This is a genomic window from Trinickia diaoshuihuensis, from assembly GCF_003390925.1.
Lineage (GTDB): Bacteria > Pseudomonadota > Gammaproteobacteria > Burkholderiales > Burkholderiaceae > Trinickia > Trinickia diaoshuihuensis.
This window is the reverse complement of the sequence record NZ_QUBS01000018.1, coordinates 57,672-170,821: the sequence shown is the minus strand read 5'-3', so window position 1 is coordinate 170,821 and position 113,150 is coordinate 57,672. Positions and strand designations below refer to the sequence as shown.

Sequence of the window (113,150 nt, the reverse complement as noted above, 5' to 3'; positions counted from 1 at the left end):
CGCGTTTCGCGAACTGCAAAGTCAGGTGGACCGGCTCGCGGCGCTCGACGCAGGCGGGCAGGCGGTGCCGCCTTGGCTCATCGACCGGACGCTGCGCAACATTTTGATCGATGTGACGGGCAATACGCATCGCGCCGAGTTTTGCATCGACAAGCTTTACTCGCCCGATGGACCTACAGGCCGGCTAGGCTTGCTCGAGATGCGCGGCTTCGAGATGCCGCCGCACGCGCGCATGAGTCTTGCTCAGCAACTTTTGCTGCGCGCGCTCGTGGCACGTTTTTGGCGTACGCCGTATGCGACGAGGCTCACGCGCTGGGGTACCGAATTGCACGATCGCTTCATGCTCGGCACGTTCGTGCGGATGGACTTCGACGATGTCTTATCCGAACTGCGGACGGCCGGATACGCGTTCGACCGAAGCTGGTTCGCGCCGCACTTCGAATTCCGCTTCCCGCTCGTCGGCGAGTTGGACGCGTGCGGCGTGCGGCTGACGTTGCGCCACGCCCTCGAGCCTTGGCATGTGATGGGAGAGGAGGGGGCGCCGGGCGGCACGGTGCGTTTCGTCGATTCGTCGCTGGAGCGCATCGAGGTACTTGCGCTCGGACTCAACGAAAACCGTCACCAGGTCACCGTGGGCGGCGTGCCGTTGCCGCTACAACCTACGGGGCGCGCGGGGGAATACGTGGCCGGCGTGCGGTTTCGCGCTTGGCAGCCGGCGGCGTCACTGCATCCCACGATTGGGGTGCATGCGCCGCTCACGTTCGATCTCGTCGACACCTGGGCCGGGCGCTCCTTGGGCGGATGCCAGTATCATGTCGCCCATCCGGGTGGACGAAATTATCAGACGTTTCCTGTCAACGCCTATGAAGCGCAGAGCCGGCGGCGCGCGCGCTTCTTCACGATCGGCCATACGCCCGGGCCGATGTCCGTGAAGACGCGCGAGCGCAGCCTCGAGATGCCGTTCACGCTCGATTTGCGCCGCGTGGAGTGAAGCGACTGACCGAAGCTAGAGAGCAATTTGCCTTTTCAATCGACCCTGCCGTTCGATGGGGCGGCCGATGTCGCCGATATCGTCGCGCGCCTATACGAAGTTCCTGCCCGAGCGGGCCATTGGGACGAACTGCGCGATGCCTCCGGTGCGCTGCGCGCGCCTTGGCGGCGCTTTTTCGGCCTGCTCGGCGAAGACGGCATGGCGAACCTGGAGGATGCCGCGGCCACGGTCGCACGGCAAATCCGCGACAACGACATCACCTATAACGTCTATGCCGACAACGGCGAGGCGCGGCCGTGGGCGCTCGATCCGTTGCCGTTTATCGTCGAAGAGGGCGAATGGACCGCCATCGAGCGCGGCGTCGCGCAGCGCGCGCGGCTGCTCGAAGCGCTCGTTGCCGATATTTACGGGCCGCAGACGCTGCTCGCGCAGGGACTATTGCCGCCGGCGCTCGTCTTCGGACACCCGGGCTATCTGCGCGCGATGAAAGGCTGCGTGCCGCCGGGCGGACGTTATCTGCAGATCGTCGCCGTCGACCTCGCGCGGGGGCCGCAGGGCGAGTGGACTGTCGTCGGCCATCGGACGCAGGCGCCGTCGGGGCTCGGCTATGCGCTCGAAAACCGGCTCATCGTCGCCAATTTGTTCGCCGAGCCGTTTCGCTCGCTCGGGGTGCGGCGCTTGGCACCGTCGTATTCGCAATTGATCGCGACGCTCGCGCAAGCGGCGCGCGAAACGATGACCGAGGATGAGCGCCGGGCCCGTGCGGGCTCGCCCCATATCGCGTTGCTGAGTCCCGGGCCCTTCAGCGAGACCTACTTCGAGCATGCGTTTCTCGCGCGATATCTGGGCCTCACGCTCGTCGAAGGGAACGATTTGACCGTGCGCGGCGACAAGCTCTATCTGAAGACGTTAGCGGGGCTCGAGCGCGTCCATGGCCTATTGCGCCGCCTCGACGATACGTTCTGCGACCCCGTCGAGCTGCGCGCCGATTCGACGATCGGCGTGCCGGGGCTGTTGCAGGTGCTGCGCGCGGGCAATGTCGTCGTCTCGAACACGCCGGGCGCGAGCGTCGTCGAGTCGCCCGCGCTGCATGGCTTCTTGCCCGGCATTGCCGCCGCGCTTTTCGGCGAAACGCTCGCCTTGCCGGGCGTCGCCAGTTGGTGGTGCGGCGAAGCGGCCGTGCGCGAGGAGGCATTTGCACGGCTCGAGCAAGGCTGGCTCACGCCGACCTGGGCTGGGCTGCCATACCCTTCCACGTACGAGGCGCCGCCGGGACTCGCGGCCGGCCCGCAGCGGCTCGCCGATTGGCATGCCCGCGTGCAAGCCGCACCCGACGCCTTTACGATCCAAGCACCGTTGCCGCATTCATGCACGCCGCGCTACGAGGACGGTGCGCTGACGCGCCGGCCGAGCGTTTTACGCGTGTATGCGATCGCCACGACGTCGGGCGGCTGGCATGTGTTGCCTGGGGCGTTCACCCGCACGGCCGGCGAACAGCAAACGAGCGTATCGATGCAATCGGGCGGCAGCAGCGTCGACACATGGGTGTTGTCGAGCCGGCCGGCCAATCCGTTTTCGCTGTTGCCTTCGCCGATGAAGCCCGGCGATTTCGCGAATCGGCGGCGCACGGTATCGAGCCGCGCCGCGGAAAATCTATTTTGGGCCGGGCGCTATAGCGAGCGTGCGGAAAACAGCGTGCGGCTCGCGCGCTTGATTCTGGGTTCGCTCGACGACCACGATTCCGAGGCGATGCTCGGAACGCTGGCCGAGCTAGCCGCGCGGTTCGAGTTGATTCCGGCCGTCGATACGGTGGCCCGCGGTTCGCGTCACGCGTTCGAGCGCATGCTGGCCGCTTCCCTGCATGAGCATTCCGGCACGGCGAGCGTGGGACGGATTATCGCGAGCCAGGCCCGTGCCTGCGGCGAGATTCGCGCGCGGCTTTCGAACGATCATTGGCGCACGATCCTCGCCGCGCGCAACGATTTTCGCGATGCGTTGCAGAGGCTATCGCTGGCGCCGTCCATGGGCGCGGCGGAACAGGGCGGTGAGGACGCGCCGCGCCGCGAGCGCCACGAATCGTACGACCGCGTCGCGCTGATGGGCGCGCTGGAGACACTGGCCATGCAACTGTCGGCGATCAGCGGCGCGCAGGGCGATCGCATGGTGCGCGACGAGGCATGGCGGCTGCTGTTCGCCGGGCGCCATATCGAACGCGTGATCGGCATGACGACGTTCCTGCGGGTCGTGACCGATGCGGGCATGTTGGCGACCCCGGCCGGTTTCGACGTCTTGTTGCAGCTTTTCGACAGCACCCTGACTTATCGCTCGCTCTATCCCGGGCGGCTCGAGGTGCCCGCGCTGATCGATTTGCTCGTCGTCGATCCGACCAACCCGCGCGGACTCTACGGCGTCTATGACCGGCTCGCGGCGAAACTCGACGAGATCGCTCGCGCGGCGGGCGGCCCGCCGATGGCCGCCGTATTGCCGTTGCCGACGCTCGAAGATCTATGCGCAACCGACGCGCAGGGGCGCTACGCCACGCTCGTTGCGCTGTGCGACGCGCTCGCCGCGCGTGTCGCCGCCGCCTCGGATGACATCAGCGCCCGTTATTTCATTCATGCGGACCGCGCGCGCGGATCGAGGGTGTCCTCATGAGTGACGAGATCACGCTATCGATCGTGCACGACACGACCTACCGCTACTCGACGCCCGTCGAGCGAGCGCAGCATCTTGCCGCGATCCGGCCGCTCGATTGCGCCTGGCAGCACGTGATCTCGCATCGCTTGTCTATCGATCCGGGACCGTCGTACGAGGCTTCGCACGTCGATGCCTTCGGCAACGAAGTGCGCTACTTTTCCTTCGATGCGCCGCATGAACACTTGCGGGTGACGAGTGAAACGACGGTGGTGCTCACGCGGCGGTGGGATGAGCTCGCCGCATCCGCGACGCCGGCCTGGGAGCAAGTGGCCGATGCGCTGCGCTATCGCGCGGGCGGGGCGTATATGCCCGAGAGCGAATTCGTCTTCGCGTCGCCCAATGTCGCGCTCGCGCCCGAGCTGCGCGAGTACGCGCTGCCGAGTTTCGCGGCCGGTACGCCGCTCGTAGCCGGCGCGATCGATCTCATGCATCGGGTCCATGCCGATTTCACCTATGAGACGCAAGCGACCGAGTTCGACACGCCGGCATTGCGCGCCTTCCGCTTGCGGCAAGGCGTCTGTCAGGACTTCGCGCAGGTCATGATCGGTGCGCTGCGCTCGCTCGGTTTGGCGGCGCGGTATGTGAGCGGTTATCTGCGCACGGTGCCACCGGAGGGGACGCCGCGGCTAGTCGGCGCCGACGCCTCGCATGCTTGGCTCTCGGTGTTTTGCCCGAGCGTGGGTTGGGTCGATCTCGATCCGACGAACGACGTGCTGGCCGATTTGGACCATGTCACGCTCGCGTTCGGGCGCGACTATAGCGACGTCTCGCTGCTGCGCGGCATCATCCTCGGCGGCGGCGAGCATGTGGTCGAGGTGGCGGTCGACGTGACCGCCCGATAGCACCAAAGCCCGTCATCAATGCGGCAGCCGGACGTCGAACTTGAACGTGACGAGCCGCGCGACGAGGATGAAGGCGGTTGCCGCGATGACGCTGTACACCGAATCGAACTGCAGCCGATCGAGCAGCAGATAGAGCCAGCAGCCGGCGAACGCACAGGTGGCGTACGGCCGGGAATCGCGCAATAGCAGCGGCACCTCGTTGCAAACGACGTCGCGAATCATGCCGCCGAACACACCCGTCACGACGCCCATCATCACGGCGATGAACGCGGGCATCTGCGCATCGAGGGCGATCGATGTCCCCGAGATGCTGAATAGCCCGAGACCGATGGCGTCGGCCACGAGCAACGCGCGTTCGTTGAAGACGCGCGAGGCCATGCGCAGCACGAACGGCGCGAACAATGACAGCACGAAGATGACGACGACATACGTTTCATGCTCGACCCAGTAGAACGGGCGCCGCTCGAGCAGGACGTCGCGCACGGTGCCGCCGCCGAACGCGGTCGCCAGCGCGACGAGGAAGGTGCCCACGGCATCGAGCCTGCGTTTGCGCGCCTCGATAAAACCGGAGAATGCGTAGGCGAGGATCGCGAGGCCCTCGATAATGGCGAGCGCGAACGTGAGCCTAGGATGCACTGTCGGCGCCTCGGTCTTGGCGCGCGGCGCCCGGCCGGGTGAGGCCCGGTTGGAGCAGCACGAGCACCGCGCCCGCGCCGCCGTCATGCGGCCGCGCTTGGCAAAACGCGATGACTTCCGCTTTCTGCACGAGCCATGCGCGAACCTTTCCCTTCAAGACCGGCTCCTTGCCGACCGAACCCAATCCCTTGCCGTGAATGACGCGTATGCAGCGCAACCCGCGTTTGACTGTCTCGCGAATGAACTCCGCCAGTGCCTCGCGCGCCTCCTCTCGGCGCATGCCGTGCAGATCGAGTTGGGCCTGCACGATCCAATCGCCGCGGCGCAGCTTGCGTACGACTTCTTGGCTGACGCCCGGGCGGCAATAGAACAGTGATTCGTCCGTGTCGAGCAGCACTTCGGGGTCGAATTCGTCGGAGATCGCTTCGGTCAGCACGGCTTGTTCGTCACGCCGGGTCTGCAGGGGCAGCGCGGCCGGCGGCGTGCGGCCATGGACGGCGCGCGCCGCGGCGGCGATCGGCGCCACTTCGCCGATCTCACGACGGAACAGGTCCGCATCGGCCGCCGCTTCGCGGGCGGCCTTCTCCGCCGCGATCCGCTCGCGTTCGCGTTCGGCCGCGCTCTGTTTCAGAGCGTCGCGCAGCGAGGCGAGATCGGCAAGGCCGCCGACGCTCGAACCGGCCTTGGCGGGCGGGGTTGCGCTGGGACGGGGACGATTCTTTGACATGACAGATACCGACGACGACTGAAATCGAATGCGACAACGCTGCGGCGAGTGAGCCGGCGACCGACCGAATGGCGTAAAAAGGGCCGCTGGCTGGCGGCCGCGGCCCTGATCCGACGGCGACAGGCGGCGCGTGCTCGGCATCGGCGCCGAGCGGAGCCCGCCAATCGCTATTTTACCGGTCGGCTTCCGCGCTCATGACATGGTCTTGGTGCAGTTCGTGCACGCTTTCCAGGTAACGCTGCGCGTCGAGCGCGGCCATGCAGCCCGTGCCGGCGCTCGTGATCGCCTGGCGGTAGACGTGGTCTTGCACGTCGCCGGCCGCGAATACGCCCGGCACGCTCGTGCCCGTGGCGTTGCCGTTCAAGCCGCCGTTCGTGATGATGTAGCCGTTCTTCATCTCGAGCTGGCCTTCGAAGATGTCCGTGTTCGGCTTATGGCCGATCGCGATGAAAACGCCTTGCAGCGCGACGTCGGTCGTGGCGCCCGTTTGCGTGTGCTTGATGCGCACGCCGGTGACGCCCGAATCGTCGCCGGTGACTTCGTCGAGCACGTGATTCCATTTGATCTCGACGACGCCTTCCTTCTCTTTTTCGAGCAGGCGGTCGATGAGGATCGGTTCGGCGCGGAATTTGTCGCGACGGTGGATGACCGTGACCTTGCTCGCGATGCCGGCCAGATAGAGCGCCTCTTCGACAGCCGTGTTGCCGCCGCCCACGACGGCCACGTGCTGCTTCTTGTAGAAAAAGCCGTCGCAGGTCGCGCAGGCCGACACGCCGCGGCCGGAGAACGCTTCCTCCGACGGCAGACCCAGGTACTGAGCCGAGGCGCCCGTCGCGATGATCAGCGAATCGCATGTGTATTCGCCCGAATCGCCGATGAGGCGGATCGGTTTTTCGTGCAGCTTGGCCGTGTGGATATGGTCGAACACGATTTCGGTGTTGAAACGCTCGGCGTGCTCGAGGAAACGCTGCATGAGTTCGGGGCCTTGGACGCCGTTCGCGTCGGCGGGCCAATTTTCCACGTCCGTCGTCGTCATCAGTTGGCCGCCTTGGGCAAGGCCGGTCACGAGCACGGGAGAGAGATTCGCGCGCGCGGCGTAGACGGCGGCCGTGTAGCCGGCGGGGCCGGAACCGAGGATGAGCACTTTGGCGTGTTTGCGCGTGGACATGATTGTTCGTTCCGTAAGAAAGATGCCGCGGGGAGCTGCCCGGCGGGTGCGCCGCGCCGGGCCGGGCCGCGAGCGCGTTGCCCTGCGTCTAAGTTGGGCATACGTGCGTGATTATAAAGGGGCGCCGGATGCCCCGCTGAGCACGTCCTCAATCGCCGCGATAGCGTTTGCCCCGCCGGGCGCGAGCCGCGGGTGCGCCGGCGCCCCGGCCGTTCGCATGCCATTACGGTCCCGTTACGGTCATTTACAGCCTGTGGTCCGACGCAACGTTTACAATAGCCCGCATCGAACTCCTGGCGGGTGCGCCCGCCATGCTGCTACGGATTCATGGCCAAAGCTCCTTATTCGGCGCCTGCGCAAGCGTTACCGCATCGCATGTCGCGCCTTTTCACCGAAATCCGTTGGATCTTGCAGGTCGCGCTTTGCGTGTTCCTCGTGATGGCGCTCGTCAGTTACAGCCGCCACGATCCGAGCTGGACGCACGCGGCGCAAGTCGATCGCATCTCGAATTGGGCCGGCCGCGTGGGCGCCTGGACATCGGACATCCTGCTGTTGCTGTTCGGGCTCTCCACCTATTGGTGGGTGGTGCTGCTCGTGCGCCGCATCAGTGCGAACTACCGGCGCTTGAGCCGGCAGGGCGAGGCCGAGGAGGACCTGCCGCGCGACGGCGCCTGGATCGCCGATGCGTTCGCATTCGTGCTCGTCCTGCTGGCGAGCGACGGCATCGAGGCGCTGCGGATGTGGTCGCTGCGTCTGCCGTTGCCGCGCGCGCCGGGCGGCATCGTCGGCGACGCGGTGGCGCGCGGCGTCTCGCATGCGCTCGGCTTCACGGGCGGCACGCTTGCGCTGCTGATCGCGCTCGGCATCGGTCTGTCGCTCTATTTCCGCTTCTCCTGGCTCTCGGTGGCCGAACGCGTCGGCGATTCGATCATTTCGGCCGTCACGTTCGCGAAGTTGCGGCGCGAGGCGGGCCGCGATCGCAAGCTGGGCGAAGCCGCCGCCGTCAAGCGCGAGGGCAAGGTCGAGCAAAGCCGCGTGCGGCTCGAGGAGCACGAGCCCGTGACGATCGTGCCGGCTATCCCCACGCCGGCCAAATCCGAGCGCGTCGAGAAGGAAAAGCAGGTCCCGCTGTTCGCCGATTTGCCCGGCGATTCCACGTTGCCGCCGATCGCGCTGCTCGATCCTGCGCCCGCCACGCAAGAGACGATTTCGGCCGATACGCTCGAATTCACGTCGCGGCTCATCGAGAAGAAGCTCAAGGATTTCGGCGTCGACGTGAGCGTCGTCGCGGCGTATCCGGGACCGGTCGTCACCCGTTACGAAATCGAGCCCGCCACGGGCGTGAAGGGCAGCCAGATCGTCAATCTGGCGAAAGACCTAGCCCGCTCGCTGTCGCTCGTGTCGATCCGTGTCGTCGAGACGATTCCGGGCAAGAACTACATGGCGCTGGAGTTGCCGAATCAGCGGCGCCAGACCGTGCGTCTGTCGGAGATCCTCGGCTCGGAGGTCTATGCCGACGCGTCGTCGAAACTCACGATGGGTCTCGGCAAAGACATCGGCGGCAATCCCGTGTGCGCCGATCTGGCGAAGATGCCGCACTTGCTCGTGGCCGGTACGACGGGTTCGGGCAAGTCGGTGGGGATCAACGCGATGATTCTCTCGCTGCTCTACAAGGCGAGCGCCGAAGACGTGCGGATGATCCTCATCGATCCGAAGATGCTTGAAATGAGCGTCTACGAAGGGATTCCGCATCTGCTCTGTCCCGTCGTCACGGATATGCGCCAGGCCGGGCATGCGCTCAATTGGGCCGTGGCCGAAATGGAGCGCCGCTATAAGCTCATGAGCAAGCTCGGCGTGCGCAATCTGGCCGGCTACAACAACAAGATCGACGAAGCGGCCAAGCGCGAGGAAAAGCTGCCCAATCCGTTCAGCCTGACGCCCGACGCGCCCGAGCCGCTCACGCGCTTGCCGCACGTCGTCGTGGTCATCGACGAATTGGCCGACCTCATGATGGTCGTCGGCAAGAAGGTCGAGGAGTTGATCGCTCGTATCGCGCAAAAGGCGCGGGCGGCCGGGATTCATTTGATTTTGGCGACGCAGCGGCCGTCGGTCGACGTCATCACGGGCCTCATCAAGGCCAACGTGCCGACGCGCATCGCGTTCCAAGTGTCGTCGCGAATCGATTCGCGCACGATCCTCGACCAGCAAGGCGCCGAGTCGCTGCTCGGCATGGGCGACATGCTCTATCTGCCGCCCGGCTCGGGGTTGCCCGTGCGCGTGCACGGCGCGTTCGTCTCGGACGACGAAGTGCATCGCGTCGTCGAGAAGCTCAAGGAGCAGGGCGAGCCGAACTACGTCGAGGGCTTGCTCGAAGGCGGCTTGGCGGGCGAAGGCGACGAAGGTTCGGCGGCGGGTGGGGGACAAGCGGGCGGCGAGGCCGATCCGCTGTACGACCAGGCCGTCGAAGTCGTCGTCAAGAACCGCCGCGCCTCGATTTCGCTCGTGCAGCGCCATTTGCGCATCGGCTACAACCGGGCGGCGCGACTGCTCGAACAAATGGAGCAATCGGGGCTCGTCTCGGCGATGTCGTCGAACGGCAATCGCGAGATTCTCGTTCCATCGCGCGAGAGCGATTGACCGCGGGCGGCGGGTGCCGCCGCCTTGTTGTCTCGTCGGCTCGATCGCGTACAACTTCCGATCCGTTACGGAGAGTCATCTTGAATTCGATGCAGTACACGTTTCAATCCGGCCGCCGTTCGTCGTTCGTTCGCTTGCAGATGCCCGGCGCGAACGCTTTGGGTTCGCTTGGGCGCGGGCTCGTGCGCTCCCTTGGTGTAACGATGGTCGGTGCGGCGGCGTTGCTCGTCTCCGCTCCCGCGGCTTTCGCGAGCGGTACCGAGCAGCTCAAGGCGTTCGTCGCGCAAGTGCAATCGGCGCGCGGCGATTTCGTGCAGCGCGAAGTCAAGGCGCCGCCGAAGAACGCGCCGGCAAGCGGGTCCGTCGTGGCGACGGTTGGCGGCACGTCGAGCGGCACGTTCGTGTTCGCGCGCCCCGGCAAATTTATCTGGACGTATGAGAAGCCGTACACGCAGGTGCTGCAAGCGGACGGCGACAGCCTTTACGTCTACGACAAGGACTTGAATCAAGTCACGATTCGCAAACTCGGTGGCGCGTTGGGCGCGAGTCCGGCGGCCATCCTGTTCGGCAGCAACGATCTCGAGAAGAACTTTACGCTGCGCGACGCCGGCGTGAAGGGCGGCATCGATTGGCTCGAGTTGACGCCGAAGGCACGCGACACGCAGTTTCAAAGCGTGGGCATCGGTTTTCGCGACGGCAACCTGGAAGCGATGGAGTTGCACGACGTGTTCGGTAACGTGACGCTGCTGACGTTCTCGAATATTCAAAAGAACCCGGCGTTGAAGCCCGGCTCGTTCAAGTTCACGGTGCCGAAAGGCGCCGACGTGATCAACGGATGAGCGTCGCGTATCGCGTGGCGTTCGGCGTTGACCGGCTCATGGCGGTTTGAAACATGTCAGATTTGTTTTCGGTAGAGCCTAGCGCGCCGTTGGCCGAGGCGCTTCGGCCCAAAACGTTGGGCGAGGTTATCGGTCAGTCTCATTTGCTGGGGCCGGGCAAACCGCTGCGGTTGGCGTTCGAATCGGGCAAGCCGCATTCGATGATCCTTTGGGGACCGCCCGGCGTCGGCAAGACGACGCTGGCGCGCCTGACGGCGACCGCCTTCAAGTGCGAATTCATCGCCTTGTCGGCGGTGTTCTCGGGCGTCAAAGACATTCGTGCGGCCATGGAGCAGGCGGAGCAGCACCTCGCGATGGGCAAGCACACGATCTTGTTCGTCGACGAAATTCACCGGTTCAACAAGGCCCAGCAAGACGCATTGTTGCCGTATGCCGAGTCGGGCCTCGTGACGTTTATCGGAGCGACGACCGAAAATCCCTCGTTCGAGGTGAATTCGGCATTGCTCTCTCGCGCTCAGGTCTATGTCCTCAAATCCTTGACCGAGGACGAACTGAAGCAACTGGTGGCCCGCGCCCGCGAGAAAGTGCTTTCGCATCTGCGGATCGACGATACGGCGGTCGAGACGCTCGTCGGTTACGCGGACGGCGATGCGCGCCGCATGCTCAACTTGCTCGAACAGACGAGCGCGGCGGCACGCGCATCCGGCACCGACCACATCACGGCCGATTTCATCCGCGAAGCGCTGACATTGAACGCGCGCCGCTTCGATAAAGGCGGCGACAACTTCTACGATCAGATCTCGGCGCTGCATAAATCGGTGCGCGGGTCGCACCCCGACGCTGCGCTGTATTGGTTGACGCGGATGCTGGACGGCGGCGCCGATGCCCGCTACCTCGCGCGCCGCATCGTGCGCATGGCCTGGGAGGACATCGGGCTGGCCGATCCCCGGGCGATGCAACTGGCGAACGACGCGGCCGCGACCTACGAACGGCTGGGTTCGCCCGAAGGCGATTTGGCGTTGGGGCAGGCCGTCATCTATCTCGCCATCGCGCCGAAGAGCAATGCCGGGTACAACGCGTTCAATCAAGCTACGGCGTTCGTGCGGCAAGACAAGTCGCGCGAAGTGCCGGTTCATTTGCGTAACGCGCCGACCAAGCTCATGAAGGAATTGGGCTACGGACACGAGTACCGCTATGCGCACGACGAGCCGCATGCATATGCAGCCGGCGAAACCTATCTGCCGGACGGCATGTCCGAACCGAACTGGTATCAGCCGGTGCCGCGCGGGCTCGAAATCAAAATCGCCGAGAAGCTGGCGTTCCTTCGCAAGCTGGACGAACAAGCGGACGAATAGCCGGATTAGCGGCGCGCGCCCGATGCGTATCGAGTGGACCGCGCCGAGTGTGGAATCCGACACGCGGCGACGCTCCCCGGTGCGTTAAAATCGCGTTTTCATTCCACGAAAGTTCGCTTCCATGCTCGACATCCAGTTGCTGCGCAAAGACCTCGACGGCGTTGCCAAGCGCCTCGCCGCTCGCGGCTACACGCTCGATGTGGCCGCGTTTTCGGCGCTCGAAGCCGAACGCCGCGCCATTCAAACCCGCACCGAGGAATTGCAATCGCGGCGCAACACGTTGTCGAAGCAGATCGGCGCGATGAAGGGCAAGGGCGAAGACACGACGGCGCTGATGGCCGAAGTGGGTGGGATTGGCGATGAAATGAAGGCATCGGCCGCCCAACTCGACGACGTGCAGGCGCGTATCTCGAAACTGATGCTCGACATGCCGAATACGCCGCACGAAAGCGTGCCGGTGGGCGCGGACGAGAAGGACAACGTCGAGGTGCGTCGCTGGGGTACGCCGCGCCAGTTCGATTTTGAGGTCAAGGACCACGTGGACGTTGGCACGGCGCTTGGGCTCGATTTCGAAACGGGCGCCAAGCTGTCGGGCGCCCGTTTCACGATGCTGCGCGGCGCGATGGCGCGGCTGCATCGTGCGCTTGCGCAGTTCATGCTCGATACGCATACGCAGCAGCACGGCTATACCGAGGTGTATTCGCCGTACATCGTCAATCCCGAGATCTTGTACGGGACGGGGCAGTTGCCCAAATTCGCCGACGACATGTTCCGTGTCGAGAAGGGCGGCGGCGAGAACGTCGTGACGCAGTATTTGATCTCGACGTCCGAAATCACGTTGACGAACACGGTGCGCGACAGCATCGTCGATGCCGCCGCCTTGCCGATCAAGTTGACGGCGCATTCGCCGTGTTTTCGTTCCGAAGCCGGCGCATACGGCCGCGACACGCGCGGGATGATCCGTCAGCATCAATTCGACAAGGTCGAGATGGTGCAAGTCGTGGCCCCGGAGGCGTCGTATGACGCGCTGGAGCAGATGGTCGGCCATGCCGAGGCGATCCTCCAAAAGCTCGAATTGCCGTACCGCGTGGTTAAGCTCTGCACGGGCGACATGGGTTTCACGGCGGCTATGACCTATGACCTCGAAGTGTGGCTGCCGGCGCAGAACACCTATCGCGAGATCTCTAGCTGCTCGAATACCGAGTCGTTCCAGGCGCGCCGCATGCAGGCGCGTTTCCGCAACGCCCAGGGCAAGCCGGAACTCGTGCATACGCTGAACGGTTCCGGTCTGGCTGTGGGCCGTACGCTCGTCGCCGTGCTCGAGAATTTCCAAAACGCCGATGGGTCGGTGGCGGTGCCGGCGGCGCTGCGTCCGTACTTGGGCGGCGTGGAGCGGTTGGAGCCGGCGGCGAACTGATCGGCTGCGCGGCGCTTCAAGTTTTTTGGAAAAAGGGCTTGGAATGTCGCTGCGGCTGTTCTATAATCTTCGCTTCGCCAAACAGCGACCAGCTTGGTGAAGCGAGCGAGGGAAACCTCGTTCAAGAAGTCGGAAAGGTGGCAGAGTGGTCGAATGCGCCGGACTCGAAATCCGGTGTACGGTTATACCGTACCGTGGGTTCGAATCCCACCCTTTCCGCCAAGACATTGAAAACGGGCCCTTCGGGGCCCGTTTTTGTTTGCCGCGATCCGATCTCATCCGAGCCGAAGCGTCAACTTGCAATTGCATAGAGGCCATGCAGGGCCTCTTCACTCGTCCGCCTGCTTCGAGTAGTTATTCTTTGCGAACCGTTTAGACTTTTTGGCCAGGCCATCCAACTCGGCCGTATCCGAATGGTGCGTTCCGAACCGAGGCAGGCGCGATTGCGCATCGAGTTCCCGAAGAGGAGTAGTCGCACATGCTCGTAACAAAGATCGCCGCGGTGCGACGGCAACTTGTTACTGCCATTCGTCTTTTCTTCGACGGTGGCGATCCCGTCTCGGTGTACACGCTGGCATCGAACGCTTGGGAGATCATCGACGTGCTCTGCACGAACGCGGGTGTGGACAGCTTCTCCAAGCAGGCGCGCGAAAACTTGCCACGTGGGCACACGCTTACGTACTACGTCAACCAGCCCTGCCGGAACTTTTTCAAGCACGCCGAGCAAGACCCGAACCCTGAAAGCTCCGTCGAACTGCGCGAGGATAATGTTGCCGCCATCCTGTTTCTGGCGGTGGAGGATTACATTCGGTTTCGGGAGGGGGGGCCTGTAGAGGCGCAGGTCTTTCAACTGTGGTTTATCGCCGTGTTCCCGGAAAAGGTCGCCGAAGGCGACCAAGCGGCGCAATCAATACTGGAAAGCGCCAGACTTGTATTTCCCGGCATCGCTTCCCTTGCTTTGTCCCATCAGATCGAGATAGGGCGGCAGGTCCTCGAGGCCATGCGCAAAGATGCGGAACTGGCGGCCGACCCGAAAACCGAGCCAAGCCTCTGATTCTCCATTAACTCTGCCTATTGGTGAAAGCCCGCGAGGAATAGCCCAAGTGTAAAATGCGGCAGGCTCCGCTAGCGCAGCAGCCCTACCAATAACAAGATATTTCCGAGGAACTTTCTATGCCAATGCAATGCGGTGCCGCTGGATTTTTTCAGGCGTACAAGACAAATATGGAAGCGCTGGGCCTCGACGTGCCGACGAGTTGGTATGGCACCCAGGTAACCATATTGACCAAGCTCGGTGCGCTTGTGGCGGCGGTTGATAAGTTAGGTAAGGGGGCGACGGTCGCTGAGCTAGTCGGCGCAACCACGTTACCGGAAAAACTGCTTGTAGGCGGTGCGATCTATGCCTCGTTCTACACGGGCGCAGCGATCGGCAGCACCATGGTCGCGATGACCAAATATACTAGCTGCGGCTCTTCTCCCGCGAGGAACGGAGCAGCGTTGCTACGTTTTCAAGGGGACACGGGCATTCGCGTATCTCCGCAGTTGGCCCACCACATCATGTGTCATCCGGAGATTTTCGACCAAAGCGCGCCCGGCAGACAGGCTTACGCGCATACTGCCTTGGTTTGCGATTCGCCAGTTTTGACAGCGACGAGGTGACTATGAAATTCGGCTCTGCTGAGTGGTGGAAAGACCGTACGGCGTTGGTCGCGGTCTCACTGGGGCTTGCGTTGCTGGCCTGGGCCTTTGGGCATGTTGCTGGCGAGTGGAGTTCGCTGATTCTCGGCGTCGTGGTGTTTATTGCGCTGTTTACCGATAATCGACGGCTGCGCCGAGAGGTAAAACGACTAAGTGAACAGGGTCCGCGAGGAAATCGCTGAAGGCGCGTCGCCAGTAGTCAAAACGAAATCACGTCGAGTTCCAAGGGAGAAGCATGGGCGGAGCCACCGATAATTCGAGTGGCCCTCCCATAGCGCATCCGACGTCAATCGCACAAACGCCGCTTGAGCTCCTCAAGCAACCACCGCCCCGCAACGCCTGGCGCGCGGTCGCGGCGATGAGCGGCATAAATCGTCAAACCATCGCGAGGCGTCGGGTCGTCCTCGATCTCGATCCGAACGAGCTGCCCGGCGGCAATCGATTCCTCGACGAGGTGTCCCGGCATTCGGCACCATCCGAAGCCGGCCCGAAGAAAATCCAGCCGCCGGCCCACGTCGACGAAACGCCATAATCTCGCGCTCGATAACCCATACGACGCCCCATTCGGTTCAACCGGGTCCGAAAGCACGAGTTGGACATGCGGCTCGAGATCGCTTGGCGTTGCCGGCCTCCCAAGCGAGGCCAGCGGATGTTCGCGCGCGACCACCGGAATCATGTCGATGCGCAGCAGCGGATACGCGACGATGTCCTCCGGCGCGGCGGGAAGCAGCAAACAAATCGCCAGCGCCGCCGAATCGTTACGCAGACGACGCAACGCACCGCCAAGCCCCTCGGTCGAGAAGCTCACCGGAAGGTCGGGATAAGTCGCGCGTAGTGCGTGCAGGCTCTCGATGAGTGGAGCGGTCGGCACTAGTGGATCGATCGCAACGGCAAGCTCGGCCTCCAGCCCGGACCGATTGCTCGCGGCGACCGCCTCGAATCGAGCGGCACTGGCCAATACCAGACGTGCCTGCTCGACAAGTACTTCTCCGATATCCGTCAACCGCGGCCGATGACCGCTGCGATCGAACAAGCGAACGTCTTGCAATTGCTCCAGGGTGGCGACAGCCTGACTAATTGCCGATTGCGCACGCCGAAGCTGACGCGCGGCGGCGGAGAAACTGCCGGTGTCGGCAATCGCCACGAGCACGCGCAACTGATCGAGACTAAGACTGCCGAGCGACATAAATCATAAAAACCGATTGAAAGTATCGGAATTTTATCTCTTCCGCAGAAGGATACAGGCCGCCAATATCACGCGTGCAAACTCACTTAACAAGCGAAGAGCAAACCCATGACTAACCTACTCGTCGTTGAAACCAGTCCTCGTGGAGATTCGTCGATTTCACGCAATATGACGCGCCGCTTTGTCGAACGGTGGCAGTCCGCCCATCCGGGCGGTGGGATCGTCAAACGCGATCTCGCGGAAACAGACCTAGCCTTCGTCACCGCGCCTTGGTTGCACGCCTACTTCACGCCCCTCGAGCAACAGTCGCCCGCAATGAAGGAGGCGTTGCGCTTATCCGACGAACTGATCGCCGAATTGCTCGGCGCCGACCATATCGCGATCGCCACGCCGGTCTACAACTACAACGTTCCTGCCGCGCTCAAGGCGTGGATCGATCACATCGTGCGTAAGGGCGTGACCTTGGGTTTCGACGGCAAAGGATTGCTCTCCGGTAAAAGGGCGACCGTGCTGCTGGCATCGGGAGGCATTTACACGGAAGGCTCGCCGATCCGCGATCGCGACATCGCGAGCCAGTATTTGAAGTTGATCCTGAGCGTCATTGGAATCACCGATGTGACGATCGTTGCAGGAGGCGGAGCGAAGGCCGTCGATCTCGGCGAAGCGACGATGGAGAGTTTCGTCGGGAAGCTCGAGTTCGACCTCAACCAAGCCGCAGCCGCCTAACTTCGCGGAAGTCGTATCGCGGCAGGCCTGCCGGCTGCCGCTGATTTGCGATAATCGTCTTCACGCCGTTCGACTCAGCCCAAGTTGTCGAACGGCGCTCAACCTATGGACGATATGGCAAACGACAGCTTGCGTATTTCGAGCGACAAACGCGCGCTCGACATCGACATGATCCACGCGTTCCTGCGCGATCACGCGTACTGGTCGAAAGGCATCCCCAAAGAGACTGTCGAGCGTGCCATCGAAGGCTCGCTTTGCTTCGGCGGCTACGTCGGCGATAAACAAGTGGCCTTCGCCCGGCTCGTGACCGATATGGCCACCTTCGCGTATCTATGCGACGTCTTCGTTCTGCCCGAGTACCGCGGGCATGGATACGGGCGCGCGTTGATGGGCCATATCTTCGAATCCCATCTGCTTACGGGCCTGCGCCGAATCTTGCTCGTGACGAGCGATGCCCATGAACTGTATCGTCCGTTCGGTTTTCAAGCGCTAGGCAGTCCGGAAAAGTTTATGGAGATCGCGCGTCCCGGCATCTACTCGGCCTCTCGCGACGCGGCGTCCTGATGCTGAGGACCCCGAACCATTGCCCGGATCGCACGCTTTTGTGCTCTGCACAATGGGGGACGGTGGACGCCTCATCGATCTCTCGCTTAAATACAAGGTTTGACTCGCCCGCCGGTTCGGACGAAGCTACGCGTTAGCCACCCATCCGCGAAAATCGGAGTCTCATGAGTTCATCGCTGACTGTTCGCCGTATCGCCGCAGATCAGGGCGCAACGTTTCGGGAGTTGCGCGTCGCGTCGCTGCGCGATGCGCCCGACGCCTTTGCCGAGACGCTGGAGGAAGCGCTCTCCGAGCGGACCGAAACATTCGACGCAGCCGCGGCGCGCTATGCCAGCTCCGAAAATTCGGCCACCTTCATCCTCTATACCGAAGGTCATCCCGCGGGACTCATCGGGGCTTATTTCGATGAGACCGCCGAACGTAAGCCGTTCGTCTGCGCCCTTTGGGTGGCGCCGGCGGTGCGCCATTTGCGCGGCGGCGAGTTGCTCGTCAACACGGCCACCGCGTGGCTAGCCGAGCGGGGCGCCACCGAAATCTACGCCTGGGTAGCCGATGCCAACCGCACCGCCATGCGTTTTTACGAAGCGCTCGGCTACGGTCCCACGGGCGAGCATCAACCCGTTGCCCGCACGCCCACGGAATGGCAGACGTTGCTCGTGCGCAGCGTCAAGCCGGAGCAAATCGCTTCCCGCTAACCGGGCTCAGTCCTGATTGGGCGATGCTGCGTCCACGCGACGCATGCGTCGCGCATCGCCATGTGCAAGCAATTTTTCTGGCCCATGGCGTGGACCCCTGTAAAATACGCAAAATTTTTTGCCGTAACGCCCCATGTCGCTGAACAAAACGCCTTTCTTCGAACTTCGCAGCGGCACCGTCGATGCGCTTCAGTTCGTCGTGAAGACCACGGACCTCGATGCGCTCAAGAATGAGTTGACGCGCCGTTTCGAGGCAACCCCGGAGTTCTTCTCGGGCGAAGTGGTCACGATCGACGTGCGCCGCCTCGGCGAGAGCGAGCGTGCCTCGATCGCCGATATCGCGCAGTTGCTCGATGGCGTGCGCATGCGGCCGATCGGCGTCGTCGCGGCTGAAGCGCAGCGCGAATGGGCAAGCGCGGGCGGATTGCCGATCGTCGAGGCGCGCGACCGGCGGGGCGCGGCGGGAAAAGCGGAAACGGCCGTAGGGATAGGCGACTCAGGCGGCGTGCAAGCAGCAGCGCCGGCGGAGGCGGCAGCCGCCCCGGCGGCCGAGCCGAGCGTTCGCATGGCGCCTGCCTCGCAAACGCTGATCGTCGACAAGCCGCTGCGTTCGGGGCAGCAAGTCTATGCGAAAGGCGACCTCGTCGTGTTGGGTCTCGTGAGCTACGGCGCCGAAGTTATCGCCGAGGGCAACATCCATATTTACGCCCCGCTGCGCGGCCGCGCGCTGGCGGGTGTGCACGGCAATCACGATGCGCGGATCTTCTGCACGTGCCTGGAGCCGGAACTGATTTCGATCGCCGGCATCTATCGCACGACGGAGAATCCGCTGCCGGCCGATGTCATCGGCAAGTCGGTGCAAATCCGGCTGTCGGACGAAAAACTGATGATCGAACCGCTTCGGCTCACGTAAGGCGTAGCCGTGCGGCGACGCGCCGGGCGCGTCGATTCAATGGACGAATTTGACGAATACAGGGTAAGGGGAAATGGCGAAAATCGTTGTAGTGACCTCGGGCAAGGGCGGCGTGGGCAAAACCACCACGAGCGCGAGCTTCGCGTCGGGCCTCGCGCTGCGCGGCCATAAAACGGCCGTGATCGACTTCGACGTCGGCCTGCGTAATCTCGACCTCATCATGGGTTGCGAACGCCGCGTCGTCTACGATTTCATCAACGTGATTCAAGGCGAAGCGAACTTGAATCAGGCGCTGATCAAGGACAAGAAGTGCGAAAACCTATTCATCCTGCCGGCCTCGCAAACGCGCGATAAAGATGCGCTGACGCTGGAAGGCGTGGAGAAGGTCGTGAACGATCTGGCGGGGATGGGCTTCGACTATATCGTCTGCGACTCGCCGGCCGGTATCGAATCGGGCGCGCTGCTCGCGATGCACTTCGCCGACGAAGCGCTCGTCGTGACGAATCCCGAAGTGTCGTCCGTGCGCGATTCCGATCGCATTCTCGGCATTCTGTCGTCGAAGACGAAGCGCGCCATCGAGGGTAAGGAGCCCGTGAAGGAGCATCTGCTCATCACGCGTTACAACCCAAAGCGCGTCAGCGAAGGCGAAATGCTCTCGCTGTCGGATATCCAAGAAATCCTGCGTATCGACTTGATCGGCGTCGTGCCGGAATCGGAAGCGGTGCTGCACGCGTCGAACCAAGGCCTGCCGGCCGTCCACATGGACGGCACGGACGTAGCAGAAGCGTACAAGGACGTCGTGGCGCGCTTCCTCGGCGAGGACAAGGAGTTGCGCTTCACCGATTACCAGAAGCCGGGCCTGTTGCAGCGCCTCTTCGGCACTCGCTAAGGAGGGCGCTCGTTATGTCCATTTTGTCGTTCTTGCTCGGCGAGAAGAAGAAGTCTGCGGCGGTGGCGAAAGAACGCCTGCAGCTCATCATCGCGCACGAGCGTGCCGGCGGTCATCCGCCCGCCGATTACTTGCCCGCGTTGCAGCGCGAGCTCGTCGCCGTGATTTCGAAGTACGTGAAGATTTCCGACGACGACATCCGCGTCAGTCTGGAGCGGCAAGACGATCTCGAGGTGCTCGAGGTGAAGATCGAAATCCCCCAAGCCTAACGAGGCACCGCTGGCCGTTAGGCCAGCGCTCCAATCGAGGCGCGGCGTCCCGGTGGGCGCCGCGCCTTCGTTTTTGTCCGGCCCCCGGTTCACTCGATTACCACTCTGTTAAATGTGTGGCGGGGTATTGCCGCCGAAACGGTCTCTAGGCCGTCCGGCAATAAACGCGCAACGCGGTAGGGCACGCGCTGTAATAATGACCGCGCGTTGCTTACAAATTGCAACGGTGGGCCTGCCTGTCGTGCTGTTCAATCGCATTCATTCGACATCGCCGTCGAATCGACGAACAACGACGACAGGAGAAGCACATGAAACGCTCGAAAGGACTTTGGCTCGCAGGCGCGCTCGTTGCATTGCTATTGGGCGGCTGTGTGATCGCACCCGCACCCGGGTACTACGGCTATTACGGCGGGTACCACCACGGCTATTACTACGAGCGTTGAGCAAACGGCCGCGGCCCAGCCGCGATTCGCGTCAAGCTAGGAGCGTTTCGACGGCGATGACCGCGGCGAATGCCGCGGCATTCGCGAGTATCGCCTCCACGATGATTGCAACCCAACTCTGCGGCCGGAAACGAATCGCCAGCAGTAATGCGAGGAGCAATGCGAGCGCGAGGATGGCCACGATATCGGCGTTGTGGATGCGAATATCCATCGTCGTCCCCTGGGCGGATGATTGCGAGAAATGACGTTACAACGTACGTCGAGCCCAGTATAGAGACGCGCTTCGCGTGAGCAAGCCGGGAAAAATCCCGATGCGTCGAAAGTGCTCGCACGAGGGCAAGTATCCCGGTATGTAAGAAATCCGTTCAATCGAGGAATTTTTCGCAGCCGGGTTGCACCAACAACGGAGGGCCGAAGAGAGCGGCTACCGAGAAAGGGGTGCTGTCAATGAGTTCGTCCGCCGGACGGTCGATCGAAGTCGATCTGCTACGCGGCATGGCGCTGATCGCGATCGCCATCGACCATATTTCCGCAAGCGTGCTCTCGCACGTCATGCTGCACAACTATGCCTATTGCGACGCGGCCGAGGTTTTCGTGTTCCTCGGCGGCTATGCGTCGGCTTCGGGCTATACGAACATCGCGGCGCGCCGAGGCGAGCAGGCCGCGCGTCGCCGGTTCCTCAAGCGCGCTTGGGAGATCTATCGCGCGTATCTGCTCACGGCCGCATTGATGCTCGTGTCTGGTGCGATCGTTTCGCGGTTGCCCATCGCGCAACTGATCGTGGCGGAAACGGGCTGGGCCGACTTCGCGCGCCATCCGTTGGAAGGCCTTGCGCAAATCGCGACATTACGGCGGCAACCGTTTTTGTCCGCGGTTTTGCCGATGTATTTGCTCTATGCGCTAAGCGTTTCGGTCGTCGTGCCATTCGCGCGACGCATGCCTGTCGCGTTTTTTACGGTTAGCCTCGCGCTGTGGCTCGGCGCGCCGTGGCTCGCGAAGATGCTGCCCGGCGTGGCGGATTGGCCGTTCAATCCGTTCGCTTGGCAGTTGTTGTTCATGCTGGGGCTGCTCTGTCGCCTGCATCCCGTGCCCACGCAGATGCAGGTCTCCAGCGCCGGGCGCGCGCTCACGGGCGCGGCGTTCGGCCTGGCGCTAGCATTTACGTTCGTGAAGGTTTGTATCGATAGTCACCCGTCGCCTGGCTATATGAAGCAGGATTTGGCCAGCGTGCGGATCGTGAGTTTTCTTGCGCTGGCATGGTTGTGCGCGCAAGCGGCTCGCCTCGGCTGGCTGCGCACATTGGCCGAGCGCTTGCCCGCGCTCGTGACGATCGGCAAGCAGGGGCTCGTGTGTTTCGTCGGCGGTACGGTCGTGTCGATCGCCGTCGATAGCGCCCTTCATCTCGCCGGCGCGGATACGCATCTATTCGCGCGGCTGCTCGGCGACGTGCTCGCCATCGCGGCGCTATGGATGCTGGCGCGCATCGCGGCGGCGCGGCGCGACAGGGTCCCAAGCGTCGCGCCGGGCGCCCGGCTCGCTCGCGTGCAGGCGAATGTGCAATCGGTGCGGAGCCGGCGCGAGCCCTGATGCTTCAGGTGAGCGGTACGTCGCGCGTTTCACGCATCGCCAGTACAGCGATGAGGCTGATGGCTGCCGCCACCGACACGTAACCGCCCACCCACGCCAAGCCGCCGCGCGCGGCGAGCATCTGCGCGATGTAGGGCGCGACCGAGGCGCCGAGGATACCGCCCAGGTTGTACGAGACGCCGGCGCCGGTGTAGCGCACGGCCGTTGGGAAAAGCTCGGGCAGCAGCGCGCCCATCGGTGCGAACGTCGTCCCCATCAGGAACAACTCCAGCGTCAAAAACGCGGTAATCAGCGCCGGCGACCCGCTGCCGACGAGCGGCGCCATGGCGAAGCCCGATGCGATCGCCGCGATCGTTCCCGCGATCAGCACGGGGCGCCGCCCGAACCGATCGCTGGCCCACGCGGCGAGCGGCGTGGCGAGCGCCATGAACAAGACCGCGAAGCAGAGCATGCCGAGGAAGCTTTGCCGTGGGATATGCAACGTCGATACGCCGTAGGACAGCGTGAATACGGTCGAGATGTAGAACAGTGTGTAGCAGACGACCATCGCGAACGAACCGGTGAGCGTCGCGCGGCCGTGATGCGCAAGCAGCGAGACAAGCGGCACGCGCACGCGTTCGGCCCGTGCGATGGCGGCACGGAACGCGGGTGTTTCGGCGATTTTCAGGCGCACGTACAAGCCGAGCGCGACCAGCACCGCGCTCGAAATGAAGGGTACGCGCCAGCCCCAAGAGCGGAATTGCGCGTCGGACAGGCCGAGTGCGAGCGCGAAGAATAAGCCGTTCGATGCGAGAAATCCCACCGACGGCCCGAGTTGCGGAAACATGCCGAACCATCCGCGACGGCCCGCGGGCGCGTTCTCGGTAGCGAGCAGCGCGGCACCGCCCCATTCGCCGCCGAGCCCGATGCCTTGTCCGAAGCGCAAGACGCACAGCAGGATGGGGGCCAACGAGCCGAGGCTGTCATAGCCGGGCAAAAAGCCGATCAGCGTGGTGGACAAGCCCATGACGAGCAGTGAGGCGACGAGCGTCGATTTCCGGCCGATGCGATCGCCGAAGTGGCCGAACAAGAAAGAGCCGATCGGGCGGGCGATGAACGCGATGCCGAACGTGACGAAGGCCGACAACGCCTGCGCCGTGGCTGACCCATGCGGAAAGAATACGGGACCGATGACGAGTGCGGCGGCCGTGGCATAGACGTAGAAATCGTAAAACTCGATCGCCGTTCCGATGAAGCTGGCGAACACAATACGCGTGCGGCTCGATGCGTTCGCAGCGTCGGACTCGGGAGTCACGGCGGGCGATGACGTCGAAGCGGACATGGAGGGTCTCCGATGGTTATGGTGGGCGCACGGCCGCACGCGAGCGCGGGCGGCGTCCGAGGTTGAATCCGGGTGTAACGGCACGAGTGCGCGACCGTATCAAAGCACGAGCGATCGACGCAGACGGCGAGAAAAAACGAAAAATGCGATTCGACAAGCAAGGGCGCGCGAATGGCGCGGGCGAGGCGGCGTCGGACTCATCGGCGAGCCGCCGGGTAGGGAGCTCGCCGCGAGCGTGGCCGGGAGGTCCGGCTGCGCGGTGCGGGAAATTATAACTAGCGTGCGCGAAGCGCGCCAATGCTCGCGGGCGGAGGAACAATCCTCAATCGAACGTCAGCGCTTGCGGCGCCGCGAGTTCGCGCAACTGGAATTTACCGTCGTCATTGAACAGCCAGTCTTCCATCATCTCGACTTGACCGACGCCGTTCAGTAATTTGGCCGGCGGCTCGGGAAGCGGCGCCGCGCGGCGCAAGGTGGCGAGCGCGGTAGCTTCGGCTTCGTCGTCGCCGTTCGTGCGATAGACGGACGAGCGGACGAGTTTGCCGTTGCGATCGATCGTGAACGCCACGACGACGAGCGAGCGCAGCATCGCTTGCGGCGCGTGCTTTTCGATATACGACGGACTGCGTTCGGCAATCCGCCGCGCCACCGCCTCGCGATATTGGTCGAGCGTCACGCTATTGACGGCGGCGGGCGGGGGCAGCGTGGCGGCGGAGGGCCGGGTCGGCGGCGTGAATGTGCAGGCCGATGCGGCGAGCAGCGCGGCGCATGCGGCCAGATACGGGAGTCCGCGGGTGCGCGACGCGGAGTGACGCACGAGATCGAGGGGCATGGCGGCTCACGAGGTAACTTGCGCGCTGTAGTTGGGTCGAGCGCGAGGCGATGTATCTCCAGCGTAGACAATGCGGCTCGTTCTCGCATCCCGATTTACGCGGTCATCGTGCGCATGCCCACAGCGCGCGCGTGAGGCGCCGCCGCCGCGCACGCATGTCTACAAGCGTTGCAGAAATGGGGCGATCGCGTCTGTGCGCCGGGTCCGTGGGGGCCAGCGAGTCAAAGGGCCCGTCAATATACGATCAGCGATTCGGCCCACGTGTGCGTGCCCATGTTTCCCGAGCCGCCGAGCATCCAGTTGTAATCGCCGTAACCGGGACCTTCGCCGGGCCATGGATTCATGAAGTAAAGCGCGCCGTAGCGTTTATCGTAGCCGTCGACGACGATGAAATGACCGCCGCCGTTCGGCCAGGTCCAGAGCACGACAATGGGCTCGCCCTGATCGATGCTCGCCATCGCTGTGTCGAACGCGATGGGCGCGTCGTAGTAGTGCGTGTCGCGCCGGCCGAGGGACCACAGAATCCCGCTGATGCCGGTGGTGCCGCTCAACGTGTTCGGCGAATTCGCGCCGCTGTTCCAATCGAATGGCGCGGTGTTGCAGGCATACCCGATCGCGTCGACCCAATTGACGATGCTGCACTGCGAACTCGATATCCCTCGATAGCTGAGCACGGCGTTCGCATCGGCGGCCCAACACCACTCGCTATGCTGCTGTGTGACGGGCGGCAGGTCGATCTGCTGAGCGCTCGCGGGGACGAGCGCGGCGGCCGTGCCGATGACGAGACCGCCCCATACGCGGGCGGCGATTGCGATGTTCACGAGAACTCTCCTGATGCGGCGCGCTGGTCAATGGCCCACGCGGATATCGCGCATTCCGCGCCCGACGCTTTGCCGCAATGCATCGTCGAGTTGAGCGTCCGATAGGGCTGCGGCGGGGGCGGCGACATCGGCCACGGTGCTACGGGCGCTCATCAATGGGACATACGCGGGCTGGATGCCTTTGCTCTTGGCGTCGGTGGTCCCGGCGGGACGCACTTCGATGAAGTCCGCGACGGCTTGCGGGCTTCTCACGAAGCGCAGAGCAGGCCTGGGGGTTTGTTGTTCGTAGCGCGCGGCGACGGATGCCGTTTCGCGGGCGAGCGCGTTGGCACCGGCTTCGACCATGATCCAGGCGCCGTTCAGGGGCGCCACGGTGATGAGCCCGACGCCTTCGCCGTTCGCCATGACGATGAAGCGCCATTCGTTGCTGCCATACAGGCTGTCGCCAAGAAGCTTGCCCGCCAGCAGCGCTTTTGGATCGATGAAATAGGTTTCGAATCCTTCGCCGACGGTGGCGTGCTCGAGCGTTCGATCGTCGGCGATTCCGAAAATCCGCCGTATGCCTGTTGCACCCGAGGCCGACTCAGGCAAGCGCGCCACGAGTGCCGCCAACCCGGCAACGGCCGCTCGCCGCTGAGGCGACCCGGTATGCGGGGATAAAACGCCGGCATCGGCGGGCGAAGCGGATGGGGGACTCGCGCGGGCGAAGCACGGGATGAAGCTATAGGCGACGGCCGCAATCAACGCAAGCAACGCCGCGGGCGATTGACGATTTTTCACAAAAACTCCTCATGAGAGGCGCGCGGCGATTGAGATCGAACTGAATCGGTCGCGCGCGGTCGTCTCATATACGGAGAAAAACACTTATCAACTCTTTTGTAAAGCCGTTAGTTATTCGGTAACCTTTTCTTGAATTCGTCATTAATGCATTAATCGAGGTGGTCGATAAATAATGCTAGCGACACATGATTCGATACGACGTCATCACGCGGGGTGTGTGCCTTTCGATTCCATCGACGAAGCGATCGCGCGGCTGCGCCATGCGGCGACGCTGTCCGATTGGTTCGATGCCCTTGCCAGCGCGGGGCGTGGCGCGGGCTTCGACTACACGACATTCGTGCTGCTGCCGGGCGGTGGCCTGCACCGCGACGACGCATTCGTGCGAAGCAACTGTGCGCCGAGCATCGTGCGGCTCTATCGAAACGGAAGAACGGCGAGGGCGTGTCCGTTGCTCGACTATGCTTGCGCGCACGCGAGCCCCGCGGTCTGGGGCGAGGAATGGTATGCCGAGCCCCGTGCGCGCGAGGTATTCGACCAAGTGCACGACGGCGGCTTGCGTTGGGGTGTGTTGTTGCCCTTGCACGGTCCAGGCTGCAAGACCGGTATGCTGAGTTTTGCGAGCAGGGCCGATACCGCGGCGGCTAGGACCGAGGCGGTGGCTCAACTGGCGCTGCTCGGTTGGGTGCGCGACATCGCGATGGAAACCGCGCTGCCGCACGTCGAGCGTTTCTTTGCTTCGATACTGCCGAAATTCACGCCTAGAGAAGCCGAAATCATGAAATGGTGGGTATTTGGTAAAACAGCCTCCGAAATCTCCACGATTCTCGATTGCTCTCAATCGGCAATCAATTTTCATTTGGCGAATATTAGAACGAAATTAGGGGTGAATACGAGCCGTGCGGCGGGGGTGAAAGCGATTGAATTAGGATTGCTCAAATAGGCGATCGTTCGCCCGAGGAAGACCTGCGCCGGGAACGTCGGCACCGAGGCGCGGCGCCGACACCCTTGCGTTCGAGGCTTATGCGTCGACGAACTCGAGGTCGAGCGATGAGCTTGTCTGACCCGTAACGGTGTACTTCAACGAGGGCGAACCGAAGCTCGATTCATCGGTTACGGAGAGCAGGCCCGTGTTCCGGTGATGACCGATCGTTGCCTGGTAGAAGCCCGCTTTGCCGGTTTCGACGTCCTTTGCATCGGCGAAAATAACGCCCATCAAATTTTCGTCCGGCGCGGTGTCGCCATCGAGACGCATGCCGACATCGGCACGGGTGCCTGTGGAAAGGCAGCGTGTCTGCTTCAACCGGCGATCGTTGATGAAGAGCACTTGATCGTCCCAATTCGGATCGTGCGAGATGCACACAGGCAGGCTGGCGTTGTTCGTGACGCGTACGACGGGATCAGTCATAACGATGTCCTCGGTGGTGAACGACCGCCGCGTCAGCGCGAGGTCGCCGCATATCGGCGAGGCTGCGCCGGTCATGGAAACGACGCGGTAGGGCATGGTCGCGCCGACCGGCACACCGCGGTCGTATCTGCGCGCAAATTCGGACTGCGGCGCTACGGTTCGCGGCGCGTGCTTCTTGTCCGCTGATGCTAGCCGTCGTCGCTGTCGGGTGGGTCGACGTGAGCAATGCGTTTCGCATGCGCGAGAGTGCGGACGATATCGCGGTAGACCCGCTGGCGCGTGTCGGGATCGGGCGCGCGCAACGCATAGGATGGATGCCAGGTTGCGAGGATCGCGCGCCCGTTGTGGCGAGTGATTTTCCCGAAGTGCTCCTGTAGCCGCGCGTGCGAATCTTCGAGTAAGGCTTTTAGCGCCGTCGCGCCGAGCGCGACGACGACGCTGGGCGCTATCTGCGTCAGCTCGCGTTCGAGCCAATAGTGGCAGGCATCCACTTCGCGTTGTGCCGGTGTTTTGTGCATGCGGCGCTTGCCGCGCGGTTCCCACTTGAAGTGTTTGACGGCGTTCGTAACGAACACGGCGCGGCGCGTGACGCCCGCTTCGCCCAATGCGTCGTCGAGAAGACGTCCGGCGGGGCCGACGAACGGCTCGCCCGCTCGGTCCTCGCTGTCGCCGGGCTGTTCGCCGACCATCATGATCGGTGCGTGTGTCGGCCCAGCCCCCGGTACGCCTTGGGTCGCGTCGTGCCATAGCGGACAGCGCCGGCATTCGTCGAGCGTATTGGGCTGTTGGTCCGGATCCGTTTCGGGCGCGGGAGCGGACCGGCGTGCGGGACGAGGTTCAGTGGTCATGGCGCAAGGGAGATTTCCGCTGAAGGGGCAGCAATGGTCATGCCGGTCATGCCGTCTCACGGCTGTCGATCGAGCAGCCGGTAATTCGCGTGCGGGCGGCTTCTTCGGGCATTCGGTATGCAAGGTTGTTGGCAGCCGCCGGCAATTCGGGCAGGGTGCGGCGATCTCATGAAGGGAGACGGGCGATGCTCAATTCGAAATGTCGTCACGCGTCCGCCGCGGCCGGGTTGGCCGCGTTGATCGCGGCTGGGTGCTCGCTGCTTCAATCGAGCGCCGAGGTCACGCCGGTGGATCAGCAATTCATGCTGACCGCCGCTAGCGTGGGAACAGCCGAGGTCGATATGGCCGAGCTTGCGGAGCATCAGGCGGGTGATCCGGCTGTGCGAGCCTATGGCCATCGTCTCGCGCAGGAACATACGGGCATCAACGACGAGTTGACGCAACTGGCCGAGCGCAAGCACGTCAAGCTCATCAAGGCGATGGACCCGGCGAACCGCACGCTCTATGAGGAGTTGGCGCATTTGAACGGTCAGCTATTCGACCGCGAGTATTTGCTTGCCCAGGTCAACATCCATCGAATGGGAAACAGTCTGTACGAAAGCGAGGCCCAAGCGGGCGAAGACGCCGACGTGAAGGCGTTCGCCGCGAAAAACGCGCCGGCCGGCGCCGAGCACTTGCGGATGGCGCAGTCGCTGCTCGCGAGCAAGGCGCGCTAGCGTCCCTAGGCGCCGCGTACGCCCGTCGCCGGCACGGACGGCGGACGCCCGGCCAACCGCTCGAACTCGCTCGGATCGTGGCTGCAAAAGACCTGTATGCCGTGAGACCCGAGCGCGGTGCGGCGCAGCGCGGCTTGATTACGCAGGCGGGCGTGGCGATCTTTTTCGAGCATCCACTGATAAAGCCTCAGCCCCGGTTTACAAGTCGGTTGGGCTTGCATTTCGCCTGCGTCGAAATAGGCATCGGCCGCGTTGAGCAGCCAACCGCCCTCGCTTTGTACGGCAATGCCCGCGTGCCCGAAGGTATGCCCGCGCAGGGGGACCATGAGAATCGAGTCCGTGATGGAATCGAGGGCGCGCACGTGGGAGAAGCCGTGCCAATCGTCTCCGCTCGTCGACGGATAGACGCGCCATTTGTCCCTCGTCGACCATTGTTGAGGGCGGAAGCGTTGCCGATCCATCCAGGTTCGTTGCTGCATCGCATAGTCGCGTTCCATCTGCAGCAAATGGACGGTCGCATGCGGGAAGTCGTCGAGGCCGCCGGCATGATCGAAGTCCAGATGGCTCAATACGATGTGCCGGACGTCGCGCGGGTCGTAGCCGAGCCGCTCGATTTGCCGGATCGCCGTCATCTCTTCGCGTAGATCCGGCTTGACCAGCGCGAGGAAGAAGCGGCTCAGGCGCGAGCGCGGATCCGCAACGTCGCGTAGGCCGAAACCCGTATCGACGAGGACGAGGCCTGCTTCGGTTTCAACGAGAAGGCAATGGCAAGTTAGCAGCCCACGCTCGAAGAGCGAGCGACTATCGCCGTTGAAGAGACGCCCGCATAGCGGACACGTGGAAATGCAGTTCAGGTGATGAATGCGCATCGATGATCCGCTATGTCATCGAGGCGCTAGAACAGTTCGGGCGGCCGGCGGTCGACGAGTTCGCGCGGCACTGTCTCGGGCAACGTGAATTCGAGATGCGGCAGCGCATCGATCCGGCCTTCGAACTTCGCGTCGGCTTCGCTGGTGAAGAGTCCGTCGAGGTAGTCGTAGGTCAGCAGCGGGACGAGGGCTTCGAGGGCAGCTTGCGCATCGCGCTGCGGCCCGGAATCGAGGGCGTCGACGTCGAGGGCGATGCGGCACGGGCCGTCGGGCTGGCAAGCGATTTCGCCGATATCGATGACCTTACCCGCGGGGTTTTGCGCGAGGACGCGAGCGTCGGCGGCGAACAAGCGGAAGGGACGGTCGAATTGGGGCAGGGCAGAGTTCGATTCGGACGCCATATTCGTTTCTCCGAAAATGAGGCCAGCGCGTGAGAGGCGCGGCGGCGCGGAGCCGGTCTCGGAGAAAGGGGCGCAACGATTGTGCCGGGGAGGGGACAGTAAACGTATCACCGTTACGCACGCTGCGGAATCTCTTCGCTGAACTGAAGCAGGGCCTGCGTGCACTCAGGGCCGAACGTGAGGGCAACCTAACTCTAAGCAGGGTCGGAGTCTATGTGCCCGCCACGGTTGAAGTTATATCGAATGACGTCTTCGCCGCCGCGCCGGAGCCTTTTGGGCGCGTATCGCAAGGCGAAGGCCACCGAAACAAGGAAGTTAAAACGACCAAATAACAAGCCGAGCGCACTTGGTCCGAGGCCGAACGTCCTAAATTCATAATCTGGAGGTCTACGCAAAGGCCGAACGTGAAAATATGCTTCCCAAGGCATCCGAAAGGTACTGTGATGAATATCGAAAAAATCGCGAAGGCTATTGAGGCTGATGCTGGTGAGCCGCGGCCGGATCTTCGCCAGTCACTCGAAGAGGCCGAAGCGCGCGTCGACCGTGTGACGATCCCAGAACAGATGCATGCAAGTCGGCTCGTGTACGGCTTCGGGCCGTAGCGTGGCGAACATCGATATCGTGGTTTTTCGTCCTAGTCCCACGGCCAGAAAGTTGCATGTATCAGCTAGTCGCAAATGAGCCGCTAACCGATAGTCGTGGATCGGGACGATGCGTACAGAGCGATGCTGAATGTACAGGCTTGTCTCGCGAGGCTGGTGCTACGATGGCGGCCCATTCCGTTACACATAAGGAGAAGACCGATCGATGGCCTCGGTCAAAATTGACTTGGGTTTTGGCGAACAAGCCGTTCTCTCCGAACGTGCAGTCTCGGGAATCGTGTCGGCAAAGCAACAGCGGGACGCCGAGGAATTTCTACGACGCTGGCCGCGAGCACGTTCCATCCATCAGGAGCGCGATTACCTCTGGCACCTCCGACTTCACATGGGATACAACCCTCCCGGAGTGAATTCGAGCGATGCAAGTGCTTTGCTTCCGTCGGCTGTGACAAACGGCAAAGTCACGGTTGCGATCGAGCGTGCGGCGACGCGTATGGGCGGTGGTTTCAGTGGTGGTCCTCAGACGACTGGCCAAGGCGGTGCGATAGCGTCTTCGCGTCAGTCATTCGCCGAGATGGCGGCAGGTGGAAGCGGCTCGCCCGCGCTGTTGAACGACGCGATTTCTGGCCCCAAGTCCTACTCTTGGCTGCAGCGCTATGACGACGTCAGCGCTGACGATCTAATCAACTACATCCAGAGCGTTATCGGTAGCACGCCGGGCGATGCGGCCGCCCTCGATGCAGGGCCGTCGACGCCTCTCGCAGGTGCGCAACCATTTGAGTACTCTGACGAGTCTCCAATCGATGGTGCGTTCAAAATCGCGAAAACGCCAAATACTGGCGAACCGGGTACGTGGTACACGAACCCCGGCAGCGGCCAAATGCGTTTGTACGGCGGTGACGGCAACCCGGCAGTCGATTTCGATTTTGACCACGATCACGGCCAAGGCATCCCACACGCACACAACTGGGCAATCAACCCGCTTACTGGCAAGTCACAACGTGGGCCGGGGGTACCGATGTCCATTCTTCCCTGACCTGAAATCGGAGTACGAGGATGCAAAACGAAAATTATCAAAACGTCATCGGGTTCAAGGGCGAGCGGCCGACATTCCACGATGCCGAACTGGTCGGGATTGATCATCGTCCGGCCGATCGGGAACTGCTACTCCGATTCGCGCGGGTAGACGGAACGACGGGGACTTTCCGTTTTCTGGGTGTAGTCTCTCTGCGCGTCGTCGACTTCGCCGAACAGAACGTCGTTTCACGACTTCTCATTTCGCCGACGTACGACTTCTCGGCGGCCGAGGTCGGGCAGTGGTTACGATGGGTGGACAGCAGAGACGATTTCGATGCGACGGTGGACCAAAAGCAAATCGATCAGCTCATGGCTGATTTCGTCGCAGGACGAAAGGCTTTGTTTGTTCTTGAGCCATCCTGTGGCGCGGAAGTGGCTGTCGTTTGCGACTCGATACGGCTTAGCCTAGTGACAGATGCCTGATCTGCGATGCGGGCGAGCGGAATGAGACTGCCTCTCAAACAGGTCGTGGGGCAGTACGAGTACGCTACGATGTTGCGCTGCTCGCGCTGCTCGCGCTGCTCGCGCTGCTTCGAGCGGCGACCGTCGGGTAGATGCCTCCGCAACGATGCGGACCGGCTAGGGGAGAGATGATAAGTTGCGCGTTGCCGCGCGCCCCGCTATTCATCGTCATAGCAATCGGGCCCTTTGGCGGGACAGGGCGGGGATCGTGTGGCGATAGGAGCGGCACTCGTTTGGTCGACGCAATGACTGGAGCTTGAGCAATTACTTCACAGACTAGGCGGGGCATGACTGCTTCCCTTCGAGTATCGGGCGTCAGGACGCGCATCTATCGGAGCACTTTTCAAAACTTGTGCTACTGTATAAACGTACAGTAATCCCGCATCTCGAACTACCAGCGGTGGCTTGAAGAAGATCAGTGACCAATTCGATTCGCGATTCCCAGATGGGCATCAAGAGCAGACAAGGGTACGGCGGATTACGGCCACGTGGAATATCCAAACGAATTTGGCGCGTGCTTCCTTGCGAACTTGTCGCTTGGTACAGTCCCGGTAAAATGGCGCGCTAACTGGAGCATGTCATCAGCAATGGGCAAAGATTCTCGCATCGAATGGACACATCACACGTTCAATCCTTGGTGGGGTTGCGTCAAGGTGTCGTCGGCCTGCGATAACTGCTATGCAGAGACGTGGGCGAAGCGGCTAGGCGAAGGATTGTGGGGCCCGCAAACCCCGAGGCGGTTCTTTAGTGAGTCTCACTGGAAAGAACCGTTGCGTTGGGATCGGGACGCGGCAAAAGACGGAGTACGCAGGCGTGTATTTTGCGCTTCGATGGCAGACGTCTTTGAGAACAGAGAGGATCTCCGGGAGCCGCGCCTCCGGCTTTTGAATCTCATCGCCGAGACCCCCAATCTAGACTGGCTGCTGCTCACCAAGCGTATTCACCTTGTCCGCAAGCAGCTGCCCGTCGGCTACGAGTTTCCTCGCAATGTCTGGCTCGGAGCGACGGTAGAAAACCAGGCTTCGGCGAACAAGAGGATAAAACACCTCCTTCAGTTCTCTTCACCGTCGGTGCGCTTCCTTTCCTGCGAGCCGCTGCTGTCAGCGATTGACCTGTCAGATTTTCTACATCCAAACCAATTGGGCAACCGCGTGGATTGGGTAATCGCGGGCGGTGAATCCGGCGCACATTCAAGGCCGATGGATCCGCGATGGCCTGCGGATATTCAGCAGCAATGCTTCGCAGCAAAGGTTCCGTTCCATTTCAAACAGTGGGGTCATTGGGCGCCGCTGGAGTACGTTACAGAAGCTTTGCGAAAGAGTACGCCAATTAAAATATTCCGACAGGACGAGTCTGAAGTGTCTGTTGCAGCGGTCGGCAAAGGCAAGACCGGACGCGTACTGCTCGGACGGCACTGGGACCAGTTTCCCAAGACCTCATTTAAGCGATAAAGATGTGTTGTCTGGCGGCGTCGAAATCGCAAGTGCAAAATTCGCCGCGGAACGCATGCTTTGGATTGCGAGAATCAGTTTGGCCGGCCGTGCTCCTTGACGCCTGCTAGTGCTCAGTCGAGGCCGATCCATTGCAATTTCTCTCCCTGCCCTTGGTAATGAAGCGGACGCTTCTTGCGCCGCTTTGCGTCCACCGACAGGTTCGTGAGTTTCCCAGCTTCGATTAGACGAACAAGTGAGGCTTGCAGGTCACACTCGAACCAGTCTGTTTCCTCGAGAATGTCCGCGAACGCATGGAGGTCGATCGTCCGTGGACCGTCTTTCAGATAGGTGCACCAAAATCGGTCGACGTCGCCCGCCCCGGCATGTCCTGCGTCGGGGTCAAGGAAACCCTCGGGGCCGAACAGATCCCCCATTCCCGTCTGCTGCTCTTTCCGCGAAACCTTCTTCCCGACACGCACCATGTGCTGAACCTTCTCCACGGGCTCCGAGATCGCCTTAAATTCGACGACGCCTTTGGGGTGTGAGGTGAGATACACCAAGTGGTATTTCGGTCTGTTTTTCTGTGGGTCCATCACCTGGACATGAGCTGCGCGGGGCGGGAAGCGGGGATTCGATGAGGGGAAGCGCGACTTGAGGTTGCGACGGTATGTTTGAATGATTTTTCGCTCCCGGTCCCTTGGACTTAGTCCCGTGAGGTCGAGTTCTTCCCCGAGGAGCTCTCTCATGTCGTTTTTTCGATCCACCATCGACATGGTACGGTTCACGAAATCGTACATGAGGTTAATCAGAAACTCCGACTTGGGGCGTCGCAGGAGCGGCTGCAACGTGGAAATCGCCACCTCCGTCCAGCCCTTCGGATCAACGAAGAAGAAGCAGAATGACCCGTTGCCGACCCATCGAAGGATTTCGGTTCTCACTTGTACGAAATCTCCGTTCAGACACGAGGATTCAATGGCGTTCGGGGTGTTTGCGTTCAAGTATCGCTGGAGTCTCGCAAATGCGCGCGCATTCTGTTCGATATAGAGCGCCCGCATCTTCACCTGGTGCCCGAGCTTAGCGAGTTGCTGCCTGCAGTTTTCAAGTGTACGCAGTGAGATTGCGATCGATGTGGATTCCATCGCTTCTGAGTCGTCCTGCCATGGTCCCGCAAAACAATCGACGTAACAAAGTTCCATTTCCGGCCGATGCTGTGCAGTCCCCATGATTAGCATCAGCTTCTCTAGGTAAGACTTGAGAAGCAGGTGCTTTACCAGGGCCTGTTCTCGGTCGTGATATGCCGGCGGGATGCTGAAATTATCCATCGTGCTCAAGGAGTGTGTTGTGGGTTCAACAATGTCTTACGGCTTCGATGGCAACGAGTTCAGCGATACTGAGGCCAAGAATATAGCGGACCTCAGCGGAAAACGAAGGATTTCTGCGCGGGAAGCCGCAAAATGTGCTCGTCGCGCAGATCGGTCCTCACATTGCATTTCTGGCCGATTTCACTTACCACGTGAATCTCTTTTCCTCGCACCAGCTCAAGAACCGAGTCCTGAATCATTTTTCGCGTCGCTGGAGTGGTGTTTATGTTCTGCAGAAAGAAGACGCCGAAAGGGATGCCGTCGGGATGTTCGGCGAGCATCGGCGGAATCTGCGACAGCATGGCCTCGTTGCTAGTCGACCTAGCAAGATCATCAAATTCGAAGGCGCCTTGAAAGCTATTCTCAGGATTCAGCTTGGCAGCGTAGCCGGTGTGCAGCATATCGAATCCCGGCAGGCCATAGTGCGCGAAGTGGTTGTGGTAGCGCCAATGCGCGGACGCCATCACGTCACGGGCTTTCCAGTGCCGCGACAGATGGAGGAGCCAGAAGTCGCCGTGACCGCGTTCGGGCCGGATAAAAAATGGCGTGAAAAAGTTGGCTCCTGATCCACCGGTAATGTTCGAATACAGGCTGGACTGGATGTGGACACGCCATCCCGGGCTTCGGATGCTCCGATCGAGGTCCGCCGCCGTTATCGCTCCAACAAATCCCGTCGATCGTTCGAATGCTGCCAGCGTGCGAGGTGAAAGATAGTTGATCAGCGAATCGACGTTGAAGGTAAGTATGACCTCAGCGCGCTCGAGTGTGTTAAATATTGATGCCAGCGAGCTTCGGGGAACTGCCTTGTAGCCGTATTGGTCTAGCACAAAAATCGCTCGACCGCTTTTCGGAGATCGCTCACTCGCTCGCTGGATGACCTGTGGAGCCAAATGCTTGAACGTCCCTATGAGCGTTTTGATCTTGCCCGCTACGAGTTCGCCGCCATATCCCCTGTCCTGCAATTCATCCCGGAGGTAGGCGATGGCTGCAGCAGATTCGTCGATGCAGATGAGTTCTACGTCGAAATCAATTTTCTTCCTGCGCTGTTGCAGCTCCATCAGCTTTGCCTGTGCCTCGCGCATCGCCTCAAGGATGACAATGGGCGACCCCGGTACTTTCTTTCCAATGCTATTCAAATAACAGCCACCGCCACAGAAACCATCTACGATGGTCAGTCTGATTCGGTCCTGCGCGGGCGAGGAGACGAGTGTCAGAAAGTAGTCAACTAGATAGGACCGCAGGATGGCATGCTTGACTTCGCTATGCCTTCGGATCGTGGGCGGCGGACTTCCGGGTTCCCAGTCGTAGTGATTCGAGATCATGTCCAGTTACTTAATAACTGCAGAACGCTCGTTGCTATCGCTAGAGCAGCTAATGTGCCCCAAATTGCCACCCGCATCAAGCACCAACCTCATCGAGTAATGGACCAACACACTTATACTCCGCACCCGCGGTTCCACCAGCTGGTTCTGCCAGGTCATTATGAACGACGATAAATTTTGCCGCGCTGCAACTATGTTCCTCACGATCCAGCGAGAGGATAGCGGTTTCGAGGACAATGGCAACCAATCTTGACGCGCCAAATGATCGATGCGCCTTCGCATTGTGCAAATATTAATTCGCGTCGATTTTGCGCATTGAACGGCTAATCCAGAGGGCGATGAACGTAATTTGTTACCCGTGTTGCGAAACGTTCGGTATGGCAGGGTGCGAAACGCTCCTAGGGTGTAGGCGAGTGTTTTGGGGGGTACGTACCCACCACGCCGTCCATCAATTCGCAGTTTGCTAGCGGGTGGCTTAGCAGCTAGGCGACGCATCGTCCGGGAGGTGGCTCGCGTTGCGACCGATGGGGTCCGGCATGACTAGGAGTGTATGGCGATTGACGCCATAGAATGGATTATGGCATGCTACGCCATATGAAAAAGAAAGCGACGCTGCTCTTCGAAGATCGGACCGTCTATCCAGACGGAGCCATCCTCGAAATGCGTATTTGGCGATTACCCGAGCGCGACGCCGAAAGGCCTCACGGCCTCAAGTACAGCCTATTTTATGGCCGAGAGGGCCGGCGGGTGATCGGTTATGACAACGAGCGGGGTAAAGGCGATCATCGACACTATGGGAGCCACGAGGAGCCGTACGTGTTCTCAACCGCAGAGCGGATGGTGGCGGATTTTCTGGACGACGTCGAACGAGAAAGGAGCGTGAAATGAGCAAGTTGACTGCGCATGTAGGTAGCGCTCGGGACATGGGCCAGCGCTTTTCGGCCGCTTTCGAGCGGGCCGCTGCGGGAGAGAATTTCGAGGAACGGCACGTAACGTTTCTTTCCTTGGAAGAGATGATGACAGCGCTTACGCCGAAGCGACTGGAGTTACTGCGCTACTTGCATCGGACCGGTGCGGATAGCGTCAAGGCGTTGGCGCGTGAGCTTGATCGCGATTACAAGCGCGTGCATGAAGACGTCGCGATCCTGGAGGGGGCTGGCCTTATTGTTCGCGAAGATGGTCGCTTGAGTGCCCCATGGGATGCGCTGACGGCGGAGGTTTCCCTGTAGTCGCGGCGCGGTATTGTGATGAACATCGAGAAAATCGCGAAGGCTATTGAAGCTGATGCCGGTCAGCGGCTGCCGGATCTTCGCCAGGCACTCGAAGAGGCCAAAGCGCGCGTGGGCCGCGTGACGACCCCAGCTCAGGTTGCCGGCACCTTACGCAGCTTAAAGCCGTTCGGATGAATCAGATCGTCGGGGCAGCAAGAAGCCGGCTAACGGCCTCTGCTTTGGATGACTTCGATAAGCGGGTGGGGTGGCGGAGGGCGTGGGATTCGAACCCACGAAGGCCGTAAAGCCTTGCCGGTTTTCAAGACCGGTGCATTCAACCGCTCTGCCAGCCCTCCGAGAGGCGCGATTGTAACCCGAAAACGAAGCGATGCCCGCATCCGAACGCGCATCGCTCTGTCGATCAAGTCTCCTTCTCGTCCAAAAACAACGCCTGCAGATCGTTCAAGAAACGCTGCCCCAGCGGCGTCGGCGTGATTTTCTCGAACGTGCGCTCGATCAGGCCCCGCCGCTCGGCCTCTTGCAAACCGCGCTCCAGCGCCGTGATCTGCAGCCCCGTGCGCTCGATGAACCGATGCACCGGGAATCCCTCCACGAGCCGCAAGGCGTTCAGCATGAATTCGAACGGCAGATCGTGCGCCGATACCTCATGCTCTTCCTGAACCGGCGTGCCCGCGCGCGCTTGCTCGATGAACGTCGCGGGGTGCTTATAGCGCGCCTGCCGCACGATCCGATGCGCGAACGAAAGCTTCGAATGCGCCCCGGCGCCGATGCCGAGGTAGTCACCAAAGCGCCAATAGTTCAGGTTGTGCTTGCATTGATGGTTCGGCTTTGCGTAAGCCGACACCTCGTACCGCCCATATCCCGCGGCAGCCGTGCGCTCGTGGATCCACTCTTGCATGTCGGCCGACGCGTCGTCGTCGGGCAGTGCCGGGGGGAACTTCGCAAACAGGGTGTTCGGTTCCAGCGTCAGGTGATAAAGCGACAGATGCGGCGGCGCGAAGGACAGCGCCGTTTCAATGTCCGCGCGGCATTCGTCCAAGGTTTGCGTCGGCAACGCAAACATGAGATCGAGATTGAAGTTCTCGAAGTGTCGAGCGGCGATTTCCACCGCGCGGCGCGCATCGTTCGTGTCGTGAATGCGCCCGAGCGCTTTTAGATGCGCTTCGTTGAAACTCTGGATGCCGACCGACAGCCGGTTCACGCCGCTTGCGCGGAATTGCGCGAACTTCTCGGCTTCAAACGTGCCGGGATTGGCTTCCATCGTGATTTCCGCATCGGCGTCGAGCGGCAGCAGCGCGCGCACATCCGAGAGCAGACGATCCAGCCCCCGCGCCGACAGCAAGCTCGGCGTCCCCCCGCCGATAAACACGGTATGCACCTGCCGTCCCCAGACAAGCGGCAGCGCTTGCTCGAGATCGGCGCGCAGCGCATCGAGGTAGTCGTCCTCGGGGAACCGCTCGCCTTTCCATTCGTGCGAGTTGAAGTCGCAGTAGGGGCACTTGCGCACGCACCACGGGAAGTGCACATACAGCGCCAGCGGCGGAAGCGAGGTGAGCCGGATCGCGCCTGGCGCGGTGAACGCCTGCACGACCCCGGCACGCGTGCCGATCATCGCTCCTCCTTGAGCCGTGCCAATAGGGCGGCAAGCGCGATCGCGCGGTGGCTGCGGCTGTTTTTGACGGCGGGCTCGAGTTGCGCGGCCGTCGCGTTCATATCGGGTAGAAAGAAGTAGGGGTCGTAGCCGAAGCCGTGCTCGCCTCGCGGCGCATCCAGAATCTCGCCGTGCCAACGCCCCTCGGCGATTAGCGGTTCGGGATCGTCGGCATGCCGCACGAGGACCAGAACGCAGAAGTAGTAACCGCGCCGGTCGGCCTGCCCCCGCAGCCGCTCGACGAGATATGCGTTGTTGGCCGCATCGCTTTTTTCCCCGCCGGCACGTTGCGCGAAGCGTGCCGAATATACGCCGGGCTCGCCGCCGAGCGCGCGCACGCACAGGCCCGAATCGTCGGCCAACGCGGGCAAGCCCGTCAGTCGCGCCGCATGGCGGGCCTTGGCGAGCGCATTCTCGACGAAGGTGACATGCGGCTCTTCGGCTTCGGGCACACCTAGCTCGCCCTGGGCGATCAGCGCGATGCCGGCCGCGCCGAGCATCGCATCGAACTCGCGCAGCTTGCCCGCGTTATTGGATGCGAGCACCACGCGCGCGAGCCGCGTGCCGGGCAATTCACTCATCGCGTACTCCCAATGCCGACTGTCGTTTGGCGCCTTCGGTACCCTGCAAGGCCGCCTTTTGTTTGGCAACGAGCGTGCCGATACCCTGCTGCGCGAGCTCGAGCAACGCGTTCATTTCGTCGCGCGAGAATGGCGCGCCTTCGGCCGTGCCTTGCACTTCCACGAAGCCGCCCGCACCCGTCATGACGACGTTCATATCGGTGTCGCAGCGCGAGTCTTCATCGTAGTCGAGATCGAGCACAGGCACGCCTTCGTAGATCCCAACCGAGATGGCGGCGACGTAGTCGGTAATCGGCGATTGCGCGATCTTGCCCGCGGCGAGCAGCTTGGACACGGCATCGTGCGCGGCGACGAATGCGCCTGTGATACTCGCCGTGCGCGTGCCGCCGTCCGCTTGAATCACGTCGCAATCGATATGCAGCGTGCGCGGCCCGAGCTTCTCGAGATCGAACACGGCGCGCAGCGCGCGCCCGATGAGGCGCTGAATTTCCTGCGTGCGACCCGTCTGCTTGCCGCGGGCGGCTTCGCGATCGCTGCGCGTGTGCGTCGCGCGCGGCAGCATGCCGTATTCGGCCGTGAGCCAGCCTTGGTTGCGCTCGCGCAAGAACTCGGGAACGCGCTCGGCCACGCTCGCGGTGCAAATCACTTTCGTGTCGCCGAACTCGACGAGCACCGAGCCTTCGGCATGCTTCGTGTAGTGGCGTGTGATGCGCACGTCGCGCAGTGCATCGGCGGCGCGGCCGCTAGGACGTTGAACGGTATCGGGCATGGTGGGCATCGGCAGCGGCCTTGGCCGCGAGAGAGGAAGGGAAACCGCGATTTTACCGCCCCGGACGCAATGCATGTCCGCTGCCGCCCACCGACGGACCCGCGCCTTAAAAATGGGATAATGCGCGTTCAACGCTTTCGCGCCGGGTCGACGCGCGAAGCGGCTCGAACAACCGGCCGGCGACGGCCTCAATCGCGAGACGGACGATGATTTACAGCATGACAGGCTACGCGAGCGCCACGCGCGAACTCGCGGCCGCGGGCGGTACCGGAGCCATGAGCGTGTCGGTCGAACTGCGTACCGTGAATTCGCGTTTTCTCGACCTGAACTTCCGCATGCCCGAGGAAGCGCGCACCTGCGAGCCGACGCTGCGCGAAATGCTGATGACGAAGCTCTCGCGCGGCAAGGTCGACATCCGCGTGAACTTTCAACGCAGCGAGCAAACGGCCACGGCCGGCTCGCTGAACCGCGATGCGCTGGCCCAGTTGGCCGCACTCGAACGTGCGGTACTCGACGCGTTTCCCGGCAGCGAGCGCATGCGCACGGGTGAGATTTTGCGTTGGCCCGGCGTGCTGGCGGAATCGAACGTGTCGCCCGATACGTTGCGCGATGCGGTCCTTGCGTGCGGCAAGCAAGCGATCGGCGAACTCGTCGATGTCCGCGCACGCGAGGGGGCGCAACTGGCCGCGATGTTGCTCGGCAACGTGACTGAAATGGAAGCGATCGTCGCGCGCATCACGCCGCTCGTACCCGAACTCATCGCGAAGCATCAGCAAAAGATCGTCGAACGCCTGCAAGAGGCGCTCGGCATCGCGGCGCCCGACGCGGCGGCCACGATCGTTTCGCGCGAGGAGATCGCCGAGCGCATCCGCCAAGAAGTGACGATGTACGGTATCCGGATCGACATCGCCGAAGAGTTGTCGCGGCTCACCGCGCATCTGAACGAAACGCGTCATGTGATCGAGAAGGGCGGCAAGGTCGGCAAGCGCCTGGACTTCATGATGCAGGAATTGAATCGCGAAGCGAACACGCTCGGCTCGAAGGCAGCCGCCAAGGAGTTGGCCGATGCGTCGATGACGCTCAAGCTGCTCATCGAGCAAATGCGCGAGCAAGTGCAGAATCTGGAGTAACGACGGCCATGACAGAGTTCACGCAAGAACCGAACGCGGCGCATCCCGCACCGCACAATCCGTACGCGGGCGCTTATCCCGGCAATCTCTTCATGGTGGTCGCGCCGTCCGGCGCGGGCAAGTCCACGCTCGTGAACGCGCTGCTCGCCCGCGATCCGGCGATCCGTCTGTCGATTTCGTACACGACGCGCAAGCCGCGCCCGGGCGAACAAGACGGGCAGCACTATCACTTCACGACCGTCGACGATTTTCTCGAGCGGCATGGCCGCGGTGAATTCCTCGAAAGCGCGGAAGTGCACGGCAACTACTACGCGACCTCGCGTTTGTGGATCGAGCAGCAGATGAAGAGCGGCCACGACGTCTTGCTCGAAATCGACTGGCAAGGCGCGCAGCAAGTGAAGAAGCGCTTTCGCAACGCGGTGGAAATTTTCATCTTGCCGCCTTCGCTCGCGGCACTCGAAGAGCGCTTGAAAAAGCGCGGGCAAGACGAGCCGAACGTGATCACGCGCCGGCTGCTCGCGGCCGGCAGCGAGATCGCGCACGCGGCCGAGTCGGAGTACGTCATCATCAACGAGCACTTCGAGCGCGCGCTCGCCGAGCTACAGTGCGTGGTCGACGCGACGCGTTTGCGCTTCGCCTCGCAATACGCGCGCCATACCCAGCTTTTCGTCGAGCTCGGCATCCATCTGCCGCACGCCGAGTAAAGGCGGATGCTTGCGCACATAAGGTAGAATGAGCAACATATTGAGAAGGAATTTCGAAACATGGCCCGCATTACCGTCGAAGACTGCCTGAAGCAAATCCCGAATCGTTTCGAGCTGGCGCTCGCCGCGACGTATCGCGCGCGTCAACTTGCACAAGGTCATACGCCGAAGATCGAAAGCCGCGACAAGCCCACCGTGGTTGCGCTGCGAGAGATCGCGGCGGGCCAAGTCGGTCTCGAGATGCTGAAGAAGGTCCCCGTCTAAAGCATCGGACGCGCTGGGCGCAGCTCGTGCCCAGCGCCGTCTCGAGCCATGCAAGTCAGCGTCTAGCCCGCATAGCGATCGATCCCGGAGGCGAAAATGAGCGCTACCCCATCGTCCGCCTCCGCTTCCAACGATGCCGTGCACCTCGAGCACGAGCATGACGTCGAAGCGCCGGGCCCCGCGCGCAAGTACATCGACGCGGTTCTCGAACAATCGTTTCGCCACCTGTTCGGACCTACCGCCACCCCTGAGCAGCCCCGTAAGCACGATGTCGTTTCGATCGCGAAACTCACCTCGATGCTGGCCGGCTATCTCAGCACCGAAGAGATCAAAGAGGTCAAGGCCGCGTTCCACTTCAGCGATGAAGCGCACCTTGGCCAGTATCGCCAAAGCGGCGAGCCGTATATCACGCATCCCGTAGCGGTTGCCGAAACCTGCGCGGGCTGGAAGCTCGATGCGCAGTCGATCATGGCCGCGCTGCTGCACGACGTCATGGAAGACCAGGGCGTCACGAAAACCGAGCTGGCCGAGCGCTTCGGCCCGAAGGTCGCGGAACTCGTCGACGGCTTGTCGAAGCTCGACAAAATGGAGTTTCGCAATCGCGAGGAAGCACAAGCGGAAAACTTCCGCAAAATGCTGCTCGCGATGGCGCGCGACGTGCGCGTGATTCTCGTCAAGCTCGCCGACCGCCTGCACAACATGCGCACGCTCGGCGCGGTGCCGATGGAAAAGCGCCGGCGCGTGGCGCGCGAAACGCTCGATATCTATGCGCCGATCGCGCATCGTCTAGGTCTGAACAATACCTATCGCGAGTTGCAGGATCTGAGCTTCGCCAATTTCAATCCGCACCGGTACGCCACGCTCGAAAAAGCCGTGAAGGCGGCGCGCGGCAACCGGCGCGAAGTCGTCGGCAAGATCTTGGAGTCGGTTCAGCGCGCGATCGCCGATGCGGCGATCGAGGCCGAGGTGACAGGCCGCGAGAAAACGATTTTCAGCATCTACAAGAAGATGCGCGACAAGCAGTTATCGTTTTCACAGGTGCTGGACGTTTACGGCTTTCGCGTGGTCGTCGGCAGCGCCCTGGAATGCTATACCTGCATCGGGGTCCTGCATGCCCTGTACAAGCCCGTCCCGGGCAAGTTCAAGGATTACATTGCAATTCCGAAGGTCAATGGCTATCAATCGCTGCACACGACACTCGTGGGCCCGTTCGGCGCGCCGATCGAGTTTCAGGTGCGCACGCGCAAGATGCACGAGATCGCCGAGGCCGGCGTCGCCGCGCACTGGCTCTATAAGAACGGCGGCGCCGATCTGAACGACGTCCAAAAGCGCGCGCATCAGTGGCTCAAATCGCTGCTCGACATCCAAAGCGAGGCCGGCGATTCGAGCGAATTCCTCGAGCATGTGAAGATCGACCTGTTCCCGGACGCGGTCTACGTCTTCACGCCGAAGTCGAAGATCATGGCGCTGCCGCGCGGCTCGACGGCGCTCGATTTCGCCTACTCGATCCACAGCGATCTCGGCAACCAGTGCGTTGCCGTCAAGATCAACAACGAGTTGCTGCCGTTGCGCACCGAACTGAAGAGCGGCGACATCGTGGAAGTGATCACGGCGCCGTATTCGAAGCCCAATCCGGCATGGCTCGGATTCGTGCGCACCGGTAAGGCGCGCTCGGCCATTCGTCACTATCTGAAGACGATGCGGTTGAACGAGTCGGTCCAATTGGGCGAGCGCCTCGTCGACCAAAGCCTCAAGGGCTATGGGTTGTCGCTTGCCGAGATCGAGCCCGAAGTGTGGGAGAAGCTCGTGCAATGGACGGGCAACAAGAACCGCCAGGAAATCTTTGCGGATATTGGGCTGGGCCGGCGCGTGGCCGCGGTGATGGCCAAGCGAATCGAAGTGCTCGTCAACGGCCGCGATGCCGACGACGAACACGGCCGGGCCGAACATGCCGGCACGGCGGCTCACCCGACGCCGCATGCGCCGCCCGTCGTCATTACCGGGACGGAAGGGATGTCGGTGCAGTTGTCCGCTTGCTGCCGTCCGATTCCCGGCGACGACATCATGGGCTATATCGGCATCGGGCTCGGGATGGCGATTCATACGACCGATTGCCGCGTGGCTCAGCGCATTCACCGGCGCGATCCGGGCCGCTGGATCGACGTCGCCTGGGCACCGCAGCCCGGCCGTTTGTTCGATGTGGCGGTGAAGGTGCTCGTGCGCAACGTGAAGGGCGTATTCGCCCGCGTGGCGGCCGATATCACCTCGGCGGACGCGAATATCGTCCACATCGCGATGGACGAAGACTTGTCGCAAGAATCGACGGTGTTGCGGTTCGTGATCCAGGTGAGCGACCGCGTGCACCTCGCGAACGTCATGCGACGGGTGAGGACGAATCCCGACGTCATGCGGATCGCGCGCGAGCGCCCGAGCGAGGACGGTCATCATCGCCACGATGGTGGCATGCGGATCGAGCGCGAGCGGGGCGATTACTAAGCTGCGCAACTGTCCGCGCCGCGGCACTCTGCGTAGGCGCGCACAACGACGAAGCGGGCGCGCAAAATAAGCGCAATGCAAAAAACAAAGGGCCTTCCGTGTGGAAGGCCCTTAGCGCAATGCAAAAAACAAAGGGCCTTCCGTGTGGAAGGCCCTTCATAGGTGGCGCGGCTGGCAGGATTCGAACCCACGACCCCTTGGTTCGTAGCCAAGTACTCTATCCAACTGAGCTACAGCCGCACGCTAAAACGCAAAACCGGACTTCGGTGAAACAAAAGAGCCTTCGGTAAAGAAGGCTCTTGAAAAGAGTGGCGCGGCTGGCAGGATTCGAACCCACGACCCCTTGGTTCGTAGCCAAGTACTCTATCCAACTGAGCTACAGCCGCACGCAGAAGCGAAATTATAGCAAAGTTCGGAGAAAAGGGAAGACATTGCGGTGGGTTTCTTCAAACTTTCTTGCGGCGCGTACGATCGTGTACGCTTGAAGTCTGATTGCACGCAGTGATTCGCACATGAACAAGGCATTTGTCAAAGAGTCGAGCGACGCCGATGACGACGATCTCGACATCGCCCAGCCGGAGATGCCGGCGGGTACCAAGAACTACATCACGCCGGCCGGCCATAAACGCCTGCGCGACGAGTTGCTTCATCTGATCGACGAGGAGCGCCCCGAGGTCGTGAAGCTCGTGTCTTGGGCTGCCTCGAATGGAGATCGTTCGGAAAACGGCGATTACATCTACGGAAAGCGCCGTCTACGCGAGATCGACCGGCGCATACGCTTTCTGACGAAGCGGCTCGACATCGCCGAAGTCGTCGATGCGAGCAAGCAGGAAAATATCGACCAGGTGTTCTTCGGCGCGACCGTCGAGTATGCGACCGAGGACGGCGAGGTCCATACGGTGACGATCGTCGGCGTCGACGAAGTCGATCTCGACCGCGGTCACGTCAGTTGGATTTCGCCGGTTGCCCGCGCGCTGCTGAAGGCGCGTATCGGCGATACGGTAACGCTCCATACGCCGGCGGGCCCCGAACCGATCGACGTGCTCGACGTACGGTATCCGGGCCGCGGCTGAGCTCATGCGGCGCGCAAGGACTGCCGTCCGGCCACCAGGTCTCGCACCATGAAAAAAGGCGCCGTTGCCGGCGCCTTCGGTCATGCGGCGTGCAACGCCCGCTCGGTTAGAAGCGGTGGCGTAGGCCGAGCGTCGCGGCAACTTGCTTGTTGGTCGACGACATGTTCAAGCCGTTGATCACCGCGCCGATCGGCAAACCCTTGTTTACCGCGAGCTGATACTCGCCTTCCAGGTAGACGTCCGTACGCTTGGAGAGGGCGTAATCGGCTTGCAGGTTGAACTGGTTCCATTTCGGATTGACGCCGCCGATGGAGCTATCGGTGTACGTGTAGGCACCGGCCAGGCTGACCGCCGGCGTCAGCGCATAGCGCGCGTTGACTTCATAGTTGTTGAAGCGAACCGAGCCGCCGGGCAGCGCGAGGGTTCCCGCCGTGCCCGCATTGCCGGCGTTGACGCCGATCGTATCGTTCAGGTGCGTCTGCGTGAAGACGAATCCCGCCGTTGCGGGGCCGAACGTGTAGTTCAGGCCGGCACCCCAGGTGCGCTGACGGCCGGCAGCGAACGCCGCATCGCCGGCCACGGAGCCGGGGGCCGTCACCGCTTGGTTAAAGCCGTTCAGATCGTTATCGATCTGCAAATAGGCCGCCGCGACGTTCAGGCCCGCCCATGAGTACGACGCGCCGACGCTGACCGTGCGGTTATTCGAGAACTGGCCCGCCGTGTTCGAGAAGCCATACAACGCGCCGATCTTGAAGCCGCCGTAGTTCGCGCTTTGGAAATGGACCGAGTTATTGATACGGAACGAGTTGTCGAGGTTGTCGTTGTCGAACGGATGGGCGAAGTACGTCCCGCCGTATTGCGTGCCCGTCAGCGCCAAAGGTCCGAGGTACTGAACGACGTCGTCATACTGGCGGCCGAGCGTCAGGCTGCCGAACTGCTCGCTGCTCAAGCCGACGAACGCCTGGCGGCCGAATTCGCGGCCGTTTTGCCTAAGCGTGCCGTTATTGATACTGAATCCGTTTTCCAACGTGAAGATGGCTTTCAGGCCGCCGCCGAGGTCTTCCGCGCCGCGCAGACCCCATCGGCTGCCGTTCACCGACCCCGAGGTTTCTTGCCAAGCATGCGCACCGCCTTGATTGTTGGTGTAGGTGATGCCGGCGTCGATGAGTCCGTAGAGCGTCACGCTGCTTTGAGCGTGCGCCATTGTCGCGAACGCGCCCGTCAGGGCGCCCACTAGAAGCGTTTTTTTCATCTCTCACTCCAGTATCAGGAAGTTTCCTGGGTGCTCACACGAGGCGCCGGCAAGCCGTGCGCAAGGCGATGCGGGGAACCAGGGCAGCACGTCCGTTTTCCGAACTGGCTTGAGTGTAAATACGGGCTTCTTTCCGCTTGCCTTTCGAAAACGGAAATAAAGTGTTGCGGATTTTAAAATACCCGCCGGCTATCGACGAAACCCTTGTCCAGCAAGGGTTTGGGGTGTATGAAAAAGGGTGCGAATCGAATATTGACAATAGCTGACGTTGCGTTTACGAGACGCTGTTTTGCAACGCAATTGCAAAGACTGTATTCGAATTGCTCGATTATTGACGGTTCTGAAAAAGAGGATTGCGCGACATGCGGATAACACATATCGCCTGCCCGGCTATACTGCGCGTTCTGCTTGCCCAAGCAGACTTTTTCATCAAGGAAAAGACGTCTCCAAACCTTTGTCAGCGCGGCTTCCCAGCCGCGTCTTTTTTTGGAGGAGCGTCAACCGCGCAGACGGCGGCGACCCCGCTGCTTGTCCTCGGCGCCTGAATACGCGCTTCGTTCTTCTTCGAGCGGCAGCGTCCAGTCTTCCATCACGTAGTGCCGGGCGTCCATGGGCGACGCCAATAGATTTTGCCAATGATCCCCGTGCCAGAGCGGGTCGAACTCGAGTACCGAGGTTGCAGCGCCATTCGTCCGACCAGTCGATGCCGCACCCGCGCGGGGCATTCGGAACAGCCAGGAGACGAAGCGCTTGAGAGAGAGTGCATGCACGGCCGTCTCCAACCAAAAAACGTCACTTTGATGATCTAACGGCGGCGCGAACGGTACAACCCGGAAAAATACTTACCGTAGAAATATCTTGTTGCAACTAGCGAAGATTTTTCCTGTCTCGCGATGTTTATGTGCCCCTCACAAGTAATAGTGACTCGGTCGGCGTAATTTTCTAGTGCATCTCGCATAAGCAACTGACGCTCTCAGCATTTAATGAAAAATTTCTTGACGACAGATCGACGGAACATTTATAAAAGCAGCGCCGGAATGACCCAGTGAACGGCGCCCCGGGAGAGAGACCGAGGTGTCGTTCTTCCGAGGCTGGGGTTTCAGGCGGAGGGCGCAGCCCGTCTATTAAATTTCGAGGGAATCAGTACTATGGAAACCGGTGTCGTAAAATGGTTCAACGATGCTAAAGGCTTTGGCTTCATCACCACGGACAAGGGCAACGAGGACGTGTTCGCGCATTTCTCCGAGATTCAAGCTGAAGGCTTCAAGTCGCTAAAAGAAAATCAACGCGTTCAGTTTGACGTGAAGACCGGCCCGAAGGGCAAGCAAGCGGCGAATATTCGCCCGCTGTAATACGTTTGCCCAGGCAAGCCGCGTCCAGCCGCCTTAACGGCGGTCCCTGACGCGGCGGGCATCCTTACAAGGGCGTTCGGGTGGTGCATACTTCGTTCATCGAAGCACCCGAGCGCCCTTATTCATGTCAGATTCGTTTTTGCCGATCCCATCGATCGATACGCCAATCGCTTTCGTCGATCTGGAAACCACGGGCGGTTCGGTCATTGAGCACCGCATTACCGAAATCGGTGTCGTGCAGGTCGGCCCGGGCGGCGTTTCCCGCTGGAGCACGCTGGTCAATCCCGGACAGCCCATTCCCTCGTTCATTCAGTCATTGACGGGCATCACCGACGATATGGTGCGCGATGCGCCGACGTTTGCGTCGTTCGCGGCCGAACTCTTCGATCGGCTCGACGGCAGCTTGTTCGTCGCGCACAACGCAAGCTTCGACCGCGGATTCCTGCGCGGGGAGTTTCAACGCGCCGGATTGACGTTCAATCCCGATGTGCTCTGTACCGTCAAGTTATCGCGCGCTTTGTGGCCGCACGAGAAGCGCCACGGGTTGGACGCGTTGATCGAGCGACATGCGCTCGAACCACTCGCGCGCCACCGGGCGCTGGCCGATGCCGACCTCCTGTGGCAGTTCTGGCAGCGGCTGCAGACGCTTTGGACTCCCGAGATCCTGAATGCGCAGATCGACCGCACCGTGCGCCGCTATCGAATCGCGGGCGATATTACCGAGGACATGATCGATGCGGCGCCGGCGGGGCACGGCGTTTACGCGTTCTTCGACGCCGCCGACGTGCCGCTTTACGTGGGCCGCAGTGTGCGGCTGCGTCAACGCGTGCGTGCGCATTTGACCGGTGAGCGGCGTTCCGCGCGAGAGCTGCGAATCGCCGAGCAAGTGCGCCGCGTGCAATGGCGCGCCACCGGCGGCGAATTGGGCGCGCTGCTGACCGAGGCTAAATGGGTCGGCACGCTGCGTCCGGTGCACAATCGACAGCCGCGAATTGGGCGGGCCGAATCGCAGGCGGCGCCTTGGCCCTTCGATGCGGCCATCGCGTTCGAGGAGCGAGCGCAGGAGCCGGGCGGCGAGCATGTCTTTCATGTCGTCGACCGGTGGTGCTACCTAGGTGCCGCGCCGACGCTCGATGCCGCGCGTGCGCTCGCGGCTGCACAGGGTGATCCCGGTCAGGGTGATCCCGTATACGAGCCGACGACGTTTCGCATCTTGCAGACGCATCTGGCTCGGGGGCTGCGGGTTGTGCCATTGCTGCCAGTCGCGCCGCTAGTGGCGTCGGTGCCCTCAGCGCCGGACACGGCTCCGGCCGACGTCTGAAGCGGTCGGCTCGACCGCCTAGTCTCGCTCCGTCTAGCCTTCGGCGCCTACGCCGCCTGCCGCGCAGACATGGGACAAGGCGGTGTTCAACGCATCGGCGTCGATTTCGCCGTAGCGCGTCAACGACTTCCAGTTGCGCAGGCTACGCGCGAGTCGAGCGGGGCAATCATCGTTTTTACGCCATGGTTGAACCCGCGCCAACGCGGGAATGAGCGCTTGCGTCAGACGATCGAGTTGCGGCCGCGTGCTCGCGGCCAGGTCCGGGGCGCCGCCGGACGGCGGTGCCGACGTGCGCCAGCGCGCAAACAGCGCGGTTTGCACTTGTTTGCTGGCGTCGATTTGATCTTGGAAGAATGCGCGTGCGAACGCGGGGTCGACGTCGGCGGCTTGCGCGCGCCGAGTCACATCGGCCAGCAGCGCCGCTTCGCGAGGTGCATCGGTGATCGGGCGATGGTTGGCCCACTTCCATTGCGCGACGGGCAACGCTAGCGCGAGACGCTCCGAGACGAGAGCGACGAGGTTCGTCATCGCGGTCTCGTCGCCGTCCGCGCGCGCGCCGCCGCACGCCAGCGAAAAGGCGAGGGCGAGTACGGCGGCCGATAGTGCCTTCCGGCGCGCGCGAGCCGTCATTCGACGCGGACTCCGTGGTCCGCGATCGTCATTTCGGATCGCACAGTTTGCGTTGTTCGTCGAAAAAGGCTCGGACGTGCTCAGGCAGTTCGGTTGCAAGAAACTCGACACCTACCGGCTCTTGATCCGGCGTGGCCACTTTTTCTGGGGGCGGGATTTTGGTGGGCTTGGCTTGCATGATGATCTCCTGGCACGCAACAATTATCCGACGCGCTTCCTTCGAAGTGCCAGCGCCGAATCTTTTTTTAACGCTTTGTTGCATTAACGGCACAGCACGTAGCGCTTTGAAGAGAGGCCGCCGATTCTTTGATCGATATCAATCCACGTTCAGATACCGTAACGGCTCGCGTTCGATGAAAGCTTGTGGCGCTTTTCACCGAATGTCGGTGTTCGGACGCACGTGGTTTTCCAGGATTTATTGCATCGCGCGCCTTCAATCCGTACCGGACAGCAACTCGATTCCCTCTAGCTGAGCCGCGCACGTGTCGCGAACGATCTTCACGAAATCGTCAAAATACGGTCGGCCCGCAAACGCGGGCGTCGCGATCGCGTACAGCTCGCTCCATAAACCGCGCGGGCCCACGCGCTTGGCCAATACGTAGTCATGGTCGACGTAGTTCTTCACCCCCCAGTTCGGCAGCGCCGCGATGCCGCGGCGACTCGCCACGAGCTGCATGATCGCGATCGTGAGCTCCGCCGTGCGGCGTTCCACCTTGATGCCGGCGGGTTGCAATACCTCGCGGATCAGATCGATCCGCGACTCGGGCACCGGGTAAGTAATGAGCGTCTCCCCCGCCAACTCCTGCGCGCCGACGCGGCGTTTGTTGCGCAGCCGGTGTTCGTTGGCCATGACCACGAGGATTTCGAAACGAAACAGCGGGGCGACGTGCAGAGCGCGCTTAACCGCCGGCTGCGAGCCGATCACGACATCGGCTTTGCCGTCATCGAGCAGACGTAGCGGGTCGGCATGGAAGCCGGCCACTAGATCGACTTCGACTTCAGGCCAACGTCGGCGGAATTCGTCCATGACCGGCATGAGCCAATCGAAGCACGTATGACATTCGAGGACGATTCGAAGCTCGCCGGCCGTGTCCCCCTTCAGGCGCAGCAAGTCGCGTTCGGCCGCCGCGACCGCCGATAGGGTTTCGCGGGCCAGCGTCAGCAGGCGCTCGCCCGCCGACGTGAAACGCAACCCTTGTTTCGTACGTTCGAACAACGAAACGTCGTAGTGCGCCTCGATGTCGCGAATCTGATGCGAGAGCGCCGACTGACTCAAATGCACGCGCTCGGCCGCGGCAACGAGCTTGCCCGACTCGGCGATGGCGATCAGCGAGCGTAAGTGGCGGATTTCAAGCATGAGACTCGAGCACGGATTGGTAAGGTATGAATCAAATTCATGTATTGATGAAAACTTGTCGCTTGATGAATGATATCGCGTCTCCGACACTGGCGACCATCGCAATGAGGAGACGGTCATGACATGCACTCACATTCTCGGTTTTCCGCGCATTGGCGCGCATCGTGAATTGAAGTTCGCCCAGGAAGCGTTTTGGCGCGGAGAGGCTGACGAGGCGTACTTGCGCGGCGCAGCCGCCACGTTGCGTGCGCGGCACTGGGAGGCGCAGCGCGCGGCGGGGCTCGCGTTCGTGGCCGTCGGCGATTTCGCTTACTACGATCAGATGCTCGGTATGAGCGCATTGCTGGGCGCATTGCCGCGGCGTTTCGGATTCGATTCGGCCAAGCTGACGCTCACGCAGTATTACGAGCTGGCGCGCGGCAACGCCGCGCAACCGGCGATGGAAATGACGAAGTGGTTCGATACCAACTACCACTATCTCGTGCCGGAACTGGCCTCCGATACTTGTTTCGACGGCGGAGTGGATTGGTTTTTCGAAGAAGTCGACGAGGCGCTGGCCCTGGGGTTGCCGGTCAAGCCCGTACTGATCGGTCCGGTCACCTATCTACGGCTGGCGAAGTCGCACGAAGCGGGTTTCGATAGCTTGGCGCTGCTGCCGAGGCTCGTCGAGCGGTATGTTCGAATCATCGATGTGCTCAAAGCGCGCGGCGTTCAATGGGTGCAGATCGACGAACCGGCGCTTTGCCTCGAGCTGGAAGAACAGTGGCTGCAAGCCTTCTCCACGGCCTATCAAGCGCTGGGCGTGCGCGGCGTGAATGTGCTCCTCGCCACTTACTTCGAGACGGCGGCCGAGCATGCCGCGCGCATCACCGCATTGCCGATTCACGGCGTTCATATCGACCTCGTCCGCGCGCCGGATCAACTGAACGCATGGTGCGAGGCATTGCCCGATACGATGGTGTTGTCGGCGGGCGTTATCGATGGCCGCAATGTCTGGCGCGCCGATTTGCGCGCCATCGCGCAAGCGCTGCGGCCTGTGCATGCCGCATTGGGCGAGCGGCTGTGGATTGCTGCGTCTTGCTCGCTGCTGCATGTGCCGGTTTCGCTTTCAGCGGAGCGCAAACTCGATGGCGAAATCAAGTCGTGGCTCGCGTTCGCCACGGAGAAACTCGATGAAATCCGGACCGTCGGCGTCGCGCTCGACGAGCCGCTTGCAGCCGAATCCCTGCTAGCCCAAGCCGATGCGGCGCGAGCGTCGCGCCGTACCTCTAGCGCGGTCGTCAATGCGCTCGTGCAAAAGCGCACTGCCGCGGCGACCGACGCCATGGCCGCCCGTCAGCGGCCCTTCGCGCAGCGCAACCGCCTGCAACGCGAAGCATTGCAGCTCCCGCCGCTGCCGACCACGACGATCGGTTCGTTCCCGCAAACGCCGGCGATCCGGCATGCGCGCGCCGCCTATAAGCGGGGCGAAATGAAAGCGCTCGATTATTTGGAGCGGATGCGTGCCGAGATCGAGTTGGCGATTCGGCGCCAAGAGGCTCTCGACATCGACGTGCTCGTGCATGGCGAGGCCGAGCGGAACGATATGGTTGAGTACTTCGGCGAGCAACTATGGGGTTACGCCTTTACCGAGAACGGCTGGGTGCAGAGCTACGGTTCCCGCTGCGTGAAGCCGCCGATCATCTATGGAGACGTCTACCGTCCCGAGCCGATGACGGTCGAGACCGCCAAATACGCGCAATCTCTGACGCGGCGTCCCGTCAAAGGGATGCTGACCGGGCCGGTGACGATGCTGCAGTGGTCATTCGTCCGCGACGATCAGCCGCGCGCCGAGACGGCGTTGCAATTGGCCCTTGCGATCCGCGACGAAGTACTCGATCTGGAAAAGGCCGGCATCCGTATCGTGCAGATCGACGAGCCGGCCTTCCGGGAAGGATTGCCGTTGCGTCGAAGCGATTGGCCCGAATATCTCGAATGGGCGGCTCGTATGTTTCGGATGACGGCCGGCGGCGTGGCCGATGAGACGCAGATCCATACGCATATGTGCTATTCGGAGTTCAACGATATATTGCCGGCGATCGCTTCGATGGATGCCGACGTCATCACTATCGAGACGTCGCGCTCGGCGATGGAATTGCTCGACGGTTTCGGCGCGTTCGCTTATCCGAACGAGATTGGGCCAGGCGTCTACGACATCCATTCGCCGCGCGTGCCGACGATGGAGGCGATCGAGCGGTTGCTCGCGCGCGCCTGCGAGGTCATTCCGCCCGAGCGGCTCTGGGTCAACCCGGATTGCGGCCTGAAGACGCGCGACTGGCCGGAAACCGAGGCGGCGCTCTCGAATATGGTGCGCGCGGCAAAGCGGCTGCGCGAGCACGTTGCCGCGTTAGCTTGAGCGCCGCGCCGCGCGCCTTGTTCCAAGTGTCCTGACCGTTATGCCTTCGGCGCGGGCACGTGGATCGGGCGATCGAACTCGGCGTTCTTGCTACGCACGTCGACCTGCCCGTGGATACGGACTTGATGCCGGTCCTCGAACATGTAGTACGGGAACGGGCGCGCCGGTTCCGAGACATGATCGAGGCGAGCCGTCAGTGCCGGATCGAGTTCGAATTCGAGCGAGGCCAGCGAGTCGCGCAGTTGCTCGGGCTTCGTTGCGCCCACGATGATGCTCGAGACGCCGCGCTTGCGATGCAGCCAGTTCAGTGCCACTTGTGCCATCGGCCGATCGGCCTCGCGCGCCACGGCCTCGAGTTCGGCGACGATCCGGAAGTTGCGTTCGGTCAGTTTGTCGAATCCCGGCGGCGGCTTCGCGCCGGGGTTTTGCGCGGCCACCGTATCCAACCGGCCGTTGCCCGCGAGCGCTCCCTGCGACGGTTTGTATTTGCCGGAGAGCACGCCCATGCCGAGCGGGCTCCAAGGCACGAGCCCCATGCCGAGTTCCGTTGCCAAGTCGGCGAACTCCAATTCGGCATTGCGCTCGATCATCGAGTATTCGAGCTGCATCGCGGCGACCGGTTCGAAGCCGCGCCATTGCGCCAAGGTTTGCGCACGCGCCGCGAACCAGGCGGGCGTGTCGGATAGGCCGACATAGCGGATCTTGCCGGCGCGCACGGCGTCGTCCATGGCGCGCATGACTTCGTCCACCGGGGTCATCCGATCCCACGTGTGCAGGTAGTACAGATCGATATAGTCGGTGTTCAAGCGTTTGAGCGAGCCTTCGAGCGCGCGCAAGAGGTTCTTGCGGTGATTGCCGCCCGCATTGGGATTGCCCGTTTGCGCGTTGTAGCTGTACTTCGTTGCAATGACGAGCCGGTCGCGCAAACCGCGCGCGGCCACGAACTTTCCGACATAGCGTTCGCTCGTGCCTTCGGTATAGAGATCGGCGGTATCGATGAAATTGCCGCCTTCGTCCACGTACAAGTCGAACAAGCGTTGCGCCGTTGCTTCGTCGGCTCCCCAGCCCCATTCGTCACCGAACGTCATCGTACCGAGGGAGATCGGAGAAACGCGCAGGCCGGAACGGCCCAGCAACGTGTAACGGTTCATCGTCATGGTCAGTGCTCCTTGCGTCGGTGAAAAGTCTTGATGGCCGTATCGTGCACCTTTTGATCTTGTGAAAAAATAGCGATCCGCTGCATGCATTGTGAAGTGCAGCTTAATAAAATCGAACCGGGACTTTCGTATGGATGCGGCGCAACTTCCCGCGCTGGTGGCCTTCACTAGCGTGGCTCGTCATGGAAGTTTTTCTCGCGCGGCGGCGGAGGCGGGCGTGTCGGCATCGGCGTTGTCGCAATCGATTCGCGCGCTGGAGGCGCAATTGAATGTGCGCCTGTTCAACCGGACGACGCGCCGTGTGGCCTTGACCGAGGCGGGGGCGCAATTTCTCGAACGGGTGCGGCCCGCACTTCGAATGCTGGAGGCGGCGTACGAGGCGCTCGACGAGACGCGCGGCGAGCCGACTGGCATGTTGCGTATCAATTTGCCGCGCGTCGCGAGCGACTTGCTTGTCATGCCGTATCTGTCGGAATTCGCTCGGCGACATCCGCGCGTCGCGGTCGAGCTGACTTTGGACGAAGGATTGACCGATCTGGTCGGCGGCGGCTTCGACGCCGGCATTCGTCTCGGCGAGCGGCTCGCGCGCGATATGGTCGCGGTGCCGCTGTCGGGGCCGTTGCGGATCGCCGTGGCTGGCTCGCCTGACTACTTCGATCGTTATCCAAAGCCTGTCACGCCTAGCGATCTGGTACAGCACAATTGCTTGCGCTATCGGTTCTCGACAAGCCGCGGCATTTATCGATGGGAATTCGCGGAACCCGGCGCGGGGCGATCGCGGCGCGCGTTCGACGTGCAAACGAATGGCTCTTTTATCACGAACGATTTACGCACGATGGTTCATGCGGCGGAGCAGGGTGTGGGGCTGCTTCACGTCATCGAGGATTTCATTCGTCCGCAATTGGCCGATGGGCGCCTTGTGCGTGTGCTCGACGATTGGGCGCTGACGTTCGATGGGTTCTCGCTCTATATGCCGAGCCGCACGCAGATGCCTTTGAAGCTACGCGTGTTCGTCGATTTTTTGAGAGAGAAGTGCGGGGTGCGGCGGTAGGTGAACGATTTGGCAAGGTGCGCATGCACTCGTGTTGTGCATACTAGGGTGATCGTGTAGAGTTCAGGGGTTGCAGGCAAGCGCGGAACACGTAGAGGTCGTCTCAAGACGGCAGCCCGAAAGGGTGGGGTCCTCGAATCCGGGGCCTGCAACAGTACCCTTCCTCAGTTGGCAACGATTGCCAATATCCGGTTTTTCTCTTGTGCGTTGGCACACCAGAACTTCAGTCCATATCCGTCGGCGGTTCGTCGAACGCGATAGATGTTGCGGGCTAGCAAGCGCAAATAGCCATCTTCCGTTTCACCGTAGACGGAGCGATGTACGGAGTAGAAAACGCCGGTTGCAACCGCATCCGCGACTTGAAGGCCGGCGAGTTGGTCGTGAGATACTGCGCTGACTGCAGCGGGATCGACGCTATCCCAGTGAATCCGAACTTCCGACTGACTCCGTAGACGACGCAAGTAATCGCGAAGGTCCTCGTACGACATCGCGGATCGGTTCGAGAAGATCAATTCGGCCAAACCGCCGCCTCTATCCTCGGGGCGATGATAGTCGCGACATAGCCAGCTCACGCGCTCGAGCAGTAAGCGAGTTGCATACCGGTATAGCGAAAACTTCTCTCGCCGGAAATTGTCGGGTTCCACGATTGAAGGTTAGAGTCGTAATGATAGAGAGGTGATTACCTGGACTGAAGGACTGGTCGTTTTATCAGACTCGTCCTATTTTGCCCCGATCCGAGGCTGACTATGGGAGGTTTGCTAGCCGATTGCAGCAAACACATGACGACAGAGTTGGGTGCCTGCGCCGACCCACAAAACAAAAAGCCCAGTCACGAGGACTGGGCTTTTTGCTTGAATCTTTGTGGTGCCGGAAAGAGGAATCGAACCCCCGACCTTCGCATTACGAATGCGCTGCTCTACCGTCTGAGCTATTCCGGCATCAACATCAGAGAAACGCGATTATAGCGGCACTTTTTCGAGGTGCGCAAGCCCCTCGCATCATTTTTTTTCTTCGTGGTGATAGCGCGTCACGCGATCGACTTCGTTCTTCGAACCGAGGAACACCGCCACGCGCTCGTGCAAGCTCTTCGGCTGGATGTCGAGGATCCGTTCGACGCCGTTCGTGGCCGCGCCGCCCGCTTGCTCCACGATGAACGCCATCGGGTTCGCTTCGTACATGAGCCGCAGCTTGCCCGGTTTGTCCGGCGTGCGCTTGTCGGCCGGATACATGAAGATGCCGCCGCGATTCAAGATGCGGTGCACGTCCGCCACCATCGACGCAATCCAACGCGTGTTGAAGTCGACCCCGCGCTCGCCTTCCTTGCCCGCGAGCAACTCGCCCACGTAACGCTGCACAGGCTCGTACCAGTGACGCGCGTTCGACCCGTTGATCGCGTATTCGCGCGTGTCTTCGGGAATCTGCAAGTTGTTGTGCGTGAGCACCCACGAACCCAGTTCGCGGTCGAGCGTAAAGCAGTTCACGCCGTTGCCCGTCGTCAGCACGAGCACCGTTTGCGGACCGTATACGGCATAGCCGGCTGCCACCTGCTGCCGGCCCGGTTGCAGGAACGATGCCTCGGTCGCTTCCTGTCCGTCCGGGCAGCGCAGGACCGAAAATATCGTACCGATCGAGACGTTGACGTCGATGTTCGACGAGCCGTCGAGCGGATCGAACACGAGCAAGTACTCGCCGCGCGGGTAGTTCGACGGAATCGGAAACAGCGTCTCCATTTCCTCCGATGCCATCGCGGCCAGATTGCCGCCCCACTCGTTGGCATCGAGCAGAATTTCGTTCGAGAGCACGTCGAGCTTTTTCTGCACCTCGCCTTGGACGTTCTCGGTTCCCGCCGTGCCGAGCGCCTCGCCCAGCGCGCCCTTGCTGACGTGATAGCTGATCAGCTTGCAGGCGCGCGCGACGACTTCGATCAGCAGGCGCAAATCGGCCGGCAGATTGTTCGTTTCTCGCTGCTGCTCGATCAAGTATTTGGTTAGGGTGGTGCGACGTTGCAAGGACATTGCGGTGCTCCGAAAGCATGGGAATCCGACGATTTTACCCGCGGCCCGTGACTAGGCTTCGCGTTTTTGTAAGCGTTCGTACGATCGCCGCCGATCGGAAGGCGCCGAGCGAAAGCCGTGCACAAATGCAAAACGGCGCTTAAGCGAGTGCCTAAGCGCCGTTTTTGCTGACGATCGCGTGGGTTAAGCGAGCGCTTTTTCGACGATCTCCCGCACGTCGCGCGACTTCACCTGCGTCGCCACGCGTTCAAGCGCTTCGCGCATCCGTTCGCGCAAATCGGGCGTGTAGCGGCGCCACATTTCGAGCGAGCGTGCGAGCCGCGCGGCCACTTGCGGGTTCAGCGCATCGAGCGCCACGACTTGCTCGGCCCAGAACGCGTAGCCCGAACCGTCGGCCGCATGGAACTGTGCGGGGTTCGCCGCGCAGAAGCTGAAGATCAGTGAACGTGCGCGGTTCGGATTGCGCAGCGTGAACGCCGGGTGCGCCATCAGCTTGCGGACGATCTCGATCACGGGGCGCTCGGCGGTGCCGCGTTGTGTAGCCTGCAGCGCGAACCACTTGTCGATCACGAGCGGCTCTTGCTCGAACCGGCGATAGAAGTCGTCGAGCGCCGTCTGGGCCACACCGGCACCGGCCGTGACCGACGCCGCCAGCAGCGCGGCGAGGGCGGCCGCACGATCGGTCATATTGTTGGCCTCGCCATACTGCGCGGTCGCCAGACGGATCGCGTCGGCCGGATCGTCGAGTTCGGCCAGATAAGCGAGCGCGAGGTTCTTCAATCCGCGATGTCCGGCCGCTTGCGGCGTCGGCTCGTACGCGCCCGGCGTGGTGTGCCGCTCGTAGATCGCCAGCCATTCGTTCTTGAGCGCGCTCGCCAGCCGCTTGCGTGCGAATTGGCGCGCGGCATGCACGGCCGCGGGATCCGCTTGCGCCATCTGCTCGGCCAAATACGCTTCGGACGGCAGCATCAACGCCAGTTCGCGGAAGGCGGGCGAGAGCGATTCGTCGGTCAGCACGCGGCTGAACGCGGCGACGGTCGAGTCGTCGAGCGCGAGCGGCTCGCCGGCTTGCGCGCGGGCAGCCAGCGCAAGCAACTCGCGCGTGGCGAGCCGTTGTCCCGCTTCCCAACGATTGAACGGGTCGCTATCGTGCGCGAGCAGAAACGCGAGTTCATCGTTCGTGTAGTCGTACTCGACGATGACGGGCGCCGAGAAGTTGCGCAGCAGCGAGGGCAGCGGCGGCTCCTTGACGTCGACGAACGTGAAGGTTTGCTCGGCTTCGGTCAGTTCGATGACGCGCGTCGTACCCGTTGCTGCCGCCTCGCCTTCGAGACGCAGCGCGATATCGCGGCCCGCGCGGTCGATTAAGCCGATCGCGAACGGGATCAATAGCGGTCCCTTTTGCGTTTCGCGCGCCGCCGGCGCCGCCTCGCCATAGCGCTGAGCGAGGGTCACGCTATAACGCTGCGATGCGGCGTCGTAGGCGGTGCGCACCGCGACGCGCGGCGTGCCCGCTTGGCTATACCAGCGCTCGAATTGCGTCAGGTCGCGTCCATTGGCGTCCGCCATCGCATTGCGGAAATCGTCGCACGTGACCGCTTGGCCGTCGTGACGCTTGAAATACAGGTCCATCCCGCGCCGGAATCCGTCGCGGCCGAACAGCGTCTGGTACATCCGCACGACTTCGGCGCCTTTCTCGTAGACGGTCAGCGTGTAGAAGTTGTTGATCTCGACGTAGCTTTCGGGCCGCACGGGGTGGGCCATCGGGCCCGCATCCTCGGCGAATTGCATTTGGCGCAGGACCCGCACGTCTTCGATGCGCTTGACCGCGCGGGCCGTCTCGTCGGTGGCGCCGCCTTGCATATCGGCCGAGAACTCCTGATCGCGGAAGACCGTCAGCCCCTCCTTGAGGCTCAACTGGAACCAGTCGCGGCAAGTGACGCGGTTACCCGTCCAGTTATGGAAGTACTCGTGGCCGACGACGGCCTCGATATTGCCGAAGTCGGTATCGGTCGCGGTCTCTTGGTTGGCCAGCACGTACTTCGTGTTGAAGATGTTCAAGCCTTTGTTTTCCATCGCGCCCATGTTGAAGTCGCTCACGGCGACGATCATGAAGCGGTCCAAATCGAGTTCGAGGCCGAAGCGCTCTTCGTCCCAGCGAATCGAGTTGATGAGCGAATCCATCGCGTGACGCGTCTTGTCGAGGTCATGCGGCTCGACCCACACCTGCAGCAGTTTTTCCTTGCCTGAGCCCGTGCGGATGCGTTCCTCCAATGCGACGAGCTTGCCCGCGACGAGCGCGAACAAATAGCTCGGTTTCTTGAACGGGTCTTCCCACTTCGCGAAGTGGCGGCCGTCGGGCAAATCGCCTTGCTCGATCAGATTGCCGTTCGAGAGCAACACCGGATACGCGGCCTTATCGGCGCGCAGCGTGACCGTGTAGACGGCCATGACATCGGGGCGGTCGAGGAAGTAGGTGATGCGGCGGAACCCTTCGGCTTCGCACTGGGTGAAGAAGTTGCCGCCCGATACGTACAGGCCCGAGAGCGTCGTGTTCGCGCCGGGGTTGCAGGCGCTCTCGATCGTCAACGTGAAGGTGTCGGGCACGTCGGCGATCGTCAAGCCATGCTCGTGCGCACGCACCGCGCCGGCGGGCAGCGTGTTGCCGTCGATCGCCGCGCTCACGAATTCGAGCGCTTCGCCCATCAGTTCGAGCGGCGCGGCCGCGGCATCGGAATTGCGGCGCAGTCGCATCGTGCTTTTGACGATCGTGCGTTCGGGCACGAGGTCGAATTCGAGCGAGACGGAGTCGACGAGGAACGCGGGGGCTGCGTAGTCGGCCCGGCGGATCACAGCGGGATTGACGGTATCGGACATGGCGGATGGATGAAAGAACCGGTTTCGGCTCGCGTGCCCGGGTAAGGGCTTGCAGCGAGGGTAGTCGCCCATTGTACAAAGGCGCGCGGATCTATGCCTAAAACGGCGTCGCGCTTTGGAGTCGGGGCTCGGTCGGCGGTATCATCGGCCATGCGCGCCACGAGCGCGGGGGTTCACGAGATACGCGAGGACAAGAATATGAAGTGGGAGCGAATTTGGCGGGTCAGCGCGCCGGCGATCGCGGCGGCGGCCGTGTTGCTGTCGGGCTGTACGACCTACGTGTCGAGTCAGGTCACCGCTTTCTCCAACTGGAGCGGCAGCGATGCTACGCGAACCTATGCGTTCACGCGTACGAGCGAGCAGCAAAACAGTATCGAGCAGGCCACATACGAACAACTCGTCGCGAACGAATTGGAGCCGTACGCATTTCGGCAGGTGCCGAGCGCGCAGGCGCACTATCTCGTCGGCCTGACTTATTCGATCCATGGCGACACGGTCGCGGTGACCCAGCCCGTCTTTTACGGCGGTCCGTGGGGCGGTCCCTTTTGGCGTCCGATGGGGCCATGGGGGCCGTACGGACCTTTCCCGCCCGATTACGTGACGCAAACGTACCCCGTATTCACGCATACGCTTGCGATCCGAATCACCGAACGGGCGACGGGTAAAGAGGTGTACAACGTGACGGCGCGCAATACCGACGACGAGTCGTCGCTCGTGCGGGCCATGCCGTATCTCGTGCGCAGCGCGCTCGCCGACTTCCCGCTCGGCAACGGCACCGTGCGGACCGTGCGCGTGCGTTACGACAAGCGTCCCGCACAACTGACGAACGAGGTCCCCGTGCCGCAGCCGGCGGCGAGCACCCCGCAGGGCGCGAGCGCGCCGGCGCGCTAATCGCTAGCCGCCCGCGCGCAGGAAGGCCAGCGCGCCCAGAACGACGAACAAGACGGCGGCGACGGCGTGGACGGCCTTGGTCGGCAGTTTGTGCGCGAATCGCTCGCCGAGCAAAATGGCCGGCACGTTCGCGAGCATCATCCCGAGCGTCGTACCGGCGACCACGCCGAAGAAGTCGTGAAAGCGTGCGGCCAGCGCGACGGTCGCGATTTGCGTCTTGTCGCCCATCTCGGCCAGAAAGAACGTGACGATGGTCGTACCGAACACGCCCAGGTGGCTGCGGCTCACCTGGGTGTCCTTCGGGTCGAGCTTGTCCGGCACGAGTACCCACAAGCCCATGACGACGAACGACACGCCGAGCGCCCAGCGCATGATCCCCGGTGTGATGAGGGCCCCGAGCCATGCGCCGATGGCGCCCGCGCACGCGTGATTGACGAGCGTGGCTGCGAGCACGCCGAGCATGATCGGCACGGGTTTGCGATAGCGCGCGGCAAGGACGAGTGACAGGAGTTGAGTCTTATCGCCGATTTCGGCAAGCGCGACGGCGCCCGTCGAGACTAGAAAGGCTTGTTCCACGTGATGATCTTCCTCGGGCCGAGATGTGAGCGAGCGACGATCCATCGCGCGGCCGGGCCCTGAAAGCGGCAGCGCGAGGATCATCGGTCTCGCCAGGCCCAAAGGCTGCGTCCGCCATGGCTCGCCTGGAGCCAAGTGTGTTGACGGACGCCCCCGCGCGACATGCGTGCTGCGAAAGCGAACCCATGACGGAATCGCGGGCGGTGGCCGGCGTTCGGCAACCTTGGCGCAGACGATGCGGCGGGGCGGCTACTCCCCAATGAGGGGCGGATTCTAGCACAAGCAAGCCTGGATGGAAGAGGGGATTCGCCCGAGCGAGCGAGCGAGCGCCTGTCGGCGAAGTCCGCATCGAGCGGGTTTGCGTGACTCGGGGCCGAAACGCCCGTCCGTCGCAATCGTCGCAAGAATGCTACGTCTAGGCGCAACGCTGTTTTTGGTATGGAATTTTCAGTAACATTACGCACGGCGGTTTCCGGGACGTCTGAAATTCAAACGAAAAATAACTGTAAGGTCTTTGCTAGGATGCAAAGACTGTAGGGTTATGCCCGGGTAACGACAACGAAGAACATTGACCAACTCGGGGTGTGGTGCGCGGGGGTGCCGAAGGGGCTTTCGTGGTTCGCATCTTTGCATCGGGCGACCGGTGATTTTGATTCGAAGACGAATAACGAAATGCTCGATTTGCGCTGGACCATTCCAGTTGCCCGGTGGTCCGCGTTGCCCGCCGGTGCGACAACTCCTCCCGAGGTGAAATTCATCGACCCGCTCGTGCGGCGTCGGCTCAGCACCCTTTCCAAGATGGCGTTGAAAGTCGCGCACGATTGCGCGGCCGACCTGGAATCGGTGCGTCTCGTGTTCGCTTCGCGTCATGGCGAATTGCGCCGCACGACGAGCATGCTCGACGACATCGTCGCCGATCAGCCTGTATCCCCCACTGCGTTCAGCCTGTCCGTGCTCAACGCGATGACGGGCATCTTCGGCATTGCGCGTGGCGACCGCGCGCCCGCGACGGCCATATCTGCCGGCGCCGAAACGCTCGGCTATGCGCTGCTCGAAGCGCATGCGCAATACCGTGCCGATCCCCGCACGCCCGTGCTCATGGTCTATGCCGACGAACCCGCCGATCAACGTTACGGCGCCGTCGACCATGAGATGCCCGCCGGCGCGCTGGCCATCTTGCTCGATCGCGATGCCCCGGATCGACTCGAATGCACGGCCGGTCCGGCGCTTGCTGGGGAGCCGGCACCGGCGCATGCGACGCAAGGCGAAGCATTGATGCACGGCTTGGGCGCGCGCGCGGCCGCGGCTTGGCAAGGACTTGGCCGCCGCTGGCAGTGGTCGTTGCATGCGGGTGGTCTGCAATGAGCGTGTCGGCGATGGCGCGTATCGGCCGGATGTGGCGCCTCGTGGCCACCGGCGCCGCATTTACCGCGTTCGGTATCTGCGGCCTGTCGTTTTCGGTCGTCCTCTTTCCGTTCGCCTGGCTGTGGCCGCATCGCGCGTCGAGCCAGCGCGTCATCGCTTCGCTCATTCACCACTTCTTTCGCGCCCTCGTGGCGCTGTTGCAGGCCATCGGCGTCATGACGATCGAGGCAAGCGGGGTCCGGGAGATCGGCGCGCGCGGCCCCTCGATCATCGTCGCGAACCACCCGACGTACCTCGACGTCATGGTTCTGCTCGCGCTGATTCCGCGCGCCTGCTGCGTCGTCAAGAACGTGCATTGGAGCAATCCGTGCTTTTGGGGCATCGTGCGCGCGGCTCAGTACGTGAGTAACGCCGATCCGTCCGAACTGGTGGAGGCCGGTGCGCGCCAGCTTGCCGCCGGCTATACGATGATCATTTTCCCCGAAGGCACGCGCAGCCCTGGCGGCGATCGTCTCCATCCATTTTCGCGCGGCTTCGCCCACATGGCGCTGCGCTCTGGCGTGCAAATCCGGCCCGTGCTGATCGACTGCGATCCGCCCGCGTTCACGAAGCGCATGCGCTGGTATCACGTGCCGTCGCGGCCGTTTCACATGCGCATCGCCGCGCTCGAGCCGCTCGCGCTCGAGCGTTTCGCGACTCCCGATACGCCTCACGCGGCCGCCGCGCGCGTCGTCGCCCAAGCCGTTCAAGTACATATCACCGAGCATTTGTTTCAGTATGGATTCTTTAAAACTAGAAATTAAGCAGTTATTGATCGAGGCGCTGGACCTGGAGGATTTACGTCCGGAGGACATCGACGACGACGCGCCGCTGTTCGATGCGGACGGCGTTGGCCTCGACTCGATCGATGCGCTCGAGATCGGCATCGTGCTGCGCAAACACTATGCGTTGACGATCGCCGCGAACGACGAGCGCACGCGTGAATATTTCCGATCCATCAACACGCTCGCCGCGCTCGTGCAAAGCCAGCGAGTAACGGCACATGCCGATAGCGACACCGCAACGCAAGGGGAGTAAACCGTGACCGATATCGAAATTCTCGAGCGCATTCGCGCCATCTTCAGCGAAAATTTCGCGATCGAGCCGGAGCGCGTGACGCCCGACGCCCACCTGTTCGAGGACCTCGATCTCGACAGCATCGATGCCGTCGATCTCGCGATCAAGCTCCAAGAAATGACGGGGCGCCGGATCAAACCCGAAGAATTCAAGACGGTGCGCACGGTCGGCGACGTGATCGGCGCGGTCGAATCGCTGCTGGCGGCCTGATTCGATGCAGGCGGCTCCGACTCGCGCGGCACCCCAGGCGTCCTGCGCGCGCCTGCGCGCGGCAGCGAGCGTGGCGTTGAAACTCGCCTACCCGGTCGTGATTCTCGCGTTCTTGCGCATCGGCTCGCCGCGTTTCATCGGCGTCGCCTTGCTCGCGCTGCTCTGGCTCCAACGTTGGCTCGGCGCCGGCAGCATCGGCGCGCTGCTCGCGAAATTCACGCGTTTAGAGTGGGCCGCGGCGCTTGCGATGACCGGCTTGTCGGCGGCCATTGCCGTGACCGACAGCGAAGCGTTGCTGCGCGCTTATCCGATCGTCGTCAACGCGTCGATGTTGGTCGCGTTCGGCGCCACGCTCGTCGGCGGCGGACCGTCGATGGTCGAGAAGTTCGCACGCGTGCGCCGGCCGGAACTCGACGCGCGGGCCGTGCGTTACACGCGCCGCGTCACGCAAGTGTGGTGCGTGTTTTTCGCGATCAACGGCGCGGTCTCGACGTTATGCGCGCTCTGGGCTTCGCGCGCGCTGTGGGCGCTTTATAACGGTCTCATCACTTATCTATTGATCGGCGTGCTGATCGCAGGGGAAATCGCTTGGCGTCATGCGTTCGTTTTGCGGGAGAAAACGCGTTGAACGCGTCGTTCGTCGCATTGCACGCGTTACCGTGGGCACCGCGTGAGGAAGGCGCGGCGCTGTGCCTCGATGACGCTCGCACGCTCGATTTCGGCGCGTTCAAGCGGCGCATGGCGGCCTACGTTAGCTGGCTCGAGTTGCAAGCCGGGCAGCGAATCGCGCTCTGTCTCGACGATCCTTTCGAGTTTGCCTGTGCCTTGTTCGCGGCGCTCGCGTGCGGTAAGGAGCCGATCGTCCCATCGACGTCCACGCCCGCGTATTTGGCGATGCTGGGCCCGTGCTACGACGTCTTGCTGACCGCAGCCGAATTGCCGGTCGTCGATGCCTGCGTCGAGGCCCAAATGTACGGCCGCGGTATCGACCCGAACGCGCCGCTCACGCTGTACACCTCGGGCAGCAGCGGGGCACCCAAGCCCGTGCGCAAAAGCCTCGCGCAGTTCGATGCCGAAGTGCGCACGCTCGAGATGCAGTGGGGCGCCATGCTCGGCCAGGCACCGATGCTCGCCAGCGTGCCTCATCGGCACATCTACGGTCTGCTCTTTCGCGTCTTCTGGCCGCTGGCCGCGGGCCGCGCGTTCGATCGGGCAAGCTGCGCCGAGCCGCTGCAATTGCAAGCGCGGCTCGAACGCGTCGGCCGCGCGGCCGTGGTCTCTAGTCCTTCGCATCTGGATCGCTGGCTCGCCTTGCCGGGCTTCGATGACCTGTCGCCGGTCCCGTGCGTCTTTTTCTCGTCGGGCGGCCCGCTCGGCGAGGAGACGGCGAACGTCTATGCCGCGCGGTTCGGCGCGGCACCCGTCGAGATTTATGGCAGCACGGAAACGGGCGGCATCGCTTGGCGCCGCCGCGATCTCTCCGATGCTTGGCAGGCGGTACCGCGCGCCGAACTGAAGTCCGATGCCGACGGCGCCCTCGTCGTGCGCTCGCCGCATCTCGGCCATGACGGCTGGCATCGCACGGACGATGCCGTTTCGTTCGATGAAGACGGCCGCTTCCGCTTGAAGGGACGGCTCGATCGCGTCGTCAAACTCGACGGCAAGCGCGTCTCGCTGCCCGAGATCGAGGCGCATCTCGCGCGTCATCCCTATGTATCGCAGGCCGCGTCGATCGTGTTGCCCGGCGTGGCGCGCGAGCGGCTCGGCGTATTGGCCGCGCTTACGCCCGAGGGCGGCGCGGCGCTGCTCGAAAGCGGGCGCGTGGCTTTAGCCAAGGCGCTGCGAGCGCACTTGGGCGAGTATGTCGATGCGGTCGTGCTGCCGCGCCGCTGGCGCTTTTGCGCGGCGCTGCCGTTCGATGCGCGCGGCAAATTGCCGGCCGCCGCGGTGGCCGCCGCGTTCGATGCGCGTCCGCAGGGGATGGAAGTGCTCGCGCAATACGCGCACGAGGGCGTGCTTCACTACGAGCTGCGCGTGCCCGAGACGCTCGTGCACTTCGCGGGGCATTTCCCCGGGCTGCCGATCTTGCCCGGCGTCGTGCAAATCGATTGGGCCGTGCACTTGGGCGCCGAACATTGGCCCGAGGTTCGCTCGATGCGGGCCGTCGAACGATTGAAGTTCATGGCGCCCGTGCCGCCCGGTGCGATTTTGCATCTGACGCTCGCGCATGACGAGGCGCGTCGCAAGATGCGCTTTGCGTTCCGTCTGGGTCAGCGCGACAGCGCGTCGGGCGTGATCGCGTACCAGGGGGCGGCATGACCCTGCGGGCGTCGATCGTCATTCCGATCTACAACCACAAGGACGAGATCGGCGGCACGCTGGCGCGGCTGATGCCGTACGGCTTGCCGATTTTCGTCGTCGACGACGGGAGCGACGAGGCCACGCAAGCGGTGCTCGCCGAGCTGGCCGAACGTTTCGCGCCGCAAGTCGCGCTGTTGCGTTTGCCGCGCAACGGCGGCAAGGGCGCCGCGGTCATGGCGGGGCTCGTCGCTGCACGCGACGCGGGTTTCACGCATGCGCTGCAAATCGATGCGGACGGCCAGCACGACGCGGCCGATGTGCCGCGATTCCTCGACGCCGCGCGAGCGGCCCCCGATGCGGTCGTGCTCGGCCGGCCCGTGTATGACGACACCGTCCCGAAAGCGCGGTTGTACGGCCGTTATTTGACCCATGTCTGGGTGTGGATCGAGACGCTGTCGTTCGCGATCCCCGATTCCATGTGTGGGTTCCGTCTGTATCCGCTCGATGCCGCCTGCGCGCTGATCGAAACGGTGAAGCTGCCCACGCGTATGGATTTCGACATCGAAATTCTCGTGCGCCTGTCGTGGCGCGCACTGCGCTTCGTGACGATTCCCACGCGCGTGACTTATGCCGCGGGCGGCCTATCGCATTTCGACGTCGTGCGCGATAACGTGCGCATCAGCGGCAGCCATGTCCGTCTCGTCGCGGGGATGCTCGCGCGTTTGCCGCTTCTGCTTGCTCGCAAGGTGTTGCCGCGCTCGGATAAGCGCCAGGCCGATGCCGGCGGCCGGGCCGGCTGGTGGCGTATCGCCGAGCGCGGCAGCCGCACGGGGATGCGCTTGCTCGCGCTCAGTTGCCGGCTATTCGGTATGCGCGTGACGCGCCTTTGGCTGCATCCCATCGTCGCTTATTTCGTGCTGACGGGGCGCGCGGCCCGTGCGCAATCGCGGCGTTATTTCGAACGTCTTCGCGAGAGTTCGCCCGAGCGCGCGACGCCGCCGCCCGGTTGGCGCTCGGCCTACCGCCAAATGTTGGCTTTCGCCGAAGCGGGGCTCGACAAGCTCGCCGCGTGGACCGGGCGCTTGCAGCATGAAGGTATCGAATTCGACGATCCATCGGCATTCGACGCGCTCGTCGCGAGCGGCAAGGGCGCGCTCGTCATCGGCGCGCATCTCGGCAATCTGGAGATGACGCGCGCGCTGGCGGTCCGCGGCTCGCGCGCGAAGGTCACGGCGATCGTCTATACGGAGCACGCGCGCCGCTTCAATAGCGTGCTGGCCGGCGCCCATCCCGATTTCGCGAGCCGCATGGTCGAGGTGGCCGATTTCGGTCCCGAGACGGCGATGCTGATGCAAGAGCGGATCGACGCGGGCGAGTTGCTCGTCATCGTCGGCGATCGCGTGCCGGCGCATGAGTCGGGCCGCGTCGTGCAAGCGCCGTTTCTCGGCGCGCCGGCACCGTTTGCCCAAGGGCCGTATGTGCTCGCGCATGCGCTCGGCTGTCCCGTGTACCTGTTCTTTTGCTTGAAGGAAGCGAGCGGCCATCGGCTGTACTTCGAATCGTTCGCCGAGCGCATCGAATTGCCCCGGCGCGAGCGGGCGGCGCACCTCGCGGCACACGCTCGCCGCTATGCGGAGCGTCTCGAACACTACTGCCGGAAGGCACCGTTTCAATGGTTCAATTTTTTCGATTTCTGGGCGCGCCCGAGTGGAGAAGGCAATGGCCGAAGATGATTTGACCGCGCGTCGCAGCGCCTCGGGTGTGCGAGGGTCGAGCGAAACCGTGCGGATCGGCGGGCGCAGGCTCACGATCGAGGACGTGTCCGCGGTTGCCTGCGCGCGCGCCGGCGTCGAATTGAACGGCGATCCCACGTGGCGCGCGCATATCGAACGCGGCGCGGCGTTTCTGCGCGCGCGGCTCGATGCGGGCGCGACCGTCTACGGGGTCAACACCGGCTACGGCGACGCCTGTGTCGTCGGCGTGCCGCCGGAGCTCGTCGAGGCATTGCCGTTGCAGTTGACGCGCTATCACGGCTGCGGCATGGGACGCTTGCTGGAGCCCGCCGAGACGCGCGCCGTCGTCGCCGCCCGGCTCAACTCGCTCGCCTACGGGTATTCGGGCGTACGCATGGTATTGCTCGAGCGGCTTGCCGACCTGATCAACTTCGATGTCTTGCCGCGTATCCCGGCCGAGGGGTCGGTCGGCGCGAGCGGAGATTTGACGCCGCTGTCGTACGTCGCCGCCGCGCTCGTCGGCGAGCGTGAGGTTGCCTTCGGCGGACAGGTGCGCGCGGCGAGCGAGGTCTGGTCCGAGCTCGGTCGCGCGCCGTTGCAACTCGCGCCGAAAGAGGGCCTCGCGTTGATGAACGGGACGGCCGTCATGACGGGGCTCGCCTGTCTCGCGTTCGTGCGCGCCGCGCAACTGACGCGGCTCGCCGCGCGCTTGACGGCGCTCAGCACCATCGCGCTGGACGGCCGCGCCGCGCATTTCGACGCCACCATCTTCGAGGTCAAGCCCCATGCCGGACAGGCGCAAGCCGCCGGTTGGATTCGCGACGATCTCGCCGGGCGCGAGGATACGGCGGGCCAACGCTTGCAGGATCGCTACTCGATTCGTTGCGCGCCGCACGTCATCGGCGTGGCGCAAGACGCGCTGTCTTGGGTACGGCGCGACGTCGAAAACGAACTGAACAGCGCGAACGACAATCCGCTGATCGACGTGGACGGCGAGCGGATCTTGCACGGCGGCAATTTCTACGGCGGGCACATCGCATTCGCGATGGATGCGCTCAAGACCGCCGTCGCCAATCTCGCCGATTTGATGGATCGGCAGTTCGCCTTGATCGTCGACGACAAGTTCAACAACGGTTTGCCGCGCAACTTGTCGGGTGCCAGCTCGGCGCGTGCGCCGATCTGCCATGGCTTCAAGGCGGTGCAAATCTCGTCGTCGGCTTGGACGGCCGAGGCGCTGAAGCTGACCATGCCGGCCAGCGTGTTCTCGCGCTCGACGGAGGCGCACAACCAAGACAAGGTCAGCATGGGCACGATCGCGGCGCGCGACTGTCTGCGCGTGCTGGAATTGACCGAGCAGGTCGCCGCCGCGCATACGCTTGCCGCCGTGCAGGCCGCGCGGCTGCGCTTGTCGATTACGCCGCGCACGTCGCTCACGGCGCCGTTGGCGACGTTCGTCGAACGCGTGGGCGCGATTTCGCCGTTCGTCGGCGAGGACCGCCCGCTCGAACGGGAACTGCGCGCGCTGACGCAATCCATCGCGGACGGGCAACTCGTCGCGGCTTGCGCGCCGCGCGCGTACGACGAGACGGTGCGCTGAATGGACCGCGATCGCTTACCGCTGACGGCCTGCGCGCGCGTGGAGGTGCCCTTTCACGACGTCGATGCGATGAACGTGTGCTGGCACGGCAACTATCTGAAGTACTTCGAGATCGGCCGCGCAGCGCTGCTGCGCACGTTCGACTACGACTATCCCGCGATGCAGGCGTCGGGCTATCTCTGGCCGATCGTCGAGGCGCATTTGAAATATGTGCGGCCCGCCGTGTACGGTCAGACGCTCGAGGTCCGCACCGAGCTGCTCGAGTTCGAGAACCGGTTGAAGATCGGCTACACGATCGTCGACGTCGCGTCCGGGCAGCGGCTGACGAAGGGCTATACGATTCAGGTTGCCGTGTGCGCCGCGACTTCCGAGTTGCAGTTCGTCTCTCCCCCGATCGTGTTCGAGAAGTTGGGGCAGCGATGAGAAGCCGCTTTACGCGCCTACTGCCCGTCGCCGCCGCATGCGCGCTCGTATCGCTGACGATCCCCTCGACGACGGCGCTCGCCGCAGCCGCGGTTACGAGCCCCGCCTCGCAGAGCGCGCAGGCCGGGCTCGTCGCGCGCATCACTGCGCAACTGGCCCGCAAAACGGGGGTGCGCGCGCAGTTTCGCCAAACGCGAACCCTGGCGGCCTTGTCGGCTCCGCTCGTCAGCACAGGCACGCTCGTTTTCGTGCGCGATCGCGGCGTGATTTGGCGGACCGACACGCCGTATCGGATCACGTACGTGATCGGCGACGCGGGGGTCGAGAAAATCGATGCGAGCGGCGTTCGTACCACCTCGTCGCGCTCGCGCGGGGGCATCGCTCAGGTATCGCAAATGATGCGGGCGATGCTTGGCGGCGATTTGTCGGCACTGTATTCGCAGTTCGACGTCGCCGCCGACGGTACGCCCGCGAAGTGGCATTTGCTGCTGACGCCGAATCAGCCGCAACTCGCGCAAGCCGTCAAATCGCTGCGCATGGAGGGCGGGGCGTTCCTCAATCTGCTCGAGATCACGTCCGCCAATGGCGATACGACGCGCATCGAGTTTTCGGGCAGCGAGGGAATCGATAGCTTGCCGCCCGCCGAAGCAGCGCTGTTCGGAGCGCACTGACGATGCAAGTCGTGCAACGAGCGCAGTCGAATACACGGTTCCGCGTTTTGCTCGCGTGGGCGATCGTCGCCTGTATCGCGATCGGTTATTGCGCCTGGCGTTTCGCCGGCCCGGCATTCGGCCATGGGGCGTCGCTGCCGCCGCTGCAAACGAATTTGCTCGCATTGCTGCCGAAGACCGAAGCCGATCCGGTCGCGGAGCATGCGCTCGATTCACTCGCCGCGACGATGGGCGAACGGGCCGCCTATCTCGTGACGAGCGGCGACGCGGCGCATGCGAAAGCGGCCGCGCGGCAACTCGGGCAATCGCTGGCGGCAAGCGGCGCCTTTCGCCATGTATTGGCCGAGATACCGCCGTTCGACGTTTCCCAGGTCGCGCGCTTCTACCTGCCATACCGTTTCTCCCTGCTGACGTCGGCCGATCGCGCGGCGCTGACCTCGGGCTCGGCCGCGCTGCCGGCTTTGCTCGCCGAGCGGCTGCTCGATCCCCTGGGCGCGGGGCTCGGTGCGCCGCTGGCCGACGACCCATTTGGTTGGCTGAGTCGCTGGCTCGGTGGGTTGCCGTTGGCGGCCACGAATTTGAGTGTCGAAGACGGCATGCTGGTCACGCATCGCGGGACCGGAACGAGCGTGCTGGTGACGGCCACGCTCCCAGGTTCCGCCTACGAGTCGTCGGTCCAACATGCCGTTCGCGAGGCAACGGCAAGCGCGCTGAGCGCCACGACGCATGCGTTTCCCGATGTACGCATCGTCCGGACCGGGGCGGTGTTCTATGCCGATGCGGCGCGGCGGGCCTCGGAAGAGGACGTGCATCGGATCGGACTGTGGTCGATGTGCGGCATTGCATTGCTGATGTTCTGGATCTTCCGTTCGCCTCGGCTGATCGCGCTGGGGTTCATTTCGACGGCGATCGGCATCGGCTGTGCGCTGGCCGTCACGATGGCCGTCTTCGGGCAACTGCATTTGCTGACGCTCGTGTTCGGCGCAAGCTTGATCGGCGAAGCGGTCGATTATTCGATTCAATACTTTGTCGCCTACTTGAGCGCGGGCCGCGATTGGGACGCGCAGCGCGGCTTGCGCGAGGTGCGTCCCGCGCTGCTGGTCGCGCTCGCGACGAGTTTGCTCGGCTACGCGATTCTCGCTTGGGCACCGTTTCCGGCACTCAAGCAAATCGCCTGCTTCGCGATGGCGGGCATCGCCGCGGCATTTCTCTCCGTTGTTTCGCTCTTGCCCGCGCTGCTTCGGCGGGCGCCGCGCCGTACGCCTGACCATTTGTTTAATGGTGCCGCCCGCCTATTGTCGATGTGGCGCGCCGTGCTCGACGGCCGCCGGGCGTGGATCGCCGCGGTGCTCGTCATTACGGTTGCGTTACCGGGATGGATGCGATTGACGAGCGACGACGACATTCACTTGCTCGTGCAACGTGATCCCGCGCTCGTTGCGCAAGAGCGCGCGGTGCGCGAGGCCGTGGGTGTCGACGACGGTGCGCGCATGTTCGTCGTCAAGGGCGCCACGCCCGAAGCGGTGCTCGAGCGCTGCGAAACGCTGGGCGAGCGGTTGGACGCCGAGCTGGCGGCGCGGCGGCTTTCCGGTTGGCAGTCGATCTCGCAGTTCGTCCCTTCGGCGCGCAAGCAGGCGGCGGATCGCGCACTGCTCGCGGCCACGGCGATGCGCGCCCCCGATGCGGTGCGCGCGGCCCTCGTCGGCGGCGGGTTCCGCGAGGACGCGGCGAATCGATACGTCGATGCTTGGATGCGGCCCAATGCGGCACCGCTCACGCTCGACGCCTGGCTCGCGGCGCCCTGGTCCCAGCCCTATCGTCATCTGTGGCTCGGCGCGGTGCGCGAAGGGCAGGCGACGCAGTCCGCGGCGCTCGGCGCCGCGCAATATGCGGCGATCGTGATGCCGCTCGGCGCGAGCGCCGATGCGTTGCCGGGGTTTGCCGAGTTGGCGCGGACGATGCCGGGTGTCGTTTTCGTGGATAAGGCCGCGAGCGTGTCGCGTCTGTTCGGCGCCTACCGGTTCGATAGCGCGTTGTGGCTCGCGGCGGCATCGGCGCTCGTCTGTGCATTGCTCGCCGCGCGTTATGGCTTGCGTGGCGGCGTTCGCGTCGTATTGCCGGTCGTGCTCGCGGTGGCCGTGGCGCTCGCCGCATGCGGTTATGCAGGCGTGCCGCTGACGCTGTTCAACTGGCTTGCGCTGATGCTCGTGCTCGGCGTCGGCGTCAACTATGCCGTGTTTCTGCGCGAGGGCTGCGCGCGCGAGGGGGCCGATCTCGGTGCCGTGTGGACGGGCGTCGTCTTGTCCGCCGCGACGACGCTGCTCTCGTTCGGCCTGCTCGCGATGAGTGCGATGCCCGTATTGAAAAGCTTCGGCGCGACGCTTGCGCTCGGCATCGCCGTCTCGGTGCTGCTGGCGCCGATCGGCATGCCGCAAGGAGGGGAGCGCCGATGAAGATGCCTCACGTTTATTTGCATAGCCTCGGTATGGTCAATGCGCTCGGCGCGGATACCGAAGCGGTCGCCGCCGCGCTCGCGGCTGGTGTCTCCCCGGGGATGGGCCGCTCGGCGCTCGGCGGCGAATGCGGTTCGTATGTCGGCCGCGTGCAGGCACCGCTCGAGTTGGCGCCGCCGGCGCCGCTCGCCCAATACGATTGCCGTAACAACCGGCTGCTGCTCACGGCGCTTGCGCAGATCGAGCCCGACGTGCGATCCGCCGTGGCGCGTCATGGCGCGGCGCGGGTCGGCGTCGTGCTCGGCACGAGCACCTCGGGCATCGGTGCCGGGGAGGCGGCGCTCGGCGCACGCTCCAGGCAGGGCGGCGACGATGCGCCGTTCGACTACGTGCAGATGGAGATCGGCAGCGGCGCTCCGTTCGCCGCCGCGGCACTGGGATTGCAGGGGCCCGCGTTCACGATCTCGACGGCTTGCACCTCGAGCGCCAAAGCGTTTGCCGCCGCGCGCCGTCTGTTGCAACTCGGCTTTTGCGACGCGGTCGTCGTCGGTGGTGTCGATTCGCTCTGCGAGTTGACGGTGCGCGGGTTCGCGTCACTTGAATCGACGAGCAACGCGCTGACGAACCCCATGAGCGCGAACCGCGCCGGGATCAACGTCGGCGAAGGCGCCGCCGTATTTCTGATGAGCCGCGACGAAGGCCCCGCCCGCCTGGCCGGGGTCGGCGAATCCAGCGATGCGCACCATATCTCGGCACCCGATCCGTCGGGCGACGGCGGCGAGCGGGCGCTGCGCGCGGCGTTGGCCGACGCGGGTATGACGGCGCGTTCGATCGGTTACGTGAACTTGCATGCCACGGCCACGCGCAAGAACGACGAAATGGAGGCGCGGCTGATGGCGCGTGTGTTCCCGGACGGCGTCGCCGCAAGCGGCACGAAGCCGTTCACGGGCCATACGCTCGGCGCGGCGGGTGCGACGGAACTCGGCTTCGCGTGGCTTTCGCTCGTGCGCGAAGGAGCCGGCTTGCCGCGCCATCTGTGGGACGGTGCCGCCGACCCGGCGCTGCCGCCGCTCGATCTGATCGAAGAGCACCGCCGCTTGGGCGCCGGGCAAGCCGTGATGAGCAATTCATTCGCCTTCGGCGGCAGCAACGTGAGCCTCGTGCTCGCGCCATGAACGCATGACGATATTTTGATGACGACGCCGACCTTACCCGATTCCGCCATCGGCGCCCGCATGGCTGCCGGCGCGACCGCCTATCCCCCTGTCGACGAGGTGCTGCCGCACCGGGGCACGATGCGCCTCGTCGATGAAATTGCCGCTTGCAGCGACGAGGCCGTGACCGTGCTCGCGCGCGTCGAGCGCGAGGCGTGGTATGCCGACGCGCAAGGGGCGATGCCCGCGTGGCTCGGTATCGAGTTGATGGCGCAGGCGATCGCCGCGCACGTCGGCCTGATCGCGATGCGCGCGGGCGGCCGCGCGCGGCCCGGGGTGCTGCTCGGCGCGAGCCGCTACGAGGCGTACAGCCCGAGCTTCGCGGCGGGTACGCGTTTGCGCATCGAGGCGAAAGAGCTGCTCAAGAGCGAAGAGGGACACGGCGCCTACGAGTGCACGATCGCCGACGACGATCGCTGCCTCGCCCAAGCGGTCGTCAAGGTGTTCCAGCCGACCGATTTTCAAGCATTCATCGAAGGGAGTTTCAGGTCATGACCAGCCGGCGCGTACTCGTTACCGGCGCAAGCCGCGGCATCGGCCGCGCGATTGCGTCTCGTCTCGCCGCCGACGGCTTCGCCGTCACCGTGCATTGCAGGAGCGGGGTGAACGAAGCCCAGGCCGTGGTTGACGCGATCGTCGCACAGGGCGGCCGGGCCAATCTCGTGCGTTTCGACGTGCGCGACCGGGCAGCTTGCCGCGCGGCGCTCGAAGCGGAAATCGCCCGCGACGGGGCCTACTACGGGATCGTGCTGTGCGCGGGGCTGACGCGCGATGCGGCATTCCCCGCGTTGACGGACGACGATTGGGACGCCGTCATCGAGACGGGCTTGGACGGCTTCTACAACGTCGTGCATCCGTTGACGATGCCGATGGTGCGCGCCAAGCAAGGCGGCCGTATCGTGACGATCGCTTCGGTCTCGGGGGTCATGGGCAACCGCGGGCAAGTCAACTACAGCGCGGCTAAGGCCGGACTCATCGGCGCCACGAAGGCGCTGGCCGTCGAGCTGGCCTCGCGCCGCATCACGGTGAACTGCGTCGCGCCGGGACTCGTCGATACCGAGATGCTCGCTGCCGTGGAGCATATCGAGCACGCGTTGCAGACGGTGCCGATGGGGCGCGTGGGGCGTCCCGATGAAGTTGCCGCGACGGTGGGTTTCTTGATGTCGGACGATGCTTCGTACATTACGCGCCAGGTGATCGGCGTCAACGGCGGGATGATTTGATGAAGCGCGTCGTTGTCACCGGAATGGGCGGCGTGACCGCTTTCGGCTCCCACTGGGACGAGATCGAGGCCGCTTTGCGCGCCGGCCGCAACGCCGTGCGCCGCATGCCCGAGTGGGATTACTTCTCGTCGCTGCATACGCGGCTCGCGTGCCCAGTGCCGAACTTCCAAGTGCCTCCCGAATATCCGCGCAAGAAGACGCGCTCGATGGGGCTCGTCTCGATGTACGCGGTGCGCGCAAGCGAATTCGCGCTGCGCGACGCGGGGCTCGCTGGAGACGCATCGATCGCCGATGGGCGCATGGGTGTCGCGTACGGCTCCTCGTCGGGCTCCGTCCAGCCGATCCGCGCGTTCGGGACGATGCTCGAAACGGGCTCGATGCAGGACGTCACCTCGAACAGCTACGTGCAGATGATGCCGCACACGGCGGCCGTCAATGTCAGCCTGTTCTGGGACCTCAAGGGCCGCATCATTCCGACCTCATGCGCCTGCGCCTCGGGCAGCCAGGCGATCGGTTACGCCTACGAGGCGATCGCGACGGGCAAGCAAACGCTGATGCTCGCCGGCGGGGCCGAGGAACTGTCAGGACCGGCCGTCGCCGTGTTCGACACGCTGTATGCGACGAGCACGCGCAACGACGCACCTGAATTGACGCCGCGTCCGTTCGACGCCGCGCGCGACGGGCTCGTCGTCGGAGAGGGCGCCGCCACGCTCGTACTCGAGGAGTACGAGCACGCACGCGCACGCGGTGCGACGATCCACGCCGAGGTCGTGGGCTTCGGCTGCAATTCGGACGGCGCCCATATGACCCAGCCGACCGCGGCGACCATGGCGCGAGCGATGCGCTTGGCGCTCGACGACGCCACGCTGCCGCCGGAGGCGATCGCCTACGTCAATGCGCACGGCACCTCGACCGATCGCGGCGACGTGGCCGAAAGCGCGGCGACGGCGGACGTCTTCGGCGAGTCGATGCCGATCAGTTCCCTCAAGAGTTACGTCGGCCACACGCTCGGTGCTTGCGGGGCGCTCGAGGCTTGGTGGACGATCGAAATGATGAAGCGCAACTGGTATGCGCCGACGTTGAACCTGACGACGGTCGATCCCGCTTGCGCGCCGCTCGACTACATCATGCAAGAAGGCCGAGCGATCGATGCCGAGTATGTGGCGAGCAATAACTTCGCATTCGGCGGCATCAACACGTCGCTGATTTTCAAGCGTTGCCAATGAGCGGTTCTTTGCGTCCGGACAGTCAACGCGTGGTCGTGACCGGCATGGGGATCGTCTCGTGTCTGGGCAATTCGCTTGCAGTGGTAGCCGACGCGTTACGCGAGGGGCGCTGCGGCATCGAGCGCGTGCAGGCGTGGGCCGAGCGCGGTTTCGCGAGCCAGGTGGCCGGCGCGGCGTCTGTTGCCGGCGAGCCGCCGTTCGCTCGCAAGTTCGAACGCTTCATGGGCGATACGGCGCGCTTCGCATGCCACGCCGCGCGCATGGCGATCGACGATGCGCGGTTGGCGTCATCTAAGCTGCGCTCGCCGAAGGCGGGGGCTGTCATCGGCTCGGGCGCGGGTGCGCTGACCACTTATGACGCGGCGATGGCGCTCGTCGCCGAGCGCGGTATCGAACGCGCGCCGCCGTTCGTCGTGCCGCAGTCGATGAGCAGTACCGTATCGGCGAACGTCGCGCACGTCTTCGGCGTGGAAGGGGTGTGCTACTCGCCTTCGTCGGCATGTACCACATCGGCGCTGGCGATCGGTCAGGCGATGCAATTGATTCAAAGCGAGCGCCAGCAGATCGTCTTGGCCGGAGGCAGCGAGGAATCTCACGAGAACACGGCGTTGATGTTCGACGCCATGGGCGCGCTCTCGCGCGGTTTCAACGACACGCCGCATCGCGCCTCGCGCCCTTACGACGTCGCGCGCGACGGCTTCGTGCTTGGCTCGGGCGCGGGCGTGCTCGTGCTCGAATCGCTTGCTCACGCGCGCGAACGGGGTGCCTCGATCTACGCCGAATTGACGGGCTTCGGCCAGGCCACCGAAGCGCACGCGATGGTCGCGCCCGGCGCCGCGGGCATCGCACGCGCGATTCGCGCCGCGCTCGACGAAGCCGGTACGTCGCCGGCCTATATCAACACGCATGCGCCGTCCACGCCGCTCGGCGATGCGCACGAGCTGGAGGCCTTGTCGGCCGTGTTCGGCGAACGCATGCCGGCGTTCTCGTCGACGAAAGCGCTCACGGGGCACCCGCTCGCCGCGGCCGGCGTGCATGAGGCGATTTACACGCTCTTGATGATGCGGGAAGGATTCATGGCGGGCAGCTCGGGCATCGAATCGCTCGATGCCTGCGCGGCCGGCAGGCCGATCGTTCGAGCGACGCGCGCGGCGCGGTTGAATACGGCGATGTCGGTGTCGTTCGGCTTCGGCGGTAGCTGCGCGAGCTTGATGTTTGGGGCCGTGGGCGGGACATGAAGGGTTTGACGGGGTTCGGCGATTTTTAAAGCGACAACAACGAGGAGTATCGCGATGAAACTGAAACATCTGATGGCATTGACCATAGCGGCGCTCGGCGCGCAAGCGGCCTTCGCCGGTTCGCACACGACGACATATCCGGTCAAGCCCGTGCTCGATGCGCAACCCGCGGACAGCAAGGTCGCTTTTTACTTCGGCGACACGCCGCATGCCGCCGTGAGCGCGCCGCTCGGCGAGAAGACCGAGGGCATCCGTATCGCGCGCAAGACCGACGACGAGACGGCTGCGTGCAATCAGGCGTTGACGCAAGCGCTCGATGCCCTTCGCAAGGATGCGCTCGATAGCGGCGCCAATGCCGTGATCGACATCGAGACGAGCTTCCATCAGATGCATAGCGCTTCCGCCACCGAATTCACGTGCGCGACGAGCTTGAGCGCGGCCGCGCTGAAGGTGCACGGCCAACTGGTCAAGCTCGAGGCGAAGTGATAGCGCCGGGCCAAGGGCTCGGCCCGGCACATTGCAGTTATCCAACCAAGAAAAACAGGAAACCAAGAGAATGAAACGTCACCTGAAGCTGGCCGCGATCGTTGCCTTGTCGTTCGCGGCGACCCACGCTATGGCCCGCAATTCGATCGAATCGTATTCGATCGCCAGCGCGCTCGACGCGGGCACGGGCGAGGGCAAAGTCGATGACGGCATCAAGCTTTACTTCGCCGGCCAGCCGCACCCCACCGTGCTCAAGACGCTGGGCGAAGCGGCGACGAACAAGAAGACGAACGCCTTTGGCCGCAGCGACGAGGCCGCATGCCAGCACGTGTTCTTGTCGGCCGTGATCGCCCTGCAAAAGCGCGCGCATGAAATGGGCGGCAACGCGGTGGTGAACATCAAGAGCAACTACAAGGATCAACTGACGGAAAGCCCGACGGAGTTCGTCTGCGGCGCGGGTGGCCTGATTGCGGGCGTCGCGCTCAAGGGCGACATCGTCACGTTGAAAGAGAAGAAGTAAGCGCGGGGAAACCGGCACGGCGGCGCGGTTGCGCCTTGCGTGCCGGTTCGCGCCCCGGTGCGGGGCCGAAGTCGAATCCGGATTAGAGCGGTTTGCGGGCGGCGACGTTGACGAGCGTTTCGCGGCGTTTGCCGGGCTGCGGATGATGCAGGCCAAGGCGCTCGAGCAGACCGAAGTCCTTCGCTCGGCTCCACCAGAGATAGGGCAGCGAGATATGGCGTTCCTCGAAGGCGAAACCGCGCTCGCGCAGCATGGCGAGATAGCCGTCGGCGCTTTTTTGCACGTGCATGGGATGGCGGAACAGCAGGCGGATGACCCACGACTTGATGTAGGCGTCCGTCGATTCGGCGAACAGCAGCACACCGCCCGGTTTCAACACGCGCCAAAAGGAGTCGAGCGCGCGTTCTTGCTCGACGAGGTGATGGAACGTTTGATGGCAGAAGACCATATCGGCGCTCGCATCGGGCAGCGGCAGTGCGGCGCAATCGCCCTGCATGACTTCGACGGAAACGCGCGTGCGTTGGGCGGCCTCGCCGGCCAATGCGAGCGAGGGCCCATGACAATCGACGCCGACGATGCGGCTCGGCTTGAACGCACGGGCCAGCAGTTTGAACGAAATGCCCTGGCCGCACCCGGCGTCGACGATGACGGGAGCCTGGGGCAGCGGCGTATCGATGAGTCGTTTCAGATCGTTGATCGCCACGCGCAACACGTGGTGTTCCCACGTGTGTGTGCGCAGGAACCATACGCCGAACGCCGTCTCGGGGACGAAGGTCGAGCGATGGCTCGCGGCGGTGGATGAATTGGATGACATGTCGGCTTCCCCGAGAATGGTTCTCGTTGTAATGCCGCGCATTGTAATCGGAAGCAGGCAAGGCACGCATGGAAACGGCGACACAGTTCGCTTAGCGTTGAAGTAAGCGATAAAAAGGATGAAAGAAGCATGAATACAGAGTACGGGGAAGTCGAGCATATCGATGTAGCTGTGATCGGCGCGGGACCTGCCGGGGCGGTTGCGTCGGCGTTGCTCGCGCGCGCCGGCCGCTCGGTGCTGGTGCTCGAGCGCCAGCATTTTCCGCGGTTTTCGATCGGCGAAAGTCTGCTGCCACAAAGCATGGCTTATCTCGAGGAAGCCGGCATGCTCAAGGCTGTCGTCGAGGCCGGTTTCCAATACAAGAACGGGGCGTCGTTCGTGCATGGCGAGAAGACCTCGTCGTTCGACTTCCGCGACAAGCATTCCGATGGATGGGGCACGACCTATCAAGTCGAGCGCGCCGTGTTCGACCAACTGTTGATCCGGCGCGCGGCCGATCAAGGCGTACACGTGCGCTTCGGCCATACGGTGCGATCGATGCAAACGGGCGAGAACCCGGTGCTCGAAGTAGCGGACGAAGCGGGGCGCGTCTATCGCGTCGCCGCGCGCTTCGTGTTCGATGCAAGCGGCTTCGGCCGCGTCTTGCCGCGGCTGCTCGGGCTCGAGACGCCGAGCCGCATGCCCACGCGAGCCGCGCTGTTTTCACATGTACGCGATGCCTTACCGGCCGGCACGACCGATCGCGACAAGATTTGCGTGGCCGTCCACCCCGAGCGGCGCGACGTCTGGTACTGGATGATTCCGCTCGCGGGCGGCCGTACGTCGATCGGCTGCGTGGCCGACGCCGATTTTCTCGATGTGCCCGAGGCGCAGCGCGAGGCGAAACTGCGCGAATTGATGCGGGCCGAACCGACGGTTGCGCGCTTGCTCGGCGATGCGCCGTTCTTGATGCCCGTCAATCGCATCGCCGGTTATTCGGCGAACGTCGAACGATTGCATGGCCCCGGTTACGCACTGCTGGGCAACGCCGGCGAATTCCTCGATCCCGTGTTCTCGTCGGGCGTGACGATCGCGCTGCGCTCTGCGCATCTCGCCGCGCAAACGCTGCTCAAGCAACTCGACGGCGAGCGCGTGGATTGGGCCGCCGAGTACGATGCGCCGCTGCGTAAGGGCATCGATACGTTCCGCGTGTTCGTGGAACGCTGGTATACGGGCGAGTTGCAGGACATCATTTTCTACGAGAATCAAACGCCGAAGATTCGCCGCATGATCAGCTCGATTCTCGCCGGTTACGCATGGGATGAGACCAATCCGTATGTCGCGGATCCGGTGCGGCGTTTCAATGCGCTGCATGAAGTGTGCACGACCATGCAGCCGTAATGGCCCGCACGCGGTGGAAGCGCCGCGGCGAGTCCGGCGGTCAGGCGCGCCGATGCACGCGCTTGCCCGCCGCATAGGTCTCGAGCACGGCGCGATCGTCGCCGAGCATGGCGAAGGCGAACAGCCATTCCTCGGGCGATTGCGCGAGCGCCGTGCGGCGAGCGAGCAGCGGCGTGGCCTCGGGATCGAGTACGATGAAGTCCGCTTCGGCGCCCGCGCGCAGCGTGCCGATCGTGTCGTCGAGCCCGAGCGCTTGCGCGGCGCCCGCGGTTGCGAGCCAGAACATCCGGGCCGCCGTGAGGTGGTGCCCGGTCATACGCGCGACCTTGTGCGCTTCGTTCATCGTCTGCAGCATCGAGAACGACGTTCCGCCGCCCACGTCGGTGCCGAGCGCGACCGGCATACCCGATGCGCCCGCCTTGTCGAAATCGAAGAGCCCACTGCCGAGGAACAGGTTCGAAGTAGGGCAGTGCGACGCGACGGCGCCCGTTTCCGCCATGCGCGCGCGATCGTGGTCGTCCAAATAGATGCAATGGCCGTATACGGCGCGCCGGCGCAGCAGGCCGTAGTGCTCGTAGACGCCGAGATAGCTGCGGTGACCCGGGAACAGCTCCGCCACCCACTTCACTTCGTCGGTGTTTTCCGAGACGTGGCTTTGGATGAAGACGTCGGGATGCAAGCGGGCGAGGGCGCCGCACGCTTCGAGTTGTTCGGGCGTCGAGGTGGGCGCGAAGCGCGGCGTTAGCGCGTACAGTTGGCGTCCGCGTTTGTGCCATCGCTCGATCAACGCGGCGCTGTCGTCATAGCCCGATTGCGCCGTATCGCGCAGGAACTCGGGACAATTGCGATCCATGAGCACCTTGCCTGCGACCATGCGCAGATTGCGCGCCTCGCTTGCTTGGAACAGCGCATCGGCCGAGCCCATGTGCACCGTGCAGTAGACGAGCGCCGTCGTCGTCCCGCAAGCCACCAACTGGTCGAGAAAGAAGTCGGCTACGCTCGTCGCATGCGCGGGATCGGCGAAGCCGCGTTCGGTCGGGAACGTATAGGTGTCTAGCCACGGCAGCAGCCCCGCCGCCGGCGAGGCGATCATCTCGGTTTGCGGATAGTGCACGTGCGTATCGATGAAGCCGGGGGCAATCAATTTGCCGGGCCGCTCGACGACGGCCGTGTCCGGCGTCAACTGCGAACGCAGCGACGCATACGAGCCGGCGGCCAACACGCGCTCGCCTTCGACGATGAGCAAGCCGTCTTCCTCGAAACAGGCGCCGCCCGCCTTCGTGGCGGGGTCGCCGGCGAAGGTCAGCAGTTTGGCGCGGTAGGCGGTCCGCGGTGGGTGTTGACTCATGATCGTACGTCTCTCAGTGCGATAAAAAATGCGGGCTGCGCGGCGCGAGGCCGAGCGGCGCCTTCGTTGCATCCGCAACGGAAGGTCGGCGCGGCGGGTGCGGCCGGTTTAACGCGGTCCGCATCGGAAAGTCAATGCGGCGCGGAGTCCGGCTGGCTCCAATAGGCATCGAGTTTGTCGATCAGCGCCTGCCGCTCGATCGGCGAGACGAACGACGCCTCGAACCCGTTGCGCAAAATCGTGTAGACCTCTTGCTCCGTCAAATCGAGCGCCTCGACCGTGGCGAAATAGTTGGCATTGACGTAACCGCCGAAGTAAGCGGGATCGTCCGAGTTCACGGTGACGGCCACCCCTTGCGCGAGCAATTGCTTGAGCGTGTGTTGCTTCATGTCGTCGAACACGCGCAGCTTGATGTTCGAGAGCGGACACACCGTCAGTGCCACGCGCGAATCGGCGAGCCGGGCCACGAGTGCGGGATCTTCGATACTGCGCACGCCGTGATCGACGCGATCGACCTTGAGCACGTCGAGCGCTTCGTGAATATAAGCGGGCGGCCCTTCCTCGCCCGCGTGTGCGACGAGCTTGAGTCCCCGTTCGCGCGCCTTCGCGAAGACGCGCTCGAACTTCGAGGGCGGATGACCTCGCTCGGACGAGTCGAGACCGACGCCGATCAGGCGATGCGAATAGGTATCGAATAGCGGCAAGGCCGCTTCGTAGGTGGCGAGCGCGTCGGCCTCCGACAAGTGGCGCAGGAAGCAGAGGATGAGCTTGCTCGTGAGCCCGCGTGCTTCGCCTTCGGCCAACGCGCGTTCGATGCCGGCCACGGCCGTGCTGATCGCGACGCCGCGTTCCATATGCGTTTGCGGATCGAAAAAGATTTCGGCATGCACGACGTTGTCGGCGAGCGCGCGTTCGACGTAGGCGGCCGTCATCGTGTAAAAATCTTCTTCCGTCAGCAGGACGCTTGCCCCGGCGTAATAGATGTCGAGAAACGACTGCAGATCGGTGAACTCATAAGCCCGCTTCAGCGCTTCGATCGATTCGTACGAAAGTTTCACGCCATTGCGTTTGGCGAGGTTGAAGATGACCTCCGGCTCGAGCGAACCTTCGATATGGATATGCAGTTCGGCCTTCGGCGCGCCGGCGATTTTTTTAGCTAAGTTCGGTGTCATGGTCGGTCAGCGGTTGCAGCAAGGAAAACGGTTGATCGGGCACGGCCGTTGGGGGCGGCGCGGGCGGCTTCGATGGCTTGCAGCAACTGCGCGGCGGCGGAGAGCGCGATGACCTCGGGGGCTTTGTCGTCGATGCCTTCGATACCGATCGGGCAGACCATCCGGGCGATGGCCGCGGGCTCGATGCCGAAGGCGGCGAGGCGCTCGTCGAATTGCCGGCGCTTCGTGCGCGAGCCGATCATCCCGAAAAACAGAAAATCGCCGCGCCGCAAGATACGCTCGGCGAGGACGAGATCGCGCGCATGGTCATGCGTCATGACGACGAACGCGGTACCCGGGGGCGCGTCATCGACCGCATCCTCCGGCGTCTCGCGCGCGTCGATCGTCACATTGGCCCATTCGGTGAGCGCTTGTTTCGACGGAAAGCGGGCATCGCGTACGTCCACCCAGCGCACGCGGCACGGCAACGTCGTCAGCACGCGCGCAAAGGCCGTGGCGACGTGCCCGGATCCGAACAGCATGACGGGGACCTCGCGCGAGACGATCGTCTCCGTGAGCAGCGCGTTGCCTTCGTCGAAACCGGCGCCGTCCCACAGCAGACATTCGGGCGCTTGGATACCGGTATCCAAGGGCGCCAGCCGCACAGGTTCGTGCAAGGGGCCGAATGATACGCTGCGTTGCATCGCTTTGCCGGCATGGATCGATTTACCGAGCGCGGCCACCCAATCGAGGTCGCCGACGTCGAGCCGCTCGAACGCCAGCACGACCGCGCCGCCGCAGCATTGACCGAGGCTCGGCCCGAGCGAGAGCCTTTCGAGCCGCCGCATACGCGGCACACGCATGCCGTCGCGCAGCACTTCGCGGGCGATTTCGATCGCGCGCCATTCGAGATGGCCGCCGCCGATCGTGTGGAGCGCGCTTTCGCGCGTGACGATCATCTTCGCGCCCGCCTCGCGCGGCGTCGAACCCTCGACGCGAGCAACCGTCACGAGCACGACGGCATCGCCGTGCGTGAGCAATTGTTGTAATTCGGTGAGCCAGGGTTGCATGCGTGCGTGTGCTCCGTTCAAGCCGTATCGCCGGCGGGTGCGGTGCGGACTGTGCCGGCGGCCGTCGATGCGGTACGTTCAAGCGCTGCATGGTTCGTGCCATCGCCGCGCGCGGCGCCGGTTTCCTCGAGCGCAAAGAGAATCGCCTCTGGCGTCGCGGGCGCGACGAGCGGCGGTGCGCCACGGCTTCCCGGCGCTTGCGCGGCGATCGCGTCGCGTATGGCCAGGAACACGGAGAAGGCGAGCAGCAGCGGCGGTTCGCCGACGGCCTTCGAGCGGAAAATCGTCGGCTCGGCGTTTTCGTTGGCAAAGAGCCGGACGTCGAACGCAGCCGGGGTATCGCTGACGGCCGGTATCTTGTAGGTCGACGGGGCGTGCGTCATCAAGCGCCCATCGCGGTTCCACCAGAGCGCTTCGGTCGTGAGCCAGCCCATCCCTTGGATAAACCCGCCTTCGATCTGGCCGATGTCGATCGCCGGGTTAATCGAGCGGCCGACGTCGTGCAGTAGATCGGCGCGCACGAGCTTGGATTCGCCCGTCAGCGTATTGACGACGACTTCCGCCACCGCCGCGCCGTAGGCGAAGTAGTAGAACGGATGGCCCGTCATCGACGCGGCGTCCCAATGGATCTTCGGGGTCGTGTAAAAACCGTCGGACCACAGTTGCACGCGCGCGAGATAGGCTGCGGCGACGAGCTGACCGAACGGGATGGAGGCGTTCGCCCCATGCACTAGCCCTTGCTCGAAGCGGACGCCCGACGCCTCGCCGCCGAGCGTGCGCGCCGCCAACTCGGCGAGACGGTCGCGGATCGTCAGCGCGGCGGCCTCGGCCGCCTTGCCGTTCAGATCGCTGCCGGTGGAGGCGGCCGTCGCGGACGTATTGGCGACTTTCGAGGTGTCGGTGGCGCTCACGCGTACTTGCGCGAGCGGCAGGCCGAACACGTGGGCGACGACCTGCGCCACCTTCGTGTTGACTCCCTGACCCATTTCGGTGCCGCCGTGATTGACGAGCACGGAGCCATCCCGATAGACGTGCACGAGCGCACCGGCCTGATTCAAGAATTCGACGTTGAACGAGATCCCGAACTTGACCGGCGAGAATGCGATGCCGCGCTTTAAGAACGGGCTCGCCGCGTTATAGGCGGCGAGCGCTTCGCGCCGCGTGCGGTATTGGCTCGAATCGAGCAATTGGGCCGTGAGCTGTGGGAGCACGTTGTCTTCGACGCGTTGGCCGTAGGGCGTCGTATCGCGCTCGCCGATTCCGTAGTAGTTGATGAGCCTGACGTCGAGCGGGTCGCGGCCGAGCGCGCGGGCAATGCCGTCGAGGATGACTTCGGTGACGAGCGCGCCCTGCGGACCGCCGAAGCCTCGAAAGGCGGTGTTCGACTGCGTGTTCGTCTTGCACGGGAGTGCGACGATCTCGACATCCGAAAGGAAGTACGCATTGTCGACATGGCAGACGGCGCGCGTGGCGACGGCGCCCGACAAGTCGGCCGAATAACCGGCCCGCAGCGCGATCTCGACGCGCAAGCCGAGAATCCGGCCGTCGTCGTCGTAGCCTGCTTCGTACCGGTAGAGCGCATCGTGGCGTTTGCCCGTGACGAGGAAGTCGTCATCGCGGTCGACCCGTAGTTTGACGGGACGCCCTAGGCGCGTGCAGGCGAGCGCGGCTACGCATGCGAACAGGCCCGACTGCGATTCCTTGCCGCCGAATCCTCCGCCCATCCGTCGGCACTCGCAGACGACGTTATGCGCGGGCCAACCGAGCATATGAGCGACCACCGCTTGCATTTCGCTTGGGTGCTGCGTCGAGCTATAGACGTGGACGCCGTTGCGCTCGGTCGGAACGGCGTAGGCTACTTGCCCTTCGAGGTAGAACTGTTCTTGGCCGCCGACTTCGAATTCGCCGTCGAGCCGGTGCGGCGCTTGCGCGATGCGCGCGGCGGGCGAGCCGCGCGTCAAGCGCTGCGGCGGCAGGACGTAGTGATGCCGCGCCCTGGCTTCGGCGATCGTCAGGACCGGCTCCAGCGGTTCGTAGCGCACGACGTCGTCGCGCTTGGCGAGGGCGGCCGCGCGGCGCGCGAGTTCGTAAGACGTTGCAACGACGGCGAACACCGGCTGCCCGAGGTATTGGACGAGATCGTCCGCCAGTATCGGATCGTCGTGAACCACGGGGCCGCAATTGTTCTCGCCGGGGATATCGGCCGCGGTGAAGACGGCGACGACGCCCGGCGCTTCGCGCACGGCGGTCAGGTCGAGCGCGACGATATGCGCGTGGGCGTGGCGCGACAGCCCGAGCGCAACGTAAAGCGTGCCCGCCAGTTCGGGTAAGTCGTCGGTGTAGCGCGCTTCGCCGCTCACGTGCAACTCGGCCGACTCGTGCGGTAGCGGCACGCCGATCGCGTCGCCGGGGCTCGCCGTATGCGCCGCGGAGACGGGTGGGGCAATGGGCGCTTCGGTGGGCTGGTTCACGGTGCCTCCTTGGCGTGCGCCGCGTCGAAGGCGAATGCATCGACTTGTGCCAGCGCGAGCGGGGCTTCATCGCGTGTTTCGAGCCAGAAGCGCCAGAGCAAATTGGCGGCGACGGCCGCGCGATAGCGGCTCGACGCGCGCAAATCCGTCAGCGGCTGGTAATCGCTCGCGAGCGCTTGCATGGCGCGCCGCGCCGCCGCCTCGTCCCAGGGGCCACCGGCGAGCGCTGCCTCGGCGAGCAATGCCCGCTTGGGTGTGGCGGCCATGCCGCCGAACCCGACGCGGGCGCTTGCGATCGCGCCGTCCACCATCTCGATAGCGAACGCCGCGCATACGGCCGAGATGTCTTGATCGTAACGCTTCGAGACTTTGTAGGTCCTAAAGCGCAGCGTTGTTGCGGGGCGCGGAACGCGCAGCGCGGCGACGAATTCGCCGGCTTCGAGCGCCGTTTTCTGATATCCGAGGTAGAAGGCGTCCAGCGGCATCGTGCGAGTGTCTCGGCCTCGCCGCAAAACGATTTGCGCGTCGAGTGCGATCAATGCGGGCATCGAGTCGCCGATGGGCGAGCCGTTGGCGACGTTGCCGCCGAGCGTGCCGGCATTGCGGACCGGAAGCGAGGCGAATCGTTTGCCGAGTTCGACCAGTTCCGGGTAATCGACGACGAGGGCGGCGTAGGCGTCTTCGAGCGTCGCGGCTGAGCCGATCGTCAGCGTGGTGGCGTCGCGCTCGATCGCGCGCAGTTCGGCTACGCGGCCGATGTAGAGCAAGTCCCCGAGATCGCGCAGTTGCTTCGTGGCCCACAGCCCGACATCGGTACTGCCCGCGAGCACGAGCGCGTCCGGATGCTCGCTGCGCAGTTGCGCGAACGCATCGAGCGAAGTCGGCGCCCAGAACCGGTTTTCGCCGAAGGCGCTGCCGCGGACGTCCGTGCCGGCGTAGGCGAACGTTTCGTTAGGCTCCGGTTGGATCGTTCGGAGCGCTTGCACGAGTGCTGTCCGATCGAGCGCGACGCGCGCGTAACGGTCGGTGTCGAGCATCTGCTGGGCGGCTTCAACGATCGGACGATAGCCCGTGCAGCGGCATAGGTTGCCCGAGAGCGCCGTGGCGATTTCCTCGCGCGTCGGCAGCCCGGCGTCGGCGGGGTGGTTTTCGTAAAGCGCCCACATCGACATGGCGAACCCGGGCGTGCAAAAGCCGCATTGCGAGCCGTGACAGTCCACGAGCGCTTGCTGAACCGGGTGCAGTGCGCCGTCGGGCCCACGCAAGTCTTCGACGGTGAAGAGCGCGCATCCGTCGAGCGTGGGCAGGAAGCGGATGCAGGCGTTGACGGCCTTGAGCGCGAACTCGCCGTTGCCGTCGAGTTCGCCGACGACGACCGTGCACGCGCCGCAGTCGCCTTCGGCGCATCCCTCTTTGGTGCCCGTGCAGCGCATATCGTCGCGCAGGTGCTGCAGCACCGTGCGCGTGACGGGAACGCCCGAGACTTCGCGGATGGCGCCGCGGTGGTAAAAGCGGATGGGATGCGTCTTCATAGCCGAATCCTCGAAAGTGGGACCAGGCGCGCGTTACGCGAATGCCCGCCAGAGGGCCCGCGCACGTGGATCGCCATCCATGTATGCCCGAAGATAGCACCGACGCGGGCGTAAGACATCGCTTGGCGCTGATGAGCGCTATTCGCGGCCGCTCATGACGTCAATACGATTCCCCCGGGAGCGCAAAGTTGCCGCGCGGCGGCGGGGGCTTTGCGCGCGTGCTCAGATAGCGTGCAGCCGCCGCCGGTCGCGGCGGCGCCACAAGCTCGTCGCGACCGCGACGAACGTGAGCCCGAAGGCGATCAGCGCCCACCCGGGCAACAAAATGCCGAGAATGGGCGGATAGACGGTTTCGCACAGGCCGCCCACCTTGAAGACGCTCGGCAGCCAATGGGCCGGCGGCAAACTGTCGACGACCGGCTGCAGCGCATCGAAGCCGCAACTGAAGCCGGGATTCAGTTGGATATACAAATGCTTGGCCGCGCCCGCGATTCCCGCAACGGCGCAGACGGCGATCAGCGTTTCGAACAGCGCGATGCCGCGCCATCCCTTGCGCGCCGCGCCGACGAAAGCGAACAGCGCGATCAACAGGAACAGATAGCGCTGAATGATGCATAGGGGGCACGGATCCTCGTGCTTCACGAACTGCAGATAAAGCGCGCCGCCGACGAGGGCTAGGCAGACGAACCCGAGCAGCGCGAGAAGGCGGCGCTCGCGGCGCAGCGAATGAATATCGTTCATGAGTGGCTCACGCCCCAAAAGATAAGTCGGTCAATGGTACGTACTTTCACTTAAACGTTCGTTAAACCGGGCCGTATCGGTTTTCATCGGATCGACTCGAGCACGCGCTCGACGGCGAGCGCCGTGGCGAGCAGGGCCTCGTCCGCGTGCGGCGCGGCCGCGAGCATGAGCCCGACGGGTGCCTGGCCGCGCGCGTGACACGGCAGGGACACGGCGCAGGCATCGAGCATGTTGAATAGACTCGGATTGCGCAACACGAGCGCGTTGATCTCGGCGTAGGTCGTGTCGTCGGCATCGCACTCGGCGACGCGCGGCGGCACGATCGGCACCGTGGGCGCGACGATCGCGTCGAAACGCCGCCAGAGCGTGCGTTGCGCCGTCTCGATCAAGGCGGCGCGCTGCGCCAGCAAATCGATGTAGTCGGCCGCCAGGGCCGCTTCGCTCTTCTTGATCCGGACGAGCACGCGCGGGTCGTAGCGCTCGCCCTGCGTTTCGATGAGCGACCGGTGCCACGCGTAGGCTTCCATCGACGAAATGCCGAAGCGGTAGGGCCATGCGGGATCGTCGAGCGGCGCGAAGCGCACGTCGGAGAGAATCGCACCGGCCGCTTCCAAATGCTTCGTCGCCGTTTCGACGGCGGCGGCGACTTCGCGGTCCATGCCATCGGTGACGAAATGGTTGAGCACGCCCAGGCGCAGCCCTTCGAGCGGCCGGGCGTCAGGCACCTGCGGCGGCAGCCCGGCGAGAATGCGATCGACGAGGGCGCAACACGAGACCGATACGCCGATGGGTCCGAACGAGTCGAGCGTCGTCGAGAGCGGCACGGCGCCTTGCCTCGGCACGCGGCTGGCGGTCGGCTTGAAGCCGGTCAGTCCGCACAGGGCGGCGGGGATGCGGATCGATCCGCCGGTGTCGCTGCCGAGGGCGACGGCGGCCATGCCGTCCGCGACGGACGCCGCCGCGCCCGAGGACGACCCGCCCGCGATGCGCGCCTCGCCGGGCTCGCCGCGGCGATACGGAGAGAGCGGCGTGCCGTAATGGGGATTGAGACCGAGCCCCGAATAGGCGAACTCCGTCATGTTCGTGCGTCCGACGATGACCGCGCCCGCGCGACGCAGGCGAGCGACGGCCGGGGCGTCGGCCCCGGCGGGCGGGGCGCCGTCCAGCACGCGCGAACCGGCGCGCGTCACCTGGCCCTGTACGTCGAACAAGTCCTTTACCGACACCGGGATGCCCGCGAGCGGAGACAGCACCGTGCCCGCTGCACGTAAGCGGTCGAACGCATCGGCGCTGGCCCGCGCGTGCTCGGCGTCCACTTCGAGGAAAACGGTGGCGCCTTGCCCGGCTGGATCGGCGATCCGCTCGAGGGCTGTTTCGACTAGCGCGCGGCTCGTCGTATGCCCTTGCGCCAAATCGGAGGCGAGGCGGGCGAGCGGCGGGAATGGGACGAAATCGGTGGCCATAAGGTGTCGAATCGAAGCTGTGGACTTGGCGCGACGCAATGCCGCAACCGCGAGCGCGGGTGGATGAACGAACCGGGCGTTGCGGGCAACCCTTTATCGGCGATTGTAACTGCTGCCCTTTTTTTTCGCGGATCGCGCTCCCGGCCGCGAAAAAGAGGTGATTTGCGACCCGCCGGTTCAGTGGCGGATAATGAATTCAATTTCATCGCCGACGCGCCTGCCTATCGTTATGAGCGAAACCACGCCGCCGAACGCCGATCGCCCCGGCTCAGAGTCTTCTACTGCGTCCACCTCTCCGGTCCCACCCCCGGATTCTCCCACTGCCGTCACGCCGCCCGCCGGATCGCCAACGCTCCCGGCGAGCGGCGCGCAGCCGCCCGGGGTGCCCGGCGCCACCGGTGTGGCCACGACGTCCAATGCCACGGATACGCCGAGCGCCGCCGCGCGGGCCGCGACGGATGCGCTCGACTCCGCATCCGCCGTGGCGCCCACCTCGCCGGTGCGGCCCGGTACGAGCTTGGAGGCCGACGCCGCGCAAGCGAAATCCACGGCCGCGGCGCAGACGGCAGCCCAGGAGCATGCGGCGCAAATCGCGCGAGAGACCGTGCCCGGTGCGCCGCCGCCGGGCTTCGGCGCGCCGCCTGATTTCGACTCGCCGCGCCCGCCGCCCGCGAGCACCGTCGCGCAGACGCAGCCCGCCTACCTGCGGCATAACGATTCGCCGTGGTCCGTGTTGGGCCGGACCCTCGCGGCCAGGGCGCGGCAATTGTTCGACCGGGCGGGGCAGCGCATTACGCAGCGGACGCTGCGCATCGGCGTATCGGCGCGAATCTTCCACCCGGAGCCGGGTGCGCGCGGGCTGCGCGGCAAGACGCTGCAATACCTCGAGGAGTCCGTCGCGCACTGGGTGATGTCGCGCGATGTCATGGTGTTCATGATTCCGACCGTCGGTCATCAAGGCATGCTGCACCCGAGCAATATTCGCTTGCGCGACTACGCGAAGCATCTCGATGGTCTGCTGCTGCAAGGCGGCGCGGATGTTTCTCCGCAGACTTATGCGGCGAGCGACATGCGGCCGGAGTGGCCCGGCGATCGCGTGCGCGACATGTACGAACTGGAGCTGCTTTATGAGTTCATCGAATCGGGCAAGCCGGTGCTCGGCATTTGCCGGGGGTGCCAACTGATCAACGTCGCGTTCGGCGGCACGCTGTATCAGGACATCGCCACGGAGGTTCCGACGGCGGGCGTCCACGTGAGCGAGTTCTACGATCAGCATCGGCACTCGGTGCGCTTTCCCGACGGCTCGACGCTGGCCAGTATGTTTCCTGGCCGGCGCGAGGCCATCGTCAATTCGATCCATCACCAAGCGGTGAGGACGCTCGGACGCGATCTGAACATCGAGGCCGTCTCGGCGAGCGACGGGCTCATCGAGGCGGTTCGCTACCGGCGCGCGCCGTTTGTCGTCGGCGTGCAGTGGCACCCCGAATTTCACCGGGCGGGCGGCGATGAGTTGCTCGATTGCACGCCGCTCTTGGATACGTTTCTGCGCGCCGCGCGCGAGACGCGGTTCTAAGGATCGGATCGACGGGCCCGCGAGCGGGTGCTGCGTAGTGCCCGCCGGTGGGAGCCTAGCGCTGACCACGATACGTCGCCGATCGATCGATGCAAAAAGTGTTGACACGTTTCAGCGGTTTATACATAATCTCGCTTCTCCGACGCACGCAGGTTAGCGAGTCAGTCGGAAGTAGTAGAAAAAGCAAGCAGCAAACTGCGGGAGTAGCTCAGTTGGTAGAGCGCAACCTTGCCAAGGTTGAGGTCGCGAGTTCGAGACTCGTCTCCCGCTCCAGTTTCGATGCGGTATGTCGTGCGGAGCAATTCGTCGAGGTGCCGCGAAGCAGTAGGTAGGATACGCGGGAGTAGCTCAGTTGGTAGAGCGCAACCTTGCCAAGGTTGAGGTCGCGAGTTCGAGACTCGTCTCCCGCTCCAGGTATAGGGGGAAGCTAAGCTTCCCTTTTTGTTTAGCGGCCCGTCACGGTGAGTGTGCTAAACAAACAGCCGGAACGTCCGCGCGCATTGCGCGGCGTCGATACTCCGGTGCATCCGGTTTTGGCGCGATAGCAAAGCGGTTATGCAGCGGCCTGCAAAGCCGTGTAGGCCGGTTCGACTCCGGCTCGCGCCTCCAAATAAAAACCCTGACCAGCTTCGGCTCGTCAGGGTTTTTTCTTTTGCGATAACGGCGCCATGAACCGCCGCCGTGCTCGTTTCGATTATCTTCGTCCAGTGTCCTCGATTTACGTCGACGACCAACCGAGCAGCCGCACGCCGGCCACCCCGAAAACGACCGCGAGGCAGCCTTCCAACGCGCGACGCGTGCGCTTGTAAATGCGCCGGGCGCGGTCGATGGAAAACAGCACGGCGTATCCGCTGAAGACGAACGTGCCGATTACCGCGCAACCCGGAATGACGGCGCCATGCGTCGCGCCGGAGCTATTGGACGAAAGTGCGACGATCGACACCCAGACCAAGATGGCTTTCGGATTGGTCAAATGCAGCAACGCGCCTTTGACATAGAGCGCCTTCAAAGTGGCGGGACGATCGCGCTCCAGCGCACCGCCAGCCGTCGCCGAGAGCGCCGTGCGGCCCGATTTGAAAGCGAGCCACAGCAGATAAACACCGCCGAAGATTTTGATCGCGACGATGAAGTGCGAATAGGCGATCAAGGCCGCCGAAATGCCTACCGTCGCGATGCTCGCCCAAAACATCGAGCCGGAAATGACGCCCGCTGCGAATGCGAGCGCTGCTTTGCGACCGTTATTGGCCGCAATCGACATGATCGCGAGATTGCTCGGTCCCGGGCTGGCGGTGCCGACGAAATACGCGGTGTAGGCAAGCAGAAGATTGGCTGAGAAAAAAGTATTGGCCGACATCATGGCTCTTTGAATAAATGGCGAGACTCGATTGTTGTCGATCGGGCACTGTTCGCCAGGGTCAATTTTCTTGCGTTCGACCTGGCCAGTCGTGTGACTTGGGCCAGGCTACTTGTTGCGTTTACGCGCGGCTTCCGCAAGCATCGCATCGCCCATGACACAGTGTCCGCTGGCACGCAGTCCTTCTCCGGCGCCTTCTATGTCCCGCGCGTCCTTGTTTTGGCCTAGCTTGCTTTTGCCGACCAAGCGGGTGACCTCGATTTCCAATCCGACGATCTCGCTCAGCAGCGTCTCGATGTAGTCGGCCGGCGCATCGCCCATCTTCCACGGTCGAGGCTGCGCCGCCTCGTGCGTGCGCGTGAGCCGTGCGACGACCCCGCGCACATATTTGGTGTCGTCGCGAACCGTGATGCGCCCATGCGCATGGACGACGATGTAATTCCATGTCGGCACTTCGCGGTGCGTCTCGTGCTTGCTCGGATACCAGTTCGGCGAAATGTAGGCATCCGCCGCCCGGAACACGACGAGCACCTCGTCACCGTTCGCGACATCCTGCCAGACTGGGTTCGCCCGGGCCACATGCGCGCGCAGGATGCCGAGCCCGCCCGCTTGCGTGTCGAGTTCGAACGGAATGTGGATGGCATCGAGCCCATTGACGCCGTGGGTGACGAGCATCCCAAACGGATGTTGCGCGATGCACGCATGCAAGACCTCCACGCGAGGTTCGTTGTAATCGGCGGGAATGTACATGAGTTTCTCTACGAGGCAACGGTGTGGATGGGCGATGACTCCGAATGGATTACCGCGATTGTGCAAGTAAAGTGGCTTATGCTATAGGTCCAATTTATGTTGATTTTTGTGGGCCACAATTATGGCGAGGACGGCTCGAATCGCCGATATTCCGTCGATCGGCACCTTGGATCCCTCGGTGGGGAATTTGAGCCGTCAGGTGATGCAGGCGTTGCGCGAGGCGGTGCGCAAAGGCGAGCTTCGAGCCGGCGATACGTTGCCCTCGACACGATTGCTGGCCGTGGCGCTCGGCGTCTCGCGCGGCACTGTGCTCGCGGCCTACGAACAGCTCATTGCAGAAGGATTCTTGACGGCGAAGGCGGGCTCCGGCACGTGCGTCGCCATGGCGCTGCCGGGGCCGCAGCAAGCTCGTTCGCGCGGCAGCAGATCGGCGCATCGAGCACCTTCGCCGGCGCCGAGCGAGGAGCGTGCGGCTCGCTTGGCGAAGGACTCGATGGGCTTGCCTGAACCGGCGGCGTCGTTCGCGCGTATCGCTCGCGAATTCAAGCCCCTCGCGCCCGTTCCGTTCGCGGTGTCCGTGCCGATGGAATCGACGGCGCCAGGCGATGTCTGGCGCAAGCTCGGCAACAAGCTGCGCGCGAAGGGTCCCGGCGCGCCCGCGGGATACGGCGATCCGCTCGGGGCTTGGGCTTTGCGCGAGGCGATCGCCCACTACGTTCGAAAGTCGCGCTCCGTCCGCTGCGAGCCAGGCCAAGTCATCGTGACGAGCGGCACCCAGCAAGGGCTCTTTCTCGCGAGTCAGGTCCTGTTGGCGCCCGGCGATCAAGTCTGGGCGGAAAACCCGGCTTATCGCGGCGTTACCGCCGTGCTCGAAAGCAGGGGGCATCGGGAGACGACGATACGCGTACCCGTCGACGCCGAAGGGATCGACGTTCGGGCCGGGATCGACATGGCGCCGCGCGCGCGGGCGGCGTTCGTGACGCCCTCGCATCAGTATCCGTTGGGTATGCCGATGAGCATGGCACGGCGTGGCGCGTTGCTCGAATGGGCGAGGGCCGCCCATGCGTGGATCGTCGAGGACGACTACGACAGCGAACTTCGATACCAGGGCTATCCTTTTCCGTCGTTGCAGGGGTTGGAGCCGGAGCGGGTCGTATATCTCGGCACGTTCAGCAAGATCCTGTTCCCCTCGTTGCGGGCGGGCTACGCGATCGTTCCCGATACGCTGGTCGATGCCTTTTGCGGCGCGCGCGTGCTGATGGACCGTCATCCGCCCAACGCGGATCAATATGTGCTGGCGGCATTCTTGGCCGAGGGGCATCTGGAGCGCCACGTGCGTCGCGTGCGCAACGTCTACGCGGTCTATCGAGCGAAGCTGATCGAGACGATCGAGGCGCTGTTGCCCAGCGATGTGGCTTGGGTGGAGCCGGGCGATCAAGGTATGCATCTGGTCCTGTGGCTGGCGCCCGGCGTCGACGATTGCCTCGTCGCCGAGGCGGCGGTCCGCGCCGGGGTTTCGGTCCGCGCTGTCTCGCCGATGTTCGCGCCCGGTACGGCGCGGCCGGGCTTGGTCCTAGGTTTCGGCGGATTCAGCCACGCGCAGATGATCGATGCGGCACGGCGGCTAAGCGCCGTTATCGTAGACGCTGCGACGGGCGGCTCTTCTTAGCACCTGCCCGTGCGTCAACCTGTGAGCGCGACGGCACGTTCGAAGCCGGCTCGATAGTCGTCGACGAGCGCTTGTGCGCGGCGCTCCAGCCGCCGCCGATCGACGCCGAGCGCGGTGGCGATGCCCTGCGCGAGGTATGGCACGCCGACCTCGCCGGGCGCTGACGCGTCCTCCCACGTGCGAGCGAATGCCGTCTGCTTGCTGTGCGCGGTCGTACGAGCAGGGTGGCGCAAATTTAAATGCGGCACGGCGAAGGCGGCCGCGACGATACTGCCGTGAAGGCTGCTGCCGCAATAGGCGCGGCTACCGGCAATTACGGCGCAGATATCCCAAAGATTCGCCGACGCCATGAGGCGGGCCGACGGTGTTCGCATGCGCAGCCGCGTCCGTTCATAGGCTTCCAGCGTGTCATGCCACGGCGCGATGCCCGCGCGAAAGAAGGCGACGCCTAGATCGTTCGAAGCCGCGGCAGTATCGAGCTGCGTGGCGATTTCGTCGAGCGTCCGGTCATCGGCGAAGTCGGCGCTGAACTGCACGGCGAGATAGCCGTTCCGGCATGCTTCTCGGATCGAAGATACGGTCTCGCCCATGGCATGCTCGCGCACGGTCTCGCCGAAAAGTTCTGCGACCATGACCGCCGGGTCGGGCAGGCGCCGCGTCGCGATGCCTTCCGCTTCGAGTAGGCGTTGGGTGACGGCGTCGCGCACGGTAATGTCGTCGGCATGCTTCAGTGCGTCGATCACCTCGGCGCGCATGAGCGCGTCGCGCTCCCCGAGTTCGACGCCGCCGACCGCATTAAACAGTACCCGGCGCGCGCAAGAGAAATCCGCTTTGGACAAGACGTATGGGGCATGCGCCGGTAGGCCTAGATTAGCGAGCGCCCATTCGCGCGGATGGCGCAACCACTCCCGTTGCGCGCCGATGCGCGCGTGCACTTGGTCTTCGGGTGCGAGCATGACGGCTGCTTCCCACGCGTCGCAAGTCAGTAACTCGCCGCCTACGTGGACGATGTCGAACGATTGGTCGCCCGTCGAGCCGAGTTGCGTCGCAATCGCTTCGACGCGATGCCCGCCGAATTCTCGTAGATCGCGTCCCGCCAAACCCGCGAACCGCAGCCGCCGGCCCGGCAGCATTCGGGCCAACACGTGCGGGAAAAGCAGATCGCCGAAGTTGTGCCGATCGAAGGCACCAAAGAGAATCGTCTCGATCGGCGCGGGGCTCATTGCGTCTTTCATCGGCCTGGCACCCAAGAAAAGCCACGCGGCGGTCGCCGCCAGCGAACATCGTACGCGCCTTGGCAATCGCCGGCTTGCCTGGCATTCGTCCCAATGTCGCGGGATAATCGTTCGGCTCTACTTCCCTAGGACTTGCCCATGGCCGACGTCACCCACGAAACGCAGCAAACGCACGAATCGCTCGAATGGCGCTGGAAGCCGTTCGCTCAACTGACGGCCGACGAAACCTACGACATGCTGGCGGCGCGCAACGCCGTCTTCGTCGTCGAGCAGCAATGCGTCTACAACGATGTGGATGGACTCGACAAAGGCGCGTGGCATTTGTTCGCCTATTCGAACGATGCCGGCGCCCCGCAGCTAGCCGGCTATCTGCGCGTGTTATTGCCGGACGAAACGGACACCGACATCCGCATCGGACGCGTGCTGACGACATCGGAATTTCGTCGCATCGGTCTGGGTAGCGCCATGCTGGCACAAGCGCTCAAGTACATCGTGGCCCAATGGCCCGAGGCGGCGATCAAGCTGCACGCCCAGGCGCATCTGCAAATGTTTTATGGCGCGTTCGGCTTCGAGCCGATCTCGGAGGTGCATGACGACGACGGCATCCCGCATATCTGGATGCGCTCCGTCTAGCGTCGAACGGTATTGACGCATTAATGCGCGTGCGCGGCGGGGGCGGCCGTCGGGCTAGGCGCGGGCGCCTCGCGACGGCGTTCCTCGATCAGCCGCTCACGTGCCGATAGCCGCATCCAGTGGCGCAAGGCAATGAGCGCGCCGAACACGCTCATCATCGATCCCGGGATCCAGAGCAGCAGGCCGCCGATCTGCTGATCGCGAATCGGGCTGATCCACGTGAAAGCCCGTCCGCAAATCGAATAGATCGGATAGAGTTCGCGCGGCGTAAAGAAGATCAGAGCGCCGAGCACGATTTGCGGCGGAATCGCCGCAACGACGATCATGATTCGCCTTCCCGGCGCCAAACGCGCGGGCGGAGCCGGACGCGGATCGAGCACGAGCCACCAGAACAGCAAGCCGTCCACGACCATGCTCCAGTTCATGATGCGGTACAGCCGCCAGTCGAGCATCGCCTTGAAGTGGATCGGCGAGAGCAGCCAAAAGTAGATCAGCCCGACGAACAGCACGACGGCAACGACCGGATGGAACACGGCGTTCAGAACGAAACGCGCCGGCTGCGTGCGTGCGGCGGGACGTAAGCGCCGGCGCCAGTTGAACGGGATGCCCGCGCGCAGCGCGGCGCCCGGATACGACCATGCGATGAAGAATGGGCCGAGGTGGTGGAGCACTAGGTGCTGCAACCGATGCATGAAGAACTCATGCTCGAAGAAATAATCGAGCCGCGTGTGCAGGGCGATATAGAGCGCGACGAGCCCGAACCAGAACGCCACCCGGCGCTGCAACGATACGCGCGCATGCCTCGCGCCGCGCGCATAGAGGATCGCTGCCGTAAGGATGGCGACGACGACTGTCGGCGATGGTTCCCAAGGATCGAGCCAGTAAAGCAAGTTCATTGCGGCTTCCGTTTAAGCATCGTGCTCGATGATGCGTTGCAGATCGTGCGCGATCGCGTCGGCGGTGTCGCTGCTGGTCGCCAGCAGCCGTGCCCGTCCGTCGCGATCGAAGACATAGACGGCCGAGCTATGCGTCACCTCGTAGCTCCCGTTCGGATCGCGCTTTTCCATTTGGTACGCCACGCGATAGCGCTTGGCCAGCGACTCGACTTGCGCATCGGTGCCGGTCAGGCCCCGAATGTGCGCGGCATCGAACGCGCCGACATAGGCATGCAGCGATTGGGGCGTGTCGCGTGCCGGATCGACCGAGATAAAGAGAATCCGCACCTGGCTCGCATCGTGCGCCGGCAGCTTGGCCAATACTTGCATGAGGCGGGCCATCGTTTCGGGGCAGACGTCGGGGCAATGCGTGTAACCGAAATAGACGAGCGTCGTCTGGCCGCGATAAGCCGTGGCGGTCACGTTGTTGCCCGTGTCCTCGGTGAGCTTGAAAGCGAGATCGGGAAGATGCCCCGTCACATCGGTCAGTTGCCAGTGCCCCTCGTCGTGCGAGCAGCTCGCGGCGAGCGCGGCGCAGGCAAGCCCGATCAGGCCGCGCAGCACCCGCGTGCGGGGGCGAACGCGCCGCGCGGGGGTGGCGTTGTTATCGCGGTTATAAGCGGGAGCGAAGGGAGTCGGTTCGACGCGCGGCATGCGTGGCTCGAGAGGGAGGGGCGACACCGAGGCTACTCTGATACGAGCAGCGGCGGCTGTGCCGTTGCGAGCGAGCGAATATAGCGTAAATAGCTGACACTTGCCGTTCATGGGCGCGGGGCGCCTCATGGCGAGGCATTATGTCGCAGGACCAGGCAACATTCGGGGAGGGAGCCGCGATGCGTCATTCGGCGCGGTCGCGCCGGTTTCGAGGCACGGTTGCTCGAAAAGGCGACGCAGGCGCGGTAAGATGCGCAAACTTTTCCGGTTTCTCGCGGCTACGAGCCGCATGAGGCCGTCACACGAACCAAGCTGATGCAATCTTTACCGGCTTTTCTGTCTCCCAGCGAGACGGCGTTCTTCTTCGACTTCGACGGCACCCTCGTCGAACTCGCTCCCACGCCGGACGGCGTGATCGTGCCGCCGGCCGTCGTCGATTCGCTGGCGCAGTTGCGGCGTTTGACGCGCGGCGCCGTTGCCGTCGTGTCGGGCCGCGGCATCGACAGCATCGATGCGTTCCTCGGCATGCCCGACTTGCCCGTGGCCGGCTTGCATGGGGCCGAGCGGCGCGACGCGAGCGGCGATACGGTCCGGCTGGGCTTTAACGACGAGCGCTTGTTGCGTATGGAGCGCGTGCTGGAGGAACTCGTCCGCGCCCATCCGGGAACGCTGCTCGAAATCAAGGGCGCCGCGCTCGCATTGCATTACCGGAACGCGCCGCTCGCTGAAACGGCCGCTCGCGAGGCCACGCAGCGTCTCGTCGACGAGCATGCGGACGCGTACGTCTTGCAGCCCGGCAAAATGGTCTTCGAAATCAAGCCGAAAAACGTCGATAAAGGGCGCGCGCTGACGGCTTTTCTCGACGAGCCGCCCTTTGCCGGACGCAAGCCCGTGTTCGCGGGCGACGATTTGACCGACGAAAAGGCGTTCGCCGTCGTCAACGAGCGCGGCGGGCTCTCCATCAAAGTCGGCGCGGGCGATACGTCGGCTCGCTCGCGCGTGGAGTCGGTCGGCGCCTTCGTCGATTGGCTCGCCGATATCGTCGCCGCCGCACAGCATCGATCATGAGTCGTCTGATTATCGTTTCGAACCGGGTCGCACCGATCTCGGAGGGCGGTCCGGCCGCCGGCGGCTTGGCGGTCGGCGTCTACGACGCGCTCAAGGAAACGGGCGGGATGTGGTTCGGCTGGAGCGGCGAGGTGGTCTCGTCGGGGCAGCCGCAGTTGCAGCTCGTCGAGCAGGGCCCTGTCACGTTTGCGACGATCGGGCTTGCGCGGCGCGACTACGATCAGTACTACCGCGGTTTTTCGAACGCGACGCTGTGGCCCGCGTTTCACTATCGAGCCGATCTCATCCAGTACGACGGTCACGACTTCGAAGGCTATTGGCGCGTCAATACGTGGCTCGCCCAGCAACTCGTTCCGTTGCTGCGGCCCGACGACGTCATTTGGGTGCACGACTATCATCTAATCCCGTTCGCGCAGGCCCTGCGCGTGGCGGGCGTCGAGAATCGGATCGGTTTCTTTCTGCACATCCCGTTTCCGGCCGCCCAAGTGCTGTTGGCCGTCCCGCCGCACCGTGCGCTCGTCGAGGCGCTGTGCTCGTTCGATTTGCTCGGCTTCCAAACGCAAGCGGATGTCCGCGCGTTTTGCGACTACGTGGTGCATGAGGCTGCCGGCGAGATCGAGGGCGGGGCAGATGCCGCACCGTTCGTCGCGGGCTCGCCGGCACGCGTGCGTGCCTTCGGGCGTTCGCTGCGCGCGGCGGCTTATCCGATCGGCGTCTACCCCGACGAAATCGCGCAGCTCGCCAAGTCGGGCTCGCGCGGCAAGTCCGTACGCATGATGCGCCAGACGCTGCATGAGCGAAAACTGATCATGAGCGTCGACCGACTCGATTATTCGAAGGGGCTCGTCGAGCGCTTCCGTGCGTTCGAGCGATTGCTCGATCAAGTTCCGGCCTGCCGCAACAACGTGTCGTACGTGCAAATCGCTCCGCCCACACGCGCGGACATGCATGCCTATCAAGACATCCGGCTGCGGCTCGAGTCGGAACTCGGACGCATTAACGGCCGTTTCGCCGAACTCGATTGGACGCCCATCCGCTACATCCACCGGCAGTACGAGCGATCGGTGCTGGCCGCGCTGTTCCGGCAATCGCACGTCGGCTACGTCACGCCTTTGCGCGACGGGATGAACCTCGTCGCCAAGGAATACGTCTCCGCGCAAGATCCGGACGACCCGGGCGTGCTGGTTTTATCGCGCTTCGCCGGCGCGGCCGACGAGTTGACCGGCGCCTTGATCGTCAATCCGATCGACATCGACGGCATGGCGCAGGCACTCGCCCAAGCGCTCTCGATGCCGCTCGCCGAGCGGCGTGCGCGCTATCGCGACATGATCGCCCAGTTGCGCAGCAATAACGTCTCGGTGTGGCGCGACACCTTCTTGCGCGACCTGGCGCACGAACCTGGGCGGCGCCCGGCGACGAACGCGCAACCGGAGAAGGCCGGTGCAACGCGCGCGAAGACGGCTCGCAAGCGCGTGGCGGCTTGAACGAAAAAGGCCCGGGCATGATGCGCCGGGCCTTTTTGTCTAAAGAGCGAATTCAGGCGACGTGTTCGTCGACCTTATGCCCGCCGGGGTGGTGCAGCGCCGCCTTGCCGTGCTGTTTGGCGAGCAGATCGCGATAGATCCCGGGGCGGTTGCGCAATGCTTCGGGCGAGCCGTCGTCGATGACTTTGCCGGCGCTCATGACGATGATCCGGTCGAAGTTTTGCAGCGTCGACAGACGGTGGGCGATGGCGATGACGGTGCGCCCGACCATGAGCCGGTCGAGGGCCTGCTGGATCGCTTCTTCCGATGCGCTGTCGAGCGCCGAGGTGGCTTCGTCGAGCAATAAAATCGGCGCGTTCTTCAAGATGGCGCGGGCGATGGCGATCCGCTGACGCTGACCGCCCGAGAGCTTGACGCCGCGATCGCCCACGATCGTATCGAAGCCTTCCGGCATCGCCTCGATGAAATCGGTGCAGCGCGCCTCGCGGGCGGCGGCGTGCACTTCCTCGCGCGTCGCCTCGGGCCGGCCGTAGGCGATATTCTCGTAAACCGTCCGATGAAAGAGCGCGATGTCCTGCGGCACGAGCGCGATCGCATGGCGCAGGCTGTCTTGCGTGATGGCGCCGATGTCCTGACCGTCGATCTTGATCGAGCCGCCTTGCGTGTCGTAAAAGCGTTGCAGCAGGGCGAGGACGGTCGATTTGCCGGCCCCCGATTTGCCGACGAGCCCCACGCGCTGCCCGGCTTCGATGTGCAGATCGAACTGATCGAGAATCGGCTTGCGGCGCGGATAGGCGAACGTCACGCCTTCGAAATCGACGCGTCCGCCGTGCGTCACGAGCGGCACGGCGTCTTCCCGATCGGGCATCCCATGCGGCTGCAGCAGCGTTTTGACGGCCTCGGCGAGCCGGGCGATATGCTGCGTCACGTCGACGAGGGCCACGGCCAGATCGCGCGTACCGTGCAAAATCGTGAAGCCGAGCGAGCTCGTGAGCACGATGTCGCCCGAGGTCGCGCGTCCCTGCGTCCATAGCCAAAGCGCCCAGCCGAGCAGTGCGGCCGAGAGAAAGGCGGTGATGACGGCATGCAGCAGGCGCAGACGTTCCAAATACAACAGGCTTTGCTGGCGCGCATCCATCTCCGCCTTGACCGTTTCGCCGAAGCGGCGCTGTTCGCGCAGCGTCATGCCGAAGGCCCGTACGAGCGCCATGTTGCCGATCACGTCGACGAGCTCACCGTCCACGGCCGCCGCTTTCGTCGCGAAGTGGTGATGCCGCGACGAGCCGCGTCCGGCCAGCTTGAAGAGCACCACGGCCAGCACGGCCGAGCACAGCAAGAGCGAGCCCGCCATGACCGGGTTGACCGTCACGATCATGACGATCGCGCCGATCACGGCGATGCAAGGCGGCAACACGTTCCAGGCCATCGTGTTCTCGGACGTGTAAACCGCGTTCGAGGTGGCCGTGATGCGGCTCGCGATGGTGCCCGGTTGACGCTCCGAGAAGTAGGTCGGCGAGTGGCCGGTCAAGTACTGGAACAGGTCGCGGCGCAAGTCGCCCGTTACGTCGACGAATGCATGCGCGGCGACCCAGCCGCCGATGCGCCACAACAAATTGTCGGCGGCGATGAGGCCGACCAGGATCGCGAACGCCCCCCAGAGCGGGCCAGGATGATGCCGGCCCATGCCCAGCACGTCGATCAAATGCTTGATCGCGTATTGCGAGGCGAGCGCGCATCCGACGGCGGCGAAGACGCTCGCCAGCACGATCGCGTGGGAGACGGGGTGGCGCCGGATGTAACTGAGCAAGAACGCGAGCGGGCGGTCGGCATAGCTCGAGAGCCGGGCGTTGCGCGCGTTACGTTCGGCGACGGTCAAATGTTCCAATTGTGGTTCGTGCGAGGCACGCGAAGCGAGTGTCATCAAAGCATAGTCTGCGAGTGGCGTACCGGCAGCCAATCTCGAGCAATAACGAGATAGTGCGGCACGCCGCCATTGTAAACATCCGCGGAACTTCCCCGGGGCTTCACGACGAGCGTTGGGTATGCACAACGCCGGTTTGCGGCAGCGCATCGTCCCGGTTCCATGGAGCAAGTTCGGTGCGCGTCTCGAACGAAAGCTCGATCGAAGCTAACCGTAATTTTCCGATACAATAGCCGGTTATGTCCAAACGCCGCGCAAATGTGACCGGGGAATTGCGGTATTTGGCGGTATTTGGGGCTTGATCGGATGGCCCGGCGGCGTCCTTCGCGCCATCGGCGGGCACGTGCGTTGCACGCGTGGCGTGCCGGCCGGGCGCGCTCGGTGCATCGCCGTACTGTAGGCGCGGTACCGGTGAGCGTGTCGGGCGAAATGTATCCGGTCTGTAACAACGTAAAGAGTTTGAAATCTCGTGCGGCGCAGCATGAAACCGGTTGGATAATCGATCCGGGTTTGCCCTAAGGGATTTTGACGCATGTCGTCAACGGTTGGGCGAGCCGTGCGTTTAACGTCTGTGGCGCGTAGCCCCAAGATCGATCGAGCAGTGTCGTCGACGGCCAAGGGCGAATCGCACCCATCCCGCGGGATGGGTTGCTGCGGCCTGATGCTGGAGCGGGCGATTCGCTTCCAAACAACGTCAATACATTTGCCTGAATTTTTATTAGGAGTCCATCACTATGCGGATCGCTCAAATCGCTCCTTTGCACGAAGCGGTTCCCCCAAAGCTCTATGGCGGAACGGAGCGCGTGGTGTCGTATTTGACGGAAGCGCTCGTTGAACTCGGTCACGACGTCACGCTCTTTGCGAGCGGCGATTCCAAGACGTCGGCGAAGCTCGAAGCGTTCTGGCCGCAGGCGCTGCGTCTCGATCCGTCGATCCGCGACACGATGGCCCCGCATATGTTGCTGCTCGAGGAAGTGCGCCGCCGCGCCGAAGAGTTCGACGTGCTGCATTTCCACATCGACTACTACCCGTTTTCGCTGTTCTCGCGCCAGCCGGTGCCGCATCTGACGACGTTGCACGGCCGTCTCGACCTGCCCGAACTGCAGCCGATCTTCAACACGTTCAACGACGTGCCGGTCGTCTCGATCTCCGATAATCAGCGCATGCCGCTACCGCAGGCAAGCTGGCTCTCGACGGTCTATCACGGCCTGCCGGAAAACCTGCTCACGCCGCGCAAAGACATCGAGCCGAGCTACCTCGCATTCCTCGGCCGCATTTCGCCGGAAAAGCGTGTGGACACGGCCATTCGCATCGCCGAGAAGGCCGGCATGAAGATCAAGATCGCCGCCAAGCTCGACAAGGCCGACCGCGCCTACTATGAAGAGCAGATCAAGCCGCTGTTCTCGCTGCCGCACGTCGAATACATCGGCGAAATCAGCGAGTCGGAGAAGGCCGAATTCCTCGGTGGCGCCCACGCACTGCTGTTCCCGATCGATTGGCCGGAGCCGTTCGGTCTCGTCATGATTGAAGCGATGGCGTGCGGTACGCCGGTGATCGCGTTCAAGCGCGGCTCGGTGCCCGAGGTGATCGAAAACGGCGTGTCGGGTTTCGTCGTCGAAGACGAGCTGTCGGCCGTGGCCGCCGTCAAGCGTTTGTCGTCGCTGCCGCGCGAGAACGTGCGCAAGGCGTTCGAAGAGCGCTTCACGTCGAAGGTGATGGCGCAGAATTACCTCGCGTCGTACGAAAACCTGCTGCGTCAAAAGCGCCGCACGGTGCTGCGCGAAGTCGCCGCCGGTTAAGCGCCCGATACCACAGCGCGCGGGCCGTCGTCTCGCGCGTTGGGGCTTCACCGGGCACACGCCCCGCCTGCCTTGCGGCATGCGGGGCGTGTTGTTTTTATCGGCCTGCGGCGGCGTACCCGCTGTGAGCGGGCTCGGGCTGGGAGTGGGAAAGGCGGCGCCCAAATCCCTATAATGCTGCTGCCGCGGAAACCGCGGCGAATTCGACTGACCTTAGGAGAGCGTCTTGGCGAGAGCGACCCCCACGCGCACAGATCCGGCCCCCGGCGCCGGCACGATGTTTACGCTGCGCGCCATCGGTCTAGTGTTGCTCGCGCGCTGGCTCTACTCCATGTCGCAGATGGGCTATGGCGAGTCGCTCTCTGCCATGGCGTCTTCGCCGTGGGCGTCCATCAACGGCGTCTTTCTGTTTTTGCTGATCGTGCTGCCTGGGGCGCGGGCCCGCGCCGAGCGGCCGTTCCATCCGCTTCCGCAGTGGTTGCGGCAGGCTTTGCGGCTATTTGCGTTCTTGTGTCTGCTGTTCGCACTGTGGTCGATCGGCGTGTTCGTCTGGGCGGCGGGCGGCAGGCGTACGGTCACCGCGATCGCCGAAACGAACGGCTGGCTCGTCGCGGCGCCCGCGCTGTACGCGGCCGTTCTTTGGATTTGCCGCCCGCGCGCACTATGGCGGACGAACGTCGCGGCGCGGCGCTTCGCGATCGGCCGGTATGCGGTATCGATCGATGCGGCGACGCGTACGGTCGTCGTCTGGGTCGAAAGCCGCAAACTCGGCCAATACGACGCGCGAGAACTTTCGGTTAAATGGCCGGCGGCCTCGGCCATCGAGCGCGAGCGTCCGCTGGCGCACGCGCCCCTGGCCGATGGCACGCTCGCGGCCGCGGGGCAGGGCGGCGAGGCCGGCGCGCGCGGACGCGGGTGGGCACGCCGTTCGCAAGTGGAACTGTTATGGGACTCGCCGGCCGCCGTCGGCCACAATCGGCAGACGGTTTTCCGGGCGACGCTCGCGACGGAAGGCGATCGCAGCGCGGCGCACGCGCTCGATGCGACGCTGCGTCAGGTCTAACGCGCGCCGCGGCACTGACACCGCGCCGCGATAGCGTTGGGAGCATGGCCGTGAAGCACAATCGAATCGATATTGCCCGCGCTTACGATCCGCCCGGGGCGGACGGCGGGACGCGTTTTCTCGTGGACCGTATGTGGCCGCGCGGTGTGAGCAAGGCGTCGCTCGGGATCGAGGCGTGGCTGCGCGACGTCGCGCCGAGCACGGAACTGCGACGTTGGTTCGGGCACGAGCCCACGCGTTGGCAAGAATTTCAACGGCGTTACCACGCCGAACTCGATGCCAATCCGGCGTCGTGGCAGCCGATTATCGAGGCGGCCAAGCAAGGGCCCGTCACGCTGCTGTTCGGCGCGCGCGACCGCGAGCACAATCAAGCGGTCGTGTTGCGCGAGTACCTCGCGCGCAAGCTCGCACATCACTGAAATACCGCTTTTTCCGATGTCCTCCTCGTCCCGCACCGCATTGCAGTCGCTGCTCGCCGATATTCGTTCATGCCGTGCCTGCGAAGCGCACCTGCCCCATGGGCCTAGACCCGTTTTGCAAGTGGGGCGCGATGCGCGCATTCTCGTGATCGGCCAGGCCCCGGGTGCGCGGGTACATGCATCGGGAATTCCGTGGGACGACAAAAGCGGCGAGCGCTTGCGCGAGTGGCTCGGCATCGGACCCGAACGCTTTTACGATCCCAGCGCCGTTGCGCTCGTCCCGATGGGGTATTGCTATCCCGGCCGCGGGGCTTCGGGCGACTTGCCACCCCGCCGCGAGTGCGCGGAGCTATGGCTCGACCGAGTGCTCGCGCAAATGCCGCACGTCGAACTGACGTTGCTCGTCGGCGCCTACGCGCAGCGGCGGTTCCTCGGCGACGAACGCCGCGCGAGCTTGACCGAAACGGTTAAGGCGTGGCGCGACTATGGTGAGTCGCGGATGCCGTTGCCTCATCCATCGCCGCGCAATCAGGGCTGGTTCAAGCACCATCCGTGGTTCGAGCGCGAATTGCTGCCCGTGCTGAAAGCGCGGGTCGCGCAGGCGCTGTCCGTCAGTGGCTGTCACTAATTTATCGGTTTCATTTCGACCAATCCTCGGTTCGCGGTTCGTCGGCGGCCTCTTCGTCGAACAAAGCGCGAGGCGTCGCGTTTGTCGCCGGCCAACTTGGCCGCGCAGGACTATCATTGCACCCCTGGCGTGCTGTCTTATCTCGAATGACGGTACGCATCGTTCGGTATAGCGCGTAGAAAGGACACGTCCCATGACATCCGGCGTCATCCGCATTCGCGGAGCTCGTCAACACAATCTCAAAAATATCGATCTCGACCTGCGTACGGGGGAGATGGCCGTCGTTACGGGGCCGTCGGGTTCGGGTAAATCGAGCCTCGTCTTCGACACGCTTTATGCCGAGGGGCAGCGCCGGTACGTCGAAACGTTTAGTGCTTATGCGCGGCAGTTTCTCGATCGGATGGATCGTCCGCAGGTGGATCGCGTCGATGGCGTGCCGCCGGCGATCGCCATCGATCAAACGAACCCCGTACGCAGCTCGCGCTCGACGGTCGGCACGATGACGGAGCTCAACGATCACCTGAAATTGCTCTATGCGCGCGCCGCTCAGCTATTCGACAAGGCGACGGCCGTGCCCGTGCGGCACGACACGCCCGAAACGATCTATGCCGAATTGCTCGCCCGCACGGCCGAGCGCGACGAGCGGCTCGTCGTGACGTTCCCCGTCGAATTGCCGGAGCAAACGAGCGCCGAGGAGGTGACGCAGTGGCTGTCGGCGAGCGGTTATACGCGCATTCAAGCCGAGCGCGAGGCGAGCACGGCGGCCGGGACGCGCAAGGTGCTCGACGTCGTGGCCGACCGTTTCCGCCTGAGCAAGACCGACAAGGCGCGCGCGGTCGAAGCGATCGAGGCTTCGCTCAAGAGAGGCGCGGGCCGCGTGAATGTCTACGTGCTGCCCGATGGCGACGCTACTGCCGATGACGTCGAGCAAGCCCCGCGCATTTGGCGCTTCTCCACGGGCTTGCATTGCCCGGAGAGCGATCTGCGCTATGCGGATCCGCAGCCCGGCTTGTTCTCGTTCAACTCGGCCTATGGCGCGTGCGACGTGTGCCGCGGTTTCGGCCGCGTGATCGGCGTCGACCTTGGGCTCGTGATTCCCGATGTGCGCAAGACGCTGGCGGGCGGGGCGATCAAGCCGATGCAAACGCCGGCTTGGAAAGAGTGTCAGGACGATCTCATGCGCTATGCGGCGCGTGCGCGTATTCGCACGACGACCCCTTGGTCGGAGTTGACCGACGCCGAGCGCGAGTGGGTCATCGACGGTTCGCCGGCTTGGAACGGCGAATGGCAGCGCGAGTGGTACGGCGTGCGGCGCTTTTTCAACTACCTCGAATCGAAAGCGTACAAGATGCACATCCGCGTGCTCTTGTCCAAGTATCGCAGCTACACGCCGTGCGAAACGTGCGGCGGTGCGCGGCTCAAGACCGAATCGTTGCTCTGGCGCCTCGGCACGAAGCAAAACGCCGACGTCGTGCTCGATCCGGCGGCGCGTTTCATGCCGCATGGCGTGGGCTTTACGCGCGCGCAACTCGAAGCGCTGCCGGGCTTGACCGTGCACGACTTGATGTTGCTGCCGATCGGCCGGATTCGCCGCTTCTTCGACGAACTGACGCTGCCGAGCGCATTGCTCGACGACGCCTTGAAACTGCTCGTCGCCGAAGTGCGCACGCGATTGCGTTACCTATGCGACGTCGGCCTCGGCTATCTGACGCTCGATCGGCAAAGCCGGACACTGTCCGGAGGCGAAGTCCAGCGGATCAATCTGACCACGGCGCTCGGCACCTCCCTCACGAAGACCCTCTTCGTGCTCGACGAGCCGAGCATCGGCTTGCATCCGCGCGATCTCGACCGGATCGTCGAAGCCATGCGGCGGCTGCGCGATGCGGGTAATACGCTCGTCGTCGTCGAGCACGATCCGTCGGTGATGCTCGCGGCCGATCGCCTCATCGACATGGGCCCAGGCCCCGGCGAGCGCGGCGGCTCGATCGTATTCGACGGCACGCCGGCCGATATTCGGTCCGCTCCGACATTGACGGGCGAATACCTCGGTGCGCGCAAGCGCGTGGGCGATGCGGCGCAATGGGCGCGCAGACCCGTCGATACCGATACGCCTCGGCTCGTGCTCGAAGGTGCGACGGAGCACAATCTGCGCGACGTGACGGCGGAGATCCCGCTCGGACGGCTCGTATGCGTCACCGGTGTGTCGGGCTCGGGCAAGTCCACGCTCGTGCAAGATGTGTTGTATCCGGCACTGGCCCGCCATCTCGGCCGCGCGACCGAGGCGCCCGGCGCGCATCGCGGCTTGGCCGGCGCGCACTTGATCGCGGACGCCGTCTTCGTCGACCAATCGCCGATCGGAAAGACCGCGCGCTCGAACCCCGCCAGCTACGTCGGCGCCTTCGACGAAATTCGCAAGCTGTTCGCGAAAGCGCCGCTCGCGTTGCAGCGCGGCTATGCGGCGGGCACGTTCAGCTTCAACTCGGGCGACGGGCGTTGCCCCACCTGCGGCGGCTCGGGCTTCGAACACGTCGAGATGCAGTTCCTCTCGGACGTCTATTTGCGCTGTCCCGATTGCGACGGCCGCCGATACCGCGCCGAAGTCCTCGAGGTGACGATCGAACGCGGCGGACGCGCGCTCTCCGTTGCCGACGTGCTCGAGCTGACCGTAACCGAAGCCGTGAATCTGTTTTCGGCCGATGCCGAGGTCGTGCGCGTGCTTACCCCGATCGTCGATGTCGGGCTCGAATACGTGAAGCTCGGCCAGCCCGTGCCGACGCTATCGGGCGGCGAGGCGCAGCGGCTCAAACTGGCGGGCTTTCTCGCCGAGACGAGCGGCAAGATCGGTGCGGAATCCACGCCGGGCGGGCGCTTGTTTATGTTCGACGAGCCCACCACGGGCCTGCATTTCGACGATATCGC

The 113,150-nt window shown here is 63.6% G+C and carries 108 protein-coding genes, 8 tRNA genes and 1 riboswitch (2 of these 117 cut by a window edge); of the genes, 70 read left to right on the top strand and 46 right to left on the bottom strand.

The window, feature by feature from the left end:
- The 3 genes from DXT59_RS04480 to DXT59_RS04470 form a co-directional block, all read left to right on the top strand.
- On the top strand, positions 1-991 hold part of the coding region annotated (locus DXT59_RS04480; RefSeq protein ID WP_162877944.1) for a transglutaminase family protein (this coding region is incomplete at its 5' end). 584 nt of the annotated region lie to the left of the window's left edge; 991 of 1,575 annotated nt are visible.
- A gap of 27 nt (positions 992-1,018) precedes the next feature.
- Positions 1,019-3,646 (top strand): circularly permuted type 2 ATP-grasp protein, encoded by a 2,628-nt coding sequence (locus DXT59_RS04475; RefSeq protein ID WP_116135710.1) that lies wholly within the window; start codon positions 1,019-1,021, stop codon positions 3,644-3,646.
- Complete coding sequence (locus tag DXT59_RS04470) at positions 3,643-4,530, top strand: transglutaminase family protein (RefSeq protein WP_116135709.1); 888 nt, start codon at positions 3,643-3,645, stop codon at positions 4,528-4,530. The genes DXT59_RS04475 and DXT59_RS04470 overlap by 4 nt, the downstream gene beginning before the upstream one ends.
- 15 nt (positions 4,531-4,545) lie before the next feature.
- Here the strand turns inward: DXT59_RS04470 and DXT59_RS04465 are convergent, their stop codons facing one another.
- From DXT59_RS04465 to trxB, 3 genes are all read right to left on the bottom strand, one after another.
- On the bottom strand, positions 4,546-5,166 hold the full coding sequence (locus DXT59_RS04465) for a trimeric intracellular cation channel family protein (protein WP_116135708.1): 621 nt from the start codon (positions 5,164-5,166) through the stop codon (positions 4,546-4,548).
- Complete coding sequence (locus tag DXT59_RS04460; RefSeq protein WP_116135707.1) at positions 5,156-5,893, bottom strand: Smr/MutS family protein; 738 nt, start codon at positions 5,891-5,893, stop codon at positions 5,156-5,158. Before DXT59_RS04460 ends, DXT59_RS04465 begins: the two co-directional genes overlap by 11 nt.
- A 172-nt stretch (positions 5,894-6,065) precedes the next feature.
- On the bottom strand, positions 6,066-7,061 hold the full coding sequence (trxB, locus tag DXT59_RS04455) for a thioredoxin-disulfide reductase (protein ID WP_116135706.1): 996 nt from the start codon (positions 7,059-7,061) through the stop codon (positions 6,066-6,068).
- A 327-nt stretch (positions 7,062-7,388) separates the two neighbouring features.
- Here trxB and DXT59_RS04450 point away from each other — a divergent pair, with 327 nt between their 5' ends.
- The 8 genes from DXT59_RS04450 (at position 7,389) to DXT59_RS04415 (ending at position 15,189) form a co-directional block, all read left to right on the top strand.
- The gene (locus DXT59_RS04450) at positions 7,389-9,698 is read left to right on the top strand and encodes a DNA translocase FtsK (RefSeq protein WP_116135705.1); all 2,310 of its coding nucleotides are present in this window, start codon (positions 7,389-7,391) and stop codon (positions 9,696-9,698) included.
- A gap of 140 nt (positions 9,699-9,838) precedes the next feature.
- Positions 9,839-10,537, top strand: a complete 699-nt coding sequence (gene lolA, locus DXT59_RS04445; RefSeq protein WP_116135729.1) for an outer membrane lipoprotein chaperone LolA — start codon at positions 9,839-9,841, stop codon at positions 10,535-10,537.
- A gap of 53 nt (positions 10,538-10,590) precedes the next feature.
- Positions 10,591-11,892: a replication-associated recombination protein A gene (locus tag DXT59_RS04440; RefSeq protein ID WP_116135704.1), complete on the top strand. Its 1,302-nt coding sequence runs from the start codon at positions 10,591-10,593 to the stop codon at positions 11,890-11,892.
- 121 nt (positions 11,893-12,013) lie between these two features.
- A complete protein-coding gene (gene serS, locus DXT59_RS04435) occupies positions 12,014-13,309 on the top strand; it encodes a serine--tRNA ligase (RefSeq protein ID WP_116135703.1) in 1,296 nt (431 codons plus the stop codon).
- 131 nt (positions 13,310-13,440) lie between these two features.
- A tRNA-Ser gene (locus tag DXT59_RS04430) sits at positions 13,441-13,531 on the top strand.
- A gap of 256 nt (positions 13,532-13,787) precedes the next feature.
- Positions 13,788-14,363: a hypothetical protein gene (locus tag DXT59_RS04425; protein ID WP_116135702.1), complete on the top strand. Its 576-nt coding sequence runs from the start codon at positions 13,788-13,790 to the stop codon at positions 14,361-14,363.
- A gap of 170 nt (positions 14,364-14,533) precedes the next feature.
- Positions 14,534-14,968: a hypothetical protein gene (locus tag DXT59_RS04420; protein WP_240324395.1), complete on the top strand. Its 435-nt coding sequence runs from the start codon at positions 14,534-14,536 to the stop codon at positions 14,966-14,968.
- A gap of 2 nt (positions 14,969-14,970) precedes the next feature.
- Entirely contained in the window at positions 14,971-15,189 is a 219-nt protein-coding gene (locus DXT59_RS04415; RefSeq protein ID WP_240324394.1) for a hypothetical protein, read from the top strand.
- A 104-nt stretch (positions 15,190-15,293) separates the two neighbouring features.
- Here DXT59_RS04415 and DXT59_RS04410 read toward each other — a convergent pair whose 3' ends face one another.
- On the bottom strand, positions 15,294-16,193 hold the full coding sequence (locus DXT59_RS04410) for a LysR family transcriptional regulator (protein ID WP_116135700.1): 900 nt from the start codon (positions 16,191-16,193) through the stop codon (positions 15,294-15,296).
- Between the two features lie 108 nt (positions 16,194-16,301).
- On the opposite strand from DXT59_RS04410, the gene DXT59_RS04405 reads away from it, so the two are divergent.
- From DXT59_RS04405 to DXT59_RS31420, 7 genes are all read left to right on the top strand, one after another.
- The gene (locus tag DXT59_RS04405) at positions 16,302-16,919 is read left to right on the top strand and encodes an FMN-dependent NADH-azoreductase (protein WP_116135699.1); all 618 of its coding nucleotides are present in this window, start codon (positions 16,302-16,304) and stop codon (positions 16,917-16,919) included.
- A 105-nt stretch (positions 16,920-17,024) separates the two neighbouring features.
- Positions 17,025-17,483, top strand: a complete 459-nt coding sequence (locus DXT59_RS04400; RefSeq protein WP_116135698.1) for a GNAT family N-acetyltransferase — start codon at positions 17,025-17,027, stop codon at positions 17,481-17,483.
- A 164-nt stretch (positions 17,484-17,647) separates the two neighbouring features.
- Positions 17,648-18,178: a GNAT family N-acetyltransferase gene (locus tag DXT59_RS04395; RefSeq protein WP_116135697.1), complete on the top strand. Its 531-nt coding sequence runs from the start codon at positions 17,648-17,650 to the stop codon at positions 18,176-18,178.
- A 133-nt stretch (positions 18,179-18,311) separates the two neighbouring features.
- On the top strand, positions 18,312-19,091 hold the full coding sequence (gene minC, locus DXT59_RS04390) for a septum site-determining protein MinC (protein ID WP_116135696.1): 780 nt from the start codon (positions 18,312-18,314) through the stop codon (positions 19,089-19,091).
- 73 nt (positions 19,092-19,164) lie between these two features.
- Positions 19,165-19,980 (top strand): septum site-determining protein MinD, encoded by an 816-nt coding sequence (gene minD / locus DXT59_RS04385; protein ID WP_116135695.1) that lies wholly within the window; start codon positions 19,165-19,167, stop codon positions 19,978-19,980.
- Positions 19,981-19,994: 14 nt separating this feature from the next.
- A complete protein-coding gene (minE, locus tag DXT59_RS04380) occupies positions 19,995-20,249 on the top strand; it encodes a cell division topological specificity factor MinE (protein ID WP_102608594.1) in 255 nt (84 codons plus the stop codon).
- A 308-nt stretch (positions 20,250-20,557) separates the two neighbouring features.
- Positions 20,558-20,692: a hypothetical protein gene (locus DXT59_RS31420; protein WP_275895761.1), complete on the top strand. Its 135-nt coding sequence runs from the start codon at positions 20,558-20,560 to the stop codon at positions 20,690-20,692.
- 31 nt (positions 20,693-20,723) lie between these two features.
- Here the strand turns inward: DXT59_RS31420 and DXT59_RS04375 are convergent, their stop codons facing one another.
- Positions 20,724-20,903 (bottom strand): hypothetical protein, encoded by a 180-nt coding sequence (locus DXT59_RS04375; protein ID WP_116135694.1) that lies wholly within the window; start codon positions 20,901-20,903, stop codon positions 20,724-20,726.
- Between the two features lie 236 nt (positions 20,904-21,139).
- Here DXT59_RS04375 and DXT59_RS04370 point away from each other — a divergent pair, with 236 nt between their 5' ends.
- Positions 21,140-22,279, top strand: a complete 1,140-nt coding sequence (locus tag DXT59_RS04370; protein WP_116135693.1) for an OpgC domain-containing protein — start codon at positions 21,140-21,142, stop codon at positions 22,277-22,279.
- 4 nt (positions 22,280-22,283) lie between these two features.
- Here the strand turns inward: DXT59_RS04370 and DXT59_RS04365 are convergent, their stop codons facing one another.
- From DXT59_RS04365 to DXT59_RS04350, 4 genes are all read right to left on the bottom strand, one after another.
- Entirely contained in the window at positions 22,284-23,600 is a 1,317-nt protein-coding gene (locus DXT59_RS04365) for an MFS transporter (protein ID WP_116135692.1), read from the bottom strand.
- 322 nt (positions 23,601-23,922) lie between these two features.
- Positions 23,923-24,432 carry an energy transducer TonB family protein gene (locus tag DXT59_RS04360; protein ID WP_116135691.1) on the bottom strand — a complete coding sequence of 170 codons (510 nt, stop codon included), beginning with the start codon at positions 24,430-24,432 and terminating at the stop codon, positions 23,923-23,925.
- Positions 24,433-24,665: 233 nt separating this feature from the next.
- Entirely contained in the window at positions 24,666-25,253 is a 588-nt protein-coding gene (locus tag DXT59_RS04355) for a C39 family peptidase (protein ID WP_162877943.1), read from the bottom strand.
- A gap of 27 nt (positions 25,254-25,280) precedes the next feature.
- On the bottom strand, positions 25,281-26,033 hold the full coding sequence (locus DXT59_RS04350) for a hypothetical protein (protein ID WP_116135689.1): 753 nt from the start codon (positions 26,031-26,033) through the stop codon (positions 25,281-25,283).
- 217 nt (positions 26,034-26,250) lie between these two features.
- On the opposite strand from DXT59_RS04350, the gene DXT59_RS04345 reads away from it, so the two are divergent.
- Complete coding sequence (locus DXT59_RS04345) at positions 26,251-26,973, top strand: helix-turn-helix transcriptional regulator (protein ID WP_162877942.1); 723 nt, start codon at positions 26,251-26,253, stop codon at positions 26,971-26,973.
- Between the two features lie 78 nt (positions 26,974-27,051).
- On the opposite strand, the gene DXT59_RS04340 is transcribed toward DXT59_RS04345, so the two are convergent.
- The gene (locus tag DXT59_RS04340) at positions 27,052-27,438 is read right to left on the bottom strand and encodes a hypothetical protein (RefSeq protein WP_162877941.1); all 387 of its coding nucleotides are present in this window, start codon (positions 27,436-27,438) and stop codon (positions 27,052-27,054) included.
- 188 nt (positions 27,439-27,626) lie between these two features.
- Entirely contained in the window at positions 27,627-28,286 is a 660-nt protein-coding gene (locus DXT59_RS04335) for a UdgX family uracil-DNA binding protein (protein WP_116135686.1), read from the bottom strand.
- A 185-nt stretch (positions 28,287-28,471) separates the two neighbouring features.
- Between DXT59_RS04335 and DXT59_RS04330 the strand changes: the two genes are divergently transcribed.
- The gene (locus tag DXT59_RS04330) at positions 28,472-29,002 is read left to right on the top strand and encodes a DUF4142 domain-containing protein (protein WP_116135685.1); all 531 of its coding nucleotides are present in this window, start codon (positions 28,472-28,474) and stop codon (positions 29,000-29,002) included.
- A gap of 5 nt (positions 29,003-29,007) precedes the next feature.
- Here the strand turns inward: DXT59_RS04330 and DXT59_RS04325 are convergent, their stop codons facing one another.
- Both DXT59_RS04325 and DXT59_RS04320 read right to left on the bottom strand, forming a co-directional pair.
- Positions 29,008-29,871, bottom strand: coding sequence for an MBL fold metallo-hydrolase (locus DXT59_RS04325; protein WP_116135684.1), 864 nt, complete (start codon positions 29,869-29,871; stop codon positions 29,008-29,010).
- 26 nt (positions 29,872-29,897) lie between these two features.
- A complete protein-coding gene (locus tag DXT59_RS04320) occupies positions 29,898-30,272 on the bottom strand; it encodes a hypothetical protein (RefSeq protein WP_116135683.1) in 375 nt (124 codons plus the stop codon).
- A gap of 443 nt (positions 30,273-30,715) precedes the next feature.
- On the opposite strand from DXT59_RS04320, the gene DXT59_RS04315 reads away from it, so the two are divergent.
- From DXT59_RS04315 to DXT59_RS04300, 4 genes are all read left to right on the top strand, one after another.
- Entirely contained in the window at positions 30,716-30,874 is a 159-nt protein-coding gene (locus DXT59_RS04315) for a hypothetical protein (RefSeq protein ID WP_240324393.1), read from the top strand.
- Between the two features lie 205 nt (positions 30,875-31,079).
- Positions 31,080-31,907 (top strand): hypothetical protein, encoded by an 828-nt coding sequence (locus DXT59_RS04310; protein WP_116135682.1) that lies wholly within the window; start codon positions 31,080-31,082, stop codon positions 31,905-31,907.
- Positions 31,908-31,927: 20 nt separating this feature from the next.
- Complete coding sequence (locus tag DXT59_RS04305; RefSeq protein WP_116135681.1) at positions 31,928-32,371, top strand: hypothetical protein; 444 nt, start codon at positions 31,928-31,930, stop codon at positions 32,369-32,371.
- A gap of 626 nt (positions 32,372-32,997) precedes the next feature.
- Positions 32,998-33,861, top strand: coding sequence for a DUF5131 family protein (locus tag DXT59_RS04300; protein ID WP_116135680.1), 864 nt, complete (start codon positions 32,998-33,000; stop codon positions 33,859-33,861).
- 113 nt (positions 33,862-33,974) lie between these two features.
- On the opposite strand, the gene tcmP is transcribed toward DXT59_RS04300, so the two are convergent.
- Together tcmP and DXT59_RS04290 are read right to left on the bottom strand one after the other, a co-directional pair.
- Positions 33,975-35,165, bottom strand: coding sequence for a three-Cys-motif partner protein TcmP (gene tcmP, locus DXT59_RS04295; protein WP_162877940.1), 1,191 nt, complete (start codon positions 35,163-35,165; stop codon positions 33,975-33,977).
- Positions 35,166-35,257: 92 nt separating this feature from the next.
- The gene (locus DXT59_RS04290) at positions 35,258-36,526 is read right to left on the bottom strand and encodes a three-Cys-motif partner protein TcmP (protein ID WP_116135678.1); all 1,269 of its coding nucleotides are present in this window, start codon (positions 36,524-36,526) and stop codon (positions 35,258-35,260) included.
- Between the two features lie 582 nt (positions 36,527-37,108).
- On the opposite strand from DXT59_RS04290, the gene DXT59_RS04285 reads away from it, so the two are divergent.
- From DXT59_RS04285 to DXT59_RS04275, 3 genes are read left to right on the top strand one after another with little or no spacing between them, the layout of a single operon-like run.
- On the top strand, positions 37,109-37,414 hold the full coding sequence (locus tag DXT59_RS04285; RefSeq protein WP_240324392.1) for a toxin-antitoxin system TumE family protein: 306 nt from the start codon (positions 37,109-37,111) through the stop codon (positions 37,412-37,414).
- Positions 37,411-37,755 carry an HVO_A0114 family putative DNA-binding protein gene (locus DXT59_RS04280; RefSeq protein ID WP_116135677.1) on the top strand — a complete coding sequence of 115 codons (345 nt, stop codon included), beginning with the start codon at positions 37,411-37,413 and terminating at the stop codon, positions 37,753-37,755. Before DXT59_RS04285 ends, DXT59_RS04280 begins: the two co-directional genes overlap by 4 nt.
- Positions 37,756-37,773: 18 nt before the next feature.
- Positions 37,774-37,932 (top strand): hypothetical protein, encoded by a 159-nt coding sequence (locus DXT59_RS04275; RefSeq protein WP_240324391.1) that lies wholly within the window; start codon positions 37,774-37,776, stop codon positions 37,930-37,932.
- A 71-nt stretch (positions 37,933-38,003) separates the two neighbouring features.
- Here DXT59_RS04275 and DXT59_RS04270 read toward each other — a convergent pair.
- The 4 genes from DXT59_RS04270 to rph all read right to left on the bottom strand — a co-directional run bounded on the left by DXT59_RS04270 (position 38,004) and on the right by rph (position 40,759).
- Positions 38,004-38,093: transfer RNA gene (locus DXT59_RS04270), tRNA-Ser, on the bottom strand.
- 65 nt (positions 38,094-38,158) lie between these two features.
- Positions 38,159-39,370, bottom strand: a complete 1,212-nt coding sequence (hemW, locus tag DXT59_RS04265) for a radical SAM family heme chaperone HemW (RefSeq protein ID WP_116135676.1) — start codon at positions 39,368-39,370, stop codon at positions 38,159-38,161.
- On the bottom strand, positions 39,367-39,990 hold the full coding sequence (rdgB, locus tag DXT59_RS04260; RefSeq protein WP_116135675.1) for an RdgB/HAM1 family non-canonical purine NTP pyrophosphatase: 624 nt from the start codon (positions 39,988-39,990) through the stop codon (positions 39,367-39,369). Before rdgB ends, hemW begins: the two co-directional genes overlap by 4 nt.
- Positions 39,983-40,759: a ribonuclease PH gene (rph, locus tag DXT59_RS04255; protein WP_116135674.1), complete on the bottom strand. Its 777-nt coding sequence runs from the start codon at positions 40,757-40,759 to the stop codon at positions 39,983-39,985. Before rph ends, rdgB begins: the two co-directional genes overlap by 8 nt.
- Positions 40,760-40,965: 206 nt before the next feature.
- Here rph and DXT59_RS04250 point away from each other — a divergent pair, with 206 nt between their 5' ends.
- The 4 genes from DXT59_RS04250 to DXT59_RS04235 all read left to right on the top strand — a co-directional run bounded on the left by DXT59_RS04250 (position 40,966) and on the right by DXT59_RS04235 (position 45,353).
- Positions 40,966-41,889, top strand: a complete 924-nt coding sequence (locus DXT59_RS04250; protein WP_116135673.1) for a YicC/YloC family endoribonuclease — start codon at positions 40,966-40,968, stop codon at positions 41,887-41,889.
- Between the two features lie 8 nt (positions 41,890-41,897).
- Positions 41,898-42,593, top strand: coding sequence for a guanylate kinase (gene gmk, locus DXT59_RS04245; RefSeq protein ID WP_116135672.1), 696 nt, complete (start codon positions 41,898-41,900; stop codon positions 42,591-42,593).
- 60 nt (positions 42,594-42,653) lie between these two features.
- The gene (rpoZ, locus tag DXT59_RS04240; protein WP_006400783.1) at positions 42,654-42,857 is read left to right on the top strand and encodes a DNA-directed RNA polymerase subunit omega; all 204 of its coding nucleotides are present in this window, start codon (positions 42,654-42,656) and stop codon (positions 42,855-42,857) included.
- Between the two features lie 96 nt (positions 42,858-42,953).
- Positions 42,954-45,353, top strand: coding sequence for a RelA/SpoT family protein (locus tag DXT59_RS04235; RefSeq protein ID WP_116135671.1), 2,400 nt, complete (start codon positions 42,954-42,956; stop codon positions 45,351-45,353).
- A gap of 163 nt (positions 45,354-45,516) precedes the next feature.
- Here DXT59_RS04235 and DXT59_RS04230 read toward each other — a convergent pair.
- Both DXT59_RS04230 and DXT59_RS04225 read right to left on the bottom strand, forming a co-directional pair.
- Positions 45,517-45,593: transfer RNA gene (locus DXT59_RS04230), tRNA-Arg, on the bottom strand.
- A 69-nt stretch (positions 45,594-45,662) separates the two neighbouring features.
- Positions 45,663-45,739: transfer RNA gene (locus DXT59_RS04225), tRNA-Arg, on the bottom strand.
- 126 nt (positions 45,740-45,865) lie between these two features.
- Between DXT59_RS04225 and greB the strand changes: the two genes are divergently transcribed.
- Complete coding sequence (gene greB, locus DXT59_RS04220) at positions 45,866-46,426, top strand: transcription elongation factor GreB (protein WP_116135670.1); 561 nt, start codon at positions 45,866-45,868, stop codon at positions 46,424-46,426.
- 106 nt (positions 46,427-46,532) lie between these two features.
- On the opposite strand, the gene DXT59_RS04215 is transcribed toward greB, so the two are convergent.
- Together DXT59_RS04215 and DXT59_RS04210 are read right to left on the bottom strand one after the other, a co-directional pair.
- Complete coding sequence (locus DXT59_RS04215; protein ID WP_116135669.1) at positions 46,533-47,678, bottom strand: porin; 1,146 nt, start codon at positions 47,676-47,678, stop codon at positions 46,533-46,535.
- Between the two features lie 497 nt (positions 47,679-48,175).
- Entirely contained in the window at positions 48,176-48,403 is a 228-nt protein-coding gene (locus DXT59_RS04210) for a hypothetical protein (RefSeq protein WP_240324397.1), read from the bottom strand.
- A 423-nt stretch (positions 48,404-48,826) separates the two neighbouring features.
- On the opposite strand from DXT59_RS04210, the gene DXT59_RS04205 reads away from it, so the two are divergent.
- Both DXT59_RS04205 and DXT59_RS04200 read left to right on the top strand, forming a co-directional pair.
- Complete coding sequence (locus DXT59_RS04205) at positions 48,827-49,030, top strand: cold-shock protein (RefSeq protein ID WP_102646167.1); 204 nt, start codon at positions 48,827-48,829, stop codon at positions 49,028-49,030.
- A 124-nt stretch (positions 49,031-49,154) separates the two neighbouring features.
- Complete coding sequence (locus DXT59_RS04200) at positions 49,155-50,351, top strand: exonuclease domain-containing protein (protein ID WP_116135667.1); 1,197 nt, start codon at positions 49,155-49,157, stop codon at positions 50,349-50,351.
- 33 nt (positions 50,352-50,384) lie between these two features.
- On the opposite strand, the gene DXT59_RS04195 is transcribed toward DXT59_RS04200, so the two are convergent.
- From DXT59_RS04195 to DXT59_RS04185, 3 genes are all read right to left on the bottom strand, one after another.
- On the bottom strand, positions 50,385-50,981 hold the full coding sequence (locus tag DXT59_RS04195; protein ID WP_116135666.1) for a chorismate mutase: 597 nt from the start codon (positions 50,979-50,981) through the stop codon (positions 50,385-50,387).
- Positions 50,982-51,009: 28 nt separating this feature from the next.
- Positions 51,010-51,159: a hypothetical protein gene (locus tag DXT59_RS30435; RefSeq protein ID WP_162877939.1), complete on the bottom strand. Its 150-nt coding sequence runs from the start codon at positions 51,157-51,159 to the stop codon at positions 51,010-51,012.
- Between the two features lie 255 nt (positions 51,160-51,414).
- A complete protein-coding gene (locus DXT59_RS04185) occupies positions 51,415-52,338 on the bottom strand; it encodes a LysR family transcriptional regulator (RefSeq protein WP_116135664.1) in 924 nt (307 codons plus the stop codon).
- A gap of 118 nt (positions 52,339-52,456) precedes the next feature.
- Between DXT59_RS04185 and metE the strand changes: the two genes are divergently transcribed.
- Complete coding sequence (gene metE / locus DXT59_RS04180) at positions 52,457-54,733, top strand: 5-methyltetrahydropteroyltriglutamate--homocysteine S-methyltransferase (RefSeq protein ID WP_116135663.1); 2,277 nt, start codon at positions 52,457-52,459, stop codon at positions 54,731-54,733.
- Between the two features lie 38 nt (positions 54,734-54,771).
- Here metE and DXT59_RS04175 read toward each other — a convergent pair whose 3' ends face one another.
- Positions 54,772-55,890 carry an aldo/keto reductase gene (locus DXT59_RS04175; RefSeq protein ID WP_116135662.1) on the bottom strand — a complete coding sequence of 373 codons (1,119 nt, stop codon included), beginning with the start codon at positions 55,888-55,890 and terminating at the stop codon, positions 54,772-54,774.
- A 130-nt stretch (positions 55,891-56,020) separates the two neighbouring features.
- Between DXT59_RS04175 and DXT59_RS04170 the strand changes: the two genes are divergently transcribed.
- Complete coding sequence (locus tag DXT59_RS04170; protein ID WP_116135661.1) at positions 56,021-56,941, top strand: LysR family transcriptional regulator; 921 nt, start codon at positions 56,021-56,023, stop codon at positions 56,939-56,941.
- Positions 56,942-57,105: 164 nt separating this feature from the next.
- Here the strand turns inward: DXT59_RS04170 and DXT59_RS04165 are convergent, their stop codons facing one another.
- From DXT59_RS04165 to pepN, 4 genes are all read right to left on the bottom strand, one after another.
- The gene (locus DXT59_RS04165; RefSeq protein WP_205417370.1) at positions 57,106-57,462 is read right to left on the bottom strand and encodes a hypothetical protein; all 357 of its coding nucleotides are present in this window, start codon (positions 57,460-57,462) and stop codon (positions 57,106-57,108) included.
- A gap of 341 nt (positions 57,463-57,803) precedes the next feature.
- A tRNA-Thr gene (locus DXT59_RS04160) sits at positions 57,804-57,879 on the bottom strand.
- Between the two features lie 60 nt (positions 57,880-57,939).
- Positions 57,940-58,956: a class 1 fructose-bisphosphatase gene (locus DXT59_RS04155; RefSeq protein ID WP_116135659.1), complete on the bottom strand. Its 1,017-nt coding sequence runs from the start codon at positions 58,954-58,956 to the stop codon at positions 57,940-57,942.
- 183 nt (positions 58,957-59,139) lie between these two features.
- A complete protein-coding gene (gene pepN / locus DXT59_RS04150; protein ID WP_116135658.1) occupies positions 59,140-61,833 on the bottom strand; it encodes an aminopeptidase N in 2,694 nt (897 codons plus the stop codon).
- Positions 61,834-62,031: 198 nt separating this feature from the next.
- Here pepN and DXT59_RS04145 point away from each other — a divergent pair, with 198 nt between their 5' ends.
- Positions 62,032-62,724: a DUF4136 domain-containing protein gene (locus DXT59_RS04145; RefSeq protein ID WP_116135727.1), complete on the top strand. Its 693-nt coding sequence runs from the start codon at positions 62,032-62,034 to the stop codon at positions 62,722-62,724.
- A gap of 3 nt (positions 62,725-62,727) precedes the next feature.
- Here DXT59_RS04145 and DXT59_RS04140 read toward each other — a convergent pair whose 3' ends face one another.
- On the bottom strand, positions 62,728-63,300 hold the full coding sequence (locus DXT59_RS04140) for a TMEM165/GDT1 family protein (protein WP_205417369.1): 573 nt from the start codon (positions 63,298-63,300) through the stop codon (positions 62,728-62,730).
- 55 nt (positions 63,301-63,355) lie between these two features.
- Positions 63,356-63,570: riboswitch (yybP-ykoY riboswitch) on the bottom strand.
- 402 nt (positions 63,571-63,972) lie between these two features.
- Here DXT59_RS04140 and DXT59_RS04135 point away from each other — a divergent pair.
- The 18 genes from DXT59_RS04135 (at position 63,973) to DXT59_RS04050 (ending at position 81,076) form a co-directional block, all read left to right on the top strand.
- Positions 63,973-64,665, top strand: a complete 693-nt coding sequence (locus DXT59_RS04135; protein ID WP_116135725.1) for a beta-ketoacyl synthase chain length factor — start codon at positions 63,973-63,975, stop codon at positions 64,663-64,665.
- Positions 64,662-65,468, top strand: coding sequence for a lysophospholipid acyltransferase family protein (locus DXT59_RS04130; protein ID WP_116135657.1), 807 nt, complete (start codon positions 64,662-64,664; stop codon positions 65,466-65,468). Before DXT59_RS04135 ends, DXT59_RS04130 begins: the two co-directional genes overlap by 4 nt.
- Positions 65,443-65,742, top strand: coding sequence for a phosphopantetheine-binding protein (locus DXT59_RS04125; protein WP_116135656.1), 300 nt, complete (start codon positions 65,443-65,445; stop codon positions 65,740-65,742). Before DXT59_RS04130 ends, DXT59_RS04125 begins: the two co-directional genes overlap by 26 nt.
- Before the next feature lie 3 nt (positions 65,743-65,745).
- Positions 65,746-65,991 carry an acyl carrier protein gene (locus tag DXT59_RS04120; RefSeq protein WP_102646180.1) on the top strand — a complete coding sequence of 82 codons (246 nt, stop codon included), beginning with the start codon at positions 65,746-65,748 and terminating at the stop codon, positions 65,989-65,991.
- Positions 65,992-65,995: 4 nt separating this feature from the next.
- A complete protein-coding gene (locus DXT59_RS04115) occupies positions 65,996-66,619 on the top strand; it encodes a COG4648 family protein (RefSeq protein ID WP_116135655.1) in 624 nt (207 codons plus the stop codon).
- Positions 66,616-68,310 (top strand): ApeI family dehydratase, encoded by a 1,695-nt coding sequence (locus tag DXT59_RS04110; protein WP_420823357.1) that lies wholly within the window; start codon positions 66,616-66,618, stop codon positions 68,308-68,310. Before DXT59_RS04115 ends, DXT59_RS04110 begins: the two co-directional genes overlap by 4 nt.
- Positions 68,307-70,025: a glycosyltransferase family 2 protein gene (locus tag DXT59_RS04105; RefSeq protein ID WP_116135654.1), complete on the top strand. Its 1,719-nt coding sequence runs from the start codon at positions 68,307-68,309 to the stop codon at positions 70,023-70,025. Before DXT59_RS04110 ends, DXT59_RS04105 begins: the two co-directional genes overlap by 4 nt.
- Positions 70,012-71,622 (top strand): HAL/PAL/TAL family ammonia-lyase, encoded by a 1,611-nt coding sequence (locus DXT59_RS04100; RefSeq protein ID WP_116135653.1) that lies wholly within the window; start codon positions 70,012-70,014, stop codon positions 71,620-71,622. The genes DXT59_RS04105 and DXT59_RS04100 overlap by 14 nt, the downstream gene beginning before the upstream one ends.
- The gene (locus DXT59_RS04095) at positions 71,623-72,045 is read left to right on the top strand and encodes an acyl-CoA thioesterase (protein ID WP_116135652.1); all 423 of its coding nucleotides are present in this window, start codon (positions 71,623-71,625) and stop codon (positions 72,043-72,045) included.
- Complete coding sequence (locus DXT59_RS04090) at positions 72,042-72,716, top strand: outer membrane lipoprotein carrier protein LolA (protein WP_116135651.1); 675 nt, start codon at positions 72,042-72,044, stop codon at positions 72,714-72,716. Before DXT59_RS04095 ends, DXT59_RS04090 begins: the two co-directional genes overlap by 4 nt.
- Positions 72,717-72,718: 2 nt before the next feature.
- Entirely contained in the window at positions 72,719-75,169 is a 2,451-nt protein-coding gene (locus DXT59_RS04085; protein ID WP_116135650.1) for an MMPL family transporter, read from the top strand.
- Positions 75,166-76,344, top strand: a complete 1,179-nt coding sequence (locus DXT59_RS04080; protein WP_116135649.1) for a beta-ketoacyl-[acyl-carrier-protein] synthase family protein — start codon at positions 75,166-75,168, stop codon at positions 76,342-76,344. The genes DXT59_RS04085 and DXT59_RS04080 overlap by 4 nt, the downstream gene beginning before the upstream one ends.
- 60 nt (positions 76,345-76,404) lie before the next feature.
- On the top strand, positions 76,405-76,878 hold the full coding sequence (locus tag DXT59_RS04075) for a hotdog family protein (RefSeq protein WP_116135723.1): 474 nt from the start codon (positions 76,405-76,407) through the stop codon (positions 76,876-76,878).
- Positions 76,875-77,606, top strand: a complete 732-nt coding sequence (locus DXT59_RS04070) for a 3-ketoacyl-ACP reductase FabG2 (protein WP_116135648.1) — start codon at positions 76,875-76,877, stop codon at positions 77,604-77,606. Before DXT59_RS04075 ends, DXT59_RS04070 begins: the two co-directional genes overlap by 4 nt.
- A complete protein-coding gene (locus DXT59_RS04065) occupies positions 77,606-78,832 on the top strand; it encodes a beta-ketoacyl-ACP synthase (RefSeq protein WP_116135647.1) in 1,227 nt (408 codons plus the stop codon). The genes DXT59_RS04070 and DXT59_RS04065 overlap by 1 nt, the downstream gene beginning before the upstream one ends.
- The gene (locus DXT59_RS04060; RefSeq protein ID WP_116135646.1) at positions 78,829-80,070 is read left to right on the top strand and encodes a beta-ketoacyl synthase N-terminal-like domain-containing protein; all 1,242 of its coding nucleotides are present in this window, start codon (positions 78,829-78,831) and stop codon (positions 80,068-80,070) included. The genes DXT59_RS04065 and DXT59_RS04060 overlap by 4 nt, the downstream gene beginning before the upstream one ends.
- Positions 80,071-80,124: 54 nt before the next feature.
- A complete protein-coding gene (locus DXT59_RS04055; protein WP_116135645.1) occupies positions 80,125-80,556 on the top strand; it encodes a hypothetical protein in 432 nt (143 codons plus the stop codon).
- 70 nt (positions 80,557-80,626) lie between these two features.
- Positions 80,627-81,076, top strand: a complete 450-nt coding sequence (locus tag DXT59_RS04050) for an excinuclease ABC subunit A (protein ID WP_116135644.1) — start codon at positions 80,627-80,629, stop codon at positions 81,074-81,076.
- A gap of 82 nt (positions 81,077-81,158) precedes the next feature.
- Here DXT59_RS04050 and DXT59_RS04045 read toward each other — a convergent pair whose 3' ends face one another.
- Positions 81,159-81,890 carry a class I SAM-dependent methyltransferase gene (locus DXT59_RS04045; protein ID WP_116135643.1) on the bottom strand — a complete coding sequence of 244 codons (732 nt, stop codon included), beginning with the start codon at positions 81,888-81,890 and terminating at the stop codon, positions 81,159-81,161.
- Positions 81,891-82,019: 129 nt separating this feature from the next.
- Here DXT59_RS04045 and DXT59_RS04040 point away from each other — a divergent pair, with 129 nt between their 5' ends.
- Positions 82,020-83,270, top strand: coding sequence for an NAD(P)/FAD-dependent oxidoreductase (locus DXT59_RS04040; protein ID WP_116135642.1), 1,251 nt, complete (start codon positions 82,020-82,022; stop codon positions 83,268-83,270).
- Between the two features lie 40 nt (positions 83,271-83,310).
- Here DXT59_RS04040 and guaD read toward each other — a convergent pair whose 3' ends face one another.
- The 7 genes from guaD to DXT59_RS04005 form a co-directional block, all read right to left on the bottom strand.
- On the bottom strand, positions 83,311-84,618 hold the full coding sequence (gene guaD, locus DXT59_RS04035; protein WP_116135641.1) for a guanine deaminase: 1,308 nt from the start codon (positions 84,616-84,618) through the stop codon (positions 83,311-83,313).
- A gap of 131 nt (positions 84,619-84,749) precedes the next feature.
- Complete coding sequence (locus tag DXT59_RS04030) at positions 84,750-85,790, bottom strand: adenosine deaminase (RefSeq protein WP_116135640.1); 1,041 nt, start codon at positions 85,788-85,790, stop codon at positions 84,750-84,752.
- Positions 85,787-86,839, bottom strand: a complete 1,053-nt coding sequence (gene xdhC / locus DXT59_RS04025) for a xanthine dehydrogenase accessory protein XdhC (protein ID WP_116135639.1) — start codon at positions 86,837-86,839, stop codon at positions 85,787-85,789. The genes DXT59_RS04030 and xdhC overlap by 4 nt, the downstream gene beginning before the upstream one ends.
- Positions 86,840-86,856: 17 nt before the next feature.
- A complete protein-coding gene (gene xdhB / locus DXT59_RS04020; protein WP_116135722.1) occupies positions 86,857-89,286 on the bottom strand; it encodes a xanthine dehydrogenase molybdopterin binding subunit in 2,430 nt (809 codons plus the stop codon).
- Between the two features lie 20 nt (positions 89,287-89,306).
- Positions 89,307-90,842 carry a xanthine dehydrogenase small subunit gene (gene xdhA / locus DXT59_RS04015; RefSeq protein ID WP_116135638.1) on the bottom strand — a complete coding sequence of 512 codons (1,536 nt, stop codon included), beginning with the start codon at positions 90,840-90,842 and terminating at the stop codon, positions 89,307-89,309.
- A 222-nt stretch (positions 90,843-91,064) separates the two neighbouring features.
- Positions 91,065-91,583: a disulfide bond formation protein B gene (locus tag DXT59_RS04010; protein WP_116135637.1), complete on the bottom strand. Its 519-nt coding sequence runs from the start codon at positions 91,581-91,583 to the stop codon at positions 91,065-91,067.
- Between the two features lie 83 nt (positions 91,584-91,666).
- Positions 91,667-93,046 (bottom strand): amidase, encoded by a 1,380-nt coding sequence (locus tag DXT59_RS04005; protein ID WP_116135636.1) that lies wholly within the window; start codon positions 93,044-93,046, stop codon positions 91,667-91,669.
- A 229-nt stretch (positions 93,047-93,275) separates the two neighbouring features.
- On the opposite strand from DXT59_RS04005, the gene DXT59_RS04000 reads away from it, so the two are divergent.
- The 4 genes from DXT59_RS04000 to DXT59_RS03985 all read left to right on the top strand — a co-directional run bounded on the left by DXT59_RS04000 (position 93,276) and on the right by DXT59_RS03985 (position 95,228).
- A complete protein-coding gene (locus DXT59_RS04000; protein WP_116135635.1) occupies positions 93,276-94,619 on the top strand; it encodes a type 1 glutamine amidotransferase in 1,344 nt (447 codons plus the stop codon).
- Positions 94,620-94,816: 197 nt separating this feature from the next.
- Positions 94,817-94,892 (top strand) — tRNA-Gly (locus tag DXT59_RS03995).
- 64 nt (positions 94,893-94,956) lie between these two features.
- Positions 94,957-95,032 (top strand) — tRNA-Gly (locus DXT59_RS03990).
- Between the two features lie 122 nt (positions 95,033-95,154).
- A tRNA-Cys gene (locus DXT59_RS03985) sits at positions 95,155-95,228 on the top strand.
- A gap of 109 nt (positions 95,229-95,337) precedes the next feature.
- Here the strand turns inward: DXT59_RS03985 and DXT59_RS03980 are convergent.
- On the bottom strand, positions 95,338-95,973 hold the full coding sequence (locus DXT59_RS03980; protein WP_116135721.1) for a LysE family translocator: 636 nt from the start codon (positions 95,971-95,973) through the stop codon (positions 95,338-95,340).
- Positions 95,974-96,081: 108 nt separating this feature from the next.
- Complete coding sequence (locus DXT59_RS03975; protein ID WP_116135634.1) at positions 96,082-96,723, bottom strand: FMN-binding negative transcriptional regulator; 642 nt, start codon at positions 96,721-96,723, stop codon at positions 96,082-96,084.
- Positions 96,724-96,844: 121 nt separating this feature from the next.
- Here DXT59_RS03975 and pdxR point away from each other — a divergent pair, with 121 nt between their 5' ends.
- Positions 96,845-98,392, top strand: a complete 1,548-nt coding sequence (gene pdxR / locus DXT59_RS03970; protein ID WP_116135633.1) for a MocR-like pyridoxine biosynthesis transcription factor PdxR — start codon at positions 96,845-96,847, stop codon at positions 98,390-98,392.
- Positions 98,393-98,406: 14 nt separating this feature from the next.
- Here pdxR and DXT59_RS03965 read toward each other — a convergent pair whose 3' ends face one another.
- Positions 98,407-99,627: a polysaccharide pyruvyl transferase family protein gene (locus tag DXT59_RS03965; protein WP_240324390.1), complete on the bottom strand. Its 1,221-nt coding sequence runs from the start codon at positions 99,625-99,627 to the stop codon at positions 98,407-98,409.
- Between the two features lie 138 nt (positions 99,628-99,765).
- Between DXT59_RS03965 and DXT59_RS03960 the strand changes: the two genes are divergently transcribed.
- On the top strand, positions 99,766-100,260 hold the full coding sequence (locus DXT59_RS03960) for a GNAT family N-acetyltransferase (protein WP_116135632.1): 495 nt from the start codon (positions 99,766-99,768) through the stop codon (positions 100,258-100,260).
- Positions 100,261-100,280: 20 nt separating this feature from the next.
- On the opposite strand, the gene DXT59_RS03955 is transcribed toward DXT59_RS03960, so the two are convergent.
- Both DXT59_RS03955 and DXT59_RS03950 read right to left on the bottom strand, forming a co-directional pair.
- Entirely contained in the window at positions 100,281-101,156 is an 876-nt protein-coding gene (locus tag DXT59_RS03955) for a cytochrome c oxidase assembly protein (protein ID WP_116135631.1), read from the bottom strand.
- 12 nt (positions 101,157-101,168) lie between these two features.
- Complete coding sequence (locus tag DXT59_RS03950) at positions 101,169-101,849, bottom strand: SCO family protein (RefSeq protein WP_116135630.1); 681 nt, start codon at positions 101,847-101,849, stop codon at positions 101,169-101,171.
- 315 nt (positions 101,850-102,164) lie between these two features.
- On the opposite strand from DXT59_RS03950, the gene otsB reads away from it, so the two are divergent.
- A complete protein-coding gene (otsB, locus tag DXT59_RS03945; RefSeq protein WP_116135629.1) occupies positions 102,165-102,917 on the top strand; it encodes a trehalose-phosphatase in 753 nt (250 codons plus the stop codon).
- On the top strand, positions 102,914-104,401 hold the full coding sequence (gene otsA, locus DXT59_RS03940) for an alpha,alpha-trehalose-phosphate synthase (UDP-forming) (RefSeq protein ID WP_116135628.1): 1,488 nt from the start codon (positions 102,914-102,916) through the stop codon (positions 104,399-104,401). The genes otsB and otsA overlap by 4 nt, the downstream gene beginning before the upstream one ends.
- A 52-nt stretch (positions 104,402-104,453) precedes the next feature.
- Here otsA and DXT59_RS03935 read toward each other — a convergent pair whose 3' ends face one another.
- Entirely contained in the window at positions 104,454-106,322 is a 1,869-nt protein-coding gene (locus DXT59_RS03935) for an ABC transporter ATP-binding protein (protein WP_240324389.1), read from the bottom strand.
- Between the two features lie 734 nt (positions 106,323-107,056).
- Here DXT59_RS03935 and DXT59_RS03930 point away from each other — a divergent pair.
- From DXT59_RS03930 to uvrA, 5 genes are all read left to right on the top strand, one after another.
- A complete protein-coding gene (locus tag DXT59_RS03930; RefSeq protein WP_116135627.1) occupies positions 107,057-108,121 on the top strand; it encodes a glycosyltransferase family 4 protein in 1,065 nt (354 codons plus the stop codon).
- 226 nt (positions 108,122-108,347) lie between these two features.
- Positions 108,348-109,184 (top strand): hypothetical protein, encoded by an 837-nt coding sequence (locus tag DXT59_RS03925; RefSeq protein WP_116135626.1) that lies wholly within the window; start codon positions 108,348-108,350, stop codon positions 109,182-109,184.
- A 44-nt stretch (positions 109,185-109,228) separates the two neighbouring features.
- Complete coding sequence (locus DXT59_RS03920; protein WP_116135625.1) at positions 109,229-109,603, top strand: DUF488 domain-containing protein; 375 nt, start codon at positions 109,229-109,231, stop codon at positions 109,601-109,603.
- Positions 109,604-109,619: 16 nt separating this feature from the next.
- Positions 109,620-110,231, top strand: coding sequence for a uracil-DNA glycosylase family protein (locus tag DXT59_RS03915; RefSeq protein WP_116135624.1), 612 nt, complete (start codon positions 109,620-109,622; stop codon positions 110,229-110,231).
- A 193-nt stretch (positions 110,232-110,424) separates the two neighbouring features.
- A protein-coding gene (gene uvrA, locus DXT59_RS03910; RefSeq protein WP_116135623.1) for an excinuclease ABC subunit UvrA crosses the window boundary here: on the top strand, positions 110,425-113,150 show its start. The gene runs 3,163 nt beyond the window's last position; 2,726 of the gene's 5,889 nt are visible here — the first part of the coding sequence; the start codon lies at positions 110,425-110,427; its stop codon lies off the right edge, out of view.

Coding starts and splice junctions, on each gene's coding strand:
- DXT59_RS04080 (WP_116135649.1), top strand. CDS start 75,166: ATGAAGATGCCTCACGTTTATTTGCATAGCCTCGGTATGGTCAATGCG.
- DXT59_RS31420 (WP_275895761.1), top strand. CDS start 20,558: ATGAAACGCTCGAAAGGACTTTGGCTCGCAGGCGCGCTCGTTGCATTG.
- DXT59_RS04090 (WP_116135651.1), top strand. CDS start 72,042: ATGAGAAGCCGCTTTACGCGCCTACTGCCCGTCGCCGCCGCATGCGCG.
- lolA (WP_116135729.1), top strand. CDS start 9,839: ATGCCCGGCGCGAACGCTTTGGGTTCGCTTGGGCGCGGGCTCGTGCGC.
- DXT59_RS30435 (WP_162877939.1), bottom strand. CDS start 51,159: ATGCAAGCCAAGCCCACCAAAATCCCGCCCCCAGAAAAAGTGGCCACG.
- DXT59_RS04145 (WP_116135727.1), top strand. CDS start 62,032: ATGAAGTGGGAGCGAATTTGGCGGGTCAGCGCGCCGGCGATCGCGGCG.
- DXT59_RS04065 (WP_116135647.1), top strand. CDS start 77,606: ATGAAGCGCGTCGTTGTCACCGGAATGGGCGGCGTGACCGCTTTCGGC.
- DXT59_RS04310 (WP_116135682.1), top strand. CDS start 31,080: ATGGCCTCGGTCAAAATTGACTTGGGTTTTGGCGAACAAGCCGTTCTC.
- DXT59_RS04045 (WP_116135643.1), bottom strand. CDS start 81,890: ATGTCATCCAATTCATCCACCGCCGCGAGCCATCGCTCGACCTTCGTC.
- DXT59_RS04085 (WP_116135650.1), top strand. CDS start 72,719: ATGCAAGTCGTGCAACGAGCGCAGTCGAATACACGGTTCCGCGTTTTG.
- DXT59_RS03975 (WP_116135634.1), bottom strand. CDS start 96,723: ATGTACATTCCCGCCGATTACAACGAACCTCGCGTGGAGGTCTTGCAT.
- DXT59_RS04375 (WP_116135694.1), bottom strand. CDS start 20,903: ATGGATATTCGCATCCACAACGCCGATATCGTGGCCATCCTCGCGCTC.
- DXT59_RS04340 (WP_162877941.1), bottom strand. CDS start 27,438: ATGACTGATCCCGTCGTACGCGTCACGAACAACGCCAGCCTGCCTGTG.
- DXT59_RS04055 (WP_116135645.1), top strand. CDS start 80,125: ATGAAACTGAAACATCTGATGGCATTGACCATAGCGGCGCTCGGCGCG.
- DXT59_RS04420 (WP_240324395.1), top strand. CDS start 14,534: ATGGAAGCGCTGGGCCTCGACGTGCCGACGAGTTGGTATGGCACCCAG.
- DXT59_RS03915 (WP_116135624.1), top strand. CDS start 109,620: ATGTCCTCCTCGTCCCGCACCGCATTGCAGTCGCTGCTCGCCGATATT.
- DXT59_RS04290 (WP_116135678.1), bottom strand. CDS start 36,526: ATGATCTCGAATCACTACGACTGGGAACCCGGAAGTCCGCCGCCCACG.
- DXT59_RS04185 (WP_116135664.1), bottom strand. CDS start 52,338: ATGCTTGAAATCCGCCACTTACGCTCGCTGATCGCCATCGCCGAGTCG.
- trxB (WP_116135706.1), bottom strand. CDS start 7,061: ATGTCCACGCGCAAACACGCCAAAGTGCTCATCCTCGGTTCCGGCCCC.
- DXT59_RS04305 (WP_116135681.1), top strand. CDS start 31,928: ATGCAAAACGAAAATTATCAAAACGTCATCGGGTTCAAGGGCGAGCGG.
- DXT59_RS04000 (WP_116135635.1), top strand. CDS start 93,276: ATGAGCGAAACCACGCCGCCGAACGCCGATCGCCCCGGCTCAGAGTCT.
- DXT59_RS04300 (WP_116135680.1), top strand. CDS start 32,998: ATGGGCAAAGATTCTCGCATCGAATGGACACATCACACGTTCAATCCT.
- DXT59_RS04195 (WP_116135666.1), bottom strand. CDS start 50,981: ATGACGGCTCGCGCGCGCCGGAAGGCACTATCGGCCGCCGTACTCGCC.
- DXT59_RS04395 (WP_116135697.1), top strand. CDS start 17,648: ATGAGTTCATCGCTGACTGTTCGCCGTATCGCCGCAGATCAGGGCGCA.
- DXT59_RS04460 (WP_116135707.1), bottom strand. CDS start 5,893: ATGTCAAAGAATCGTCCCCGTCCCAGCGCAACCCCGCCCGCCAAGGCC.
- DXT59_RS04335 (WP_116135686.1), bottom strand. CDS start 28,286: ATGACCACTGAACCTCGTCCCGCACGCCGGTCCGCTCCCGCGCCCGAA.
- DXT59_RS04415 (WP_240324394.1), top strand. CDS start 14,971: ATGAAATTCGGCTCTGCTGAGTGGTGGAAAGACCGTACGGCGTTGGTC.
- hemW (WP_116135676.1), bottom strand. CDS start 39,370: ATGATCGGCACGCGTGCCGGGGTCGTGCAGGCGTTCACCGCGCCAGGC.
- DXT59_RS04400 (WP_116135698.1), top strand. CDS start 17,025: ATGGACGATATGGCAAACGACAGCTTGCGTATTTCGAGCGACAAACGC.
- rph (WP_116135674.1), bottom strand. CDS start 40,759: ATGCCCGATACCGTTCAACGTCCTAGCGGCCGCGCCGCCGATGCACTG.
- DXT59_RS04235 (WP_116135671.1), top strand. CDS start 42,954: ATGAGCGCTACCCCATCGTCCGCCTCCGCTTCCAACGATGCCGTGCAC.
- metE (WP_116135663.1), top strand. CDS start 52,457: ATGACATGCACTCACATTCTCGGTTTTCCGCGCATTGGCGCGCATCGT.
- DXT59_RS04210 (WP_240324397.1), bottom strand. CDS start 48,403: ATGCCCCGCGCGGGTGCGGCATCGACTGGTCGGACGAATGGCGCTGCA.
- tcmP (WP_162877940.1), bottom strand. CDS start 35,165: ATGGATAATTTCAGCATCCCGCCGGCATATCACGACCGAGAACAGGCC.
- DXT59_RS04105 (WP_116135654.1), top strand. CDS start 68,307: ATGACCCTGCGGGCGTCGATCGTCATTCCGATCTACAACCACAAGGAC.
- DXT59_RS04135 (WP_116135725.1), top strand. CDS start 63,973: ATGCTCGATTTGCGCTGGACCATTCCAGTTGCCCGGTGGTCCGCGTTG.
- DXT59_RS04155 (WP_116135659.1), bottom strand. CDS start 58,956: ATGTCCTTGCAACGTCGCACCACCCTAACCAAATACTTGATCGAGCAG.
- DXT59_RS04100 (WP_116135653.1), top strand. CDS start 70,012: ATGGCCGAAGATGATTTGACCGCGCGTCGCAGCGCCTCGGGTGTGCGA.
- DXT59_RS04030 (WP_116135640.1), bottom strand. CDS start 85,790: ATGACACCGAACTTAGCTAAAAAAATCGCCGGCGCGCCGAAGGCCGAA.
- DXT59_RS04425 (WP_116135702.1), top strand. CDS start 13,788: ATGCTCGTAACAAAGATCGCCGCGGTGCGACGGCAACTTGTTACTGCC.
- pdxR (WP_116135633.1), top strand. CDS start 96,845: ATGGCGAGGACGGCTCGAATCGCCGATATTCCGTCGATCGGCACCTTG.
- DXT59_RS04275 (WP_240324391.1), top strand. CDS start 37,774: ATGAACATCGAGAAAATCGCGAAGGCTATTGAAGCTGATGCCGGTCAG.
- DXT59_RS03935 (WP_240324389.1), bottom strand. CDS start 106,322: ATGACACTCGCTTCGCGTGCCTCGCACGAACCACAATTGGAACATTTG.
- DXT59_RS04365 (WP_116135692.1), bottom strand. CDS start 23,600: ATGTCCGCTTCGACGTCATCGCCCGCCGTGACTCCCGAGTCCGACGCT.
- DXT59_RS04215 (WP_116135669.1), bottom strand. CDS start 47,678: ATGAAAAAAACGCTTCTAGTGGGCGCCCTGACGGGCGCGTTCGCGACA.
- DXT59_RS04115 (WP_116135655.1), top strand. CDS start 65,996: ATGCAGGCGGCTCCGACTCGCGCGGCACCCCAGGCGTCCTGCGCGCGC.
- rdgB (WP_116135675.1), bottom strand. CDS start 39,990: ATGAGTGAATTGCCCGGCACGCGGCTCGCGCGCGTGGTGCTCGCATCC.
- DXT59_RS04010 (WP_116135637.1), bottom strand. CDS start 91,583: ATGAACGATATTCATTCGCTGCGCCGCGAGCGCCGCCTTCTCGCGCTG.
- rpoZ (WP_006400783.1), top strand. CDS start 42,654: ATGGCCCGCATTACCGTCGAAGACTGCCTGAAGCAAATCCCGAATCGT.
- serS (WP_116135703.1), top strand. CDS start 12,014: ATGCTCGACATCCAGTTGCTGCGCAAAGACCTCGACGGCGTTGCCAAG.
- DXT59_RS04040 (WP_116135642.1), top strand. CDS start 82,020: ATGAATACAGAGTACGGGGAAGTCGAGCATATCGATGTAGCTGTGATC.
- greB (WP_116135670.1), top strand. CDS start 45,866: ATGAACAAGGCATTTGTCAAAGAGTCGAGCGACGCCGATGACGACGAT.
- DXT59_RS03955 (WP_116135631.1), bottom strand. CDS start 101,156: ATGAACTTGCTTTACTGGCTCGATCCTTGGGAACCATCGCCGACAGTC.
- DXT59_RS04370 (WP_116135693.1), top strand. CDS start 21,140: ATGAGTTCGTCCGCCGGACGGTCGATCGAAGTCGATCTGCTACGCGGC.
- DXT59_RS04280 (WP_116135677.1), top strand. CDS start 37,411: ATGAGCAAGTTGACTGCGCATGTAGGTAGCGCTCGGGACATGGGCCAG.
- xdhA (WP_116135638.1), bottom strand. CDS start 90,842: ATGAAGACGCATCCCATCCGCTTTTACCACCGCGGCGCCATCCGCGAA.
- DXT59_RS04060 (WP_116135646.1), top strand. CDS start 78,829: ATGAGCGGTTCTTTGCGTCCGGACAGTCAACGCGTGGTCGTGACCGGC.
- DXT59_RS03960 (WP_116135632.1), top strand. CDS start 99,766: ATGGCCGACGTCACCCACGAAACGCAGCAAACGCACGAATCGCTCGAA.
- DXT59_RS04125 (WP_116135656.1), top strand. CDS start 65,443: ATGGATTCTTTAAAACTAGAAATTAAGCAGTTATTGATCGAGGCGCTG.
- DXT59_RS03930 (WP_116135627.1), top strand. CDS start 107,057: ATGCGGATCGCTCAAATCGCTCCTTTGCACGAAGCGGTTCCCCCAAAG.
- DXT59_RS04315 (WP_240324393.1), top strand. CDS start 30,716: ATGAATATCGAAAAAATCGCGAAGGCTATTGAGGCTGATGCTGGTGAG.
- DXT59_RS04450 (WP_116135705.1), top strand. CDS start 7,389: ATGGCCAAAGCTCCTTATTCGGCGCCTGCGCAAGCGTTACCGCATCGC.
- minC (WP_116135696.1), top strand. CDS start 18,312: ATGTCGCTGAACAAAACGCCTTTCTTCGAACTTCGCAGCGGCACCGTC.
- DXT59_RS03920 (WP_116135625.1), top strand. CDS start 109,229: ATGGCCGTGAAGCACAATCGAATCGATATTGCCCGCGCTTACGATCCG.
- DXT59_RS04070 (WP_116135648.1), top strand. CDS start 76,875: ATGACCAGCCGGCGCGTACTCGTTACCGGCGCAAGCCGCGGCATCGGC.
- DXT59_RS04440 (WP_116135704.1), top strand. CDS start 10,591: ATGTCAGATTTGTTTTCGGTAGAGCCTAGCGCGCCGTTGGCCGAGGCG.
- DXT59_RS04205 (WP_102646167.1), top strand. CDS start 48,827: ATGGAAACCGGTGTCGTAAAATGGTTCAACGATGCTAAAGGCTTTGGC.
- minD (WP_116135695.1), top strand. CDS start 19,165: ATGGCGAAAATCGTTGTAGTGACCTCGGGCAAGGGCGGCGTGGGCAAA.
- DXT59_RS04285 (WP_240324392.1), top strand. CDS start 37,109: ATGCTACGCCATATGAAAAAGAAAGCGACGCTGCTCTTCGAAGATCGG.
- DXT59_RS03980 (WP_116135721.1), bottom strand. CDS start 95,973: ATGTCGGCCAATACTTTTTTCTCAGCCAATCTTCTGCTTGCCTACACC.
- DXT59_RS04405 (WP_116135699.1), top strand. CDS start 16,302: ATGACTAACCTACTCGTCGTTGAAACCAGTCCTCGTGGAGATTCGTCG.
- DXT59_RS04325 (WP_116135684.1), bottom strand. CDS start 29,871: ATGCGCATTCATCACCTGAACTGCATTTCCACGTGTCCGCTATGCGGG.
- gmk (WP_116135672.1), top strand. CDS start 41,898: ATGACAGAGTTCACGCAAGAACCGAACGCGGCGCATCCCGCACCGCAC.
- DXT59_RS04330 (WP_116135685.1), top strand. CDS start 28,472: ATGCTCAATTCGAAATGTCGTCACGCGTCCGCCGCGGCCGGGTTGGCC.
- DXT59_RS04410 (WP_116135700.1), bottom strand. CDS start 16,193: ATGTCGCTCGGCAGTCTTAGTCTCGATCAGTTGCGCGTGCTCGTGGCG.
- DXT59_RS04320 (WP_116135683.1), bottom strand. CDS start 30,272: ATGGCGTCCGAATCGAACTCTGCCCTGCCCCAATTCGACCGTCCCTTC.
- DXT59_RS04095 (WP_116135652.1), top strand. CDS start 71,623: ATGGACCGCGATCGCTTACCGCTGACGGCCTGCGCGCGCGTGGAGGTG.
- DXT59_RS04130 (WP_116135657.1), top strand. CDS start 64,662: ATGAGCGTGTCGGCGATGGCGCGTATCGGCCGGATGTGGCGCCTCGTG.
- DXT59_RS04170 (WP_116135661.1), top strand. CDS start 56,021: ATGGATGCGGCGCAACTTCCCGCGCTGGTGGCCTTCACTAGCGTGGCT.
- minE (WP_102608594.1), top strand. CDS start 19,995: ATGTCCATTTTGTCGTTCTTGCTCGGCGAGAAGAAGAAGTCTGCGGCG.
- xdhC (WP_116135639.1), bottom strand. CDS start 86,839: ATGCAACCCTGGCTCACCGAATTACAACAATTGCTCACGCACGGCGAT.
- DXT59_RS03965 (WP_240324390.1), bottom strand. CDS start 99,627: ATGAAAGACGCAATGAGCCCCGCGCCGATCGAGACGATTCTCTTTGGT.
- DXT59_RS04005 (WP_116135636.1), bottom strand. CDS start 93,046: ATGGCCACCGATTTCGTCCCATTCCCGCCGCTCGCCCGCCTCGCCTCC.
- guaD (WP_116135641.1), bottom strand. CDS start 84,618: ATGAGTCAACACCCACCGCGGACCGCCTACCGCGCCAAACTGCTGACC.
- DXT59_RS04075 (WP_116135723.1), top strand. CDS start 76,405: ATGGCTGCCGGCGCGACCGCCTATCCCCCTGTCGACGAGGTGCTGCCG.
- otsB (WP_116135629.1), top strand. CDS start 102,165: ATGCAATCTTTACCGGCTTTTCTGTCTCCCAGCGAGACGGCGTTCTTC.
- DXT59_RS04175 (WP_116135662.1), bottom strand. CDS start 55,890: ATGACGATGAACCGTTACACGTTGCTGGGCCGTTCCGGCCTGCGCGTT.
- DXT59_RS04050 (WP_116135644.1), top strand. CDS start 80,627: ATGAAACGTCACCTGAAGCTGGCCGCGATCGTTGCCTTGTCGTTCGCG.
- DXT59_RS04250 (WP_116135673.1), top strand. CDS start 40,966: ATGATTTACAGCATGACAGGCTACGCGAGCGCCACGCGCGAACTCGCG.
- DXT59_RS03950 (WP_116135630.1), bottom strand. CDS start 101,849: ATGCCGCGCGTCGAACCGACTCCCTTCGCTCCCGCTTATAACCGCGAT.
- pepN (WP_116135658.1), bottom strand. CDS start 61,833: ATGTCCGATACCGTCAATCCCGCTGTGATCCGCCGGGCCGACTACGCA.
- DXT59_RS04470 (WP_116135709.1), top strand. CDS start 3,643: ATGAGTGACGAGATCACGCTATCGATCGTGCACGACACGACCTACCGC.
- DXT59_RS04200 (WP_116135667.1), top strand. CDS start 49,155: ATGTCAGATTCGTTTTTGCCGATCCCATCGATCGATACGCCAATCGCT.
- DXT59_RS04360 (WP_116135691.1), bottom strand. CDS start 24,432: ATGCCCCTCGATCTCGTGCGTCACTCCGCGTCGCGCACCCGCGGACTC.
- otsA (WP_116135628.1), top strand. CDS start 102,914: ATGAGTCGTCTGATTATCGTTTCGAACCGGGTCGCACCGATCTCGGAG.